This is a genomic window from Mycobacterium pinniadriaticum (assembly GCF_026242045.1).
Lineage (GTDB): Bacteria > Actinomycetota > Actinomycetes > Mycobacteriales > Mycobacteriaceae > Mycobacterium > Mycobacterium pinniadriaticum.
This window is the reverse complement of sequence record NZ_JAPJDO010000016.1, coordinates 1-114867: the sequence shown is the minus strand read 5'-3', so window position 1 is coordinate 114867 and position 114867 is coordinate 1. Positions and strand designations below refer to the sequence as shown.

Annotated in this window: 111 protein-coding genes and 1 pseudogene (1 of these 112 only partly in view); 41 read left to right on the top strand and 71 right to left on the bottom strand. The window is 67.7% G+C overall.

The genetic code is table 11. The features are described from left to right. Together ORI27_RS18590 and ORI27_RS18585 are read left to right on the top strand one after the other, a co-directional pair. Window positions 1-777, top strand: the 3' portion of a protein-coding gene (locus tag ORI27_RS18590) for an alpha/beta fold hydrolase (RefSeq protein WP_265998364.1). The gene continues 246 nt to the left of window position 1, outside the view; only the last 777 of its 1023 coding nucleotides appear in the window; its start codon lies off the left edge, out of view; the stop codon is at window positions 775-777. Between the two features lie 63 nt (window positions 778-840). Then, a complete protein-coding gene (locus tag ORI27_RS18585) occupies window positions 841-1527 on the top strand; it encodes a PhzF family phenazine biosynthesis protein (RefSeq protein ID WP_265998365.1) in 687 nt (228 codons plus the stop codon). A gap of 7 nt (window positions 1528-1534) precedes the next feature. On the opposite strand, the gene nrdR is transcribed toward ORI27_RS18585, so the two are convergent. Together nrdR and ORI27_RS18575 are read right to left on the bottom strand one after the other, a co-directional pair. Further along, entirely contained in the window at window positions 1535-1999 is a 465-nt protein-coding gene (nrdR, locus tag ORI27_RS18580; RefSeq protein WP_265998366.1) for a transcriptional regulator NrdR, read from the bottom strand. 164 nt (window positions 2000-2163) lie between these two features. Continuing rightward, the gene (locus ORI27_RS18575) at window positions 2164-2649 is read right to left on the bottom strand and encodes a LysM peptidoglycan-binding domain-containing protein (protein WP_265998367.1); all 486 of its coding nucleotides are present in this window, start codon (window positions 2647-2649) and stop codon (window positions 2164-2166) included. A 233-nt stretch (window positions 2650-2882) separates the two neighbouring features. Here ORI27_RS18575 and lexA point away from each other — a divergent pair, with 233 nt between their 5' ends. Continuing rightward, on the top strand, window positions 2883-3578 hold the full coding sequence (gene lexA, locus ORI27_RS18570; RefSeq protein ID WP_265998368.1) for a transcriptional repressor LexA: 696 nt from the start codon (window positions 2883-2885) through the stop codon (window positions 3576-3578). A 7-nt stretch (window positions 3579-3585) separates the two neighbouring features. Here the strand turns inward: lexA and ORI27_RS18565 are convergent, their stop codons facing one another. Together ORI27_RS18565 and ORI27_RS18560 are read right to left on the bottom strand one after the other, a co-directional pair. Then, window positions 3586-5712, bottom strand: a complete 2127-nt coding sequence (locus ORI27_RS18565) for an LGFP repeat-containing protein (protein WP_407666353.1) — start codon at window positions 5710-5712, stop codon at window positions 3586-3588. Window positions 5713-5931: 219 nt separating this feature from the next. Further along, the gene (locus ORI27_RS18560) at window positions 5932-7104 is read right to left on the bottom strand and encodes an acyl-CoA dehydrogenase family protein (protein ID WP_265998370.1); all 1173 of its coding nucleotides are present in this window, start codon (window positions 7102-7104) and stop codon (window positions 5932-5934) included. A 104-nt stretch (window positions 7105-7208) separates the two neighbouring features. On the opposite strand from ORI27_RS18560, the gene ORI27_RS18555 reads away from it, so the two are divergent. Both ORI27_RS18555 and ORI27_RS18550 read left to right on the top strand, forming a co-directional pair. Next, window positions 7209-9491 carry a molybdopterin-dependent oxidoreductase gene (locus ORI27_RS18555; RefSeq protein ID WP_265998371.1) on the top strand — a complete coding sequence of 761 codons (2283 nt, stop codon included), beginning with the start codon at window positions 7209-7211 and terminating at the stop codon, window positions 9489-9491. Then, on the top strand, window positions 9488-9997 hold the full coding sequence (locus tag ORI27_RS18550) for a hypothetical protein (RefSeq protein ID WP_265998372.1): 510 nt from the start codon (window positions 9488-9490) through the stop codon (window positions 9995-9997). Before ORI27_RS18555 ends, ORI27_RS18550 begins: the two co-directional genes overlap by 4 nt. On the opposite strand, the gene ORI27_RS18545 is transcribed toward ORI27_RS18550, so the two are convergent. Further along, the gene (locus ORI27_RS18545; protein ID WP_265998373.1) at window positions 9976-11193 is read right to left on the bottom strand and encodes a PE-PPE domain-containing protein; all 1218 of its coding nucleotides are present in this window, start codon (window positions 11191-11193) and stop codon (window positions 9976-9978) included. The two genes, ORI27_RS18550 and ORI27_RS18545, sit on opposite strands and share 22 nt — an antisense overlap. A 58-nt stretch (window positions 11194-11251) precedes the next feature. Between ORI27_RS18545 and ORI27_RS18540 the strand changes: the two genes are divergently transcribed. Beyond that, on the top strand, window positions 11252-12040 hold the full coding sequence (locus ORI27_RS18540; protein ID WP_265998374.1) for a hypothetical protein: 789 nt from the start codon (window positions 11252-11254) through the stop codon (window positions 12038-12040). Continuing rightward, the gene (locus ORI27_RS18535; RefSeq protein ID WP_265998375.1) at window positions 12037-13020 is read left to right on the top strand and encodes a hypothetical protein; all 984 of its coding nucleotides are present in this window, start codon (window positions 12037-12039) and stop codon (window positions 13018-13020) included. The genes ORI27_RS18540 and ORI27_RS18535 overlap by 4 nt, the downstream gene beginning before the upstream one ends. A 10-nt stretch (window positions 13021-13030) precedes the next feature. Here ORI27_RS18535 and hflX read toward each other — a convergent pair whose 3' ends face one another. The 5 genes from hflX to ORI27_RS18510 are packed head-to-tail and all read right to left on the bottom strand — an operon-like array spanning window position 13031 to window position 18009. Further along, the gene (hflX, locus tag ORI27_RS18530; protein WP_265998376.1) at window positions 13031-14440 is read right to left on the bottom strand and encodes a GTPase HflX; all 1410 of its coding nucleotides are present in this window, start codon (window positions 14438-14440) and stop codon (window positions 13031-13033) included. Between the two features lie 58 nt (window positions 14441-14498). Then, window positions 14499-15368, bottom strand: coding sequence for a diaminopimelate epimerase (dapF, locus tag ORI27_RS18525; RefSeq protein ID WP_265998377.1), 870 nt, complete (start codon window positions 15366-15368; stop codon window positions 14499-14501). Between the two features lie 60 nt (window positions 15369-15428). Then, window positions 15429-16343, bottom strand: a complete 915-nt coding sequence (gene miaA / locus ORI27_RS18520) for a tRNA (adenosine(37)-N6)-dimethylallyltransferase MiaA (protein ID WP_265998467.1) — start codon at window positions 16341-16343, stop codon at window positions 15429-15431. Continuing rightward, window positions 16343-17065 (bottom strand): class III extradiol ring-cleavage dioxygenase family protein, encoded by a 723-nt coding sequence (locus ORI27_RS18515; protein ID WP_265998378.1) that lies wholly within the window; start codon window positions 17063-17065, stop codon window positions 16343-16345. The genes miaA and ORI27_RS18515 overlap by 1 nt, the downstream gene beginning before the upstream one ends. A gap of 20 nt (window positions 17066-17085) precedes the next feature. Further along, window positions 17086-18009: a DMT family transporter gene (locus ORI27_RS18510; RefSeq protein ID WP_265998379.1), complete on the bottom strand. Its 924-nt coding sequence runs from the start codon at window positions 18007-18009 to the stop codon at window positions 17086-17088. A 224-nt stretch (window positions 18010-18233) separates the two neighbouring features. Here ORI27_RS18510 and ORI27_RS18505 point away from each other — a divergent pair, with 224 nt between their 5' ends. Next, window positions 18234-19562, top strand: coding sequence for a DUF349 domain-containing protein (locus tag ORI27_RS18505; RefSeq protein ID WP_265998380.1), 1329 nt, complete (start codon window positions 18234-18236; stop codon window positions 19560-19562). Window positions 19563-19635: 73 nt separating this feature from the next. Here ORI27_RS18505 and ORI27_RS18500 read toward each other — a convergent pair whose 3' ends face one another. Both ORI27_RS18500 and miaB read right to left on the bottom strand, forming a co-directional pair. Next, entirely contained in the window at window positions 19636-20223 is a 588-nt protein-coding gene (locus ORI27_RS18500; RefSeq protein WP_265998381.1) for an Rv2732c family membrane protein, read from the bottom strand. Continuing rightward, window positions 20220-21755 (bottom strand): tRNA (N6-isopentenyl adenosine(37)-C2)-methylthiotransferase MiaB, encoded by a 1536-nt coding sequence (miaB, locus tag ORI27_RS18495; RefSeq protein ID WP_407666356.1) that lies wholly within the window; start codon window positions 21753-21755, stop codon window positions 20220-20222. Before miaB ends, ORI27_RS18500 begins: the two co-directional genes overlap by 4 nt. Window positions 21756-21884: 129 nt before the next feature. On the opposite strand from miaB, the gene ORI27_RS18490 reads away from it, so the two are divergent. Genes ORI27_RS18490 through ORI27_RS18475 form a run of 4 tightly spaced genes read left to right on the top strand, consistent with a single transcriptional unit; the run spans window position 21885 to window position 24999 of the window. After that, window positions 21885-22613: an amino acid ABC transporter ATP-binding protein gene (locus tag ORI27_RS18490; RefSeq protein ID WP_265998469.1), complete on the top strand. Its 729-nt coding sequence runs from the start codon at window positions 21885-21887 to the stop codon at window positions 22611-22613. A gap of 20 nt (window positions 22614-22633) precedes the next feature. Next, window positions 22634-23446, top strand: coding sequence for a glutamate ABC transporter substrate-binding protein (locus tag ORI27_RS18485; protein WP_265998382.1), 813 nt, complete (start codon window positions 22634-22636; stop codon window positions 23444-23446). A 12-nt stretch (window positions 23447-23458) separates the two neighbouring features. Then, window positions 23459-24139 carry an amino acid ABC transporter permease gene (locus ORI27_RS18480; RefSeq protein WP_265998383.1) on the top strand — a complete coding sequence of 227 codons (681 nt, stop codon included), beginning with the start codon at window positions 23459-23461 and terminating at the stop codon, window positions 24137-24139. Continuing rightward, window positions 24136-24999, top strand: a complete 864-nt coding sequence (locus ORI27_RS18475; RefSeq protein WP_265998384.1) for an amino acid ABC transporter permease — start codon at window positions 24136-24138, stop codon at window positions 24997-24999. The genes ORI27_RS18480 and ORI27_RS18475 overlap by 4 nt, the downstream gene beginning before the upstream one ends. Here the strand turns inward: ORI27_RS18475 and ORI27_RS18470 are convergent. Continuing rightward, a complete protein-coding gene (locus tag ORI27_RS18470) occupies window positions 24996-25826 on the bottom strand; it encodes an LLM class F420-dependent oxidoreductase (RefSeq protein ID WP_265998385.1) in 831 nt (276 codons plus the stop codon). The two genes, ORI27_RS18475 and ORI27_RS18470, sit on opposite strands and share 4 nt — an antisense overlap. Before the next feature lie 209 nt (window positions 25827-26035). Between ORI27_RS18470 and ORI27_RS18465 the strand changes: the two genes are divergently transcribed. Continuing rightward, the gene (locus ORI27_RS18465; RefSeq protein ID WP_265998386.1) at window positions 26036-26611 is read left to right on the top strand and encodes a DUF305 domain-containing protein; all 576 of its coding nucleotides are present in this window, start codon (window positions 26036-26038) and stop codon (window positions 26609-26611) included. Here ORI27_RS18465 and recX read toward each other — a convergent pair whose 3' ends face one another. From recX to ORI27_RS18440, 5 genes are all read right to left on the bottom strand, one after another. Then, a complete protein-coding gene (gene recX / locus ORI27_RS18460; protein WP_265998470.1) occupies window positions 26612-27130 on the bottom strand; it encodes a recombination regulator RecX in 519 nt (172 codons plus the stop codon). It abuts the gene before it with no gap. Continuing rightward, complete coding sequence (gene recA, locus ORI27_RS18455) at window positions 27099-29462, bottom strand: intein-containing recombinase RecA (RefSeq protein WP_265998387.1); 2364 nt, start codon at window positions 29460-29462, stop codon at window positions 27099-27101. Before recA ends, recX begins: the two co-directional genes overlap by 32 nt. 144 nt (window positions 29463-29606) lie before the next feature. Further along, on the bottom strand, window positions 29607-30296 hold the full coding sequence (locus ORI27_RS18450) for an alpha/beta fold hydrolase (protein WP_265998388.1): 690 nt from the start codon (window positions 30294-30296) through the stop codon (window positions 29607-29609). A 4-nt stretch (window positions 30297-30300) separates the two neighbouring features. After that, window positions 30301-30495, bottom strand: coding sequence for a DUF3046 domain-containing protein (locus ORI27_RS18445; RefSeq protein ID WP_265998389.1), 195 nt, complete (start codon window positions 30493-30495; stop codon window positions 30301-30303). A gap of 9 nt (window positions 30496-30504) precedes the next feature. Further along, window positions 30505-31677, bottom strand: coding sequence for a glycosyltransferase (locus ORI27_RS18440; RefSeq protein ID WP_265998390.1), 1173 nt, complete (start codon window positions 31675-31677; stop codon window positions 30505-30507). 42 nt (window positions 31678-31719) lie between these two features. Here ORI27_RS18440 and ORI27_RS18435 point away from each other — a divergent pair, with 42 nt between their 5' ends. Next, entirely contained in the window at window positions 31720-32163 is a 444-nt protein-coding gene (locus ORI27_RS18435; protein ID WP_265998391.1) for a limonene-1,2-epoxide hydrolase family protein, read from the top strand. Window positions 32164-32217: 54 nt separating this feature from the next. Here the strand turns inward: ORI27_RS18435 and pspM are convergent, their stop codons facing one another. The 5 genes from pspM to pgsA all read right to left on the bottom strand — a co-directional run bounded on the left by pspM (window position 32218) and on the right by pgsA (window position 35453). Next, window positions 32218-33048: a phage shock envelope stress response protein PspM gene (pspM, locus tag ORI27_RS18430; RefSeq protein ID WP_265998392.1), complete on the bottom strand. Its 831-nt coding sequence runs from the start codon at window positions 33046-33048 to the stop codon at window positions 32218-32220. Between the two features lie 15 nt (window positions 33049-33063). Then, window positions 33064-33864: a phage shock protein PspA gene (gene pspA, locus ORI27_RS18425; protein WP_265998393.1), complete on the bottom strand. Its 801-nt coding sequence runs from the start codon at window positions 33862-33864 to the stop codon at window positions 33064-33066. Between the two features lie 108 nt (window positions 33865-33972). Beyond that, window positions 33973-34308, bottom strand: coding sequence for a transcriptional regulator ClgR (gene clgR / locus ORI27_RS18420; protein ID WP_265998471.1), 336 nt, complete (start codon window positions 34306-34308; stop codon window positions 33973-33975). A gap of 73 nt (window positions 34309-34381) precedes the next feature. Further along, on the bottom strand, window positions 34382-34870 hold the full coding sequence (locus ORI27_RS18415) for a CinA family protein (RefSeq protein WP_265998394.1): 489 nt from the start codon (window positions 34868-34870) through the stop codon (window positions 34382-34384). After that, window positions 34848-35453 carry a CDP-diacylglycerol--glycerol-3-phosphate 3-phosphatidyltransferase gene (gene pgsA / locus ORI27_RS18410; protein WP_265998395.1) on the bottom strand — a complete coding sequence of 202 codons (606 nt, stop codon included), beginning with the start codon at window positions 35451-35453 and terminating at the stop codon, window positions 34848-34850. Before pgsA ends, ORI27_RS18415 begins: the two co-directional genes overlap by 23 nt. A 54-nt stretch (window positions 35454-35507) precedes the next feature. On the opposite strand from pgsA, the gene ORI27_RS18405 reads away from it, so the two are divergent. Together ORI27_RS18405 and ORI27_RS18400 are read left to right on the top strand one after the other, a co-directional pair. Then, window positions 35508-36017 (top strand): amino-acid N-acetyltransferase, encoded by a 510-nt coding sequence (locus ORI27_RS18405; RefSeq protein WP_265998396.1) that lies wholly within the window; start codon window positions 35508-35510, stop codon window positions 36015-36017. A gap of 118 nt (window positions 36018-36135) precedes the next feature. Then, window positions 36136-36984 (top strand): hypothetical protein, encoded by an 849-nt coding sequence (locus tag ORI27_RS18400; protein ID WP_265998397.1) that lies wholly within the window; start codon window positions 36136-36138, stop codon window positions 36982-36984. A gap of 29 nt (window positions 36985-37013) precedes the next feature. On the opposite strand, the gene ORI27_RS18395 is transcribed toward ORI27_RS18400, so the two are convergent. Next, entirely contained in the window at window positions 37014-39518 is a 2505-nt protein-coding gene (locus ORI27_RS18395) for an FtsK/SpoIIIE family DNA translocase (RefSeq protein ID WP_265998398.1), read from the bottom strand. 197 nt (window positions 39519-39715) lie between these two features. On the opposite strand from ORI27_RS18395, the gene ORI27_RS18390 reads away from it, so the two are divergent. From ORI27_RS18390 to ORI27_RS18370, 5 genes are read left to right on the top strand one after another with little or no spacing between them, the layout of a single operon-like run. Continuing rightward, on the top strand, window positions 39716-40030 hold the full coding sequence (locus ORI27_RS18390; RefSeq protein WP_265998399.1) for a putative quinol monooxygenase: 315 nt from the start codon (window positions 39716-39718) through the stop codon (window positions 40028-40030). Window positions 40031-40032: 2 nt separating this feature from the next. After that, on the top strand, window positions 40033-40848 hold the full coding sequence (locus ORI27_RS18385; RefSeq protein WP_265998400.1) for a mycofactocin-coupled SDR family oxidoreductase: 816 nt from the start codon (window positions 40033-40035) through the stop codon (window positions 40846-40848). Between the two features lie 17 nt (window positions 40849-40865). Continuing rightward, complete coding sequence (locus ORI27_RS18380; protein WP_265998401.1) at window positions 40866-41396, top strand: dimethylamine monooxygenase subunit DmmA family protein; 531 nt, start codon at window positions 40866-40868, stop codon at window positions 41394-41396. Continuing rightward, the gene (locus ORI27_RS18375; protein ID WP_265998402.1) at window positions 41393-42316 is read left to right on the top strand and encodes a PDR/VanB family oxidoreductase; all 924 of its coding nucleotides are present in this window, start codon (window positions 41393-41395) and stop codon (window positions 42314-42316) included. Before ORI27_RS18380 ends, ORI27_RS18375 begins: the two co-directional genes overlap by 4 nt. Beyond that, a complete protein-coding gene (locus ORI27_RS18370) occupies window positions 42313-43296 on the top strand; it encodes a heme-dependent oxidative N-demethylase family protein (protein WP_265998403.1) in 984 nt (327 codons plus the stop codon). The genes ORI27_RS18375 and ORI27_RS18370 overlap by 4 nt, the downstream gene beginning before the upstream one ends. A 79-nt stretch (window positions 43297-43375) precedes the next feature. Here the strand turns inward: ORI27_RS18370 and ORI27_RS18365 are convergent, their stop codons facing one another. Genes ORI27_RS18365 through thyX form a run of 3 tightly spaced genes read right to left on the bottom strand, consistent with a single transcriptional unit; the run spans window position 43376 to window position 46743 of the window. Further along, window positions 43376-45055: a ribonuclease J gene (locus ORI27_RS18365; protein ID WP_265998404.1), complete on the bottom strand. Its 1680-nt coding sequence runs from the start codon at window positions 45053-45055 to the stop codon at window positions 43376-43378. Next, window positions 45052-45954, bottom strand: coding sequence for a 4-hydroxy-tetrahydrodipicolinate synthase (dapA, locus tag ORI27_RS18360; RefSeq protein ID WP_265998405.1), 903 nt, complete (start codon window positions 45952-45954; stop codon window positions 45052-45054). Before dapA ends, ORI27_RS18365 begins: the two co-directional genes overlap by 4 nt. A gap of 24 nt (window positions 45955-45978) precedes the next feature. Further along, a complete protein-coding gene (thyX, locus tag ORI27_RS18355) occupies window positions 45979-46743 on the bottom strand; it encodes an FAD-dependent thymidylate synthase (protein WP_265998406.1) in 765 nt (254 codons plus the stop codon). A 90-nt stretch (window positions 46744-46833) separates the two neighbouring features. Here thyX and ORI27_RS18350 point away from each other — a divergent pair, with 90 nt between their 5' ends. The 4 genes and pseudogenes from ORI27_RS18350 to ORI27_RS18335 all read left to right on the top strand — a co-directional run. After that, complete coding sequence (locus ORI27_RS18350) at window positions 46834-48321, top strand: FAD-dependent oxidoreductase (RefSeq protein WP_265998407.1); 1488 nt, start codon at window positions 46834-46836, stop codon at window positions 48319-48321. Then, entirely contained in the window at window positions 48318-48929 is a 612-nt protein-coding gene (locus ORI27_RS18345; RefSeq protein WP_265998408.1) for a TetR/AcrR family transcriptional regulator, read from the top strand. Before ORI27_RS18350 ends, ORI27_RS18345 begins: the two co-directional genes overlap by 4 nt. A gap of 41 nt (window positions 48930-48970) precedes the next feature. Continuing rightward, a complete protein-coding gene (locus tag ORI27_RS18340) occupies window positions 48971-49522 on the top strand; it encodes a deaminase (protein ID WP_265998409.1) in 552 nt (183 codons plus the stop codon). After that, a pseudogene (locus ORI27_RS18335) lies at window positions 49519-49773 on the top strand (hypothetical protein); the annotation flags it as partial. The gene ORI27_RS18340 and the pseudogene ORI27_RS18335, both read left to right, overlap by 4 nt. 4 nt (window positions 49774-49777) lie before the next feature. Here ORI27_RS18335 and ORI27_RS18330 read toward each other — a convergent pair. Genes ORI27_RS18330 through ORI27_RS18320 form a run of 3 tightly spaced genes read right to left on the bottom strand, consistent with a single transcriptional unit; the run spans window position 49778 to window position 52315 of the window. Then, window positions 49778-50983 (bottom strand): winged helix-turn-helix domain-containing protein, encoded by a 1206-nt coding sequence (locus ORI27_RS18330; protein ID WP_265998410.1) that lies wholly within the window; start codon window positions 50981-50983, stop codon window positions 49778-49780. Then, window positions 50980-51459 carry a dihydrofolate reductase gene (locus ORI27_RS18325; RefSeq protein ID WP_265998411.1) on the bottom strand — a complete coding sequence of 160 codons (480 nt, stop codon included), beginning with the start codon at window positions 51457-51459 and terminating at the stop codon, window positions 50980-50982. Before ORI27_RS18325 ends, ORI27_RS18330 begins: the two co-directional genes overlap by 4 nt. A 55-nt stretch (window positions 51460-51514) precedes the next feature. Next, on the bottom strand, window positions 51515-52315 hold the full coding sequence (locus ORI27_RS18320) for a thymidylate synthase (protein WP_265998412.1): 801 nt from the start codon (window positions 52313-52315) through the stop codon (window positions 51515-51517). Between the two features lie 43 nt (window positions 52316-52358). Here ORI27_RS18320 and ORI27_RS18315 point away from each other — a divergent pair, with 43 nt between their 5' ends. Next, complete coding sequence (locus ORI27_RS18315; RefSeq protein WP_265998414.1) at window positions 52359-53099, top strand: dienelactone hydrolase family protein; 741 nt, start codon at window positions 52359-52361, stop codon at window positions 53097-53099. Here ORI27_RS18315 and ORI27_RS18310 read toward each other — a convergent pair. The 4 genes from ORI27_RS18310 to dapB all read right to left on the bottom strand — a co-directional run bounded on the left by ORI27_RS18310 (window position 53088) and on the right by dapB (window position 55765). After that, the gene (locus ORI27_RS18310) at window positions 53088-53558 is read right to left on the bottom strand and encodes a hypothetical protein (RefSeq protein ID WP_265998415.1); all 471 of its coding nucleotides are present in this window, start codon (window positions 53556-53558) and stop codon (window positions 53088-53090) included. The two genes, ORI27_RS18315 and ORI27_RS18310, sit on opposite strands and share 12 nt — an antisense overlap. A gap of 131 nt (window positions 53559-53689) precedes the next feature. After that, window positions 53690-54142 carry a flavodoxin family protein gene (locus ORI27_RS18305; protein WP_265998416.1) on the bottom strand — a complete coding sequence of 151 codons (453 nt, stop codon included), beginning with the start codon at window positions 54140-54142 and terminating at the stop codon, window positions 53690-53692. A 427-nt stretch (window positions 54143-54569) separates the two neighbouring features. After that, window positions 54570-54995 carry a tetratricopeptide repeat protein gene (locus tag ORI27_RS18300; RefSeq protein WP_265998472.1) on the bottom strand — a complete coding sequence of 142 codons (426 nt, stop codon included), beginning with the start codon at window positions 54993-54995 and terminating at the stop codon, window positions 54570-54572. A gap of 35 nt (window positions 54996-55030) precedes the next feature. After that, window positions 55031-55765: a 4-hydroxy-tetrahydrodipicolinate reductase gene (gene dapB, locus ORI27_RS18295; protein ID WP_265998417.1), complete on the bottom strand. Its 735-nt coding sequence runs from the start codon at window positions 55763-55765 to the stop codon at window positions 55031-55033. Window positions 55766-55977: 212 nt separating this feature from the next. Here dapB and ORI27_RS18290 point away from each other — a divergent pair, with 212 nt between their 5' ends. Continuing rightward, on the top strand, window positions 55978-56928 hold the full coding sequence (locus ORI27_RS18290) for a PE-PPE domain-containing protein (protein ID WP_265998418.1): 951 nt from the start codon (window positions 55978-55980) through the stop codon (window positions 56926-56928). Between the two features lie 58 nt (window positions 56929-56986). On the opposite strand, the gene aldR is transcribed toward ORI27_RS18290, so the two are convergent. Further along, window positions 56987-57502: an HTH-type transcriptional regulator AldR gene (aldR, locus tag ORI27_RS18285; protein WP_265998419.1), complete on the bottom strand. Its 516-nt coding sequence runs from the start codon at window positions 57500-57502 to the stop codon at window positions 56987-56989. Window positions 57503-57596: 94 nt separating this feature from the next. On the opposite strand from aldR, the gene ald reads away from it, so the two are divergent. Then, window positions 57597-58712 carry an alanine dehydrogenase gene (ald, locus tag ORI27_RS18280; RefSeq protein ID WP_265998420.1) on the top strand — a complete coding sequence of 372 codons (1116 nt, stop codon included), beginning with the start codon at window positions 57597-57599 and terminating at the stop codon, window positions 58710-58712. 81 nt (window positions 58713-58793) lie between these two features. Here ald and ORI27_RS18275 read toward each other — a convergent pair whose 3' ends face one another. The 6 genes from ORI27_RS18275 to rpsO all read right to left on the bottom strand — a co-directional run bounded on the left by ORI27_RS18275 (window position 58794) and on the right by rpsO (window position 65752). Further along, window positions 58794-59591 (bottom strand): VOC family protein, encoded by a 798-nt coding sequence (locus tag ORI27_RS18275; RefSeq protein ID WP_265998421.1) that lies wholly within the window; start codon window positions 59589-59591, stop codon window positions 58794-58796. 72 nt (window positions 59592-59663) lie between these two features. After that, window positions 59664-60581: a class A beta-lactamase gene (bla, locus tag ORI27_RS18270; protein WP_265998422.1), complete on the bottom strand. Its 918-nt coding sequence runs from the start codon at window positions 60579-60581 to the stop codon at window positions 59664-59666. Continuing rightward, window positions 60578-61603: a nitronate monooxygenase gene (locus ORI27_RS18265; RefSeq protein ID WP_265998423.1), complete on the bottom strand. Its 1026-nt coding sequence runs from the start codon at window positions 61601-61603 to the stop codon at window positions 60578-60580. The genes bla and ORI27_RS18265 overlap by 4 nt, the downstream gene beginning before the upstream one ends. Window positions 61604-61605: 2 nt before the next feature. Then, window positions 61606-62955: a M16 family metallopeptidase gene (locus tag ORI27_RS18260; protein WP_265998424.1), complete on the bottom strand. Its 1350-nt coding sequence runs from the start codon at window positions 62953-62955 to the stop codon at window positions 61606-61608. Beyond that, window positions 62933-65185: a polyribonucleotide nucleotidyltransferase gene (locus ORI27_RS18255; protein WP_265998426.1), complete on the bottom strand. Its 2253-nt coding sequence runs from the start codon at window positions 65183-65185 to the stop codon at window positions 62933-62935. Before ORI27_RS18255 ends, ORI27_RS18260 begins: the two co-directional genes overlap by 23 nt. 297 nt (window positions 65186-65482) lie before the next feature. Continuing rightward, window positions 65483-65752, bottom strand: a complete 270-nt coding sequence (gene rpsO, locus ORI27_RS18250; RefSeq protein WP_265998427.1) for a 30S ribosomal protein S15 — start codon at window positions 65750-65752, stop codon at window positions 65483-65485. 170 nt (window positions 65753-65922) lie between these two features. On the opposite strand from rpsO, the gene ORI27_RS18245 reads away from it, so the two are divergent. Both ORI27_RS18245 and ORI27_RS18240 read left to right on the top strand, forming a co-directional pair. After that, the gene (locus ORI27_RS18245; protein ID WP_265998428.1) at window positions 65923-66273 is read left to right on the top strand and encodes an ArsR/SmtB family transcription factor; all 351 of its coding nucleotides are present in this window, start codon (window positions 65923-65925) and stop codon (window positions 66271-66273) included. Continuing rightward, on the top strand, window positions 66264-66749 hold the full coding sequence (locus tag ORI27_RS18240) for an SRPBCC family protein (protein WP_265998429.1): 486 nt from the start codon (window positions 66264-66266) through the stop codon (window positions 66747-66749). Before ORI27_RS18245 ends, ORI27_RS18240 begins: the two co-directional genes overlap by 10 nt. Window positions 66750-66756: 7 nt before the next feature. Here ORI27_RS18240 and ORI27_RS18235 read toward each other — a convergent pair whose 3' ends face one another. Beyond that, a complete protein-coding gene (locus ORI27_RS18235; RefSeq protein ID WP_265998473.1) occupies window positions 66757-67734 on the bottom strand; it encodes a bifunctional riboflavin kinase/FAD synthetase in 978 nt (325 codons plus the stop codon). 80 nt (window positions 67735-67814) lie between these two features. Between ORI27_RS18235 and mntR the strand changes: the two genes are divergently transcribed. Next, complete coding sequence (gene mntR / locus ORI27_RS18230) at window positions 67815-68519, top strand: manganese-binding transcriptional regulator MntR (RefSeq protein WP_265998430.1); 705 nt, start codon at window positions 67815-67817, stop codon at window positions 68517-68519. Between the two features lie 80 nt (window positions 68520-68599). Here mntR and truB read toward each other — a convergent pair whose 3' ends face one another. Genes truB through ORI27_RS18215 form a run of 3 tightly spaced genes read right to left on the bottom strand, consistent with a single transcriptional unit; the run spans window position 68600 to window position 71081 of the window. Then, window positions 68600-69484, bottom strand: coding sequence for a tRNA pseudouridine(55) synthase TruB (gene truB, locus ORI27_RS18225; RefSeq protein WP_265998431.1), 885 nt, complete (start codon window positions 69482-69484; stop codon window positions 68600-68602). After that, complete coding sequence (pptT, locus tag ORI27_RS18220) at window positions 69481-70149, bottom strand: 4'-phosphopantetheinyl transferase PptT (RefSeq protein WP_265998432.1); 669 nt, start codon at window positions 70147-70149, stop codon at window positions 69481-69483. Before pptT ends, truB begins: the two co-directional genes overlap by 4 nt. Next, window positions 70146-71081: a metallophosphoesterase family protein gene (locus ORI27_RS18215; RefSeq protein WP_265998433.1), complete on the bottom strand. Its 936-nt coding sequence runs from the start codon at window positions 71079-71081 to the stop codon at window positions 70146-70148. The genes pptT and ORI27_RS18215 overlap by 4 nt, the downstream gene beginning before the upstream one ends. Before the next feature lie 62 nt (window positions 71082-71143). On the opposite strand from ORI27_RS18215, the gene ORI27_RS18210 reads away from it, so the two are divergent. After that, window positions 71144-72883 (top strand): CocE/NonD family hydrolase, encoded by a 1740-nt coding sequence (locus ORI27_RS18210; protein WP_265998434.1) that lies wholly within the window; start codon window positions 71144-71146, stop codon window positions 72881-72883. Here ORI27_RS18210 and ORI27_RS18205 read toward each other — a convergent pair. After that, a complete protein-coding gene (locus ORI27_RS18205; RefSeq protein WP_265998435.1) occupies window positions 72842-73387 on the bottom strand; it encodes a DUF1802 family protein in 546 nt (181 codons plus the stop codon). The genes ORI27_RS18210 and ORI27_RS18205 overlap by 42 nt on opposite strands. Continuing rightward, complete coding sequence (locus ORI27_RS18200; protein WP_265998436.1) at window positions 73384-73647, bottom strand: DUF2277 domain-containing protein; 264 nt, start codon at window positions 73645-73647, stop codon at window positions 73384-73386. The genes ORI27_RS18205 and ORI27_RS18200 overlap by 4 nt, the downstream gene beginning before the upstream one ends. A gap of 143 nt (window positions 73648-73790) precedes the next feature. Here ORI27_RS18200 and ORI27_RS18195 point away from each other — a divergent pair, with 143 nt between their 5' ends. From ORI27_RS18195 to ORI27_RS18185, 3 genes are all read left to right on the top strand, one after another. Continuing rightward, complete coding sequence (locus tag ORI27_RS18195) at window positions 73791-74366, top strand: TetR/AcrR family transcriptional regulator (protein ID WP_265998437.1); 576 nt, start codon at window positions 73791-73793, stop codon at window positions 74364-74366. Between the two features lie 97 nt (window positions 74367-74463). Further along, complete coding sequence (locus ORI27_RS18190; RefSeq protein ID WP_265998438.1) at window positions 74464-75768, top strand: hypothetical protein; 1305 nt, start codon at window positions 74464-74466, stop codon at window positions 75766-75768. Between the two features lie 22 nt (window positions 75769-75790). After that, complete coding sequence (locus ORI27_RS18185) at window positions 75791-76549, top strand: enoyl-CoA hydratase (RefSeq protein WP_265998439.1); 759 nt, start codon at window positions 75791-75793, stop codon at window positions 76547-76549. Window positions 76550-76616: 67 nt separating this feature from the next. Here the strand turns inward: ORI27_RS18185 and ORI27_RS18180 are convergent, their stop codons facing one another. Further along, window positions 76617-79229, bottom strand: coding sequence for a chitinase (locus ORI27_RS18180; RefSeq protein ID WP_265998440.1), 2613 nt, complete (start codon window positions 79227-79229; stop codon window positions 76617-76619). A 134-nt stretch (window positions 79230-79363) separates the two neighbouring features. Between ORI27_RS18180 and ORI27_RS18175 the strand changes: the two genes are divergently transcribed. Further along, window positions 79364-79924, top strand: a complete 561-nt coding sequence (locus tag ORI27_RS18175; RefSeq protein WP_265998441.1) for a class I SAM-dependent methyltransferase — start codon at window positions 79364-79366, stop codon at window positions 79922-79924. Here the strand turns inward: ORI27_RS18175 and ORI27_RS18170 are convergent. The 9 genes from ORI27_RS18170 to rimP form a co-directional block, all read right to left on the bottom strand. Continuing rightward, the gene (locus tag ORI27_RS18170; RefSeq protein ID WP_265998474.1) at window positions 79921-81237 is read right to left on the bottom strand and encodes an MATE family efflux transporter; all 1317 of its coding nucleotides are present in this window, start codon (window positions 81235-81237) and stop codon (window positions 79921-79923) included. The genes ORI27_RS18175 and ORI27_RS18170 overlap by 4 nt on opposite strands. Window positions 81238-81283: 46 nt before the next feature. Beyond that, window positions 81284-82282 (bottom strand): DHH family phosphoesterase, encoded by a 999-nt coding sequence (locus ORI27_RS18165; RefSeq protein ID WP_265998442.1) that lies wholly within the window; start codon window positions 82280-82282, stop codon window positions 81284-81286. Next, window positions 82257-82784, bottom strand: coding sequence for a 30S ribosome-binding factor RbfA (gene rbfA / locus ORI27_RS18160; RefSeq protein ID WP_265998443.1), 528 nt, complete (start codon window positions 82782-82784; stop codon window positions 82257-82259). The genes ORI27_RS18165 and rbfA overlap by 26 nt, the downstream gene beginning before the upstream one ends. Window positions 82785-82811: 27 nt before the next feature. Then, on the bottom strand, window positions 82812-85568 hold the full coding sequence (infB, locus tag ORI27_RS18155; RefSeq protein WP_265998444.1) for a translation initiation factor IF-2: 2757 nt from the start codon (window positions 85566-85568) through the stop codon (window positions 82812-82814). A gap of 66 nt (window positions 85569-85634) precedes the next feature. Beyond that, the gene (locus ORI27_RS18150; protein WP_265998475.1) at window positions 85635-86024 is read right to left on the bottom strand and encodes a YlxR family protein; all 390 of its coding nucleotides are present in this window, start codon (window positions 86022-86024) and stop codon (window positions 85635-85637) included. Window positions 86025-86168: 144 nt separating this feature from the next. After that, window positions 86169-87602: an FAD-dependent oxidoreductase gene (locus ORI27_RS18145; protein ID WP_265998445.1), complete on the bottom strand. Its 1434-nt coding sequence runs from the start codon at window positions 87600-87602 to the stop codon at window positions 86169-86171. Then, window positions 87589-88269: an undecaprenyl diphosphate synthase family protein gene (locus ORI27_RS18140; protein ID WP_265998446.1), complete on the bottom strand. Its 681-nt coding sequence runs from the start codon at window positions 88267-88269 to the stop codon at window positions 87589-87591. The genes ORI27_RS18145 and ORI27_RS18140 overlap by 14 nt, the downstream gene beginning before the upstream one ends. 626 nt (window positions 88270-88895) lie before the next feature. Continuing rightward, window positions 88896-89936 (bottom strand): transcription termination factor NusA, encoded by a 1041-nt coding sequence (nusA, locus tag ORI27_RS18135; RefSeq protein WP_265998447.1) that lies wholly within the window; start codon window positions 89934-89936, stop codon window positions 88896-88898. Further along, on the bottom strand, window positions 89933-90502 hold the full coding sequence (gene rimP / locus ORI27_RS18130) for a ribosome maturation factor RimP (RefSeq protein ID WP_265998448.1): 570 nt from the start codon (window positions 90500-90502) through the stop codon (window positions 89933-89935). Before rimP ends, nusA begins: the two co-directional genes overlap by 4 nt. A 90-nt stretch (window positions 90503-90592) precedes the next feature. Here rimP and ORI27_RS18125 point away from each other — a divergent pair, with 90 nt between their 5' ends. Further along, a complete protein-coding gene (locus tag ORI27_RS18125) occupies window positions 90593-91120 on the top strand; it encodes a hypothetical protein (protein ID WP_265998449.1) in 528 nt (175 codons plus the stop codon). Next, on the top strand, window positions 91117-91602 hold the full coding sequence (locus tag ORI27_RS18120) for a ferritin-like domain-containing protein (RefSeq protein WP_265998450.1): 486 nt from the start codon (window positions 91117-91119) through the stop codon (window positions 91600-91602). Before ORI27_RS18125 ends, ORI27_RS18120 begins: the two co-directional genes overlap by 4 nt. A gap of 59 nt (window positions 91603-91661) precedes the next feature. On the opposite strand, the gene ORI27_RS18115 is transcribed toward ORI27_RS18120, so the two are convergent. Genes ORI27_RS18115 through ORI27_RS18105 form a run of 3 tightly spaced genes read right to left on the bottom strand, consistent with a single transcriptional unit; the run spans window position 91662 to window position 95151 of the window. Further along, window positions 91662-93407, bottom strand: coding sequence for a proline--tRNA ligase (locus ORI27_RS18115; protein WP_265998451.1), 1746 nt, complete (start codon window positions 93405-93407; stop codon window positions 91662-91664). A 23-nt stretch (window positions 93408-93430) separates the two neighbouring features. After that, the gene (locus ORI27_RS18110) at window positions 93431-94105 is read right to left on the bottom strand and encodes a VOC family protein (protein WP_265998452.1); all 675 of its coding nucleotides are present in this window, start codon (window positions 94103-94105) and stop codon (window positions 93431-93433) included. A gap of 2 nt (window positions 94106-94107) precedes the next feature. After that, window positions 94108-95151, bottom strand: a complete 1044-nt coding sequence (locus tag ORI27_RS18105) for an ABC transporter permease (protein ID WP_266074009.1) — start codon at window positions 95149-95151, stop codon at window positions 94108-94110. Window positions 95152-95277: 126 nt separating this feature from the next. Between ORI27_RS18105 and ORI27_RS18100 the strand changes: the two genes are divergently transcribed. Beyond that, complete coding sequence (locus ORI27_RS18100; RefSeq protein ID WP_265998476.1) at window positions 95278-96639, top strand: purine-cytosine permease family protein; 1362 nt, start codon at window positions 95278-95280, stop codon at window positions 96637-96639. On the opposite strand, the gene ORI27_RS18095 is transcribed toward ORI27_RS18100, so the two are convergent. From ORI27_RS18095 to mqo, 8 genes are all read right to left on the bottom strand, one after another. Continuing rightward, window positions 96640-98133, bottom strand: coding sequence for an MFS transporter (locus ORI27_RS18095; RefSeq protein ID WP_265998454.1), 1494 nt, complete (start codon window positions 98131-98133; stop codon window positions 96640-96642). A 91-nt stretch (window positions 98134-98224) separates the two neighbouring features. Next, window positions 98225-99730 (bottom strand): MFS transporter, encoded by a 1506-nt coding sequence (locus ORI27_RS18090; RefSeq protein ID WP_407666357.1) that lies wholly within the window; start codon window positions 99728-99730, stop codon window positions 98225-98227. A gap of 102 nt (window positions 99731-99832) precedes the next feature. Then, entirely contained in the window at window positions 99833-101053 is a 1221-nt protein-coding gene (gene cobA, locus ORI27_RS18085; protein WP_265998456.1) for a uroporphyrinogen-III C-methyltransferase, read from the bottom strand. Next, entirely contained in the window at window positions 101050-102423 is a 1374-nt protein-coding gene (locus tag ORI27_RS18080; RefSeq protein WP_265998457.1) for a cobyrinate a,c-diamide synthase, read from the bottom strand. The genes cobA and ORI27_RS18080 overlap by 4 nt, the downstream gene beginning before the upstream one ends. 5 nt (window positions 102424-102428) lie before the next feature. Further along, window positions 102429-103043: a cob(I)yrinic acid a,c-diamide adenosyltransferase gene (gene cobO / locus ORI27_RS18075; protein WP_265998458.1), complete on the bottom strand. Its 615-nt coding sequence runs from the start codon at window positions 103041-103043 to the stop codon at window positions 102429-102431. A 31-nt stretch (window positions 103044-103074) separates the two neighbouring features. Next, window positions 103075-104886, bottom strand: a complete 1812-nt coding sequence (locus ORI27_RS18070; protein WP_265998459.1) for a magnesium chelatase subunit D family protein — start codon at window positions 104884-104886, stop codon at window positions 103075-103077. Then, the gene (locus tag ORI27_RS18065; RefSeq protein ID WP_265998460.1) at window positions 104883-105356 is read right to left on the bottom strand and encodes a GNAT family N-acetyltransferase; all 474 of its coding nucleotides are present in this window, start codon (window positions 105354-105356) and stop codon (window positions 104883-104885) included. Before ORI27_RS18065 ends, ORI27_RS18070 begins: the two co-directional genes overlap by 4 nt. Next, window positions 105353-106924, bottom strand: a complete 1572-nt coding sequence (gene mqo, locus ORI27_RS18060) for a malate dehydrogenase (quinone) (RefSeq protein WP_265998461.1) — start codon at window positions 106922-106924, stop codon at window positions 105353-105355. Before mqo ends, ORI27_RS18065 begins: the two co-directional genes overlap by 4 nt. A 126-nt stretch (window positions 106925-107050) precedes the next feature. Between mqo and ORI27_RS18055 the strand changes: the two genes are divergently transcribed. Both ORI27_RS18055 and mtr read left to right on the top strand, forming a co-directional pair. Beyond that, window positions 107051-108070 (top strand): alpha/beta hydrolase, encoded by a 1020-nt coding sequence (locus tag ORI27_RS18055; RefSeq protein ID WP_265998462.1) that lies wholly within the window; start codon window positions 107051-107053, stop codon window positions 108068-108070. A 9-nt stretch (window positions 108071-108079) separates the two neighbouring features. Then, window positions 108080-109492: a mycothione reductase gene (mtr, locus tag ORI27_RS18050; RefSeq protein WP_265998463.1), complete on the top strand. Its 1413-nt coding sequence runs from the start codon at window positions 108080-108082 to the stop codon at window positions 109490-109492. 23 nt (window positions 109493-109515) lie between these two features. Here mtr and ORI27_RS18045 read toward each other — a convergent pair whose 3' ends face one another. From ORI27_RS18045 to ORI27_RS18035, 3 genes are all read right to left on the bottom strand, one after another. Continuing rightward, window positions 109516-111609 (bottom strand): acyl-CoA dehydrogenase family protein, encoded by a 2094-nt coding sequence (locus ORI27_RS18045; protein WP_265998464.1) that lies wholly within the window; start codon window positions 111607-111609, stop codon window positions 109516-109518. Continuing rightward, window positions 111606-113996, bottom strand: a complete 2391-nt coding sequence (locus ORI27_RS18040; protein WP_265998465.1) for an acetyl-CoA acetyltransferase — start codon at window positions 113994-113996, stop codon at window positions 111606-111608. Before ORI27_RS18040 ends, ORI27_RS18045 begins: the two co-directional genes overlap by 4 nt. 216 nt (window positions 113997-114212) lie before the next feature. Continuing rightward, on the bottom strand, window positions 114213-114867 hold a 655-nt coding region (locus ORI27_RS18035), incomplete at its 5' end, for a PEP-utilizing enzyme (RefSeq protein WP_266074008.1).

The window sequence follows — 114867 nt, the reverse complement described above, 5'->3', positions numbered from 1 at the left end:
TACTCGGTGGCGGCCTACGCCAACGGCATGCGGGATCTGCTCAGCGTGCTCGACCTCGACAAGGCCACCGTGGTCGGGCACTCGCTGGGCGGCGGTGTGGCCATGCAATTCGCCTACCAGTTTCCGCAACTGGTGGAGCGGCTGATCCTGATCGGCGCCGGCGGCGTCACCAAGGACGTCAATATCGCGCTGCGGGCCGCCTCCCTGCCGCTGGGTGGGGAGGCACTGGCGCTGCTGCGGCTGCCGATGGTGTTGCCCGCCCTGCAGGTCGCCGGCCGGGCACTGGGCACCGTGTTCGGATCGACAGGACTGGGCCGCGACCTGCCCGACGCCCTGCGCATCCTGACCGATCTCCCGGAGCCGACGGCCTCGTCGGCGTTCACCCGCACCCTGCGCTCCGTGGTGGATTGGCGTGGGCAGGTGGTGACCATGCTCGACCGCTGCTATCTAACTGAATCTGTTCCTGTACAACTGATTTGGGGCGACCAGGACGCGGTCATCCCGGTCAGCCATGCCAAGATGGCCCATGCCGCCATGCCCGGCTCCCGGCTGGAGATATTCAATCGCTCTGGACACTTCCCCTTCCACGACGACCCGGACCGGTTCGTGGAGGTCGTCGAACGGTTCATCGACTCCACCGCACCCGCCGACTACGATCAGGGCAATCTGCGGGAACTGCTGCGCACCGGCCTGTCCGAACGTTCGGTGACCGGCACGCTCGACACCCGGGTGGCGGTGCTCGACGCCATGGGCGCCGACGAGCGCAGCGCCACCTGACCACGACCCGGCCGGCTGACGTGGTCTGAACCAGTCATCGCCGCGGAGTCGTAGAGTCGGGTCATGACCGTCGACGTGTCTGTGCTGCGGGTGTTCACCGATTCCGATGGCGACTTCGGAAATCCGCTCGGCGTGGTCGACGCGGCAACTGTCGCCGCCAGTGAACGCCAGCGCATTGCCACGGAATTGGGCTACAGCGAAACCGTATTCGTCGACTTGCCCGGCAACGGGTCACCGACCGCCCACGCGCACATCTTCACCCCCGCCACCGAATTGCCGTTCGCCGGACATCCCACGGTGGGAGCGGCCTGGTGGCTGCGCGAACTCGGCACGCCAATCCACACCCTGCAGGTACCGGCCGGCATCGTGCAGGTCAGCTACGACGGCGTCCTCACCGTGGTGCGGGCGCGGGCCGAATGGTCACCGGAGTTCGCCCTGCACGAGTTGGACTCGGTCGACGACGTGCTGGCCGCCGACCCCGACGACTACCCCGACGACGTCGAGCATTACCTGTGGACGTGGCTGGATCGGGATGCCGGGCACATCCGATCGCGGATGTTCGCCACCGACCTCGGCGTCGCCGAGGACGAGGCGACCGGATCCGCGGCGGCGCGGATCACCGACTATCTGAGCCGGGACCTCGAGATCACCCAGGGCAAGGGATCACAGATTTACACGACGTGGAGCCCCGAAGGATGGGTGCTCGTCGCGGGTCGCGTGGTCAGCGACGGTGTCCGGCACCTGAACTGAGCGCAACTCAGCCGGAAGTACCCACCGCGCGATGGGCGCGCAGCGCCTCGATCTCGCGCTCGAAGTCCTCGGCGGAACTGAACGAGCGGTACACCGACGCGAATCGCAGGTAAGCGACCTCGTCGAGCTCGCGAAGCGGGCCCAAAATGGCCAGGCCGACCTCATGGCTGGGGATCTCGGGCGAACCGGCCGCCCGCACGGAGTCCTCGACCTGCTGAGCCAGCAGATTGAGGGCATCGTCGTCGACGTCTCGGCCCTGGCACGCCCGGCGCACCCCGCTGATCACCTTCTCCCGGCTGAACGGCTCGGTGACCCCGGACCGCTTCACGACCGCCAGCACCGCGGTCTCCACGGTGGTGAACCGCCGGCCGCATTCCGGGCAGGAACGACGCCGCCGGATGGCCTGCCCCTCGTCGGTTTCGCGGGAATCAACGACACGGGAGTCGGGATGGCGACAGAACGGACAGTGCATGACCGCTCCTTCGCCTCCGCTGCGACCCGATACTTCGAGCCACCCAGAGCCTACCTGCGCCGTCCGGCGGGCGGCCACGCACTGGAAACTGGACCTGGCGCAGCTGCCACCGTCGAGGCCGCTTGTCCGGCACGCATTTTGGCCGGCCATGGCGCGGTGGGTGATCAACCGATCGGCGCGATGAGGGTCTGCCCGGCGTCCAACGAGGAAGAATCGAGCTTATTGAGGTCGCGGATGCGCTGCATGACCTGCCCTGCGGGCGCGTCCGGTGCCACCCGACCGGCCAGCTGTTGCAGCGACTCCCCCGCCTGCACCTGGACCACGGCTAGCTGATCCGGCACCACCGTGTCGGTGGCCACCGGAGCACCGCTCACGTGGCCGATCAGCCCGAGCCACAGGGTGATCAGTGCGGCAACGCCGGCCAGCGCGATCGTGACCGCGGTGCTGACCGGGCGGCGGGCGTGCGGTGCCCGCGAGAAGCCGACACCGGTACCGCGGTAGCGCATCGGAGCGATGTCCGGCCGTGCCGGATGTGGCCGGTAGCCGCGGGCACCGGTCGGACGGCCCCGGACGGGCGCGACCTGCGTTACCACCGCACCCCGACGCAGCTCCGCCGATGGGAACACCTGCCGATCATCGATGACTGTCACGTCTGCTTCCTTCCTCCGAGACACCCACTGTTCGCTCTTGTGTTCGAACTGTACTCGATCATTCGTTCGAATTCCGAACATCTGAGCGAGCGTGTCTGAAGAATAGATCCGGCCACCGACAAGTTCTGGATCGCACTAAACTGCGAGGTGGCCTGCTCGATTACCGCGGATCCGACACGCCACGGTCGAACAAATGTTTGATTATCGATCGCGCCGCGACTAGATTCGGCCCCATGAGCGACCGCAGTGAGACATCAGGCCCCGACACAAGCCGCCGTGGCGGCACCGATTCCGGACTGACCGAGCGGCAGCGGACCATCCTCGAGGTCATCCGCGCCTCGGTCACCAGCCGTGGCTATCCCCCGAGCATCCGCGAGATCGGCGACGCCGTCGGTCTCACCTCGACGTCTTCGGTGGCACACCAGCTACGCACCCTCGAACGCAAGGGCTACCTGCGCCGTGACGCCAATCGCCCGCGCGCTGTGGACGTACGCGGCGCCGACGACAACGTGGCCCCGGTGCGCACCGAGGTCGCCGGATCGGACGCACTTCCAGAACCGACATTCGTGCCGGTGCTGGGCCGCATCGCCGCCGGCGGCCCGATCCTGGCCGAGGAAGCCGTCGAAGATGTCTTTCCGCTGCCGCGCGAGTTGGTCGGTGAGGGTTCGCTGTTCCTACTCAAGGTCGTCGGCGAATCCATGGTCGACGCGGCGATCTGCGACGGGGACTGGGTCGTCGTTCGTCAGCAGAACGTGGCCGACAACGGCGACATCGTCGCGGCGATGATCGACGGCGAGGCCACCGTGAAGACGTTCAAACGCGCCGGCGGTCAGGTCTGGCTGATGCCGCACAATCCAGCGTTCGACCCGATTCCCGGCAACGACGCAGCCATCCTCGGCAAGGTCGTGACAGTGATCCGCAAGATCTAGCGGAACCTCACTCGGCCTTCAGGAATCCGTTCGCCTGAGCGAGTTCCTCGCTGGCGAACCACACTTCGGGCACAGTGTGGTCGTAGAGGGCCGAGTCCGGGGTGTAGTAGAGCCCCGAATGGGTGTTGGCCTTGATCACGTAACCCTCCGGTGCCTGATACGGATCGGAGAGCGGGAGGTGAATAGCCGGGCGCGCCGGGGCCGCGCCAGGGTGCACATCGGACTGCAGCACCTCCGCCGTTTCGGTGACCGGTTGCTCGGGCGGAGCCGAATCCTCCGGCTCGACGACTTCTGGCTCGACCAGATCCACCGGCTCAGGCTCGGCGGCGCGGCGGCGGCGCGGCGTTCCGAGTTCGCCCATGTCGAGTCGCCACATCGACTGCGACTCTTCGAGGTTCACCGCCGCGTGGCGCCCCGAATCGCTGGACTGATCGGTGTCGTCGAGCTCCTCGACCTCGGCGTACTCGAGTTCGACTTGGGCATCGACCGCTTCCGGCTCATCGGTTTGGCCGGACAGTGCCGGCTCCTCGGGAATCCGGGTCGGCGTGGTGTCGATGGAATCCTGATCGCCGTCGAAGACGTCCTCGGGACCGGGCATCGACTTGTCGTCGGTCGCCGAGTGCGCCCAGGCGAAGCCGGGTGCCTGGGCGACCTGCGCACCGCCGCCGTCAGGGTATGTCGAGAACCGCGAGGACCCGGACCCACCGGCCGACGCATCGGCGTCACTGGGCCAGTGATCGTCGTCGTAGTCCGAATCGTGGAACTCGTCGTCGACCTCGATATCGGCGCCGCGGCGGCGCTGCAACCAGAGCAGGCCGAGCGCGATCACCGCCACCAGCAGCAACGCCGGAATGATGATCAGCAGCCACCACCAGTGCCAGGTGAAGCCCTTGCCCGACTTCGGTGTCGTCGGGCCGGCCTGCGGTCCGGTCGCATTCGGCACCTCCACGCCCGACAACTCTGCGGCCAGCTCCGCGGGTTTGGTGGTGAACTTGTTGGTGGCCTTGTTCCAGGAGATCTCGCCACCACTGAACTTCTGGGTCACCGTGTCGCCGTCGGTGCTCTGCTCGCCGGTCGGGACACCGAGCTTGCCGGTAGCCCCGCCCAGCTTCGCCCACGCGGCGTTGATCGCGCCGCGCACCACGATGGCACCGTTGTCGGGCGTCCAGAAGATCACCGGCTGGTCGGCGGCACTGAAGGTGCTCACCCGACTGTTGGGCGCGCCCCCGTCGGCCTCGGTCCCGGTCGGCAGACCCAGGTCCCCGGTCGGGCCGCCCTGCTCCTCATACTTCGCCAGGATGGCGCCCGTGACCGCATGTGCGCCTGTCGCCGGCGAGTAGAAGATCTTGCCCCCGGCGTAATCCTGCTCGGCGCCATCGGCCCCGATCGAGCGCTGCGCCCCCTGCCGGGCTCCGAGCGGTCCCGAAAGCCCGCCCGCGGCGCGCCATGCCTGGTTGATCGCTGTCGTGGCATCGGTCGGCACCTCGACGCCGGCCAGATTCTCGGCCAGCTCGGGGGGCACAGTGGTAAACGTCTTGGTGGCGTCGTCGTAGGCGATCTCGCCGCCGGTGAACTTCTGGCTGACCACGCTGCCGTCGAAGGTCTCCTCGCCACTGGGCACGCCCATCGTGCCGGCAGAACCGCCGAGCTTGTCCCAGGCCGCGTTGATGGCGCCACGCACAACCCAAGCGCCGGTGTCGGGCGTCCAGAAGATCGCCGGCTTGTCGCTGGCGCTGAATGTGCTGACCCGGCTGTCCGGACCCACCAGACCCGGCACTTCGTCGATGGTCGGGAACCCGAGGTCTCCATCGGCCGGGCCACCCAGCGCCTCGTACTTGTCCAGGATCGGCCCGAACAGCAGGTGCGCGCCGGTGGCCGGGGTGAAGAAGATCTTGCCGTCGCTGAAGTTCTGGGCGAACCCGTCGCCGACCGCGTAGACGTCGCCGTCCTTGGCGCCTACCGGAGAGCCGTCGCCACCGGCGGCCTGCCAGGCCTGGTCGATGGCATCGCTTGCGTCACTTTCGGGCGTCGCGATCGCCCCGGGCGCCAACAGCAGAGCCGCCGTCGCCGTCGCGACGACGGCCAGCGCCATCCTGCCGACACCTCTACTGAGGCGACTTCCAAGCCAGGTCATGCACTCTCCCCGCGGTTTCGGTCAAGATGCCTTGCCCTTATCCTCCGCGTCAACTGTGCGTCAGCACTTCGCGACACGCGGCATTTCCCTAGATAACCCACCCGTTGGAGGGGGTAAAACTTCGGAAAAGTGGAGCAATAAGTCGCCGCATTCGTCCCGCACACCCACCGAAGGACGCCCGAGACGGACTAAAACCGCAGGTCAAGACGGCAATCCGAATTAGACGCCCAGGCTGCGGCCGATAATCTCCTTCATGATTTCGGTCGTCCCGCCGTAAATCGTCTGAACCCGGGCATCGAGGAACGACCGCGCCACCGGATATTCCCGCATATATCCGTAACCGCCGTGCAGTTGCAGGCAGCGGTCGACGAGATGCACCTGCTTCTCGGTCGCGTACCACTTCGCCATCGACGCCTGCTCGGCCGACAACTGTCCGTCCAGGTGCAGCCGGATGAACTCATCGACCATGATGCGGACCGCCGTCGCCTCGGTGGACAATTCCGCCAGCAGGAAGCGGCTGTTCTGCTGGCTGCCGATCGGTTTGCCGAAAGCCTTGCGTTCCTTGGCGTACTGCAACGTCTGCTCGAGCACGCTCTCCATGCCCGCGGCGGCCATCACCGCGATGTTGAGGCGTTCCTGCGGCAGGTTCTGCATCAGGTAGATGAAGCCCATACCCTCCTCGCCGAGCAGGTTCTCGAACGGAACCTTGACATCGGTGAAGGACAACTCGGCGGTGTCCTGCGCATCCAGGCCGATCTTGTCGAGGTGCCGGCCGCGCTCGAAGCCCTCCATGCCGCGCTCCACCACCAGGAGGGAGAAGCCCTGTGCGCCTTTGTCCGGGTCGGTCTGGGCGACCACGATCACCAGGTCGGCGTTGATGCCGTTGGTGATGAACGTCTTGGAACCGTTGAGGATGTAGTGGTCGTCCTGTTTGACCGCCCGGGTCTTGATGCCCTGCAGGTCGCTGCCGGTACCGGGTTCGGTCATCGCGATGGCGGTGATGTACTCGCCGCTGCAGAACTTGGGCAGCCAACGCTGCTTCTGCTCCTCGGTGGCCAGATGCAGCAGGTACGGCGCGATGATGTCGTTGTGCAGGCCGAACCCGAGCCCGCTGTACCGCCCCGCGGCGGTCTCCTCGGTCAGGATCACGTTGTAGCGGAAGTCCGGGTTGCCCCCGCCGCCGTACTCCTCAGGCACGGCCATCCCGAGAAAGCCCTGCTTACCGGCCTCGAGCCAGACGCCGCGGTCGACGATCTTGTCCTTCTCCCACTGCTCGTGGAACGGCGCCACGTGCCGATCGAGAAATGCCCGGTACGACTCCCGGAACAGGTCGTGCTCGGGCTCGAAGAGGGTTCGCTCGTACTTGACGACGGAGTGCTTCTCGGGGGCCATGACTTCCTTCCCGGCGGCTGCGGAGTTCTGCGACGAGAATAGACCAACCGGATGGTTGGTCGCCTCGCGGGATGTGCCGCCGGCCGGACCATAGAATCCTTGCCATGCCCGGTGCCCGCAGGAGCCTCGCGCACTGGGGCGCCTTCAGCGCATCGCTGGCCGACGGCGAGATCATCGCGGTCGCCCCCATTCCCGGCGACAGCGACCCCTCTCCCCTGCTCGGCAACCTTCCGGGATCACTGCGGCACCGGTCTCGCATCGCGTCGCCCGTCATCCGTCGCGGTTGGTTGCGCGACGGGCCCGGGCCCAGCACGGCACGAGGCGCCGACGAGTTCGTCGCGGTGGGTTGGGAGGAACTCACGGACCTGCTCGCCGACGAACTGCGCCGAGTCGTCGACACCTACGGCAACGAAGCCATCTACGGCGGTTCTTACGGCTGGGCCAGCGCCGGACGCTTCCACCACGCCCAGAGTCAAGTGCACCGTTTCCTCAAAATGCTTGGCGGATACACTTTTTCGCGACACTCCTACAGCTTGGGCGCCACCGGGGTGATCATGCCGCGAGTGGTCGGCACCCATGACGATCTCTTCACGCGATCCACCGACTGGAACGTCATCGTCGCGCACACCGACCTGCTGGTGTGCTTCGGCGGGGTGAACCTCAAGAACACCGGGATCAACCACGGCGGCACCACCGCCCACCCGGCACGCAGCGCACTACAGCGATTCCGCGACAAGGGCGGCGCCATCGTCTCGATCAGCCCGCTGCGCAGCGACGTCGACGGTGACTGCAGGTGGCTGCCGGCCGTGCCCGGTACCGACGTCGCGATCATGCTGGCACTGGCCTACGTGCTGGCCACCGAGGATCTCGCCGATCGCCGGTTCCTCGACACCTACTGCACCGGCTATGAGCGATTCGAACGTTACCTGCTCGGCCAGGACGACGGGGTCCCCAAATCACCGCAGTGGGCCGCGCGGATCTGCGGCCTCGACGCCGTCACCCTCGTCGAGCTAGCGAGAGCGATGGCCACTCAACGCACCATCGTCACCGTCAGCTGGTCTTTGCAGCGTCTGCGCCACGGCGAACAGGCCCCGTGGATGGGCTTGACGCTGGCAGCCATGCTGGGCCAGGTCGGCCTTCCCGGAGGGGGTTTCGGCCACGGATACGGCTCAATGAACGAACCCGGTCTACCACCGGTTCGGGTTCGCCTGCCCGCACTGCCACAGGGGATCAATCCGGTCCGCACCTTCATCCCCGTCGCAGCGATCAGCGACATGCTTCTCCACCCCGGCGACACATTCACCTACAACGGGCGCACGCTGACCTACCCCGATATCAAGTGCGTCTACTGGGCCGGCGGCAATCCCTTTCACCACCACCAGAATCTGACTCGGCTGCGGCACGCGCTGGCCCGTGTCGACACCGTCGTGGTGCACGACCCGTACTGGACACCGATGGCCCGCCACGCCGACATCGTCGTCCCCTCCACTACCGCGTTCGAACGGGACGACTACTCCGGATCGCGCAATGATCCACTCCTGGTGGCGATGCCGGCGTTGGCGCCCCGCTATGCCCAGTCCCGCGACGACTACACGACCTTTGCCGCTCTCGCCGAACGACTGGGCTTCGGCGAGCAGTTCACCGAAGGCCGCACCGCTCGGCAGTGGTTGGTTCACATGTACGAAAAGTGGTCGGCGGAAATCGATTTCGCCGTACCCGACTTCGACCAGTTTTGGTCTGACGGCTTCCTGCGCCTGCCGGTCGAGCCGGGCCTGACGCTGCTGGCTGACTTCCGCGCCGACCCACAGACCTACCCGCTGGCCACTCCGAGCGGGAAGATCGAGATCTTCTCCGACGATATCCACGGCTTCGGCTACCCCGACTGCGCGGGACACCCGCGCTGGTACGAGCCCGTCGAGTGGCTGGGCGGCCCACGTGCCGAACAGTTTCCGCTACACCTGATCGCCAACCAACCCGCGACTCGGCTGCACAGTCAGCTCGATGGTGGCCCGATCAGCCAGAGCGCGAAGATCCAAGGGCGTGAACCGATTCGGATGCATCCCAGTGATGCCGCGGCTCGCGGGCTGGTCGACGGACAGGTGGTGCGGGTGTTCAACGATCGCGGAGCCTGCCTGGCCGGCCTGGTCGTCGACGCGGCCCTGCGCCCCCGGGTGGTCCAGCTCTCGACGGGCGCGTGGTACGACCCAGCCGACCCCGCGGACCCGGATTCGCCGTGCGTACACGGTAATCCGAACGTCCTGACCGACGATGTCGGCACCTCATCCCTGGCACGCGGCTGCACAGGCGCCGCTGTCCTTGTTGAGGTCGAGACGTTCAATGGCCCCCCGCCGCCGGTGCGCGCGTATGAGCCCCCGGTGATCCGATGACCGAGCTCGTCACCGTCACCGAACGGGGACGTGAGCTCGCGTTCAGCTTCGAGGACATAAACCGCTATCACGGCGGCGGTTCACCGGCCGGTGTCGCGACCGCCTTCACCGTGCTCCAGCGGGCTTTTGCGCTGCTCTCACCGCAGGCTCCACCCGCACGGCGCTCGGTGATCATCAGGACCGCGTTTCGCGGACCCGGCGCCCGCGACGGGTTCGAGGCGGTCACCCGTGCGGTCAGCGACGACCGGTTCACCGTCGACCGCACGTTGGTGCGCCCGGACCTGGGCCGGCTGCGCGAGGATTTCGTGTTCTGCATCGGCATCGGGGGCAGCACCGTCACGCTGGCGCTTCGGGACGGCTTCGTCACCGACGAGTTCATCGACCTGGCTCGAACCCAGAACCGCACCGCGCCCCAAGAAGCCCGTTTGGACGATCTCAAAGGCACGCTTGCGCAACAGCTTCTGGCTACGCCTGCCGAACAGATCTACGACACACTGGCCGGATGAGATCTCAGGGCTGTGGGCCTCGGGGCGCTCCTGGCGATGGAGTTCGGCCGGACACGTGCGGGCTTGGCCGGCGCGGGCCTGCTGGCAGGGGCCGAACGGGCGGCGCCGGCGCGAATGGTCGAGGCCCGAACCGACCTGGGACGCTCGCGCGGGCCACCGATTCGCGCACGGGGTGCGACGCGCGTGGCCGCAGTCGGTGGGGAGCTTAACCGCGCCGGCAGCCCGACGAGGCGTCCGTGCGAGAAGTACGGACCGGCATCGGGGGTCAGAGATGAGTAACCCGCGTCGACGACGGGCTTGAGCACGTCAATGGCTCGCTGCGAAACACCGAGCTGCTGTAGCGGCTTGAGAAGCGGCAGAGTAGGCGCAGGGATCAGGTAGGTCGTGGTCGTCCCGCCCAGGGGACTGGTCACCTGAGATACCACGACGGCGTCCGACGGCGTGGCCAAGGCCGTACCGTCGTGGAAGTAGACCGTTCCGAGCAGCGCGTTCGCCACGGCGAGCAGATTCCACGGCCGGTCGGGCGGATCGGCCCAGAAGTCGTACTGATGGACTACGACGCTGACGTCGTATTGGCTGTCGGCCAGGGTCCGCGCGGTGTAGTCCATCAGCGGCACCCAGGTGCCCGGCCGCAGGTAGATATCGGCCAGGCCCAGCTCGGGACCCCCGAACATGGCGAATGACACCAGATCAGCCGCTGGAGCACCGGGAGTCGTTGCCAGATGAGCCAACTCACGATTAACGACGAGGGTTCCCTCCGACAGCCCGGCAACCACGACCGGGTCACCGCCGGCAACCGCGTTCCTTATCTGGTCGTCGAGCGAAACCCGTCCCATGGCGACGGCGTCGTCGACGCCCGGTGCGGCCAGGCTGAAGCTCAGCAAACCGATGCTCGCCGGGTAGTTCACCACCTGGGCCGTACTGCCCGGGAACCAGTTCTCGCCGATCTGATGATTCAACAGGTCGTACGCGGCCAGAATCGACAGAGGCGGCCCGACCGCTTCGCTCGTCCCGAAGAAATACAACCGCCCCACCGGGAGTTGGGCGACGATGTTCGGATAGTAGAGCGGACCCGCGCCGGGCACGGTGATCCGCGTCTGGGCCCGCACGTCCGGGGCCGCAGCAAACCCGATGGCCAACATCGCGGAAATGGTTCCCGCTATCGCGGCCGCCCGCAGCGCTCGTGACAACCCCATCGGACACCCTCCCCCGGATGTGTCGTACCGGCTCAAGGCTCCTCGGGGCCCGAGGGAGATGACAGAGCCTTTCGGCCCCGACCTGCAGGGCATCAGTACCCAATCGGTCGGCCCGTACCGCGGCGCAGTTGGCTACGCTCGCACCGGAGTCAGTCAAGGTGTCTTCAAGAACGGGCGGGCAATGGATCGGATGGCAATCGCGGGACTAGTACTCGCCGTGATGGTCGGCATCCTGGGAGCAGCCGCCTTGATCGCCCGGGCCCGTCGACGGCGGGCTCGATTCGACGCACTCCTCGGCGAGCGCGGCTGGACACGGCTGCGCGAGGGCGACTGCACGACCGTGCGACCCGAGCACGGCGACTGGGAGGTCCGCACCACTCGCTCCTTCGCGGCGCAGCAGTCCCCGCCGTCCACCCACATCGTTGTGAGCACCTGGGCGTCTGCATGGCCCGGTCACCCTGGCGGTGCCGTGCTCGCCGGACCCTCGCCACCGGGCCCGATGCGCGACATGGCGATCGGGCTGATCGGCTCGCTCGATGGTCCGCTGCGTGGCTGGCTGGGGCTGACCCGAGTCGGCGGTGGCGCCCGGCTGCGGCCGCTGAGCTCGGCCGACCCCCGGCTGTTGGTGCTGGCGACCGTCGACGGCGAGGTGCCCGGACTCGCCGGTGTGGCCGACGCCGTCTCGACCTGGTGCGCGCGGTACGGCGGTGAACGGGATCAGCCGGCGGTGACCCTGGACACCGATGGCGTCACGGTGCGGGTACGCAGCGACGCGATGCACTCTCCGGAGCGACTGCTGGCTTTCGTCGAGCTCGGTATGGCCTGCCGTACCGCGCTCGCGGAATGACGTCGATGAACCTGGTCGCCGCGTGGCTGGCCATCGCCGTCGCCACCGCCGCGCTGACTTATCGCTGGCGCGACAAGGCCGTGCGGGTGTGCGCGGTGGCCGTCGGATCAGCGGTGGCGCTGGGCGTCACCTTCTTGCTCACCGGACCCAGCGTCGCGGCGATCTTCGAACGGGCGGCGAAAACCTTCGGCGGCACGGTGATCGCCGTGATCCTGTCGGTCGCGGTGGTGGTGGTGGTGCTTCCCCGCCTGCGAAGCCGGGCGGACCGATGGGCCGCTGCCACCCTGTGCGCGGTGTTGGCCGTCGCCTTCGCCGCGGTCGCAATGATGTTGTGGCGCGTCGCCGACGACGGACTGCAGTTCGCGACATTGCCCGAGATCCGCACCGGCGAGGGCATCTTGGACTGGCGTGCCAGCGCCCCCCGCCACCGGATCTACGGGGTGCTCGTCGAAGGCCGCCTCGGTGAGCGGGCGCCGGGCCAAAGCCGTGACGACGCCACCCTGCTGGCGTCCTATCAGTGCGACAACATCGGACCACCCGCGCCGGCACGGATACAGCCCTGGCTGCCGTCGTCATTCACCCTGCACCTCGCCGACGACTCGCAGGCCTGGGCACAGGGCATCAACTCGGTGCGCCAGGCCTGGGACTGGCCGGCAAGCGGCTACCGACTCGAGGAATGCGGGTTGCGGGCGGGCGATCCGGTGGTGTTCTGGGGCCATCCGGGCGCCACCCACGCCACCGGAAGCGACAAGCAGGAACCGGCGATCAACGAGACCGCACTGATCGCCTACGGCGACATCGCCGCCTTCCGGGCCAGCTTCGGACCCGGAGCCGAGCGCACCGGTCGGGCCACTCTGGCGTTGGCCGGCCTCAACGGTGTGCTGGCGGTGGCGGTCGCGGTGCTCGGAGCGCGGTACTTTCGCCGGCTTCGGCGTGACGGCACTGACGAACCGCCCCGGATCACCTGGTCGTCGGGCTGATCATTCGCGGTTACGTCGCGTATTGGCGCAGACCGGCCGCCAGCGCTGCGGGCACCCGCGCCTTGAGCCGGGTGCCCGCCTCGGTGTGCTCGACAGCGTCGACGTGCCCGTCGCTGTGCAGCCGCGCCACCAGATCACCCCGGTCATAGGGAATCGTCACGTCGACGGTGATCTCCCGCGGTTCGACGAGCTCGCCGAGCCGGGCCCGCAGCCGCGGCAGACCCTCGCCGGTATGCGCCGAGACGAAGACCGCACCCGGCAGCGCACGGCGCAGCTGGGCCAACGTCAGGTCGCTGGCCGCGTCAATCTTGTTGACCACCAACAATTCCGGCGCCGGCGGCGCATGGTGGTCGTTCTGCACCTCACGGATGACCTGACGGACCGCCTCGATCTGGGCCAGCGGGTTGCTGTCCGATCCGTCGACCACGTGCACCAGCAGATCGGCGTCGACGACCTCTTCGAGAGTGGATCGGAACGCTTCGACCAGCTGGGTCGGCAGGTGCCGAACGAATCCCACCGTATCGGTGAGCACGAACGGCCTGCCGTCGTCGAATTCACCACGGCGAGTGGTGGGTTCGAGTGTGGCGAACAGTGCGTTCTGCACCAGCACCCCGGCGCCGGTCAGAGCGTTGAGCAGACTGGACTTGCCGGCGTTGGTGTAGCCGACGATCGCGACAGACGCCACGTCGCTGTGCAGCCGGCGGCTGCGCTGGGTGTCGCGGACCTGTTTCATGTCTTTGATCTCGCGGCGCAGCTTGGACATCCGCTCGCGAATGCGGCGCCGGTCGGTCTCGATCTTCGTTTCACCGGGACCTCGGGTGCCCACACCGCCACCGGCACCGCCCGCGCGGCCACCGGCCTGCCGCGACATCGATTCACCCCAGCCGCGCAGCCTCGGCAGCATGTACTCCATCTGCGCGTAGGCCACCTGCGCCTTGCCCTCCCGGCTGGTGGCGTGCTGGGCGAAGATGTCCAGGATCAGTGCGGTCCGGTCGATGACCTTGACCTTGACCACCTTCTCCAGAGCGTTGAGCTGGGCCGGGCTGAGCTCGCCGTCGCAGATCACGGTATCGGCACCGGTCGCGATCACGATCTGGCGCAGCTCGGCGGCCTTGCCCGAACCGATGTAGGTGGACGGGTCGGGCTTGTCGCGACGCTGGATCAGTCCTTCGAGCACCTCCGAGCCCGCGGTTTCGGCCAATGCGGCCAATTCGGCGAGGCTGGCCTCGGCGTCGGCGGCGTTGCCTTCGGTCCACACCCCCACCAGGACGACCCGCTCCAGCCGGAGCTGGCGGTATTCGACCTCGGAGATGTCGGCGAGTTCGGTGGACAGCCCCGCGACGCGCTTGAGGGCAGAGCGGTCCTCGAGCGCGAGTTCGCCGATGCTGGGGTCGGCCGATGAGAAGTCAGATTTCGTCATGGGTAGTTATCGATGGTGTCACGCCCATCCAACGTCGCGCACCCCAATAACGTGCCGGTCAGTGCTGGGCCGCCCACCACGCGTCGGCCACCTCACCATGCGCCACCAGGACCGACGGCCCACGCAGGAAGCTGGAGGAGTGGGTGACCTCGACGGTGACCTCCCCGCCGGGGATGCGCACCCGCAGCGTGCCCGTGGACGTATCCAGGTGAGCCAGCGCCGCCACCGCGGCGGCCACCGTGCCGGTGCCGCACGACCGCGTCTCGCCGACACCACGCTCGTGAACCCGCATGCTGACGGCGCCATCGCTCGCGATCGTCGCGACCTCGACATTGACACCGTCGGGGAATTGGGTGTGGTCAAAACGCACCGGCGCGGCGACGTCGAGTTCGGCGAGGGCTTTCTCGGAGAGGCCGGGATCCAGGCAGGCCAGGTGCGGATTGCCGACATCTACCCCGATGCCGGTCAGGTGCCGGCCACCGACGGTGGCGGTACCGGTGCCCAGCAGGCTCACCTTGCCCATCTCGACGGTGACTTCGGCATCACACGAGTCGGCATGGTGCACGACCACCGGCCGCGCTCCGGCGAGCGAGCCGACGACGAACTCGTCGCGCTGTTCGAGGCCACTGGCCCGCAGATAGTGCGCGAACACCCGGACCCCGTTGCCGCACATCTGGGCCATCGAGCCGTCGGCATTGCGGTAGTCCATGTACCAGTCGCCGGCGTCGACTCCTTCGGGCAGGCGGTCGAGCACCCCGGCGGCGACGACAGCGCCGGCGGTGCTGACCCGCAGGACGCCGTCGGCACCCAGCCCCTGGCGCCGATCGCACAACGCGGCGACCGCGGCGGGTGCCAGGTCGAGCTGCGCATCCAGGTCGGGCAGCAGCACGAAGTCGTTCTCGGTGCCGTGCCCCTTGGCAAACATCATCGGCGCCGCTCCTTGACCCCGGCTGCACCGGCCCCATCGTCGTCGGCACGGATCACCCGTTCAGGATACGTCCCGCCACCGTGCGATCACCTCGTCGGCGAGCCCGGCGGCCGCACCGTCGAGCCAGTGAACGCGATGGTCACGGCGAAACCACGACCGCTGGCGCCGCACGTAGCGCCGGGTCCCGATGAAAGTGAGCTCGCGGGCCTGCGCGAGTTGCTCGCCGCCGCCACCGGCGTCCAGCGCTGCGATCACCTGGGCGTAGCCGAGCGCGCGGGAAGCGGTCACGCCCTGCCGCAGGCCGCAGTCCAGCAGTCCACGCACCTCGGCGACCAGGCCCGCTTCGAACATGACGTCGGTGCGCCGTTGCAGACGCTCGTCGAGAATGCCTGTCGGCCAATCCAATCCGATGATCACGGTATCCCAGCGCGGGGCCCCGATCCGGGGCGCCGAAGCGGCGAACGGCGCTCCGGTGAGCTCGACCACCTCTAGGGCGCGCACGACCCGGCGGCCGTCGGTGGCCAGGATCGCCGCCGCGGCGGCCGGGTCACGGCGGGCCAGCTCGCGGTGCAGCGCCGCCACCCCGATCTCGGCGAGCTGCTGTTCCCATCGGGCCCGGACCTGCGGGTCGGTGGCCGGAAAGGCCCATTCGTCTAGCAGCGACTGGATGTAGAGCATCGACCCGCCCACGATGACCGGCGGCACGCCGCGGGCGGCGATGGCCTCGACATCGGCGCCGGCGGCGGCCTGATAGCGCGCGACGGTCGCGGTCTCGGCGACGTCGAGCACGTCGAGTTGGTGGTGTGGGATGTCGCGGCGCTCGGCGACGGTGAGCTTGGCGGTGCCGATGTCCATACCACGGTACTGCTGCATCGCGTCGGCGTTCACGATCTCACCGCCGAGACGTTCGGCGACGTCCAGCGCGAGTTCCGATTTCCCGGTGCCGGTCGGCCCGATCACCGCGATCGGCCGCATCACTCGGTCGATCCCCGGGTCGCCGCGCTCGCGCCCGCCGGAACCCACGAACCGACGAAGTACCCGACCCCGTAGGGCGCGCCCCGCGCCAGCTCCTTGGCCGCTCGTGGGCCGGGCTCGGTGAGCCCGGCCAGCACCTGGTAGGCGACCCTGCCGACGACACCACCGCGCAGCCGGGTCAGCGCTGCGACATCCCCGCAGGCCAGGGCGTCGTCAAGGGCAGCCTGGCCGGGCGCGGCGTCCGGGTCGTACCCGCCGGGGGCGGGCGGTGTCAGGGTGTTGGCGCCGTCGGCCACCACCACAACGCCGACCGCGCCGTCGCCGGCGTCGATCTCGGCGCGCAAGGCCCGGCCGATGGCCACCGCCGTTTCGGCGTCGTGGTCGTCGCGGTAGACCCGGACCTGCGCCCGGGCGGACGGGTTGGCCTGCGCCCGCAGCCATCCGGTGAACAGCGCACACAGCGGCAGCGCACTCACCTGCGCGGGTGCATCCGGAGACAAAGCCACCTGGACGTCCACCCCGTACCCGGCGAAGGTTCCCCGGGTGTCGGGGTCAATGATCTGGTCGTTCGGCCCGACGCCGACGGCGATCCAACGGTCGGGCAACTCCGCGGCGGCGGCCACGGCCGCAGAACGGAATTCGACGACCTCGGCTGCGGCCGCACCCGCCAGCTCGGGCACCAGGACGGGGGCCGAGGGCGTCAAGGCGATGGCGGACAACACGCCACACACGGTAGTGGCCGTCAGCCAGGCACAGTCTCGGTGGCGGGTGCGGGCTTCGAGGTGACCTCACCGCGGGCCAACGCGGCCGTGGCGACCACCATCGCCGCGACCGCGACGATCAGTAGGAACCAGCCGGTGTCGCCCGGCCGCAGCGTCTCACCGAGCACGAAGATGCCCAGGATCGAGCCGACGACCGGTTCGGCGACCGTCATCGTCGGCAACGACGCGGCCATCGACCCGGCCCGGAACGAGGATTGCTGCCACATGGTGGCGGCCACTGCCACCACCGCCCAGGCGTACAACTCGGGGCTGATCAGTACGGCCGCGATGCCGTGGTCGATGCGGCCGACGACACCCTTGGTCAGCACCGCGAACAATCCCCACAGGGAGCCCGAGACCAGGGCCAGCAGCACGGCGGCCGCGGGCCTGCCCCGGCTATTTCCCGAGTCGCTTCGCTCCTGCCCTCCGCCCAACACCTTCGCGCCGATGATGCACAGCGCGAGCGCCGGGCCCATGATCGCGATCACCCAGATCCACAACTCGATGCCGGCGCGGGAATGCCCCTCGGTGGGGTTGCCGACGGTGACGATCACCGCCACCGAGGCGGCCAACACCACCGCCCACAGCCATTGGGCGCGGCTGATCCGCCGGTGTGCGAAATAGGCGCTCATCGGCAACGCGAACAGCAGTGAGGTGACCAGTAGGGCCTGGACCAACAGCACCGAACCGAATGCGAGGGCGGCGGCCTGGAACCCGAAGCCCGCGCCCCCGGCCAGGCTCCCCACCCACCAGGTCTTGTCGCGCAACAACCGGGCGAACAGTTCGATGGGACTCACCTGCTGGTCGGTGACCTCGTGGGTCGTGCGCTGCTGGATGACGTCCCCGACCGCGATGAAGAATGCGGCACACAACGCGAACAGGACGGCGATATCCGCCTTCGCCATAACCGATCTCCTCCGCCCTCGAACTCGTCAGCCTGCCCGCCGATCAACACCGTCCGCAACCTCAGACCACTCAACCCGGGGGCAGATGCGGCATCGACCTGGTTCAATACCAACGAGGACGGCCGCCCGCAATCCGACGGGGTCGTCGACCATGCAGCAGTGGCGCCGCGTCGCGCGGCAGATGCGCGGGCTTTCCCCGCGCGGAGGGTAGGTGAGGCGAGTCCATGACCATCGACGAACCCAGTGCCGGCGGACCCCCGAAACCGGCTCCGCGACCGGGACCGCCGCGGCCCACTCCGAAGCCACACCCGCCGGCCGCCGCCCCGGTTGCGGTACCGCCGTCCAGCGACCCGCACCGGTTCGGCCGCGTCGACCGCGACGGCACGGTGTGGCTGATCACGTCGGCCGGCGAACGCTCCATCGGCTCGTGGCAGGCGGGCGACACCGAAGCGGCGTTCGCCCACTTCGGCCGGCGTTTCGAGGATCTGGCCACCGAGGTCACGTTGATGGAGACCCGGCTGGCGTCGGGAACCGGAGACGCCCGCAAGATCAAGGCGGCAGCGGCCACATTGGCCGAAACCTTGCCGACAGCAAGCGTTCTCGGCGATCTCGACGCATTGGCCCAACGGCTGGCAGCGATCCGCGACCACGCCGAAGAAACCGCCGCGGCCGACCGGGCCCGCCGCGAGGAACACCGCGCCGAGCAGACGGCGCGCAAGGAGGCGCTGGCCGCCGAGGCCGAGGAACTGGCCAACGGCTCGACACAGTGGAAGGCCGCCGGCGACCGACTGCGCACGATCCTCGAGGAGTGGCGCACCATCACCGGCTTGGACCGCAAGACCGATGACGCGCTGTGGAAGCGGTATTCGGCGGCTCGTGAAACCTTCAACCGCCGTCGCGGCTCGCATTTCGCCGATCTGGACCGGGAACGCGCCGGCGCCAAACAGGCCAAGGAAAAACTCTGCGTGCGGGCCGAGGAACTCTCCGGATCCACCGACTGGTCGGCGACGGCAACGGCATTTCGCGATCTCCTGGCGCAGTGGAAGGCAGCGGGCCGGGCGGCGCGCGACATCGACGACGCCCTGTGGCATCGGTTCAAGTCCGCTCAGGACACGTTCTTCGCCGCCCGCAACGCGGTGAACGCCGAGCGCGACAGCGAGTTCGCGGCCAACGCCACGGCCAAGGAGGCCCTGCTCGCCGACGCCGAGAGAATCGATACATCCAACCTCGATGCGGCCCGATCGGCGTTGCGGACGATCACCGACAAATGGGATGCGATCGGCAAGGTGCCCCGGGAGCGCTCCGCGGACCTGGAACGCCGGTTGCGAGCGGTGGAGAAGAAGGTGCGCGACGCCGCCGACTCCGGCCGGACCGACCCGCAGGCCCAGGCCCGTGCCGAGCAGTTCCTGGCTCGGGTCGAACAATACGAACGTCAGGCCGAGAAGGCGGAAGCGGCGGGTCGCACCAAAGACGCCGCCGAGGCCAGGGCCAACGCCGAGCAGTGGCGGCAATGGGCCGACGCGGCGGTCGAGGCGCTGGGCAAGAAGCGCTAGACGTCACTCGCCGAGATCGACGTTTTGGCGCTCTGATCTCGCACTTTTCCGGCCAAATGTCGGTTTGGGCGAGTTACTGGTTGTCCTCACCCTCGCGGCGGTCGATGTCCTCCAGCAGGGTTCGCGACTGACTTTCCGCGGCGGCGATCCGGCGCTGCTCCTCGGCGGCCAATTGCACCGCGGTGCGGGTCCACACCACCCGCGCCCAATGGAAGGTCAGCACGATGACCGCGAGCCAGCCCAGCAGCAGCCCGAAGCCCGGACCGGGGTGGCCGTGCGCAGCGGTCTGGCGCGACCAGACGGCCAGCAGTCCGACCGCGCTGGCCAGCGCCGAGCCCGCCAAGGCGATCCAGGCCAATACCCAGCGCCGGGTCAACAGCGCCAGCATCGAGAAACCGACACCGAACACCAGGACCAACCAGGTGAACAGCCGCGACGGCAGGGCGATCCCCACGTTGAGCGCCTTGCTGTCGCCCATCAGCACGTCCACGCCGCGGGCATCACCGGTGTGCGGCAGGATCAGCGACACCAGCAGGACGAACACCAGGATCGCCACCACCATGGCCCGGCCACCGGGCTGGATTTCGCCGGCCACCTTGCGTTCGGCCGCCTCGATCTCGGACCGGTAGGCCTCGGCCCCGTCGTCGTGTCGGCGACTCATCGCGCACATCCCGTCGTCTCCTCGATGCGGGGTCTGCCCACCGGGGGGAGCCCCAAACCGACCGTACGCGGCCGCTCACCAGCGGCGTGGGCATCACCGGCGCGAGTGCGCCGGTAGCCCAGCAGCGGCGCGTCGGCGATCAAGTGGTGCGGGGCCGCGCCGGTCACCGTGGTGGTAATGATGTCGCCGGGCCGCACCGCGGCCTCGCCGGGTGTGAAGTGCACCAGCCGCCCGTCGCGCGCGCGTCCGCTCATCCGTGCGGTGCTGGCGTCCTTACGCCCCTCACCGGTGGCCACCAACAGTTCGACCTCCGTACCGATCTGCGCGGTGTTCTCCTCCAGGGAGATCTGCTCCTGCAGCTCGATGAGACGTTGATAGCGTTCCTGGACAACGGCTTTGGGTAGTTGACCGTCGAGCTCGGCGGCCGGGGTGCCGGGCCGCTTGGAGTATTGGAAGGTGAACGCGGCGGAGAACCGAGCTTGCCGCACCACATCGAGGGTGGCCGCGAAGTCCTCCTCGGTCTCGCCTGGGAAACCGACGATGATGTCGGTGGTGATCGCGGCGTGCGGCATCGCCGCACGCACCCGTTCGATGATGCCGAGGTACTTCTCGGCGCGATAGGACCGGCGCATCGCCCGCAACATGCGGTCGGATCCCGATTGCAGCGGCATGTGCAGGGCCGGGCAGACGTTCGCGGTCTGCGCCATCGCCTCGATGACGTCATCGGTGAACTCGGCTGGGTGCGGCGAGGTGAACCGGACCCGTTCCAACCCGTCGATACGCCCGCACTCGCGCAGCAGCGCGGCGAACGCGCCGCGACCGGCCCGGGTCGTCTTCGACTCGCGCAAGCGCTCGCCGGTCGCGAACGAGACACCGTAGGCGTTCACGTTCTGCCCCAGCAGGGTGATCTCCAGCACGCCCTGGTCGACCAGCGAGCGCACCTCGGCGAGGATCTCGTCGGGGCGGCGGTCCACCTCTTTGCCGCGCAGCGAGGGCACGATGCAGAACGTGCACGTGTTGTTGCAACCCACCGAGATCGAAACCCATGCCGCGTAAGCGGATTCGCGAGCCGCAGGCAGGGCGGAGGGGAATTCCCGCAGCGATTCCGCGATCTCGACCTGCGCCTGCCGGTTGTGCCGCGCCCGGTCGAGCAGCGCCGGCAGGGAGCCGATGTTGTGGGTGCCGAACACGACATCGACCCACGGCGCCTTCTGCAACAGTCCGTCGCGGTCCTTCTGGGCCAGGCAGCCGCCCACCGCAATCTGCATGTCCGGGTCGGCCTGCTTGCGCGGCACCAGATGGCTGAGGTTGCCGTAGAGCTTGTTGTCGGCGTTCTCGCGCACGGCGCAGGTGTTGAACACCACCACGTCGGCATCGGTGCCCTCCGGAGCACGGTGATACCCGGCAGCTTCGAGCAGACCGGCCAGGCGCTCGGAATCGTGCACGTTCATCTGGCAGCCGTAGGTGCGGACCTGATAGCTGCGACCTGCACCGGAACCGGGCAGCTCGCCCGCCGGGTGGTCGTTGGTCAGCACCGATGTCACCCGTCCATCGTACGGAGCCGATGCGGTGCCGGAGAAATCGCGGATCGGTCAACGCTCGGCAAACTGGAGATTACCTGGGTATGGTCTGAACGCATGGGGCGCAACGGCGAGAAGCCGATGATCTCGATCAAAGGCGTCAATAAACATTTCGGCGATCTGCACGTACTCAAGGACATCAACCTCGAGGTCGAGCGCGGTCAGGTGGTCGTGGTGCTCGGCCCGTCAGGTTCGGGCAAGTCCACGTTGTGCCGGACCATCAACCGGCTGGAAACCGTCGATTCGGGCGAGATCACCATCGACGGTGAGCAATTGCCTTCGGAGGGACGCAAACTGGCGCAACTTCGCGCCGACGTGGGCATGGTGTTCCAGTCGTTCAACCTGTTCGCGCACAAGACGATCCTGGAGAACGTCGCGCTGGCGCCGGTGAAGGTGCGCAAGGTCGCCAAGGACAAGGCCCGTGGGAACGCGATGGCGTTGCTGGAACGCGTCGGGGTGGCCAACCAGGCGGACAAATACCCAGCGCAACTGTCCGGCGGGCAGCAACAGCGGGTCGCCATCGCGCGTTCGCTGGCGATGAACCCGAAAGTGATGCTGTTCGACGAACCGACCAGCGCGCTGGACCCGGAGATGATCAACGAAGTGCTCGAGGTGATGACCTCGCTGGCCGGAGAAGGCATGACCATGGTGGTGGTTACCCACGAGATGGGCTTCGCCCGTCGTGCCGCCCATCGGGTGGTGTTCATGGCCGACGGCGCGATCGTCGAGGACACCACACCGGCCGAGTTCTTCGACAATCCCCGCTCCGAGCGGGCCAAAGACTTCCTCGGCAAGATCCTCAACCACTAGGGCGAAAGGAACACCCGATTATGCGTTCTCTCTCATGGCGGCTCGTTGGCGCCGCGGTGCTGGCCGTCGCGCTGCCGTTCAGCGCGGCCGCCTGCGGCGGTGGCGGCAGTGGCGACAAGATCGTCATCGGAACGAAGTTCGACCAGCCCGGTCTGGGTCTGAAGAATCCCGACGGCACGATGAGCGGCTTCGACGTGGACGTCGCCACCTACGTCGCCAACGAGCTCGGCTACCCCGCGGACAAGATCGAGTGGAAGGAAGCCCCGTCGGCCCAGCGGGAGACCCTGATCCAGAACGACCAGGTGAAGTTCATCGCCGCGACCTACTCGATCACCGACTCGCGCAAGGAGAAGGTCACCTTCGCCGGCCCGTACCTGATCACCGGTCAGAGCCTGCTGGTCCGTGCCGACAACACCGACATCACCGGTGCCGAGTCGCTGCAGAACAACAAGAAACTGTGCTCGGTCAGCGGTTCGACGCCGGCCCAGCGGATCAAGGACAAGTATCCGGGCGTGCAGCTGCAGCAGTACGACACCTACTCGGCGTGCATCGAGGCGCTCAAGAACGGTGCGATCGACGCGGTGACCACCGACGAAACCATCCTCGCCGGCTATGCCGCTCAGCAGCCCGGCGTGTTCAAGATCGTCGGCAAGCCGTTCTCCGAGGAGCGGTACGGGATCGGGCTGAAGAAGGGTGACACCGAGCTGTGCACCAAGGTCACCGACGCGCTCAAGAAGATGGAAGCCGACGGAGCCTGGAAGGCGGCGTTCGAGAAGAACCTCGGCCCGGCCGGTATCCCCGTTCCCGAGCCGCCGGCACTCGACGCCTGCTGAGACCACACCGACGTGGAGATCTTCACCGAGTATCGCGACCAGATCTTCGAGGCGTTCTGGACCACGATTCAGCTCACCGTGTTCTCCGCGATCGGAGCGCTGATCCTCGGCACGGTGCTGGCCGCGATGCGGCTGGCACCGGTGCCGATGCTCAACTGGTTGGGCACCAGCTACGTCAACGTGGTGCGCAACACCCCGCTGACGCTGATCATCCTGTTCTGTTCGTTCGGGTTGGCGCAGACGCTGGGCATAACGCTGGTGGATTCGAATTCGCCGACGTCTATCGCGGACAGCAACTTTCGGCTGGCGGTTCTCGGATTGACGGTCTACACCGCGTCGTTCGTGTGTGAGACGGTGCGGTCCGGGGTGAACACCGTGCCGTTGGGGCAGGCCGAGGCGGCCCGCTCGCTGGGCTTCACGTTCGGTCAGAACCTGCGAGTAATTCTGCTGCCCCAGGCATTTCGGTCGGTGATCATCCCGCTCGGCTCGGTGTTGATCGCGTTGACCAAGAACACCACGATCGCCTCGGCGATCGGAGTGGCCGAGGCGGCGTTGTTGATGAAGGAGATGATCGAGAACACCGCGGCGCTGATGACGGTGGGGTCCATTTTCGCGCTGGGCTTCCTGATCCTGACGCTGCCGCTGGGCTTGGTGTTCGGGTGGCTGGGTAAGCGGATGGCGGTGGCGAGGTGAGTACGGCCTCAGTCCTGTTCGACGCGCCCGGCCCACGGGCGCGGGTTCGCAACCGGGTCGTCTCGGTGGTGACCGTTGTCGTTGCCGCGCTGGTGCTCTGGGCGATCGTCGCCAAGCTGGCCAGCAAGGGCCAGCTGACATCGGCGAAGTGGGAGCCGTTCCTGACGGCCAACCTGTGGAAGACCTACGTGCTGCCCGGGATCGAGGGCACGCTGACCGCGGCGGCCCTGTCGATCGTGCTCGCCCTGATCCTGGGCTTCCTGCTCGGGGTGGGACGGCTGTCGCACGTCGGCTTCATCCGCTGGCCGTCGGCGGTGATCGTGGAGTTCTTCCGCGCCGTTCCGGTGCTGATCATGATGATCTTCGCGTACTTCCTCTACGCGCTCTACGACACCTTCCCATCCAAACATCTGGCACTGGCCGGCGTGGTGACCGGCCTGACTCTCTACAACGGCGCGGTGATCGCCGAGATCGTCCGCGCCGGTGTCGGAGCGCTGCCCCGTGGTCAGCAGGAGGCGGCATCCGCGCTGGGTCTGCGCTGGGGACAGACGATGCGCACGATCCTGCTGCCGCAGGCGATCACCTCGATGCTGCCGGTCTTGGTGTCGCAACTGGTGGTGGTGCTCAAGGACACCGCGATCGGTTACCAGATCACCTTCGTCGAGATGGTCCGCCAGGGCACCGTGGTCGGGTCGTCCTACGGCAACTACGTTCCCGCCTTGATCGTCATCGCCGTGTTGATGATCAGCGCCAACTTCGCGCTGTCGGTGGCGGCGACGCGACTGGAACGGCGGTTGCGACGGTCCAAGCGTGGGGGTAGTCCTATGCAGGCGGAAGCGACTTTGGAGCCCGGCGACTAGGCGTCGCGTAGCCCCGCACACCGCTGCACCAATTCCGCGGACGGCGGCTGATAGAAGCTCAATACCGCGTGCTCACAGCCCAGGTCGGCGAACCGCGGCAGCAGATCGAGCTGAGTGGCGACCTGCTGGGGTTCGCGCGGGTGCAGGAACAGCTGCACCGATCGGCGGATCTCGCCCGGGTCGCGGCCAACCTCGGCGCAGACCTCGGTGAGCCGCAGGTTCACCTCTCCCCACTGCTGCGGGCCTTCGTGGCTGGGCATGTTCCACTCGTCGGCGTGCCGGGCGATGACCCGCAGCATCTTGGGCTGGGACCCGCCGACGACGATCGGCGGGTGCGGCCGCTGCAGCGGCTTGGGTTCGCAGATGGCCTCGCGCAGCGTATAGAACCGGCCCTCGAAGTCGACCGATTCCTCGGTCCACAGCCGGCGGATCACGGTAAGCGCTTCGTCGAGCATCGCGACTCGTTCTCCGGCGCTGGGAAATTCGATGCCGTAGCCGCGATGCTCGGCCTCGTGCCAGCCCGCGCCGATGCCGAAATCGAGCCGTCCACCGCTGATGTGGTCCACGGTCACCGCCATCTTGGCCAGGATCGCCGGATTGCGATAGGTCACACCGGTGACCATGCAGCCGACCCTGGCCCGGCGGATCACCACAGCCATCGCGGCCAGCGTGGTCCAGCCCTCGTGCGTCGGTTTGGTGTCCTCGACCAGACCGTAGAAGTGGTCGTAGTTCCAGATCGCCTCGAAGCCGAGATCGTCGGCAGTGCGCCAGAAGTTCTCCAGTGCGGGGTAGTCGAAGGTGGGCGCGAGCTTGGCCGATATCCGCATGCCGAGATCGTATGTGGCACGCCTCGCCCACAGCACCCGACGAGTGTCAGTCCGTCGCCCGGACCAGTTTCGGCGATCTGTTGCGATCCTGAATTCGCAGGTCAGGCCAGTCCGAGTGGCTCATCACACGGGTTATGCGGGATTACATACTGGACGCGAGGGATATCCGCAGTCAGCGGGGGTACCCGTCGTAGCGGAAGGAGAACCACATGCGCAGGCAGCTTGCCAAGACCAGCGCGGGCGTCATCGTCGCGCTCGGCCTACTCGCCGGATGTTCCATTCATCAGGCGGCGACCGACCAGGTGACTCCGGCCCGCCCACCCGGTTACGAGGCCCACAACACCGCCGACGTCGCATTCGTCCAGCAGATGATTCCTCTGCAGGAGCGAGCGATCGCGTTGAGTGACGCCCTACTGACCAAGCCGGGCGTCAACCCGTACGTCACTGACCTGGCCACTTCCATCAAGAGCATCGACGGCCCGGAGATCACCCAGATGCAGGGCTGGCTTACCGGTTGGGGAAATCCCGACGGGGTGGTCAACGGCGGTGGGGTGGCCGAAATGGCGTCAGACCCATCCCCTGCCGACATCGAAGGCGCCGACCCCAGTCGGGCCGCCACGCTGTTCCTCCGGCAGATGATCACCAACCGGGAGCGCGCACTGGCACTCAGCAAGGCCGAGATCGATGCGGGCGAGTACCGGGTGACGGTTGCGGTGGCACGTGCCAATCAGGTCACCCAGCAACGGCAGATCACGACCATGAAGAGTCTGCTGGGTTCGCCGTGATCAGACCCGCCGGCGCTCTCGCTCCGCGGCCAGCCCCTCGCTGACCACCGCCACGGCCATGCTCTGGCCGTAGCCGCGCCGGGCCAGCATGCCAACCAGCCTGCGCATCACCTTGGTGTCGTCGGCATCGGCCAGCGCCTCCCGGCGCAGCTTCTGCTCCACCAGCTGCTCGGCGCGTTGCCGTTCGGCGCCGGCGTCGATCCCGTCCAGCGCCGCGGCGATCACGTCGTCGTCGACACCCTTGGTCCGCAACTCGGCAGCCAAGGCGCGCTTACCTTTTCCGGCCCGCGCCCGTCGAGACCGAACCCACTGCTCGGCGAAATCGGCGTCATCGATCAGGCCGACGGCGACCAGCCGATTCAGCACCGTGGCGGTGACCCCATCGGGGTATCCCCGCTTGGCCAGCTGGCCGGCCAGCTCGGATCGGGTCCGGGACCGCGCGGTGAGCAGGCGCAGGCACAACGCGTGCGCCTGCTCTTCGCGGCTCTCAGAAATCGACTGGGGCGGGCAGGACGTCATCGACGAGTTCATCGGTCATCACCGCACCGATCCCGAGCTTCTCTTTGATCTTCTTCTCGACCTCGTTGGCCACGTCAGGGTTCTCGAGCAGGAAGTTGCGGGCGTTCTCCTTGCCCTGCCCGAGCTGCTCGCCCTCGTAGGTGAACCACGACCCGGACTTGCGGATGAAGCCCTGCTCCACGCCCATGTCGATGAGCGAGCCCTCCTTGGAGATTCCCTTGCCGTAGAGGATGTCGAACTCGGCCTGCTTGAAGGGGGGCGAGCAGTTGTGCACGACAACCCCTTCCGCCACGAGGTTGTGCAGTTCCTCGACCTCGAGATCGAATGTCCGTGCCCGCCGCGTCGGCAGCACTTCCCGAATCACCGAGTACCGGAGTTCTTCCGCCAGCACCTCATGCAGGAACTTGTCATCTAAGGCGTCCGCGAGCGCCTGCACGTGATCCCGACGAAGACGGCTGGCACCCAGGACCTGCTTCATTCCGCCACGCGGGTCGCCGGCCCCAACACCGACCATAGCTGCAGCCTCCTGCGCCGTGATGCCACGCTCGCCAAGATAATTGAGCACGGCGTCGGCGACCTCCGCAGACAAATACGTCGCCTGCGATCCACGCCGCCGCCCTCGCATGGCTTCTGGAATCGCCTCGGCGAGGGCGATTCCACGCGGCCCCCACATGGGAACTGATTCCGCGAATGCCGTGACGTTCTCCATGCCCGAGACTCGGACCTCGAACATCTGGCGCTTGCTTTGAACCCGTCGACCGTTGACGATACTCGGCCGCTTCTGGGTCGGATCGTAATCTCGAACTGTGCTCACAATCCCGAATCGCAGTAGCAGCCAATGAATCTGGTGTGCTAGCTGTTCAGAGGTCGTCGAGTATCCGACCCGAAGCGCCCCGGTCTGTTCCCGGCTCACCCAGCCGTCGCTCTCGAACAGGCCGAAGAGCAGATTGCCGGCGACATCGGCAGCGATATCTGGCTCGAAGAACCAGTTCGGAATCGTCTTCTCCCACGCGAGCTTGCCGTGGATTCCGGCACGCCGACAAAGGTCCAAAACACCGTTGCGCTCACCGGGTCGATGGGCGATCGCAAGCGACATACGCCCCTGCGGATGGGCCGCACAACCAAGCGTCGCCGCGATTCGTGTCACGTCATCCATAAGTGCCTGCTGGACGTTGATGAAATTGATCGGAGTTTTACCACCTACATAGCCGTCCCCAATCAGGTAGCCGAGCAGCCGTGCTTCATCCGCCGAAATCGGCGCACTGTCACCGAATCCCTCGAAGCGCCGCGGTTGCGCTACCCGGTCTCCCTTGCGGAGTTCCCCGGCCCGACGCCAGCCGTATTCGGTCAGTACCTTGTGATCGGGTGTCGCCCACACGGTTGCACCACCAGCGATCCGCAACCCGATCACATCCTGCGTCCCTTGGTCGAACCAGGACACCACGGGCCGCGCATGCAGCGTCCCGTCCTTGGCTGCGGCCACAACATGGATTTGTTTCCGCTCATCGACAACATCCTCGATACGGTGCGTAGTGCCGGTGACGGGATCGAAGATCCGAGTTCCCTCTGCGAGGCACTTGTTCTTGACCACCTTGCAGCGAGTGCGGTTGCCCACCGCGTCGGTGCCGTCCTTGAGCGTCTCGATGCGACGCACGTCCAGGCGAACCGAAGCATAGAACTTCAAAGCCTTACCGCCCGTGGTCGTTTCGGGTGAGCCGAACATCACTCCGATTTTCTCGCGCAGCTGGTTGATGAAGATCGCGGTGGTACCCGAGTTGTTCAGCGCACCGGTCATCTTGCGCAGCGCCTGGCTCATCAACCGGGCCTGCAGGCCGACGTGACTGTCGCCCATCTCGCCTTCGATCTCGGCGCGCGGCACCAGGGCGGCCACCGAGTCGATGACGATGAGGTCGATGGCGCCCGACCGCACCAGCATGTCGGCGATCTCGAGCGCCTGCTCACCGGTGTCAGGCTGGCTGACCAGCAGTGCGTCGGTATCCACGCCGAGCTTCTTGGCGTAGTCCGGGTCCAGCGCGTGCTCGGCGTCGATAAAGGCCGCGATACCGCCGGCAGCCTGTGCGTTGGCCACCGCGTGCAGCGCGACGGTGGTCTTACCCGAGGATTCCGGGCCGTAGATCTCGACGACGCGGCCGCGCGGCAGGCCGCCGATGCCCAGTGCCACGTCCAGAGCGATGGATCCGGTCGGGATGACCGAGATCGGCTGGCGCACCTCATCGCCAAGGCGCATCACCGAGCCTTTGCCGAAGTTCTTGTCGATTTGCGCGAGCGCCAGCTCGAGGGCCTTCTCGCGATCAGGTGCCTGCGGAGCCATGGTGATACCTCTTCCGGTAGTCGTCTGCTGACCGTGTTGGTCAATTGGCCGTGACGCTAAAGGAGGCCTCTGACAAGAACTCGGTCCAACGTCGACCACCATAGCGAACAGGTGTTCGAAAGCAAGCAAGGCGCGCCGCGCGTGTCAAACAAGCCGATGCAAGGCGTCGGCCAGAACTGCCGGCCGGGAGTAGAACGGCGAATGACCCCCGGGAAGCTCCACCAGCTCCGCACCGAGTCGCTCCGTCGCCACCCGCCTCGACCAGGCCGGATCGATCATGCGGTCATCAGCGCACGCGATGTAGGTCGCCGGCACCGACGGAAGCCGGTCGAACGTACAGCGCTGTGTCATCGGCTTGCCGGCCTGCATCCGCAGCCGGGGTATCGCCGCCTCGACGACGTCGTCGTCGCAATCCGAGTAGAACAACGATCGCGCCAGGTCAAGGTCCACCCACCGGGTGCCACCGTCCACCTTGACCAGCCCGGCCGGGTACGCCGGATTGAGGATGTGCTGCTCGCGGTTCAGTTCGGCGAAGGTCCGACCGGGCTCGGCCACCACACCGCACAGGTACACCTGGCGGCGAAGCGGGCAGCGGTCGGCGATCCAGGGCAACGCGTAGCTGCCCAGCGAATGGCCGACGGCCACGACGTCCTGGTCGTTCTCGTCCAGGGCGGCGGCGAAGGTCGCGGCGTGGTCTTCGAACGTTGCCGTCGGATCATCGAACCGCACGTCCACCGCGACCGCCCGGTGTCCGCGCCGCTCCAGCTCGGGCGCCAAGCGTTCCCAGCACCACGGCCCATGCCAGGCCCCGTGAATCAGGGCGAAGGTACTCACCTGGTCACCACTGGTCGCGCGGTACGTCGAAGTCCGCGCACAGCGCCCGCCAGACCTCGCGGGGCTCCACACCGTCCTCGATGGCCTGCGCGGCGGTGCGTCCACCCAACCGCGTGAGCACGTGATCCACCAGCAGCGAGCCCCCACGGACCCGGCCGAACTGCGCGTCGACCAGTTCCCGGAATTCCGTCAGCCGCACGCCACCAACTTACCCAGCCGCCCGCATCGCCTCATGGCACACCTGTACCGGATCGACGACCTGCCGAAGGCTTTCACCCGCGCGTCTAGCCGCGTCCCGGTAACGCGACCCAGAAAGCACCTCCCCCACCTCGGCTACCAGCGCCTCGGCACCCAGCGGCCGAATCAACCGCGCACTTCCTTGCCGCACAACACGATTCGCCAGTTCCCACTGGTCACCCCCGCCGGGTATCACCACCAGCGGCACACCGGCGAGCAGGGTCTTGGTCAGCATGCCGTGTCCGCCGCCGCAGATCACCAGGTCGGCGTGCGCCAGCAGCTCGTCCTGGCGGCCGAGGCCGACGCACGCCCACGGCGGAACGTCCAAGTCCTGCCCGCCCAGCCGGGAGATCACCACCCGCGAGCCCGTGGGCAGCGTGCGCCCCGGGACCAGATGTTCCAGCGCCAGCTCGGCGACCCCCTGGGTGCCGGTCGTGGCGGTCGACGGCGCCACCACGATCACCGGGCCCTCTCCGGGCGGGACCGGCAGCACCGCGGCCGTCGGCTCGAAATGCAGCGGCCCGACCACGACCGCCTCGGCCGGCCAGTCCGGGCGCGGCACCTCCAGTGCGGGCAGCGTCGCGATCAGCCGGCGGGCTGGCCCCGGATCACCGGCCGGCAGCCCGATCTGGACCCGCACCGCCGAGCGCTGACGCTGTCCTTCTCGCACCGACCGCGCGGTCAGCGCCCGCATGATCGCGTCGCGTGCCCGGCCGCGGACGCCGGTACCCGGCGCCAGCCCGCTGCCGATCGGGGGCAATCCCCGCGACGGCTGGTACAGCGGGTGCGGGCACAGTTCGACCCACGGGATGCCCAGCAGTTCGGCCGCCATCCCGCCGCACGCGGTGATCACGTCGGAGACGATCAGGTCGGGGGCCAGTTCGCGCAGCACCGGCACGTTGAGCTCCGCCATCCGAGCCGCACGCTGGTGGATCTTGGCGCCGGCGTCGGTGTCATCGTCGTCGTCAATGGGATCGAGGCCGGCGAGTTCGACAGCATCGATTCCGGCCGCCCGCGCCGTGTCGAGCCATTCGGCGCCGGTCAACAAGATCGGGTGGTCCCCGGCAGCGGCGAGACGCAAGCACAGCGCAATCGCGGGGAATGCATGGCCCGGATCCGGGCCGGCCACCACCGCGACACGCACGGGCCTACCCTGCCACAGACCAACCGGCCTAGGCTGGCGAGCATGACCGAGCAGACCACCAATGTGAGCTCCGACATCGACAACGCCCACACCGTCGAGGTCTTCCTATCCGCACTGCAGGCCCAGGACCTGACAACCGCCGACGCCCAGCTGGACGACAACCTGGTCTACGAGAACGTGGGATTCCCCACCATCCGCGGCCGCGCGCGGGCGATGAAGCTGTTCCGGCGAATGGATCGGCCCAGCTTCGGCTTCGAAGCCAAGATCCACCGCATCGCGGTCAACGGCCCGGTGGTGCTGACCGAACGCACCGATGTGCTGGTGATCGGCCCGGTACGGCTGCAGTTCTGGGTGTGCGGCGTCTTCGAGGTGCACAACGGGCGAATCACCCTGTGGCGGGACTACTTCGACATGTACGACATGCTCAAGGCGACCGCGCGCGGCCTCATCGGTGCCGTGGTTCCCGCGCTGCGCCCGACGCTGTGACTTCGGCGCGCTTTCCGTCGCTGAGCGAACGAAAACGCGCCGAAATCGCCAGAATCAGGCCTGGCGGAGCTGACCGAGCTCGTCGAAGGCCTGCGCCCACCCCATCAGCCGGTCCGTCGCACCGGCCAGCTCGTTGCGGTAGCGCTGCGTCGCCATCGGCGAACTCGACATCGAACCGGTGTTGGCCGCCGACACCAGTTGCGCTGCGGCGGTGACCATCTCGTTGTACTGCCGCACACCGGCGTTCAGCTGAGCGGTGAACGCATTGATGGTCGGCGCCAGATAGGACCGCGACTGTGGCGTCTCGGTCGCCGCGCGCTCCATCGAAACCACCTCATCGGCGGTCGCGGCCATGGTCGCCGCGGTGCGATTAGCGGCCTCGGTCAACTCGCGGATCTCCTCGGGCGGCAACATGTTCCCGCGTGTCAACACCCCCAGCAGCGAGTGAAAGCCCCGCTCAGAGGCGCCCAGTGCTGACATCGACGGCCGCGCCACCGACCCGTGCGGGGGCAGCCGCCGGCCGCTGACCTGACGTTGCGGTGGCAGCGGCTCGGCCCGAAGCCAGCGATAACGGAACAGCAGCAGGGTCGCGGGCACCGCCGCACCGGCGGCGATCACACCGGTGATCAACAGCGCCCACACCGGCGTGCTCCACGTCGCGAGCAGCCCGGTGACCAGCACCCAGAACACCGTCGCGAAGCTGAAGAACAGGCCCAGCCGCAGCGCCCAGCGCCGCTTACGCAGCAGCCGGGCGCGTGGGTCGGCCGCGGCACTGAGTTTCTGGGCCGCTGCGTCCGCGTACTCGCTGACAGTGTCGATACCGCGCTGCATGGCCGAACGCCATTGGCGCGATACGAATCCCGGCTTGTCCGGTGTCACCGCCATCGAAGTGTTCGCCTCCTACTGTCCGAGCGGCTGCTCGGGCTCGGGCGTGCTGGCGGGCGTAGCGGGTGCGGCGGCGCCGCCGGCCGGTAGCGCCTCCCCACGCATCGAGGCGCGGATTTGCTCGAGCCGGGAATGACCGGCCATCTGGACACTGGCCTGCTGAACTTCCATCATCCGGCCCTGCACCGAATTCTGGGCCAGCTCCGCGGCACCCATCGCGTTGGCGTAGCGACGCTCGATCTTGTCGCGCACCTCGTCGAGGCTCGGGGTGTTGCCCGGAGCGGCGATATCGCTCATCGACCGAAGCGACGCGCTGACCTGCTCCTGCATCTTGGCCTGCTCGAGCTGGCTGAGCAGCTTGGTGCGCTCGGCGATCTTCTGCTGCAGCACCATGGCGTTCTGCTCGACGGCCTTCTTGGCCTGACCGGCGGCCTGCAGGGCCTGGTCGTGCAGGGCCTTGAGATCCTCCACGCTCTGCTCGGCGGTCACCAGCTGCGCGGCGAACGCCTCGGCGGCGTTGTTGTATTCGGTGGCTTTGGCCCCGTCGCCGGTCGCAGTGGCCTGATCCGCGAGAGTCAGCGCCTGGCGGACATTGACCTGCAGCTTCTCGATGTCGGCAAGCTGACGATTCAGCCGCATCTCGAGCTGACGCTGGTTGCCGATCACCTGGGCGGCCTGCTGGGTGAGCGCCTGATGCTGGCGCTGAGCCTCCTCGATCGCCTGCTGGATCTGCACCTTGGGATCGGCATATTCGTCGACCTTGGAGCTGAACAGCGCCATCAGGTACTTCCACGCCTTGGTGAACGGATTGGCCATCAGTTGCCCCGCCTTCGTATCAAGTGCCGCAGTTCGGTCGTCGAACCCAATTTATCGGTTCTCGATGCGCGGTCACACCCTTGCGGGCGTGTCCGGCACTCAGGTGGGTCAGGCGACCGCCATCGCGACGGGATGCGGGATGACAACCTTGGTGGCGACGGCGATCGACGCGTCCTGGTCGCGCACCGTGCTCAACCGGGCGACGCGTTCACGGTCGGCCATCTTCTCTCCGGCATCGGTCAGCACCCGCGACAACGGGACATCGAGTGCGCTGCAGATCGCGCTGAGCAACTCACTGGAGGCCTCCTTGCGGCCCCGCTCCACCTCGGACAGATAGCCGAGGCTCACCCGGGCCGAATCAGACACCTCGCGAAGGGTGCGCCCCTGCGAAGTGCGGGCGTCACGAAGCACGTCTCCGATCACCTCACGCAGCAGTACCGCCATTCCGGTGTCCTCCTCCAAGAGTTTCAACACCTACTGCAACGCCCCGCAGCGCCGAATTGGTTCCCAGGAAACCTCAAGTTCGCTTGACCAGGCCGGACAGTCGCCCGATGGCGTGGTGTACCGCGGCCAGCCGGATGTCCCAGCGGGAGCCGCCGAGCTGCAGTTCGGCGGCCTCCGTGGGCCCCGGACCGGCCAAACCCAGGTAGACGGCGCCGACCGGGTGCCCGCCATGCGGTTCGGGACCCGCCACGCCGGTCAGGCCGACTCCCCAGGTCGCCGCGCAGCGGTCCCGCGCCCCCTCTGCCAGGGCCATTGCTGTCGGCGCCGCGACCGGACCGACCTCGTCGAGCAGCTCACGCGGCACCCCGGCCAGGGTGATCTTGGTCTCGACGGTGTAGGTGACCAGCCCGCCGCGCAACACCACGCTGGCGCCGGGGACGCCGGCCAGCGTCGCCGCCAACAACCCTGCAGTCAGCGATTCCGCCGTGGCCACCGTCTGTCCACGAGCGGTCAGCAATGCGACCAGGGCGAGGGCGGCGTCATCGACCAGAGGATCGCTCACGGGAGTCCCTGATCGCCGACACCACGTAGTCAATACCGGTGATCACCGTGAGCGCGATCGCGGCCCACATGATCACCCAGGCGACGGTGAGCCAGACCGGCGGCCAGCTGTGCAACGGCAGCACGAACAGTCCGATCGCGACGGCCTGCACCAGCGTCTTGAGCTTTCCCCCGCGGCTGGCGGGGATCACCCCACGTCGAAGCACCGCGAACCGAAGCACCGTGATTCCCAGCTCGCGGACCAGGATCACCACCGTCACCCACCACGGCAGGTCGCCGAGCATCGACAGCCCGATCAACGCCGCCCCGATGAGCATCTTGTCGGCGATCGGGTCGGCGAGCTTGCCGAATTCGGTGACCATGTCGTAGGTACGGGCCAGCGAACCGTCGAGCCGGTCGGTGATGACCGCAACCGTGAAGATGACGAAAGCGGTTATCCGGTAGGCGGTTTGATGGCCGTCGCCGGCGAAGAGAGCGAGCAGGAAGATCGGAACCAGGACCAGCCGAACACCAGTCAGCAGGTTGGCAACGTTGGCCACCCGCACACGCGGGACCGCCGGACCGGTTTGGGGTTGTCCCGACACGGCAACAGAATATCGGTTGGCGGTCCGGGGCCTCACGGCCGATACTCTGCACCCGTGAACGACGCTCGCCCCGATGTCGTAGTCCGTCGCGCCCGTACCTCGGATGTCCCCGACATCAAGCGTCTCGTGGACACTTACGCCGGCCGAATTCTGCTGGAGAAGAACCTGGTCACGCTGTACGAGGCGGTCCAGGAGTTCTGGGTGGCCGAACTCGACGGCGAGATCGTGGGTTGCGGGGCACTGCACGTGCTGTGGGCCGACCTCGGCGAGGTGCGCACCGTCGCCGTCGACCCCAAGGTCAAGGGCCGGGGTATCGGACATGTGATCGTCGACCGGCTGCTGACGGTCGCCCGCGAGCTGCAACTGCGGCGATTGTTCGTGTTGACGTTCGAGACGGACTTCTTCGGCCGGCACGGCTTCGCTGAGATCGACGGCACGCCGGTCACCGCCGAGGTGTACGAGGAGATGTGCCGCTCCTACGACATCGGTGTCGCGGAGTTTCTCGACCTGTCCTATGTGAAGCCGAACATCCTCGGCAACACCCGCATGCTGCTGATCCTCTGACGCGTTGAGTGAGCGCGCACGTGTCAATTCCGCGCGGAATATGACACGTCAGCGCTCAGTCAATGGCGCTGTGGATAGCCGAGGGCGCGTGGCGTTCGGCGCTGGCACGCTGACGCCTATGACGCGGGTGTTCGTCGGCAGCGAGGCGTTGGCGGCGGGGCAGGTGAACCGCTACCGGCTCGCACGCAATCACCAGCGCGTCTTCCCTGATGTCTACGCGCCCCTCGGCACGTTGACCCTGCTGGACCGCGCCACCGCGGCCTGGCTGTGGTCGGGTCGGCGCGCGACCGTGACCGGACGGGCCGCCGCGGCGCTGCACGGCGCCAAGTGGGTCGACCCTGACATTCCGATCGAACTCAACTTCGCCAATAACCGCAGTCCGCGCGGAATCGTCACGCGCCGGGAAACCCTTCTGGCAGAAGAGATCACCAGCCGTAGCTGCTTGCCCGTCACGACAGTCGCCCGGACGGCATTCGATCTCGCACGCCGCGGTACCCGCCGCAGCGGGATCGCGGACCTGGACGCGCTGGCCAACGCAACCCGCTTCCCCGTCAGCGACGTCCGTACGCTCGCCGACGCCCATCCCCATCTGCGGGGCGTTCGACGCCTGTCGTCGGTACTCGATGCCGTCGATGCTGGCGCGCAGTCACCGCGCGAGACCTACCTGCGGCTCGACCTCGTCGACGCCGGCTTCCCGCGTCCGCAGACGCAGATCCCGGTCGCCCGGCCGAATGGTCGTTGGTACTACCTGGACATGGGTTGGCCTGAGATTCGCGTGGCAGTCGAGTACGACGGAGAGCATCACCGGACCAGCCGGAGGACCTATGCCGTTGATGTGGAGCGGCAGGATTACCTGATATCGATCGGCTGGATCACGGTGCGTGTGCTGGCCGACCACCGCCGTGCGAACGTCATCGGTCGTGTGCAACGCGCATTCACTGAGCGCTCACGTGCCATTTCTGCGTGAGATATGGCACGTGGGCGCTCAATGAATGCCTAGAACTCGTCGTCGTCGTCGTTTCCGGCGTCGCCCCCCCGGATCGCCATCAGCGTCGCGGCCAGCTCATCGGGCTTGACCAGCACCTCACGGGCCTTCGATCCCTCCGACGGTCCGACGATGCTGCGGGTCTCCATCAAGTCCATCAACCGCCCCGCCTTGGCGAAGCCGACCCGCAATTTGCGCTGCAGCATCGACGTCGAGCCGAATTGCGAAGACACCACCAGCTCGACGGCCTGCAGGAAGACGTCCATGTCGTCGCCGATGTCGGGGTCGACGTCGCCACGTTCCCCGCTCGGCTTGGCGTTGGTGACACCTTCGGTGTACTCCGGTTCGGCCTGGTCCTTGCAGGCCTGCACGACGGCATGGATCTCCTCGTCGCTGACATAGGCGCCCTGCAGTCGCTCGGGCTTAGAGGCCCCCATCGGCAGGAACAGGCCGTCACCCATGCCGATCAGCTTCTCCGCCCCCGGCTGGTCGAGGATGACCCGGCTGTCGGTCAACGACGACGTCGCGAACGACAGCCGCGACGGCACGTTGGTCTTGATCAGGCCGGTGACCACGTCGACCGACGGCCGCTGGGTGGCCAGCACCAGGTGGATGCCGGCCGCGCGGGCCTTCTGGGTGATCCGCACGATGGCGTCCTCGACGTCGCGGGGTGCCGTCATCATGAGGTCGGCCAGCTCGTCGACGACCGCGAGGATGAGGGGGTACGGCTTGTAGACGCGCTGGCTGCCCAGCGGCGCGGTGATCTCCCCAGAGCGCACCTTGGCGTTGAAATCCTTGATGTGGCGCACGCGCGATGCCTGCATGTCCTGGTAGCGCTGCTCCATCTCCTCGACCAGCCAGGCCAGCGCCGCGGCCGCCTTCTTCGGTTGGGTGATGATGGGCGTGATCAGGTGCGGAATGCCCTCGTAGGGGGTGAGTTCCACCATCTTGGGGTCGATGAGGATCATCCGCACCTCTTCGGGGGTGGCCCGGGCCAGCAGCGAGACCAGCATCGAGTTGACGAAGCTGGACTTGCCCGAGCCGGTGGAGCCGGCCACCAGCAGGTGCGGCATATCGGCCAGGTTGGCCGAGACGAAATGGCCCTCGATGTCCTTGCCCAGCCCGATCACCAATGGGCGGTGGTCGCCGCGGGTGGACGGCGCGGTGAGAACGTCGGCGAGGCGAACCATTTCGCGGTCAGTGTTGGGTACCTCGATGCCGACGGCCGACTTGCCGGGGATCGGCGCGAGGATCCGGACGCTCTCGGTGGCGACCGCGTAGGCGATATTGCGTTGCAGCGCGGTGATCTTCTCGACCTTGACTCCGGGGCCGAGCCCGACCTCGTAACGGGTGACGGTCGGTCCTCTGGTACAGCCGGTCACGGTGGCGTCGACCTTGAACTGCTGCAACACCGACGAAATCGCTTCCACCATTTGCTCATTGGCCGCGCTGCGCCGCTTCGGGGGATCCCCGGCCACCAGTAGCTCCAGCGACGGCAAAGTGTAGGGACCCTCGACCACCCGGTCGAGAACCTTCTCGGCCGGGGCCGTGTCCTGCTTGGGAGACGGCTTTTTACGCCGTGACTTGACCGGCTCGGGAACCGTCGGCGCGTCCTCGTCGAGCGGATAGTTGTCCAGCGGCGTGCCCACCGGGCCGTTCGCCCCCGGCCAGGCCGGCGCCTCGTCGGTGTAGGAGCGCGGGTCGTCGTAGTAGCCGTCGGAGAAGTCCTCCGGTGCAACCTGATCGACTTCTTCGGGCTCGGCCTCGTCGTCGTACTCGTCGTCGTACTCGTCGTCGGCGTAGCGGCCACGGGTGCTGAACATCGCATAGAGCGTGTCGGGCACCTCCCGGATGGTGGTGCCAGTCAGCAGCAACATCCCGAACAGGGCGGCGATGATGAGCAGCGGGGTGGCGATCCACGGGGTCAGTCCGTCCGAGAGCGGACCCCCGATCGCGAAACCGATGAAACCGCCGGCCCGCTGCCGACCGGCCGGATCTTGTGGCGCACCCGACCACAGGTGCCACAGGCCCAGCACCGGCAGGGCGATCATGGCGCACCCCAGGATGAGCCGGGGCCTGGCGTCGGGATCGGGTTCGGTACGCATCAGCAGCACCGCAATGACGGCGATGATCACCGGCAACAGCACCACCGCACCGCCGACCATGGTGCGCAACACCGTGTCGATCCAGGCGCCCACCGGGCGGGCGGCATCAAACCAAGAACTGGCCGCGATCACAACAGCGACCGCCAGCAGCCCCAGCGCGAGGCCGTCGCGGCGATGACCGGGCTCGATATCACCGGCCCGGCCGACCGATCGTGCCGTCGAGCCCGCACCCCTGGCCAACATCAGCCAAGTCGCGCGCGCGGCCCGCCCACCGGCCGCTACGGCGGTGGCGACCGGTGACGAGGTGCGCTTCTTGGCAGGCTTGCGTCGCGGGGCCGGCTTGGCCGACCGTGACGCACCCTTTGACCTGGTCGTTCGCGCGCTTGAGCGAGCGGCCGTCTTGTTCGCCATGCGGGTCAGCCTAGTCGCAATTGCCCCATCTGCACCACCTACAACACCCTTAACACGGCGCGTCGTTGCCAGACTGCGATCAAGCCCGACACAGGTCGATTCTGGGGCCCTGCCGGCCGCTGACCGGGATCCCCTCTTGCGGCGATACGAAGCAGGGCTAACGTAAGCGCCGTCACACCTACCCAAGGAGCTCGCCCATGCCCGTTGTCGTCGTCGCAAGCTTCACCGTCAAGCCCGAGTCGGTCGACACCGTGCGTGAGGCCTGCAAGACGGCCGTCGCGGCGGTCCATGAAGAGCCCGGCTGCGATCTGTACGCGGTGCACGAGGGCGACAAGACGTTCGTGTTCGTCGAGCAGTGGGCCGATGAAGACGCGCTCAAGACCCACAGCACCGCACCGGGCGTGACCGCCCTGTTCGGCGCGATCGGCGAGCACCTGGACGGTGCGCCGGACATCAAGATGCTGCAGCCCGTCCCGGCCGGTGACCCGGCCAAGGGCCAGGTCCGTCCGTAGTCATGGGTGAACTCGAAGGCAAGGTGGCTCTGATCACCGGCGCGGCCCGGGGCCAGGGCCGCGCGCACGCGGTGAAGCTGGCCTCGGAGGGCGCCAGCATCATCGCGGTCGATCTGTGCGACCAGATCGCCAGCGTGCCCTACCCGCTGGCCACCCCCGAGGACATGGCCGCCACGGTCAAGCTCGTCGAGGACACCGGGGCTCGCATCGTCGCCCGGGAGGCCGACGTCCGGGACCGGGCGGCACTGAAGGCCGCCGTGTACCAGGGCATCGAGGAACTGGGCCGGCTCGACATCGTGATCGCGAACGCCGGTATCGCCCCGATGGCCGACGACGGCGCCTGGCAGGACGTCATCGACGTCAATCTGACCGGGGTTTATCACACGGTCGACGTGGCAATGAAGCCGATGATCAAGCAGGGCGACGGCGGCGCGATCGTGCTGACCAGTTCGGTGGCCGGGCTGGTGGGCATCGGCGCCCCGGTTGCCGGGTCGCTGGGGTATACGGTCGCCAAGCACGGCGTGGTCGGCCTGATGCGGGCCTACGCGAATTTCCTTGCGGCGTTCAATATTCGGGTCAACTCGGTGCACCCGGCCGGGGTGAACACCCCGATGATCGACAATGAGTTCACCCGATCCTGGCTTGAGGGCTTCGCCCAGCAGATGCAGGGCGGCCCGGACATGAGCAACGCGTTGCCGGTGCAGACGCTGGAACCCGAGGACATCGCGAACGCGGTGTACTACCTGGTCTCCGACGCCGGCCGCTATGTCACCGGCGTCACGCTGCCCGTCGACGCCGGGTACACCAACAAGCGCTGACATACGATCGGGTGACGATGACACCCGATCTGGACCTCACCAGCGTGCCGGCATGGGCCGTCGAACCCGCTTGTCCGACGGCCGATCTGACCGGCCGCCAGTACTCGGTGCTGGCCGTCGGGGCCGATGCGGTCGCGATCGCCCAGTCCTGGGCGGCCCAGATCACCACCGAACGTCCCGGCGCGTCACCACGCGTGCATCTGGTCGCCGACGCGGACTCGGCCTGCACCGCACTGGACGCCGACCTGGCCGGCGCGGTGGTCGGCTGGCGGCTGCTACTGGCCGGGCCGGCGCACGCATGCCTTCGAGTCCGCGCCCGGGCGCTCGAACTCGGCGCCTCCGACGACGAGATCACCGTCGCCAGCACCGAAGTGGACACCCGCGAGGTGTATTGCGCGCACTGCCGAACCCGGACCACAGCACCCGTGGGATTGACCGAGGAGATCACCTGCCCCGGTTGTGGACGCCGGCTGCTCGTCTACTACCACGTCTCCCGACGCCTGGGTGCCCACCTGGGCTTCGCGACCAGAGCCGACGCGGCGCCATGAGCACGATGCAGTTGGAGGTCGTCGCGATCGACGACGCCGTCCCCGGGATCAGGACGTTGACCCTGGCCCGCGCCGATCGCGGTGTCCTGCCGTCGTTCACCCCGGGCAGCCACATCGTGGTCCAGTGCGCCGAGGGCGCCAATGCCTATTCGCTGACCGGCGAGACCGCCACGCCCCGCGACTACGTCGTGTCGGTGCTGGAATGCCCGCACGGCCGAGGCGGCTCACGCTGGATTCACCGTGAGGTGGCGGTCGGGGCAACGGTCGTGGTGCACCACCCCCGCAGCGCGTTCGCCCCGGTGCTGCGCGCCCGGCGACACCTGCTGATCGCCGCCGGCATCGGGATCACTCCGATGGTGTCGCATCTGCGAAGCGGCCGGCGCTGGGGACGCGATATGCGGTTGCTTTACGTCCATCGCGAGGGCCGCGGCGCCTACGTCGACGAAATCAAGGCGCTGACCAACCACGCATCGTTCTTCACCGACCGCGCGGACTTTCGCGCCGAGCTGGCGCCGACGCTGGCCGCCCAGCCCTTCGGCACGCACGTCTACATCTGCGGCCCAAGTCAATTCATTGACGATGTCGTCACTGCCGCCACCGGGCTGGGTTGGCCGGCGAGCCGCATTCACGTCGAGCACTTCGGTGGGGAGCTGGCACCGGGTGATCCGTTTGAGGTTGAATTAACGTGTAGCGGTGATGTTTTCACTGTTGAGTCCGGCGTATCGCTACTGGAGGCATTGACCGCGCACGGGCATGCGATACCCAGCCTGTGCCATCAGGGTGTGTGCGGCGAATGCCGGGTACCGGTAGGGTCCGGGGAAGTGCGGCATCGGGACCTCTACCTGACCGAAGAGGAACGCAAGGACTCGATGATGGCCTGCGTATCCCGCGGTTCCGGCCGGCTGGAGCTGACCCTATGACGGTGTCCGCGCCGGATCTGGTGGCGTCGTTCCCTTTTCCGTACACCACGGACTCCTACCGCTACAGCACGAATATCGCCCCCGCCGGCGGTGCCGTCGAGACCGCGACCGGGCAGTGGGGCCAGCGGGTGGTGGACATCGACAGCGAATACCTCGGCGAGATCGCCGAGCGCCGCCGCATCCTGGCGGCCGACCCGACCCGACATGCGGTGTTGCCGCACATGCGCGTCGCGTGCTGGGACACCATGCTCTTATTGATGACCGAACTGGCCACGGCTTATCCGGCGACGATGTCGCTGACCCGCGACGGGGATAAGTGGCATTGGCGCAACGAATTGCTGTGCATCGAACAGGATTTCGTGATCGGCGATGAGTCCAGCCTGCCGTGCGACCCGCTGGCCTACATCGCCGGTCAGGTACAGGAGGACATCGTCCTGCTCGACCAGCGCGACGGTGACCTGTTCGCTGACGCCGGGGTCGTCACGTTCGCCGCGGGCTGGTCCTTCGGATTCGACGTCGGAATGACGTTTCTGGAGATCCACGGCCCGGTCCCCCGGCTGCGCGAGACCGGCGTGATCACCCGCGCGCGAGAATTCCTGATGCGCCTGCAGGCAGGCGAGGCCTACCGGCGCACCAACTGGTCGATGACGGTCGGACGCCGGCTGGATGTGTCCACCGAGGCCTTTCCACAGTGGCTGCCCGACCGCGCCGAACTGGATGCACTCGATGACGACGCGTTCGGCCGGCTGATCCACCTGCGGGTGGAGGTGCAGCATCTGATCAGGCTGGCCGAGTCCGGCGCGATCTGCTTTCTCATCCGCAGCTACATGCTGCCGCTGGCCGATATCGCCACCGTCGAGCAGTGGCGGGTCCGGATGGCCTCGGTCCTGGCCGAATTGCCCGCGGACATGGCCGAATACAAGGGCCTCAACCCCTACCGGGACCGCGCGGTGTCCTGGCTGCTGGCAAAGGCACGCTGACTCAGCCCGCGAGCAGACACAAAAGTCCCGAAATAACGGCGTGTCGCGGCCCGTTTGCGTCTGCTCGCGCGAGGAAAGGCTAGATCTCGATGACGGTCGGCACGATCATCGGCTGGCGCCGGTAGGTCTCCCCCACCCATTTGCCCACCGTGCGCCGCACCACCTGAGCGATCCGAACCGGATCGGCGACATTGTCGGCGGCAAGCGATTCCAGCTCCGCCTCGACCTTGCGCGTCACCGGCTCCAGCGCCTTGGCATCCTCGGAGAAGCCACGCGAGTGCAGATGCGGCGGGGCGGCGAGCCGTCCCGTATCGCGATGCAGCACGATCGTCACCGCGACGAAGCCCGAACTCAGGATCAACCGCTCGCCCACCGTCGCGTCGCCCACATCGCCGGTGATCAGCCCGTCGACGAACATCTTGCCGACCGGCACCGCGCCCGCGATCGCGACGCGGCCGCCCACCAGGTCGACGCTGACGCCGCTCTCGGCCAACACGATGCGGTCCTCGGGCACACCGCTCCGGGCGGCCAGTTTGGCGTTGGCCCGCAACATGCGCCAGGTGCCGTGCACCGGCATCACGTTGCGCGGTCGCACCCCGTTGTACAGAAACAGCAGTTCTCCCGAGTAGGCGTGCCCGGAAACATGTACCCGCACTTGCTGATTCGTCACCACCCTGGCGCCGATCTTGGCCAGGTCGTCGATCACCCCGTAGACCGCCTCCTCGTTGCCGGGGATCAGCGACGAAGACAGGATGATCAGGTCGTCGGAGGTGATCGTGATGCTGCGGTGCTCGCCACGCGACATCCGCGACAGTGCCGCCATGGGCTCACCCTGTGTGCCGGTGGTGATCAGCACCACCTGCCCCGGCATCATCTCCTCGGCCATCGAGATGTCGACCACGTCCTGGTCGTCGACATGCAGGAAGCCCAATTCGCGGGCGATGGCCATGTTGCGCAGCATCGACCGGCCGACGAAGGAGACCCGCCGGCCCAGTGCGATCGCGGCGTCGACGATCTGCTGTACCCGGTCGACGTTCGAGGCGAAGCAGGCCACGATGATCCGTTGCCCGTCGGCACCGCGCATCAGCCGGTGCAGATTGGGCCCGACCTCGCTCTCCGAGGGCCCCACCCCGGGGAGCTCGGAGTTGGTCGAGTCGCACAAGAACAGGTCCACCCCGGCGTCACCCAGCCGCGACATGCCGGGCAGGTCGGTGGGCCGGCCGTCAAGCGGCAGCTGGTCGAGCTTGATGTCCCCGGTGTGCAGGACGGTGCCGGCACCGGTGTGGATGGCGATCGCCAGCGCGTCGGGAATCGAATGGTTCACCGCGAAGTACTGGCATTCGAACACGCCGTGGGTGCTGCGCTGCCCCTCGGCCACTTCGACGAACACCGGGTTGATCCGGTGCTCACGGCATTTGGCGGCCACCAGCGCCAGCGTGAACTTCGAGCCCACCACCGGGATATCGGAGCGCAGCTTCAGCAGGAACGGGATGGCGCCGATGTGGTCCTCGTGAGCATGCGTGAGGACCAGGGCCTCGACGTCATCGAGCCGGTCTTCGATCAGCCGTAGGTCGGGCAGGATCAGGTCGACACCGGGCTCGTCATGGTTGGGGAACAACACCCCGCAGTCGATGATGAGCAATCGGCCGAGATGCTCGAAAACGGTCATGTTGCGGCCGATTTCGTTGATACCGCCCAGCGCGGTCACGCGCAGGCCCCCCGGGGCCAGGGGCCCGGGAGGTGACAGCTCGGTGTTCATCGCAAGACTGCTGCCGCGCGGAGGTCGGCGGCCAGCTCCTCGAGCTGCCCGGGGGTGGCCGGCATCTGCGGCAGCCGCGGCTCGCCCGCGTCGATGCCCAGCAGGCGCAGACCGGCCTTCGCCAGGGTGACGCCACCCAGACGCGTCTGCGCGGCGTTCATCGGCGCCAACGTCACGGCGATCTTCCGCGCGGTGGCGATATCACCGGAGTTGAAGGCACTCAACATATCTCGCAGCTGGCTCGCTGCCACGTGCCCCCACACGCTGATGAAACCGACCGCACCCATCGCCAGCCAGGGCAGATTCAGCGCGTCATCGCCGGAGTAGTAGGCCAGGCCCGTCTCGGCCATGATCTGGGCGCCGCCGTGCAGATCGGCTTTGGCGTCCTTGACCGCGACGATGTTGGGATGCGCCGACACGGTACGCATGGTGTCCCAGTCGATTCCGATGACCGAGCGCGGCGGGATGTCGTACAGGATCACCGGCAGATCGGTCGCGTCGGCCACCGCTGTGAAGTGGGCGACCAGTCCGGACTGCGGCGGCCGCGAGTAGTACGGCGTGACGACGAGAAGGCCGTGGGCGCCCTCGGCCGCGGCGGCCTTGGCCAGATGCACGCTGTGCGCGGTGTCGTAGGTACCGGCGCCGGCGATGATGCGGGCCCGGTCGCCAACGGCCTCCAGGACGGCGCGGATCAGGGCCAGCTTCTCGGTGTCGGTGGTCGTCGGCGACTCACCGGTGGTGCCGGACAACACCAGTCCGTCGCAACCGGAGTCGACCAGGTGGGTGGCCACCCGGGCGGCGGTTTCAGTGTCCAGCGTGCCGTCCGGCTTGAACGGCGTCACCATCGCGGTCAGAACGGTGCCCAACCGGGCGCTGACGTCGAATCCGCTGGTGCTCACGGACAGCCAGAATACCCGCTCACCTCAGGCCTCCGTAGCCAGCGGGGACGTCGCGACCTCCGTGCCGTCGGCCAGTTCGGCGATCTCGAAATCGGCGAAGACGGCGGGTGCGGCGGCGGCCAGTTCCCGCAAGCACGCGATCGCCAGCCGGCGGATCTCCACGTCGGCGTGCTCACTGGCCCGCATCGCGATGAAATGCCGCCAGGCACGGTAGTTCCCGCTGACCACGATGCGGGTCTCGGTGTCATTGGGCAGCACCGCTCGCGCGGCCTGCCGGGCCTGCTTGCGTCGCAGTACCGCTGTGTTCCCGGCGGGCGCACCCGCCATGAACTTGGCTTCCAGCCGGGTCAGCAGCTCCAGATAGGCGGCGCGACTGGCGTCGGCGGCGGCGAGCAGGATCTGCTGCAGCCCCGGGTCGTCCTCCAGTCCGGGCGGCAGGACGACCTGCGCCTCGGTCTCGGGAACGTAACGCTGGGACAGTTGCGAATAGGAGAAGTGCCGGTGCCGGATGAGCTCGTGCGTGCAGGACCGGGAGATGCCGGTGATGTAGAAGGACACCGAGGCGTGCTCGAGCACCGAGAAGTGGCCCACGTCGATGATGTGCTTGAGGTACGACGCGTTGGTGGCGGTCCGGGGATTGGGCTTGGACCAGCTCTGATAACAGGCGCGACCGGCGAACTCGAGCAGCGCCTGACCACCGTCGGCGTCGGTGCTCCAGGGCACGTCGGCCGGCGGCAGGAATTCAGTCTTGGCGATCAGCTGCACGCGCAGCGGCGCGGTCTCGGCCACGGACTCACCTTAGTGGGCAGGCCGAACAGGGACTTCCCATACCTGATGTTAGTCACTAACATGTGAGGAACTAACACCAAGGGAGGCGCGATGGGCACCGACGTGGTCGTGGTCGGAGCGGGACCGACCGGGCTCTCACTCGCCTGCGGGTTGCTCGCCGCGGGAGTGGCGGTGCGGGTCGTCGACAAGGCACCGGGGCCGGCGACGACGTCGCGGGCGCTGGGACTGCAGCCCCGTGGAGTCGAGGTCCTCGACCGGCTCGGCGCGCTCGGCGACCTACCGCAGCGGGCGTTGCCGGTCGACCGGGTGACGATGATCGCCGGCGGACGCGAGCTGGCCAATCTGCGGGTCGCGCAGAACACCTCGCTCAACGGGCCCCGCGCGCTGATCATGTCGCAGGCCGACATCGAGGCGGCGCTGCGCCACCGCCTGGCCGCGCTCGGCGGTGACGTCGAATGGGGCCACGGTGTCGCGGGCTTGATCGTCGGTTCCAACGCGGCCGGAGTCCGGCTCGACGACGGCAGCCAGATCGATGCGCAGTGGGTAGTCGGCGCCGACGGCGCGCACAGCGCGGTCCGCAAGGCGGTCGACATCGGGTTTCCCGGCGTCCCGCTGGTCGAGCGGTTTCTGCTCGCCGATGTCCGAGCCGACGTCGACCGCCCGCGCGACGGCGTGACGACCTGGTTGGGCGACGACGCCATGCTCGCCGCATTCCCGCTCCCCGGCACGGATCTGTGGCGGTTGATGGCGCCCGCGCCGCCGAGTTTCGCCGACGACTCCGGGAGTGAAGACATCGCCGGCCATCTCTGCGGACGGTTTCCGCCCGGTACGGTCGGGGCGGTTCGCTCGGTGGAGTGGACATCGACGTTCCGTATCCAGCGCCGCCTGGCCGACACCTATCGCCGCGGCCGGGTATTGCTGGCCGGCGACGCCGCTCACATCCACAGCCCGTTCGGCGGGCAGGGCATGAACACCGGCATCGGCGACGCCGAAAACCTGGCATGGAAACTCGCCCTGGTAATCCGTGGGCGCGCCGAGACCCGCCTCGTCGACACCTACGGCGCCGAACGCCGCCCGGTCGCCGAGGACGTGCTCGAAACCACCAGCGGGCTGACCCGGATCGTGATGGGCGACGGCCCGGTCCGACGCTGGCTGCGCGACCGGGTGGCCGTGCCGCTGCTCAACCGGGAATGGATGCAGCGGCTGATCACCGACAAGGCGTCCCAGTTGCAGATCTCCTACCGGCGCGGCCCGCTGGGCAGCCCGACTCGGCCAGGGCTGTCCGGGCCGCAGCCGGGCGACCGGATTCCCGACCGCTCACTGACCGGTGCCGGCGGGGTGACGGTGCGGCTCTTCGACGCTCTCGGCCCCGGCTGGGCCGTCATCGGCGATTCCCGACTGGCGGCGGTGGCCGCCGAACGCCTCGGGGACCTGGTGGCGGGCTTCGACGGCACCGACAGCCACACCCTCCTGGTGCGACCGGACGCGCACCTGGCCTGGCGCGGCTCCGATCCGGAGAAGCTCCGCGCCTGGCTCTCATCTCAATTGGGTTCTCCGGCAGGTATTCTCGCCCGATGACCGATGACTGGCGCTCGGCGAAGAAGGCCCAGACACGGCGTTCGATCCAGGATCACGCCTTGCGCTTGTTCGTGACGAAGGGCTACGACGAGACCACCGTCGAGGAGATCGCCGCGGCGGCGGGCGTGTCACACATGACGTTCTTCCGGCACTTCCCCCGCAAGGAGGAAGTCGTCGAGTACGACGAATACGACCCGATGATGGCTGATCTGATCGTCGCCCGTCCACCCGAGGAGTCGCCGCTGGAAGCCGTCGCCGCCGCCATGCGGGCCGGCCTCGAGATGGTCCTGCCGACCGACCGCGACACGATTCTGATCCGCAGCAGGCTGCTGCTCAGCACGCCGGCGCTGCAGGCGCGCAATTGGATTGCCCAGGAGGCCACTCGTGACCTGATCGCCGACGCACTGGCCCGGCGCGCCGAGGCGCCCGGCCCCGACCTGGTCACCAACGCTCAGGCCGCGGCGATCGTCGCCGCGGCCGGCGCCGCGATAACCGCCTGGGCCGCCGAGGGCGGCACCCGAGACCTGGTGGCCGCCATCGACGAGGCGCTGGGCGCGCTGGCCTCGATGACCTCCGTCGGCGCGCGCCCGGCGGGGTCCTCGCGTTAACCTGGGCCATGTCCTCGACGATCGTCCGCCGGCTGCTGGATGTGATCGACACCGACATCCTGCCGATCACCGAGTCGGGCGTGGCCGCGGGCAATAAAGTCTTCGGCGCGGCGATCCTGCGGAAATCCGACCTATCCCTGGTGATCGCCGGCACCAACAGCGAGATCGTTAATCCCCTGTGGCACGGCGAGATACACACTCTCAAGCAGTTCTACGAGCTGGCCGACCGGCCGCCCACCCGCGACCTGGTATTCCTGTCCACGCACGAGCCGTGCACCATGTGCATGTCGGCGATCACCTGGGCGGGCTTCGACAACTTCTACTATTTTTTCAGTCACGAGGATTCCCGAGACGCCTTCGCCATCCCGCATGACCTCAAGATCCTCTCCGAGGTTTTCGGCTTGCCTCCCAGCGGCTATCAGCGCAGCAACGCCTTCTGGACCGCGTACTCCATCACCGCGCTCGTCGAGGCCGAGGCCGAGCCGCTACGCACAGAGCTCCGGCAACAACGCGACCGCATCAAGGGGCAGTACCAGGTTCTCTCGCAGCGCTATCAGGAGTCCAAGGGCGACAATGCCATTCCGCTGAATTAGCAGATGCATTGCCGCCGGTCTTCGCAGTCGCCACCAAGGGCAAGTACTACCTGCGCCGCGACCATGACGGGATCGACATGCCGATGTATGACGAGCACGGTAATCCCGTCGACGTGCATCTGCTCTGCCACGCGTGCGGAATCGAATACGAACGCCCCGATATGGCTGCCTGCGAAACCCACGATTCGCACGTGTGCTCACTGTGTCTGAGCACCGACAAGACAGCCGACCGCGTGCTGCCGGCGCATTGAGCTTTCAGCGCAACGATTTTCGGAGCGCCGACGCCAGCTCTCCCCGCTCCCCGACCGTGATGCCACCGAGCCCCAACCAGGACGCCATCGTCTGCAACTCATGGGCCAGTCGCGGGGCGATGGCGGCCGGCTCCTGTCCGTCTTCGGCGAACGCCCCGACCACGTGCAGCGCACCGTCGGTACGTTTCAGATCCACCCGGCCGACCAGTTTCCCGTCGAGCAGAAAAGGCCATACGTAGTAACCGAATTGGCGTTTGGGCGCCGGGGTGTAGATCTCGATCCGGTAGTGGAATCCGAACAGTCGCTCCACCCGGGGCCGGAAGAAGATCAGCGGGTCGAACGGGCATAGCAGCGCCGTACCACGGTCTGCCCTGGGCACGGCCTGCCCTGGGCGCAGGTACGCCGGCGCCGACCAGCCGGCCACCTCGACTTCCTCGAGCTCGCCCTCGGCGACCAATGCGGCGAGGGCGGGCTTGCTCTGCTTGGGACTGAGCCGGAAATAGTCCCGCAGGTCGGGTTCGGTGGCCACACCGAGAGCACCGGCGGCACGCAGCACCAGCTCGCGCACCGCTTCGTCGTCGTCCACCTCGCGGGTGAACACCTCAGGCGGCAGCACTCGTTCGCTGAGGTCGTAGTGACGGGCGAACCCGACCCGGGTCGCCGTGGTCAGGGCGCCCGACGACCACAACGCCTCGGCCACCCACTTGGTGTCGCTGCGGTCCCACCACGGACCTTTGCGCCCACGCGGCTCGGATTCCAGGTGCGCCTCGATCTGACCCGCGGTGCTCGGCCCGAGCTCGGCGACGGCGGCCAGAATCTTCTCCGCCAGCCGCGGGTTCTTCTTGACGATCTCGCTGCCCCAGCGGCCGTGGGTGTATTCCCGCATCCGCCACCGCAGCAGCGGCCAGTCCTCGACGGCCATCAGCGCGGCCTCGTGCGCCCAGTACTCCACGAGAAGCCGCGGCGCACGGGCGCGGTGGCTCCACGCCGCACCGTCGAGCACGTCCCGGTCGTAGGGGCCCAATCTGCTGAACACCGGGGCGTAATGGGCGCGTACCGCCACGGACACCGAGTCGAGCTGCAACACCTGGATGCGCCCGATCAGCCGGCGCAGATGCGCGCGGCTGACCGGGCCGCGCGGTTTGGGCTCGGCCAGGCCCTGGGCGGCGACTGCGACGCGGCGGGCCTGGTCGGCGGACAGCCGGGTCATGCCCGCAGGAAACTGTGGAACCGGTAGCGCAGCCCGGAGCGGCTGTCCAGCCAGGGGCCGGTGGTGCCGACCCAGGATTCGTCGAGTACCGGGGCCAGGGCATCGTCGTCCTCGAGGTGCAGGTCGATCCCGACCTCGGTCACCTCACAGCGAGTCGCCGCCGGGAGCGCGAGATGATAGATCTCGCCCCCTCCGATCACCCATGTCTGGTCGGTGAGCGCCTCCGCGAGGTCGGTCACCACAGTCGCGCCGTCAGCCATGTAGTCAGCTTGCCGGGTGAGTACGACATTTCTGCGCCCCGGCAGTGGCCGTACCGTGGCCGGCAGCGACTCCCAGGTCCGCCGGCCCATCACGACCGTGTGTCCCATCGTCAGGTCCTTGAAGCGGGCCAGGTCCTCGGGCAGGCGCCACGGGATACCGCCGTCGCGGCCGATGACACCCGAGGTCGACTGCGCCCAGATCAGGCCCCAGCCCATTCGCTCGCTCCTCCGCCCTGCTCGTCCCTCGCAGCGCATCGTCGACTCGCAGCCCTCATACCGCGACGGGCGCCTTGATCGCCGGATGCGGATCATAGTTGCGGATCTCGACGTCTTCATAGGAATAGTCGAATATCGAATCACGTTGTGCGAGAACAAGTTCTGGATACGGTCGAGGGTCGCGGCTCAGCTGCTCGGTGACCTGCCGGACATGGTTGTCGTAGATGTGGCAATCACCCCCGGTCCACACGAACTCCCCCACCTCCAGCCCGGCCTGCGCGGCCATCATGTGGGTCAGCAACGCGTAGCTGGCGATGTTGAACGGCACGCCAAGGAACAGGTCGGCACTGCGCTGGTAGAGCTGGCAGCTCAACCGTCCGTCGGCGACGTAGAACTGGAACAGCGCGTGGCACGGCGCCAGCGCCATTTGCGGGATCTCGCCGACGTTCCACGCCGAGACGATGATCCGGCGGCTGTCGGGGTCGGTGCGCAGCAGGTGCAGGGCGGCGCTGATCTGGTCGATGTGCTCGCCGGACGGTGTCGGCCACGACCGCCACTGGACACCATAGACCGGGCCCAGATCGCCGGTGGGAGAAGCCCATTCGTCCCAGATACCGACCCCGTGTTCGTGCAGCCAGGCGACGTTGGAGTCGCCGCGAAGGAACCACAGCAGCTCGTAGACCACTGACTTCAAGTGCACTTTCTTGGTGGTGATCAGCGGGAAACCGGCCGACAGGTCGTAGCGCAGCTGATGGCCGAACAGGCTGCGAGTGCCGGTGCCGGTGCGATCGGATTTCGGTGTGCCCCGCTCCAGCACAAGTCGAAGCAGATCCTCATACGGCGTGGCGATCGGCACGCCGCTCAGCTTACGTCGGGCCGCAGGGAGTACAAACGATGCCATGCCGACCATCTCTGACACCGTCACCACTGCCGATGGAACCTGCGCGGTCACCCTGGCGATCCCGGAGGGACAAGGCCCGTGGCCGGCGGTGATCATGTATCCCGACGCGGGCGGTCCCCGCGCGACGTTCGTCGACATGGCAACCCGACTGGCCGGCCTCGGGTATGTGGTGCTGGTGCCCGACGTCTACTACCGCAGCGGCGACTGGGCACCGTTCGACATGGCGAGGGTGTTCACCGACCAGGCCGAGCGACAGCGGTTGTTCACGATGATCGGCAGCGTCTCGCCCGCGGCGATGGCCTCCGACGCGCGGGCGTTCTTCGATTACCTGGCCACGCGGCCCGAGGTCAGCGGCGAGACGTTCGGCACCACCGGCTATTGCATGGGTGGCCGGATGTCGCTGACGGTCGCGGGCCGGGTGCCCGAACGGGTGGCCGCGGCGATGTCGTTCCACGGCGGCGGCCTGGCCTCCGACGATCCGGACAGCCCGCACCTGCTGGCTGACCGGATCAGCGCGGCGGTCTACGTCGGCGGAGCTCAGGACGACGCGTCGTTCACCGCCGAGCAGGCCGAGACGCTGGACAAGGCGCTCACCGACGCCGGTGTCGAGCACATCATCGAGTGGTATTCGGCCGCCCACGGCTTCGCGGTGCCCGACAACCCTCCCTTCGACGAGGCGGCCGCTCAGCGACATTGGGATGCGATGAACGATTTCTTCGGGGCGCAGCTAGCTGCCTGATGCGGGCTTTTCGTGGTGTCGGCTTCGGCGCATGCTGGCCAGAGCTCGGATGATCCCGCGTGACGCGTAGAGCGCGACCACCGCGGACAGGATGATCAAGGCGATGAACATCACCAGCCAGTTGCTGCGGCTGTGCGGCACGTTCCACCACACGACGGTGAACAGGACGGCGCAGATGAAGACCACGATGTCGCGCCAATTACCGGTGTAGGAAGCCGCTGCGGCGCGTATTTCCCGATTGCGGTGGATGCCGGCGATGACATCGTCGATGCGCATGTCGATCGTGCCCTGGAGTTCGGCACGCCGCTCAACCTGCTCGGGCGGAATCCGCTCCAGTAGATCCTGATCCTGCTTGATCAGCGCGCGGATATCGGGAGTTTTCAGATTGCCCGCCGCGACTCCCAGCAGCGCACCCCCGGCGATTGGGGCAGCCCCCAGTGCGATATCAGCGATCCCCATGGCTGCCTCACGTCCTTTTCCCAGTCGGCTGTCGTCCCACCGACCGTATCGTTAGTCGGCGGGCGTCCACCCAATGCTGTGCGGCATCCTCGACGGCGGCGATGCCCTGAAGTGGCCGCCGACCGCCACGGCTATCCCATCAGCGTCGCGGCAACGGTAGCGCCGAGGTTCCAGCATTCCTCGAGATCCGCCTTCGTCGGCTTGCCCATCACCGCGACGAGGTCCACGGCCTTCACCCAGCCCAGCCCGGTCGTGATCCCGTCGATGGCGCGCACCGCTCCCTCCGTCCCCTCGTTGCCGTGGAGGTAGACACCGAACGGCCGGCCACGGGTGGAGTCCAGCAACTGGTAGTACGACTGGTCGAAGGCGTGCTTGAGCGCACCGCTGATATAGCCGAGGTTCGCCGGGGTGCCCAGCAGGTAGCCGTCGGCCTCCAGCATCTCGACCGGCGAGACCGTCAGCGCCGCTCGGCGGACGACCTCCACGCCCTCGATCTCGGGGTCGGTCGCACCGGCCACCACCGCCTCGAACAGCTCGTGGCAGTGCGGAGACGGTGTGTGGTGAACGATGAGTAGGCGCGGCACCGGAACAGTCCATACCAGGACCGGAACCTTCGCAATATCCTCAGAGTCAGCGATTTTGCCTGTCCCGTGCTGAACCATTGCTTATCGATGTCGGTGCGGCCGAGGGGGTCACGGTTCTGGCACATCGGGGAGTTCGGGCCACGTCGGCCGGGTCGGCGGATTGGCAGTGGCACTCGGCATCGGGTTCAGCAATCATCTGGGCGCCAGGGGTCTGTTTCGCTAACACGGCGGGGGCGGCCGGGCAAACACGTTCGGCCTCATAACGTCCACGTCGGCAACGTCACCTACGTCAGCGGCCTGAACGACCTGGGATCTCTCATCGGCATTCAGGGCGGGCCCTGTGGTCCGGTGAACTGGTACATCGATGCCTCCTGGCTCTACCAGGGCGGAACCGACCCGCAGTGGCAGTCCGCCACCCACGGGGATATCAGCCTCCTCTGATTTCCGCTTGCAACGCAACGGCTTTGCGCATGCTCTCGCGGGCGCGGCCACGGTCGCCGGCGTAGTCATAGGCTCGCGCGAGCCGATACCACCGCTGCCAATTGTCCGGGTCGGCTTCAAGTTCGGCCCGCACGGTGGCGAACAGCGCGTCGGCGGCGTCACGCTCGATACGGCCCGACGGTGTCCGTGGTAGCTCGCTCACGTCGAGTTCCATCCCGGCTTCGGCGGCCAGCCGGGCCAGCCGTTGATGAGCGAACCCGGCCCGTAGAGTGGCAACCATCGCCCAGGCGCCAACCACCGGCAGGATCAGCACCCCGATGCCCAGCGCGATCGCCACCGGCGTGCCGGTACCGATCAGGGTGATCCCCGTCCGGCCCAGCAGCACGAAGTACACCACCAGGGCCGCACACATGAGGCCGATCAGCACCTGGACGCGCACCGCGGGGTTCACAGGTCGAGCAGCGGTTCGATTCCGATGGTGAGCCCGGGCCGGGTGGCGATCTGACGGACGGCAAGCAGGACACCGGGAACGAACGACGTCCGGTCGAGGCTGTCGTGACGGATGGTCAGCGTCTCGCCCAGCGTGCCGAAGAGCACTTCCTGGTGGGCGACCAGTCCGGTGAGCCGAACGGAATGAACCGGAATGCCGTCGACGTCGGCGCCACGGGCCCCGTCGAGCCCGGTACTGGTGGCATCGGGGTTGGGCGGCAGATCTTTTCGCGCCTCCGCGATAAGCCGTGCCGTGCGCGTCGCCGTGCCCGAGGGTGCGTCGGCCTTGTGCGGGTGGTGCAGTTCGATCACTTCCACCGATTCGAAGTACGGCGCGGCCTTCTGGGCGAAGTGCATAGACAGCACAGCCCCGATGGCGAAGTTGGGCGCGATCAGCACGGCGGCGTCTGGTTTGTCGGTCAGCCACGAGCGAACCGTCTCCAGCCGCTCGTCGGTGAAGCCCGTGGTACCGACCACGGCGTGAATTCCGTTGTCGATGAGGAACTTCAGATTGTCCATCACCACATCGGGGTGGGTGAAGTCGATAACGACTTCGGTACTGCTGTCGGTCAACAGTGCGAGCGGGTCGCCGGCGTCGACTTCGGCGCTCAGCGTCAGATCATCGGCCGCGCGCACCGCCTCGCACATAGTCGTACCGACTTTGCCCCTCGCTCCCAGTACCGCAACTCGCATGGACGCAGCCTAGTCGGCACGCGGTCACACCAAGGTGGCCAGACCCTGCAACGCGGGGCCTCGTCGGCGAGCGATCAGCCGCCGCTCCCTTTTGCCGTGTTGGGTAACGGCGTGGCGATCGGGCCGCACAGCATCGGCCACCCCACTCAATGTGGCAAACACGACTCGTCGCGGCTTGCCAGGTCCTACCATTTCCGTTGGGGAGGTCGGGGATGATCAAACAAACAGGGCTGGCCGCGATGATGAGCGCCGCGCTCATCGCGACGGCACCGATCAGCAATGCCGCAACCGTTCTCACGCTCGAGGGCGGCTTGGTCGGCCTGCAGCACATCTGGCATTTCACGCCGACGCAGCTGCAGGGCGATCTGTGCAAGTCGCCCAACCACTGTCAACCGGTCGACTACTTCGCGTTTCCGGGCGGCGCGTTCACCGATCAGGGCGCGGCGAAAGTCATGCAGGCGATCGATGCCCTGCCCGACGACGAGCAAATCGTGCTGTTCGGGCACAGCCAGGGTGGACAGGTCGTCTACTCCGATCTTCGCCGGTTTGCCGCAGACCCTGCCAGCGCACCGGACCCGTCCCGGCTGAGCTGGGTATCGATCGGTAACCCCGAGAACTCGTACGGGGGCCGGCGGGGCAAGACCGAGTCCGCCACCGATCCGTGGTTACCGCCCGACACCGCGTACCAGGGCATCGAGGTCATTCGGCAATACGACGGGTGGGCCGACTGGCCCGACGATCCCCGCAACCTGCTCGCGGTCGCCAATGCCGTCGCCGGAATGTTCTCGATCCACACCAACTATCGGAACATCGATCTCGACGACCCGAACAACGTCCGGTACACGCCGGAGGTGGCGGGGCAGCCCGGCAACGTCACCTACGTGTGGGTGCCCACTCCGGTCATGCCGCTGGCCGCGTGGGCGGGGCCGCTGGCCCCGGCGCTGGACAACGCACTGCGGCCGATTGTGGAAAGGGCGTATCACCGGCCGGTCGACATTCCGGATCCCACGCCGCCGTCGTCGGCCTCGGTTCAGCCGGCTCGCTCTTCGGTCGCTGCGCCCCGCTCGACCGGCACGTCCAAACGTGCCACCACGCATCGCGCGAAACCCGCCAGTCAGCGCAAGGCGAAGGGTTCCACCGCGTCCTCGGCTCGCCGAAAGTAACGCCACGGCGATAAACAGCCGGCAGCGTCGCCATGGCGTTACTGTCGGCCAGCCCGCCCTAGAGCGGCGCGGCTCCACGCAGGTGCTCGAAGATCAGGGATGTCTGGGTGCCCGCCACGTCGGCGTCGGCATTGAGGTTCTCCACGACGAACGACCTGAGGTCGTCGGTGTCGCGGGCGGCCACGTGGATGATGAAGTCGTCGGCGCCGGCCAGGAAGTAGACGTCCATCACCTGTGGCTTGCGCCGGATCTGCTGGATGAAGGTACCGATCTTGCCGCGGGCGTTGGCTTGCAGGCTCACCGAGATCATCGCCTGGAGCGAGAGCCCGATCGCGGTGGGGTCGATATCGGTGTAGAAGCCACGGATCACACCGATGTCCTGTAACCGTCGGACCCGGCCGTGACAGGTCGACGGGGCGATGCCGACGGCGTCGGCCAGGGCGCTGTTGGAAATCCGCGCGTCGGCGTGCAGCGCCGCCAGAATCCGGCGGTCGACCTCGTCAAGCTCGGCGGTCCGAACATCCTTCGGCGCGGCCCCGATACGACCCATAGATTTCGTCACTTCTTCGGCCATAGCGCGATTCTATTGAATCTTTGTCGTCTTTGTTGCCTTGACATCGAAAGTTCTTCACAATTCTTGTAAGTCCATTCCCGATCAAGGAGCGATCATGCGTGTCGGCATCCCGACCGAGATCAAGAACAACGAGTACCGCGTCGCCATCACCCCGGCCGGCGTTTCCGAGCTCGTCCGCCACGGCCACGAGGTGGCCGTCCAAGCCGGCGCGGGCGAGGGATCGGCGATCCAGGATGCCGACTTCAAAGCCGCCGGCGCGCAGATCATCAACAGCGCCGACCAGGTCTGGGCCGAGGCCGATCTGCTGCTGAAGGTCAAGGAACCCATCGAGCCCGAATACTCACGCATGCGCAAGGGCCAGACCCTGTTCACCTACCTGCACCTGGCCGCGTCCCGGCCCTGCACCGACGCGCTGCTGGCGTCCGGCACCACCTCGATCGCCTACGAGACCGTGCAGACGGCCGACGGCGCGCTGCCGCTGCTGGCCCCGATGAGCGAGGTCGCCGGTCGGCTGTCCGCTCAGGTCGGCGCCTACCACCTGATGCGCACCCAGGGCGGCCGCGGCGTCCTCATGGGCGGCGTCCCCGGCGTCGCCCCGGCCAAGGTCGTCGTGATCGGCGGCGGAATGGCCGGTGACAATGCCGCGGCCGTCGCCTGGGGCATGGGCGCGCACGTGACGGTGTTCGACCTCAACGTCAACATCCTGCGCAAGATCGACGCCGAGTACGGCGGCGCGATCGAGACCCGCTATTCCTCACGGCTGGATCTGGAGGACGCCGTCAAGCAGGCGGACCTGGTCATCGGCGCCGTCCTGGTGCCCGGCGCCAAGGCCCCCAAGCTCGTCACCAATGCGACTGTGGCTCAGATGAAGCCGGGCGCTGTGCTGGTGGACATCGCCATCGACCAGGGCGGCTGCTTCGAGGATTCCAAGCCCACCACGCACGACGATCCGACGTTCCGCGTGCACGACGCGGTGTTCTACTGTGTGGCCAACATGCCCGGCGCGGTTCCGCGCACGTCGACGTACGCCCTGACGAACGCCACCATGCCCTACGTGCTGAAGTTGGCGGACAAGGGCTGGCAGGACGCCTGCCTGTCCGACCCGGCGCTGGCCAAGGGCTTGTCGACCCACCACGGGCACCTGCTCAACCACGAGGTCGCCCATGACCTGGATCTGCCGTTCACCGATCCGGCTGGCCTGCTGACCTGAAAGACCCTGTGAGCCAACGGCTCACCCGCACAGCGAACCGGGACTGCTCACCGCAGCGTCCCGGTTGGCTGATATCTACCCTCACATGCCGGCCGGTGGATGACCGAGGCAGATCAGCGCACCCAACGGGTCCTTGATAGCCGCCAGAGTGCCGTACGGCGTGTCCTCGATGGGCATCAGCAGCTGGCCGCCCAGCGCCTCACTCTGTTTCACCGTCGCGGCCACATCGTTGACGGTGATGTAGACCTGCCAGAACGACGGCACCTCGGCGGGCATCAGCTTGGCGGAGTCCATGATTCCCGAATACGCGCTCTCACCGGCAAAGACCTGACCATAACGATCGGGGCCGACGGCGTCGGGGTCCCCACCGGTTCCGATCTCGTCGATGCGGGCGCCGAGCACCGTGCGGTAGAACGCCAGTGACGCGTCGTAGTCCTTGCTCTGACATTCGAACCAGTACGGCGTGCCGTGCTCACCCCATTCGGTGAAGCCGGCATGTGTGCCGGGCTGCCAGAACCCGATGACCGCCCCGGCGGGATCGACGACCACCATCATCGAGCCCAGATCGCCGACCGGCATCGGGGGCACCATCACCGTCGCGCCCGCGGCCTGCGCCGCCGCGATGGTGGCGTTGCCGTCGCTGGTGTGCAGGTACACCGACCAGATGTTCGCCGGACCCGCCTCGGCCATCTGCGGAACCAGCCCGGCGACCCGCTTACCGTTGCGGGTGAAGTTCTGGTAACCGCCGAACTCCGGCTGCGGCGGCCCCTCGACCTCCCAGCCGAAGATCTCCTGATAGAACTCCGCGGCACGGGCCGGATCACTGCTCATCAAGTCGAACCAGATGGGCGCCCCGATCGGGGCGGCGTACTCACTCACGATGAATCCTTTCGGCCGGTTTCTTCTCCGCGTGGGTCGATCCTCAGTACTGACACGCACGGCCGGGGAAACTCATCGCGCCTTCGTCAGCTCCGGCAACACCAGCGTCGTCACGTCGGCGACCAGCTGGCGCAGCGTGTCCGCCTCCGGGTTGTCAGACTGCGTCCGCGTCATGATCGCCAGCAGAATGCGTTCGCCATTGGGCCCGAACGCGATGCCGACGTCGTTGGTGCTGGCGTAGGCGCCGCTGCCGGTCTTGTCCGCCGTGGTCCAGCCCGGCGGCAGACCGGTCCGCATGCTGGAGGTGGTGTTGGCGGCCATCCAGTCGTTGAGCTGGCCGCGGTGGGACTCGTCGAGGATGTCGCCGGTGAGCAGGCGCTGAACACCGCCGCCCAGTGCGCGCGGCGTGCTGGTGTCGCGAAGATCCCCCGGGATGGCGGAATTCAACGCGGTTTCCCAGCGATCCAACCGCGTTCGGTCGTCGCCGATGGACCGCGCGAACGCGGTGATCGCCGGCGGACCGCCGATGGTCCGCAGCAACAGGTTGGCCGCGGTGTTGTCGCTCACCTGCAGTGCCGCCGCGCACAGATCCGACAGCGACATCCGCTTTCCGACGTACGGCTCGGTTCGCGGGGAATTGACCGTCACCAGATCGGCAGGAGCGATCAAAACGGTGTCGGTCATCCGCAGTTCGCCCGCCTGGGCCTTCTGCAGCACGCGGGCGGCGAGGTAGGACTTGAAGGTCGAGCACATCGCGAATGGGTCGTCAGCCCGATGGGCGACCAGCAGCTGCGAATCGAGGTTCTGTCCGTACAGGCCCACAAAGGCGTTGTAGCGCTTCTCCGTCGCCGCGATCCGCTGCTCGATCGGCGGCAGGGGTTCAGCCGGGTCGATGAGCGTCGGATACGTCCGCGAGGTGTTGTTACCGCAGGCGGTCAGGGCGGTCAGCGTCGCGCCCCCGGCGAGCAGTCGGCGTCGTGACAGGTTCATCCGTGGTGCCCGGCCAGCGCCGCGACGATGTCGCCGGCGCCGCCGCCCCTGATGCGACGCCATGATGTGCCCGCCCACAGATTGGTGCCGTGCGGGTCCCCGGCGGCGACCGCGGCCCTGCGCAGCGGAGACGTCATCTGGTTGACTTCCGGATATCCCAGGGGTGCCACGTCGGCATAGCGTCTGGTGAAGTCGTTGGCGAGGCCCCGAGCGTAGCGGCCTGAAAATGTCTGTGTCACTACCGTTTCAGTGAACCGCCCGTCGGTGAGGGCGCCCCGGTGTACGGCGTTGGTTCCGGCCTCGTCGCACAGCAGGAACGCGGTGCCGGCCTGTGCCGCCACCGCTCCCCCGTCCAGGACGCGCCGTACGTCGTCGGCACTGGCCAGACCGCCCGCCGCGATCACCGGCAGTTCGTGGACCGCCACGATCGCGGCCAGCAACGCATCGAGCGGCGCCACGCCCGGCGCCGCGACGGGATCGAAGGTGCCGCGGTGCCCGCCCGCCTCCGGTCCCTGCACGATGAGGGCGTCGGCGCCGGCGGCCACCGCCGCCCCCGCCTCAGCCAGGCTGGTCACGGTCACCGCGGTGAACACCCCGCGATCACCCAGGCGTGCAAGTACTTCCGCGGACGGACAGCCGAATGTGAACGTCGCCACCTCCGGTGCGGTGTCGGCGATGACGTCGAGCTTGGCCTGCCACGCGTCGTCGTCGGGGTGGGGCTGACCGACTTCGGCGCCGTAGCGATCGGCCAACGGGGCCAGCAGTTCGCGGTAGCGGTCCAGTGTGTCGGCGGTCGCCGCCGACGGCTGGGGCACGAAGATATTCACGCCGATCGGCGACGACGTCAGGGACCGCGTCGTGGCGATGGCATCGGCGAATTTCTCGGCGCTCAGGTAGCCGGCCGGGATGAACCCGAGACCTCCGGCGTTGGACACCGCCGCGGCCAGGGCCGGTGTACTGGGACCCCCTGCCATTGGTGCACCGAGAATGGGTACCGCCAAATCCCGCAGGCTGATCCGCACGGCTAACTCCTGATCGCCCGAAGCGGTGGTGGCAGTGTGCGTTTGGACTTGTACGGGCCCAGGACGGCGGCGCCGAACGGTTTGGTCAGCACCTGCCGGGCGATCGCGTTGACCTCCTCGAGGGTCACCTCGTCGATACGCTGCAGGGTGCTGGAGACGCTGCGGTACTCGCCGTAGTTGAGCTCGCTGCGGCCCAGGCGGTGCATCCGCGACGCCGAATCCTCCAGGCCGAGCACCAGTCCGCCGCGAATCGAGCCCTTGGCGATTCGGCACTCCGCCTCGGTGATACCGTCACGCGCCACGTCGTCGAGGATTCGGGTGGTCAATCCCACCACCTCGTCGAAGCGCTCGGGTAGGCACGCCGCATACACCGACAATGCCCCGGCGTCGGAGAACGTGTCAACTGTCGAGAACACCGAGTAGGCCAGCCCGCGGTTCTCCCGAATCTGTTGGAAGAGTCGTGAACTCAGCCCGCCACCCAACGCGGTGTTGAGCACCGACAGCGCCCACCGGTGCGGCCAATGCCGCCCGGGCACCCGTATGCCCAGAGACAGATGGGTCTGCTCGGCGTCGCGGTTGATCAGCGCCAGGGTGGGACGGCTGGCCGGCCGGCCGGCGCCTCGGCGCGGCGCCCTTGGTGTACGCCCCTTGACCAGGTGGGGCCCGAAAGTCTTGCGCGCCAGTTTGACCACCTCGCCGTGGTCGACATTGCCCGCCACCGCAAGGACCATCCGCTCGGGGGTGTAGCGGCGGACATGGAAGGAATGCAGCTGCGAGCGGGTCATTCCCGATACCGAATCGACGCTGCCGATCACCGGCCGCCCGATCGGATGATCCCCGAACATGGCCGTCAGGAAGACGTCGCCGAGCGCATCCTCGGGATCGTCGTCGCGCATCGCGATCTCTTCGAGCACGACGTCACGCTCGAGTTCGACATCGTGGGGCGCACACACACCGTTGAGCACCACGTCGGCGACCAGATCGACGGCCAACTCCAGGTCGTCGTCCAGAACGTGCGCGTAGTAGCAGGTGTGCTCCTTGGCGGTGAACGCGTTCAGTTCGCCGCCGACGGCGTCGACGGACTGCGCGATCTCGACAGCTGTGCGGGTCGGGGTCGCCTTGAACAGCAGATGTTCCAGGAAGTGGGCGGCACCGGCGACGGTCGGACCTTCATCGCGGGACCCGACATTGACCCAGACCCCGACCGAAGCCGAGCGCACCGACGGCACGTACTCGGTGACGACGCGCAACCCGCCGGGAAGGACCGTGCGCCGCACCGCAACCGGCGCCTCATCGAGACGCCGGCCGCGGCGAAGCGACGCTGGTCGGCTAGCTGCTGGCGGTCGCGGCATCGGCATCAACGGGAGCCGGTGCAGCGTCCTCCGAACCCTCAGCTGAGTCTTCAGAGACCAGGATCAGCGAGATCTTGCCGCGGTTGTCGATGTCGGCGATCTCCACGCGGAGCTTGTCACCGACCTTGACGACATCCTCGACCTTGGCGATCCGCTTGCCCCTGCCCAGCTTGGAGATGTGCACCAAGCCGTCACGGCCGGGCAGTAAGGAAACGAAAGCTCCAAAGTCAGTGGTTTTCACCACCGTTCCGAGGAATCGCTCGCCGACCTTGGGCAGCTGCGGGTTGGCGATCGCGTTGATCCGGTCGATGGCCGCCTGGGCCGACGGCCCGTCGGTGGCACCGACGAACACGGTGCCGTCGTCCTCGATCGAGATCTGGGCGCCGGTCTCCTCGGTGATCGCGTTGATGACCTTGCCCTTGGGGCCGATGACCTCGCCGATCTTGTCCACCGGCACCTTGATGGTGGTGACGCGGGGGGCGTACGGGCTCATCTCGTCGGGAGCGTCGATGGCCTCGGCCATGACCTCCAGGACGGTCAGACGCGCATCCTTTGCCTGCGACAGCGCGCCGGCCAGCACCTGCGACGGGATGCCGTCGAGCTTGGTGTCCAGCTGCAGAGCGGTGACGAAGTCCTTGGTGCCCGCGCACTTGAAGTCCATGTCGCCGAAGGCATCTTCGGCGCCGAGGATGTCGGTCAGCGTGACGTAGCGGGTCTCGCCGTCGACCTGGTCGCTGACCAGGCCCATCGCGATACCGGCGACCGGAGCCTTCAGCGGCACACCGGCGTTCAGCAGCGACAGGGTGGACGCGCACACCGAGCCCATCGACGTGGAGCCGTTGGAGCCCAAGGCTTCGGACACCTGACGGATCGCGTACGGGAACTCCTCGACGCTCGGCAGCACCGGCATCAGGGCGCGCTCGGCGAGGGCGCCGTGGCCGATCTCGCGACGCTTGGGCGAGCCGACGCGGCCGGTCTCACCGGTCGAGAACGGCGGGAAGTTGTAGTGGTGCATGTAGCGCTTGGAGGTCTCGGGTCCCAGCGAGTCGATCTGCTGGGCCATCTTGACCATGTCCAACGTGGTGACACCCATGATCTGGGTCTCGCCGCGCTCGAACAGCGCGCTGCCGTGCGCCCGCGGGATCACCGCGACCTCGGCCGACAGGGCCCGGATGTCGGTGACACCGCGGCCGTCGATGCGGAAGTGGTCGGTCAGAATCCGTTGACGCACAAGCTTCTTGGTCAACGAACGGTAGGCCGCGCCGAGCTCCTTCTCACGGCCGGCGAACTGCTCGCCCAGCCGCTCGAGCACCTCACCCTTGATCTCGTTGGTGCGGTCATCGCGCTCGTGCTTGCCGGCGATGGTCAGCGCCTGCGCCAGCGGCTCGGTGGCCACGTGGGCGACCGCCTCGTAAGCGTCTGCGGCGTAATCGGGGAACACCGGGTAGTCGGCGGTCTCCTTGGCGGCGCGGCCGGCCAGCTCGCTCTGCGCGGTGCACAGCGCGGCGATGAACGGCTTGGCGGCCTCGAGACCCTCGGCGACCACGGCCTCGGTCGGCGCTCCGGCACCACCGGCGATCAGCTCGATGACGTTCTCGGTGGCCTCGGCCTCGACCATCATGATCGCGACGTCACCGCCCTCGACCACCCGCCCGGCGACGACCATGTCGAACACCGCACCCTCGAGCTGCTCGACGGTCGGGAAGGCGACCCACTGGTTATCGATCAGGGCGACGCGCACGCCGCCGACCGGGCCGGAGAACGGCAGACCGGAGATCTGGGTGGATGCCGAGGCGGCGTTGATCGCCAGCACGTCGTAGAGATCCTTGGGGTCCAGGCTCAGGATCGTCACGACAACCTGGATCTCGTTGCGCAGGCCGGACACGAACGAGGGACGCAGCGGGCGGTCGATGAGCCGGCAGGTCAGGATCGCGTCGGTGGACGGCCGGCCCTCGCGGCGGAAGAACGAGCCGGGAATGCGCCCGGCGGCGTACATCCGCTCCTCGACGTCGATGGTCAGCGGGAAGAAGTCGAAGTGCTCCTTGGGGCTCTTGCTGGCGGTGGTCGCCGACAGGAGCATGGTCTCGTCGTCGAGGTAGGCGACGACGGCGCCGGCGGCCTGCTGGGCCAGCCGGCCGGTCTCGAAACGGATGGTGCGGGTGCCGAAGCTCCCGTTGTCAATGACGGCGGTCGATTCGAACACGCCTTCGTCGATTTCAGCTACAGACATGGATGTCCGTTCAGCCTTTCTCACTGTTCAGCTGTTTCGCGTCGTCACAAGCGAGCCCAGGTAGCCCTGAGCGCTACGAGGCTTGGGCCTGGATGCGGCTACGGCCGTCGATCGAAGCGGCCGGGCGCCCCCTGTGTTGATTGGGACCCGGCAGCCACTACCGAAGACCGCCCGCTCAGGGAAGCTTCGCTATGACACGCGGGAACGGGACACGCGGATATGCATGAACCGCACCCGATTGTTCGAGCCGGAAAACGGCTCGCAACGGCGCCTATGTTACACGGCGTGTTACACCGCTCAGCGGCGCAGACCCAGCCGCTCGATCAGCGAGCGGTAGCGCGCGATATCGAGCTCGGCGACGTACTTGAGCAGCCGCCGGCGGCGGCCGACCAGCAACAGCAGCCCGCGCCGCGAGTGGTGATCGTGCTTGTGCTGCTTGAGGTGCTCGGTGAGGTCGGTGATGCGCTTGGTCAGCAGCGCCACCTGCGCCTCCGGCGAACCGGTGTCGGTCTCGTGCAGACCGTACTGGCCCAGGATTTCCTTCTTCTGCTCGGCAGTCAGCGCCACGAAAACATCTCCATCAAATCGGTGCCGCGTAGGTATCAGAGCAGTGGCCGCCGCGGACTGCAGCACACGCCGTATCTGTGGGCGAGTCTAGCAGCGGGTGCGCCGGGAGCCGAAATCGCACCAGGTCAGACTCTTGACAACATACAACCAAATGGTTGTATGTTGTCCTGGTGACCGTAGCTGAGGAGGACCGGGCGGACGCCCTGTTCCACGCCCTCGCCGACCGCACCCGGCGAGACATCGTGCGCCGGGCACTGGCCGGTGAGCACTCGGTATCCGCCCTGGCGGACAAGTACGACATGAGCTTTGCCGCCGTGCAGAAGCACGTCGTCGTATTGGAGAAGGCCGGCCTGATCACCAAGCGGCGCAGCGGTCGCGAACAGTTGGCCAGCGGCGACGTGGCGGCCGTGCGGTCGGTGGCCGCCATGCTCACCGAGCTGGAACAGATTTGGCGCGGCCGCGTCGCTCGCATCGACGAACTCATCGCATCTGACGAGAAGGAGAACGACCCATGCCAGTGACCGACGTCAAGCACGATCTGGAGAACCTGACCTTGACCATCACCGCCGATTTCGCCGCGCCGGTGCGGCGAATCTGGCAGATCTACGCCGACCCGCGCCAGCTGGAGAAGGTATGGGGTCCACCGTCGCATCCGGCCACCGTCGTCGACCACAGCCTGACGCCGGGAACCCGCACCACGTACTTCATGACCGGACCGGACGGCGAGAAATATGCCGGGTACTGGGACATCACCGCCGTCGACGAACCGACGAGCTTTTCCTTTCGCGACGGCTTCGCCGACACGGACATGAATCCGAATCCCGACCTGCCGGTCTCGGAGAACACCTTCACCTTCACCGAACACGAGGGCGGCACGCGAGCGGTCTACGTGAGCACGTTCGCGACCGCCGAAGGCCTGCAGCAGGTCTTGGACATGGGTGTCGTCGAGGGCTCCACGTCGGCGATCAACCAGATCGACGGCCTTATCGCGTCCTGAGGCCCGGTCAGTCCTGCGCCGACAGGATCGTGCGGGCCTTCTCGGTGTCCTTGCCCATCGCCTCGACCAGGTCGTGCACCGAGTCGAATTTGAGCTGACCGCGCAGCCGGGCGACGAAATCCACCGCGACGTGCTGGCCATAGAGATCGGCGGCGGTGTCCAGGACGAACGCCTCCACCGTGCGGGTACGACCGGAGAAGGTGGGGTTGGTGCCCACCGAGACCGCGGCCTGATACCGCTCCCCCGGGATGACCGAGCCGGTGACCGGCCCATGACCCAGGACGGTGAACCACGCGGCGTAGACGCCATCGGCCGGGATCGCCGAATACATCGGCGGCGCGACGTTGGCCGTCGGGAACCCCAGCACGCGGCCACGTCCGTCGCCGCGCACCACGACACCTTCGACACGGTGCGGGCGGCCCAACGCCTCTGCGGCGGCCACCACGTCACCGGCGTCGACGCAGGAGCGGATGTAGGTCGACGAGAAGGTCACGGTCTCACTGTGGTGGTGTTCGGCGACCAGCGACATGCTCTCCACGGCGAAGCCGAACCGATCACCGGCCTTGCGCAGGGTGCCGACGTTGCCGGCCGCCTTCTTGCCGAAGGTGAAGTTCTCACCGACGATCACCTCGACGACGTGCAGCCGCTCCACCAGCAGTTCGTGGATGTAGCGATCCGCGGTGAGCTTCATGAAATCGGTGGTGAACGGCACCACCAGGAAGACGTCGATGCCCAGTTCCTCGGCGAGTTCGGCGCGCCGGGTCAAGGTAGTCAGCTGTGCCGGGTGACTGCCCGGGAACACCACCTCCATCGGATGGGGGTCGAAGGTCATCAGCACGGTCGGCACACCCCGCGACCGGCCCGCCTTGACCGCGCGGGCGATCAACTCGGCGTGCCCACGATGTACGCCGTCGAACACCCCGATGGTCACCACACATCGGCCCCAGTCCGAGGGGATCTCGTCCTGTCCGCGCCACCGCTCCACGTCGGCAAGCCTACGGCGCGCTGCCACAGCCGGACACGCTAGATCCCCAGATCAGGTGATGATTGCCTAAACTTTTGGATATGAGTCCTGACGGCAGCCCCAACCCCGGGGTGCGCGACCTGACGACGGTCGCCCAGGACTACCTCAAAACCATCTGGACCGCCCAGGAGTGGTCGCACCACAAGGTGAGTACCAAACTGCTGGCCGAGCGCATCGGGGTGTCGGCCAGCACCGCGTCGGAGTCGATCCGCAGGCTCGCCGACCAGGGCCTGGTGGACCACGAGAAGTACGGTGCGGTGACGCTGACCGAACGAGGCCGCCGTGCCGCTCTCGCAGTGGTCCGCCGGCACCGCCTGCTGGAGACGTTTCTGATGCGCGAACTCGGCTACGGCTGGGACGAAGTGCACGACGAAGCCGAGATCCTCGAACACGCCGTCAGCGACATGATGCTCGACCGCATCGACGCCAAGCTGGGCTACCCGACCCGGGATCCGCACGGCGACCCCATCCCGTCGGCCGACGGCCTCGTCCCCACCCCGCCGGCCCGTCAGCTGTCGGCCTGCGTCGACGGCGAATTCGGCACGGTGGCAAGGATTTCCGATGCCGACCCGGAGATGCTGCGCTACTTCGACACCGTCGGCATCAGCCTGGACTCCCGCCTTCAAGTGCTGGCGCGGCGCGACTTCGCCGGGGTGATCTCGGTGTCGGTGGAGTCATCGGATGGTGCGGCGAACACCATCGACCTCGGCAGCCCCGCAGCCCAGGCCATCTGGGTCGTCGGCTGACGGTTTCCACTGCGCGAGCAGACGTCAACACCCCCGAATCCTCGGCGTGTCGAGGACGTTTGCGTCTGCTCGCGGGAGGACTAGAGCGTCGCCGGGCGGATGACCACCACGGATTTCGTCCGGCCGCTCTTGTCCTCCAGCAACGCGATGACATGTCCGTCGGGATCTGTTGCGGCATACACACCGTCGATCCCCGCCGCGGCCAGCGGCCGGCCATGGCTGGCGTCGTCGGCTTGGGCCTCGGTGATGTCGCGACGGGGAAAGGCCAACAGGCACGCCTCGTCGAGGGAGTAGCTCAGCCGCGGATGCTCGGCGAGTTCATCCAGCGAACGGGCGTGATCGAGCCCGTAGCCGCCGACCCGGGTGCGGCGCAATGCGGTCAGGTGTCCCCCGACGCCGAGCCCGTCACCGAGGTCGCGGGCCAACGCCCGGATGTAGGTTCCCGACGAACAATCGACCTCGACATCGACATCGACGAAGGGGCCGTCGCGCCGGATAGCGTGCAGGTCGAACCGGTCGATCCGCACCCTGCGTTCGGCCAGCTGGACGTCCTGACCTTCCCGCACCAACTGGTAGGCCCGCTTGCCGCCGATCTTGACGGCGCTGACCGCCGACGGCCGCTGCGCGATCTCGCCGCGCAGGTTCGCGATCCCGGCTTGGATCTGCTCATCGGTGATGTGTGCGGCGGAAATTTCCCGCAGCACTTCGCCTTCGGCGTCATCGGTGGTCGTGGATCGGCCCAGCCGAATGGTCGCCGTGTACGACTTGTTCGTGGCCGTCAGCAGTCCGAGAATCTTGGTGGCGCGCTCGATACCGATGACCAGCACGCCGGTGGCCATCGGGTCCAGCGTGCCGGCGTGGCCGACCTTGCGGGTGCCGAAGATCCGCCGGCAGCGACCGACCACGTCATGGCTCGTCATACCGGCGGGTTTGTCCACCACGACAATTCCAGGTGCCGGGCTCACAACACGATCGCCGTCAACGCCAGCCCACCACCGACCGACCACCGGCCGGCCAGCTCGGTCAACGGCGGGCCGAAACGGGCGGCCGGGTCGATCAGGATCCGCGAGACGAAGGTTCCGGTCAGCCCGGATGCGTCGACATCGAAGGTGATGTGCGCGTCCTCGAAACCCAGCCACCGCTGGGTCAGCGGGAACCATGCCTTGTAGGTGGCCTCTTTGGCGCAGAACAGAATTCGGTCCCAGTGCAGCCCACCCGGAAGCGCACCGATCTCGTAGCGCTCGGCGGGCAGGCTGATCGCGCCCAGGACCCCGTCGGGCAACACGCCGTGCGGCTCGGCGTCGATGCCTACCGAACGGACACTCGCCGTGCGCCCGACCACCGCGCCGCGGTAGCCCTGGGTATGGGTGAGGCTGCCCACCACCCCGTCAGGCCAGCAGGGTTCGCCCTTGTCTCCCTTGAGGATCGGCACCGGCGGCACGCCCAATTGCTGCAGCGCCAGCCGTGCGCAGTGCCGGACGGTGATGAACTCGTTGCGCCGCTTGTCCACCGATTTCGCGATCAGCGGCTCTTCCTCGGGCAGCGGGGTCAGGCCGGGGGGATCCTCGTAGGCCTCGGCATAGACCAAGTCGCTGACATCGGGCAGGACCGCCCGCATGAGTTCACTCATCCGCGTCGGCTGCGCAGCCGCTCACGCAGTTTCTCCGACTGCTCCTTCATCTCCTGCGTGATGACGAAATGACCGCCGAAGTCGTTGAGATAGCCCGGCGCGTACTGCGGATCCGGCAGTATCTGACGCAACCAACGATAGGGCTTGCGGCGGCGCCACTCTCGCGGATAGCCGACGGACACCTCCTCGAAGCGCACACCGTCATACCAGGTGGTCCGCGGGATATGCAGATGCCCGTAGACCGAGCAGACCGCGTTGTAGCGGGTGTGCCAGTCGGCGGTCGCAGACGTCCCGCACCACAGCGAGAACTCCGGGAAGAACAGCACATCGCAGGGTTCGCGGCGCAGCGGGAAGTGGTTCACCAGCACCGTCGGCGTCATCCAGTCGAGTTCTTCGAGGCGAGCCCTGGTGTGCGACAGCCGATCTCGGCACCATGCGTCGCGGGTGGCGTACGGTTCGCTGGACAGCAGGAACTCGTCGGTGGCGACGACGTTGCGATCCTTGGCGATCGCCAGACCCTCGGCCTTGGTGGTAGCTCCCGCGGGCAGGAAGGTGTAGTCGTAGAGCAGGAACATCGGCACGATCGTCGCCGGGCCGCCCTGCTCGGTCCACACCGGAAACGGATGCTCCGGGGTGATGATGCCCATCTCGTCGCACATGTTGACCAGATAGTCGTAGCGGGCACGGCCGAACACCTGGACCGGATCCTTGCCGGTGGTCCACAGCTCGTGGTTGCCCGGCACCCAGATCACCTTCGCGAAGCGCCGGCGCAGCAGGTCCAGCGACCACCGGATGTCATCGGTGCGCTCCGCGACATCACCGGCGACGATCAGCCAGTCGTCCGGGGTCGAGGGGTACAGCGATTCGGTGACCGGCTTGTTGCCGGTGTGACCCGTGTGCAGGTCACTGATCGCCCATAGCGTGGGTGCCACGACACGCCAGCCTACTGGCGGGGAGCCGGCTGGCCAGTGGTCGGGGCTGACGGCTCGACTGCATGCAGAAACCTGATGCGGGCCCGGCAGCTCCGGCCGCACTACCTACTCTGGACGGTGTGCGCTTCGCCCGGCCCCACCAGTTCGTCGACCGCGCCCTCTCCCGTGCGCTGCGGATAACACCACCGACCAGCGATTACGCCGTGCGCCGTGGTGTCGGGATCCCGATGCGCGACGGCGCAATCCTGCGCGCCACCCACTACGCACCCGCCGTTGACACCCCACTGGGAACCGTCCTGGTTCGCGGACCGTACGGCCGGTCCTTCCCGTTCTCCCTGATGTACGCGCGGCTCTACGCCGCACGCGGCTATCACGTCCTGCTGCAGAGTGTGCGCGGCACATTCGGGTCGGGCGGCGACTTCGTGCCGATGGTCAACGAGGCCGCCGACGCCGCCGACACCGTGGTGTGGCTGCGCCAACAACCCTGGTTCACCGGCAGCTTCGCCACCATCGGACTGTCCTACCTGGGCTTCACTCAGTGGGCTCTGCTCTCCGACCCGCCGCCGGAGCTCGCCGCCGCGGTGGTCACCGTAGGCCCGCACGACTTCCATGCCTCCTCGTGGGGCACCGGGTCGTTCTCGTTGAACGACTTCCTGGGCTGGTCGGACATGGTCGCCCACCAGGAGGACGCGATGCCGCGGCGGCTGGCGTTCCAGACCCGCGCCGCGCGCCGCCTGGAACGGGCCACCCTCGCACTTCCGGTGGGCAGCGCGGGCCGCGATCTGCTCGGCGCCGGTTCACCCTGGTACGAGTCGTGGATCGAACATCCGGGTGCCGACGACCCGTTCTGGGAAACGATGCGGATGACAGCCGCGCTCGACCGTTGCGAGGTCCCGGTGCTGTTGCTCAGCGGCTGGCAGGATCTGTTCCTCGAGCAGACCCTCCTGCAGTACCGCCACCTGCGCGACCGCGGTGTGGACGTCGCGATGACGGTCGGGCCGTGGGCGCACATCGACATGATCACCAAGGCGGGCGGCACCGCTGCCGCCGAGACACTGAGCTGGCTCGGCAGCCACCTCGCCGGCCTTCCCCCGGCAACCCATCGCAGTCCGGTACGGGTGTTCGTCGCCCATCACGGCTGGATCGACTTGCCGGATTGGCCACCGGCCACCGGCGAGGGCGTGCTGTATCTCCAGCCGGCCGGCCGGCTGGCCGCAGCGCCGCCACCCGGGGATGCCGCCCCGTCGACCTTCCGCTACGACCCGGCCGACCCGACCCCCACCGTGGGTGGTCGGCTGTTATCCCAGCACAGCGGCTACCGCGACGACTCCGTGCTGGCAAGACGCGCAGACGTGCTGAGCTTCACCAGCGGGCCGTTGGACGCCGACCTTTACGTGTTCGGCAACCCCGTCATCGAACTGGCCCACGAGTCCGACATCGACCATGTCGACGTGTTCGTCCGGGTCAGCGAGGTGGATGCCCGCGGACGCTCCCGCAATGTCAGTGACGGCTACCAGCGGCTGAATCCGCCGGCGCAGGGGCCGATCCGCATCGAGCTCGATGCCATCGCGCACCGCTTCCCCGCCGGTACGCACATCCGGGTGCTCGTCGCCGGCGGATCCCATCCCCGGTACGCCAGAAACCTCGGCACCGGCGAGCCGGTGCTCACCGGGCAGCGGATGGTGCCGTCGGTGCACACCGTGCATCACGGGGCCGGCGGCATGTCGAGGCTGATCCTGCCCGCCTCGGCCGGCCTGCCCTCACCCGACGGCGGCGCGGACCCGGCCGGCGATCGCGTCTAGCGCCGCGGCTTCGTGCACCGGATCACCCAGTGCCGGCGAAACCGGTAACTCCACCCAGCTGGTGCAGCCGCCGTACTGCGGATCCCGCGCCAGTCGGATCGGCTCGATCAGCGGGAATGCCTGGACCACCAACACCGTCAGCCGGTGGCGGGGCCGGAAATCCAGTCGGTCGGCCCGCACCGATCCGGCAGTCCAGATATGCAGATCGGCAATGTCGGCCAGACCTTCGGTCGTTGACACGGCAACGGCGGCAACGACTTTCGCGGCCGCCCGGATCATGACGCGGTCATCGCAGCTGTCGGGGGCCGATCCGGCGAGCAGATCACGATGCTCGGGGCGTACCCGGTCGGCGTGGCTGTGCGCGACCGTCGGGAACAACAGGAACTCCTCGGCCGCCACGGCGAACCGTTTCTCGTGGATACCCCCCTTGCGCAGCAGCACGGTCTGCCGGCCGTCGAGCAGGGCGTGCACCGCCGCGCTCCACTCCTTGAGCGCGGGCGTCATCGGGCAAGCCGTGCGATGACCTCGGGCCGGCGCAGCGGCGGAATGGTTTTGGGCGGCTGACGCCGGGCAGGCAGTTCGGCCAGCAGCCGTGTCGTGGTGGCAGCGACCTCGGCGACAGCGGTCTCGAACGCGTCGGCGACGGCGTCGGACGGCCGGGTGATCCCGCTGACCTTGCGCACATACTGGCGAGCGGCCGCGGCGATCTCCTCAGCCGTGGCCGCCGGCTCCAGACCGCGCAACTCGGTGATGTTTCGGCACATAGCCCTAGCATGCCCGCCGTGGGGCCTGAGTTCACGATCCGATGTCGTTGATCAGATTGATACGCGGTACCCATCTGGCTCACACGTTCGGAACCTAGCCTGGCCGCCACACCGTCCGACGCGAGTCACGAGAAAGGTCCACCATGGCAGCGGGATCGGCATCGACCGGCGCGCCGGATGTACTCCCGCCGCGCAGGCAGAACAAACGGACGGTCGGCCGGCCCCGCGGTTCGAACACTGATGCGCGCCGCGAGATGATCCTCGCCGCGGCGGTACGCGTCTTCGCCCACCGGGGATACGACGCCGCCACCCTGCAGGACGTCGCAGATCTCGTCGGGGTCACCCGCCCCGCGGTGCACCATCACTTTCCCGGCAAAGCGCCGCTGTACCGCGCGGCTCTCGACCGGGCGTGTGAGATCGTCACGACGGCCATGGCGGCACAGCCGTTGGAAGCGATGATCGCCCCGCCGCAGGGCCAATTGCGCGTGGCATGCGCCCTGTTGGGCACGTCGCTGGCCCAATCGCATCGAATCGCCGATGTCGCGCCCCGGATTACCACCGTGTCCGCCGACGTGCGCCTGCTGTGTACGAGGGCCGCCTGTCCAGATGGCGACGAGCACCGGGTTGACCTCCTCGTCAACCTGATCGTCGGGAGTTGGGTGATGGCCGCCTGCGACCTCACCTGGCCGGATATCGTCACCGATTTCGACCTTTGCTGAGCACGTTCCAGCCATTTGCTCGGCACAGTTCCACCGCAATGGTGTGACGTGAGCGTAGATTGAGCTACGACGAGGAGGCTGGAGGTCCAAGTTGCGAATGCGACGAACGGCCCGCGCCTGCTCCGCCCTGGCCCTGCTGGTAGGGGCCACCGTGCTGCCGGCCTGTAGCGGCCCGGCCAACCTCACACAGGTGGCCAACGACCTTCAGACCGAACTGATGTCGATGCCGGGGGTGGCAGACGCGTGGGTTTACCACGACGAGAGCTACGCCGAGGGCGTGATCTTCAACGTTGCGGTCGACGTTGCCACCGCAACGCGTGCGGAGATCGTCGCCGTCGCCGACCAGATCGCCGCCACCCGAATCAACCTGGTCGCGAACTACACCCAGAACGTCGAATTCTGGGTGGCTCCGGACAAACCCGTGACGATCAGACGCCATTCGCACATCGACGCCGCGCAAATCGCCGATGACGCCGAACGGCTCCGGGTGATCGCCGCGAACGCCGACGGCAGGATCGACTGGTTCCGCGGCGACAACGGTGCGATCAATCAACTCTCGGTCTCCCGGGGCCGCACCCCGGGAGCCGACCTCCTCGACACCGTGCGACGCACGGCCGGGGAGACCGGACTCACCCTGTCCGTGTCACCGTCCTCTCCTTCACCGGTAACCCCACGGATGAGCGTGTCCTTCCCGCTCAGCACCGAGGGCCAGACCTCGATCGAGCATTTCCTGGACAGCGTCCCGGTCGGCGTCTTCGGGCTGCGGATCGAACACGACGGTGTGCGGGCCCTGCAGGCCATGGTGCCCGGCGACCCCGCGGTGGCCGAACGGGACCTCACCACGGCCATCGATGCGAGCAAGGCCGTCGCGACCAGCCCGATGTGGCTGGCCTGGTATGTCCCCAGCGCCGTCGGTGGGGTACCCATGTTCGACGGTGTCGTCGAGGTCGGTGATTGTTCGGCTCCGGCCGGGCAGATCCGGCAGACATCGCTGCGGGCGACTCACCACGACACCGCCACGCTGGCGACGCGCCTGCAATCCGAGATCGATACCTGCGCCGCGCCCGACCTGATCAGCGCCGGGCCGACTCCATCGTCACCAGAGGTGGTCTCGCCTTCCCCCACAAGCGCTTCGGGCTCACGTGGCGTGCCGGACAGCGTAAGGGCACACGGGGCCACCAGCGTTGTCGTGCACCCCAGCCCGGTACCGACGGGAAACACGACAAAGGGCATCGCCGCGACGAGACCGCTGCGGCCGCCGTCCCCGGTCCCATCCGCTGGACCGAACCCCCGCCCCGCCGCCGGCCAGGATCCGGCCGGGCACCCACCCGCCGGTGACAAGCCCCAAGCCGCGAAGAAGCCACCGCACTCGACGAGCCGGACGGCACGCTCGGCTCGTTAGCGGTCCCGATACGGTGTCCCCTATGACCGGCGACGACATTCTGCTCATCGACACCACTGACCGGATCCGCACGGTCACCCTGAATCGCCCCGGCGCGCGTAACGCGCTGTCGACGGCGCTTCGCGGCCGATTCTTCGCCGCCCTGCGCGACGCCGAAGCCGACGAGAACGTCGACGTCATCATCGTCACCGGCGCCGATCCGGTGTTCTGCGCGGGAATGGACCTCAAGGAACTCGGGGATACCACCGAACTCCCCGACATCTCGCCGAAGTGGCCGCCGATGACCAAGCCGGTGATCGGGGCGATCAACGGCGCAGCGGTGACCGGTGGGCTGGAACTGGCGCTCTACTGCGACATCCTCATCGCCTCGGAGCGGGCCCGCTTCGCCGATACCCACGCCCGGGTCGGCTTGCTGCCGACCTGGGGCCTCAGTGTGCGGCTGCCGCAGAAGGTGGGCGTCGGAATGGCCCGACGGATGAGCCTGACCGGCGACTACCTGTCCGCCGAGGATGCGCTGCGGGCCGGGCTGGTCACCCAGGTCGTCGCGCATGACGAACTGCTACCGACCGCCCGAGCGGTGGCCACCTCCATCGTCGGCAACAACCAGAAAGCGGTGCGTGCACTGCTGGCCTCCTATCACCGCATCGACTGCGACCAGACCGGTTCGGGGCTGTGGATCGAGGCGATGTCGGCCCGTGCCTGGATGGCCCAGACCACCGGCGACGACATCGCCGCCAGCCGCTCCTCGGTCATCGAGCGCGGCCGCACGCAAGTGAAATAGCCTCGGGGCGAGCGAAGCGACGGGAAATGGCCTCGGGGCGAGCGAAGCGACGGGAAATGGCTTGGCCTCAAGCAGCTTTCGCGGCGTCGAGCAGACTCTGCCACTTCGCCACCGTTGCGGCGTCGTTGGCGATGATGTTGCCGATCTGCAGTTGACTCAGCGACACTCCCTGCAGGGTGTAGCTGCTGTTGTTGCCGACGATGCTGATCAGGACCGAGCCGGATTCCTCGGCGACGTCGAATTCGGTCGGCTGCATCCAGACGAAGTCCAGTGTGTCTTTGGCGGGATCGAAGTCCAGCACCGCGTCGGCACCCCACGCCCAGGTGATGGTCGTGGTGGTGCCGCCGGTCACCGGGGTACCGCCGCCACCGCCGCCACCCGTGCTGCCGGCGTCATAGTCGACGACGTTGATCGTGCCGTAGTCGTTGAACACCCCGCTGAACGCGCCCGCCGGATCGCTCAACCCGGAGGCACTGGTGGTCGCCTGCCCCAGGGTGCCCGGCGTATCACGAAGGACCTGCCACATCGACAGCATGCCGATGCCGTTGGTGTTGGCGAAGTCCTCCAGAGCCTGCGCGTCGGCGATGGTGAACACCTCGGTGATGACGTCGTTGACACCCAGCATCGGGGTGACCCCGATCTGGCTCCAGCCGAAGCTGAGCCCGTGCTCGGCGTAGAGCGAGGTGAGTTGGGCGTGCGTGGACTCGGCCGATTCGATCGCGTAGGCACCCATCGTCTTCGCGTTCGGTCCGCTGGTGGGCGCGGCGGACTCGCCGTAGTCCATCGCCATCACGTTGACACCGGCGAGATCCACCCCGGCGTCCAGTGCCGCATCCACGACGTTGAGGCCGTCCGCGGTCAGGCCCGTCGGCAACACCGGCAGCGTGTACCAGATCTCCAACTCGGGCTTGGCCTGCTGCAGCAGCGCGAGGGCCTGGCTGTTGAGCGTCACGGAAGCCGCATCGGCCACCGCGGCGCCCTCGATGTCGAAGTCGAGGTGTGTCACGCCGTAGGTGTCGACGACGGCGGCGTAGGCGTCGGCCAGTTCTTGGGCGCTGCGGCCCTTGGCGGCGTAGTCCTGCGCAATGCTGGTACCCGACGCGCCGCCGAACGAGATCATGACGTCGCCGCCGGCGGCCTTGAACGTGGCGATCGAGGTGTTGATCGCGATGGCCTGCTCGTTGGTCGAGCTCGGTTCCAGCGCAGCCAATCCGGCCCAGGCCAGGTTGCCGTCGGCGTCGGCCTGCATGAAGCCCAGCGTCATCAGCGAGGTGCCGTAGCTTTGCGACAGCGCCAGCAGATTCGGCACCGGATAGGCGCCCATGTCGACGTACGGCGCGAAGAAGCTGTCGCCCCACTCGGCGGTACCGCCAGGGGTACTGGCGGTGTCGTCGTTGGTGATCGTGCCGACCGCCGAGGCATCGGCGATGGTGGCACCGGACGGGTTCGACAGCGTGACGGTGAACGTCTCGTTCGGCTCGACCGTGGTATCGCCGAGCACGCTGACGGTGATCACCTGCGAGACCACCCCCGGGGTGAACGTGACGGTGCCCGAACCCGCCGTGTAGTCCTGGCCGGCGGTCGCCGACCCGTTCGATGTCGTGTAGCTGAGCGTCACCGTCGCCGTCGACGCTTCGGACAGCGTGACCGTGAACCCGATGGCGGTGGTTGCACTGTCACCTTCTGACACCGTGGCGTCGGCGATCGACACACTCGGGAGTTTCGGCACGGTCGCGTCGTCGTCATCGGTGATCGTGCCCGTCGCGGTGGCCCGGGCGATGGTGGCGCCGGAGGGATTCGAGAGGGTGACCGTGAACGTCTCGTCCGGCTCGACCACGGTGTCACCGAGCACGGCAACGCCGATGACCTGCGTAACCACTCCGGGGGCGAATGTGACGGTGCCCGAACCCGCCGTGTAGTCCTGGCCGGCGGTCGCCGATCCATCCGCGGTCGAATAGTTCACCGTCACCGTCTTGGTGCTCGACTTGGACAGGGTCAGCGTCAAGGCGGCGTCGGTTGTCCCCGCGTCTCCCTCGACCAGGCTGGTGTCGGTGATCGAAACGCTGGGGACGGCCGCGGTCGGATAGAGGAACGCCTCGATCTCGCGGCGGATCAGGGCCAGCAAGCCGGTCAGCAGTTGCACCGGTGACGGTGGCAGGCCCTTGATCCCGAACAGCGACAGGAAGCCCGAGACCACGTCGGCCGGGGTGAGGGCGGCGGTCGCGGTCTGCCGGGCCTGCGCCGCCACCGCCTTGGGCACTGATACCGCGGCCTCGGCCGAAGCGGATGACGATGTGGCCGAAACTTGCTCTGCGGCAGCTAGGTTCACCGCACCGCTGTCTGCGTTGCGGGGCTCGGTCGTGCTCGAATCCGCCGACGCGGCGGCCTTGAGGGCGTGGGCGATCGGTCCACGCGTGGTCGGGCGGCCCGCGAGCACAGGCCGCGGAGTCAACGCCACCCGGGCGGACCGCTTGGGTGCGGTGGCCTTGGGAGCGGGGTGCGCCTGCGCCGCACGGCGCGACGTGCCCACCGCTGACTTCGACGGTTTCGACGGCTGCGACGCCGAGTTGGCGTCGGAGTTGTCAGCTACCGCGGTCCCCGGGCTGGAGGCGACCGCCATGCCCACCGCGAAGGCAAACGCAGCGGAGCCAGCCCGGAACCCAAATGCAGTCGAACTCATGGCACCCCCGTACACAGATGATCTGTCAGCAACGTTCAGTATTAACGCACAATCGGGGTCCGGGGCGCCAACTCAGCAAAAATTCGTGCGAACGTAGCCACCACAAGCGGGAAGGCGTTCTCTACGCTTGGCCGATGAACGAGGCACACGAGGTCTGCGGCAGCGACGAGTGGCGGCAGCTGATGCGCGAGCAGATCCTGCCCTGGGTGCTCGACGGCACCGACCTCGGCGACGACGTCTTGGAAGTGGGGCCCGGCTATGGTGCGGTCACCGATGTTCTGAGCACCTCGCTGCCCCAGGTGACCTGTGTGGAAATCGATGAGGATTTGGCGGCCATGCTCACCGAACGATTCTCCGGGGTGCCGTCGGTACGGATCCTGCGCGGCGACGCCACCAGGCTGGACTTCCCCGACGGGCGGTTCTCCGGCGCCGCCTGCTTCACGATGCTGCACCATGTGCCCACGGTCGAACTGCAGGACCGGCTACTCAGCGAGGTCGCGCGGGTGCTGCGGCCCGGCGCCGCGCTGGTGGCCAGCGACAGCATCGGCAGCGACGACCTGGCCGACGCGCACGAGGGCGACACCTACAACCCCGTCGACCCGGCGGGGATCGCCGAGCGGCTGGCCGCGGCGGGTTTCGCGCGCGCCGATGTGCGCACCAACGACTTCGGCTGGGCGGCGATCGCCCACCGTTAGCCCGTCCCGGGAACCAGCCAGCGCCCCGAGAAAGCCCGCCACCCGACGAACACCAGTCGCAGCACCATGAACGTGCTCAGGCCGGCCCAGATGCCGAGCAGGCCCCAGCCGAATGCCAGTGACATCCAGATCAACGGCAGAAAGCCGATCAGTGCACTGGCCAACGTCGCCGTCCGCATGAAGGCGGCGTCTCCGGCGCCCAGCAGCACCCCGTCGAGCGCGAAGACGATTCCGGCGATCGGTAACTGCGCCACCATGAACCACCACGGCACCCCGATCGCGGCGAGCACTGATCGGTCGTCGGTGAACAACGACGGCAGCACCGAGGCTCCGACGGCGAACACGGTTGCCAGCGCCGCCGCGGCGATCGTCGAGAACACCGTCACCCGCACCGCCACTGATTTCGCGTTCCTGGTCTGGCCCGCACCGAGTGCGGCGCCGACCAGCGACTGGGCGGCGATCGCCAGGGAATCCAGCACCAGCGCGAGAAAGTTCCACAGCTGCAGCACCACCTGGTGGGCGGCGACGGCGGCCGCACCGAACCGGGCGGCCACCGCGGCCGCCGAGACGAAGCAGGCCTGGAACGCCATGGTCCGCACCACCAGATCGCGGCCCATTACCACCTGCGCCCGCAGGACCGAGGTGTCCAGGCGCAGCGGCACCTTCTCGACCAGCAGGGCACGGCAGAAGAGCACGGCGGCCAGCCACTGCCCTACCAGGTTGGCGATCGCCGAGCCGGCCAACTCCAACCGCGGCAGGCCCAGCCAGCCGTAGACCAGCAGTGGGCACAGCACCGCCGAGGTGCCGAACCCGACCAGCACGAAGCGAAGCGGCCGCATAGTGTCCTGCACCCCCCGCATCCAGCCGTTGCCGGCGGCCGAGATCAGGATGGCCGGCACCCCGAAGATCGCGATGCGCACCCAGGGCGTCGCGGCGTCGGCGATGCCGCCGCCGGCCTTCGTGCCCGCGATCGCCGACACCAGCGGGACCGCGGTCAGCTGCACCGCGGTCACGATCGCCGCGCCCATTCCCAGCGCCAGCCAGGTGGCCTGTACCCCCTCACCGACCGCTGCGACCCGGTTTCCCGCGCCGTAGAAGCGGGCGGAGCGGGCCGTCGTGCCGTAGGAGAGGAATGTGAGCTGCGCGCTGACGACCGACAGAATCAGCCCACCGATGGCCAGCCCCGCCAGCGGTAATGCGCCCAGGCGGCCGACGATCGCGATGTCGAACAACAAATAGATCGGCTCGGCCGCGAGCACGCCCAGCGCGGGGAACGCCAACCCCGCGATGCGCCGTCCGGTAACGGCGGCTATCCCCGGGTCGCTGCGCTCCAGCCCGCCGCCAGCGTCGTCGGCCGAGTCAGTCAAGGGCTGCGGTCAGCTGCGCCACCACGTCGTCGATCGGTCCGGCCGCGGAGTACCCGGCGGCCAGCGTGTGTCCGCCGCCGCCGAAACCGCTGGCGACCTTGGCCAGGTCGTAGCTCTTGGCCCGCATCGAGACCGACCAGTGCTGCGGCTCGATCTCCTTGAAGACCGCCGCGACTTCAGCCTCGCGAGTGGTGCGCACGATATCGACGATGCTCTCGACTTCTTCGGACCGGTTGTGCATCCAGTCCTCGTGGGTGACGACCGCATAGACCAGCCCTCGCCCACCGAGCGCCTCCTGCACCACTCGGGCGGTGGACAGCACCCGGGACAGCAGCGGCAACCACGCGAACGGGCGGGTGTCGAACAGTTCCCGGCTGATCGCGGCGTTGTCCACGCCGAGTTCCACCAGCCGCGCCGCCAGCCGCAGCGCCCGCGGCGACGCCCACTTGAACGAACCGGTGTCGATGGTCAGCCCCGCGTACAGGCACATGCCGACGTCCCGGTCGATCGGCTTCTCCCACGCGTCGAGCAGTTCTGCGACCACAAGCGTGGTCGAATCCGCTCCTGCGTCAACGAGGTTGGCGCTGCCGAACAATGTGTTCGACTTGTGGTGATCGATCACCAGGACCTCGCGGCCGGGCGTGGCCAGCACGGCCAGGCCGCCGAGCCGGTTGATGCTCGGGGCGTCGACGGTCACCACCAGATCGGCATCGCGGCGCATGTCCTGCGGCGCGACCAACAGATGGCCGCCCGGCAGCATCTGCAACGACTCCGGCAGGTTCGACGGGGTCGCGAAACTCACCTGCACATCGACGCCGTCGCGCTCCAGGATCAGCGCCAAGGCCAGGCCGGCACCCACGCTGTCGGCGTCGGGGTGGACGTGACAGATCACGCTGACCGAGCCGGCGCCGCTCACGAGCTCGACAGCGCCGCGCACATCAACCCGCCTACCGAGGCGGGCGATCTCAGTCGTCGAATCGATCGCGGTCACCGGCGTCCTGGTCGTCGTGCTCCACTGCGCCGATTCCCGGGTCGCTGCGCTCCTGCCCGACGGCACCCTCTTCTCCTACCACACGGTAGGGCTGCGCGTCTCCCGCAGGAGTGGCACCGGCCCGAATCCGCGCCACATCGGCGTCGGCGGCGCGGGCCCTGGCCAGCAGCTCCTCCATCCGGTGGGCGGCATCCGGAACGGTGTCGCGCACGAAGGTCAGTGTCGGGGTGAACCGGACGCCGGTGCCGGCGCCGACCTTGGTGCGCAGCACACCGGTGGCCTTCTCCAGCGCCACGGCCGCGCCGGCATAGTCCGGCTCGTCCTCGATCGCCCGGCCCATCACCGTGTAATACAGCGTGGCGTCGTGCAGATCTCCGGACACTTTCGCGTCGGTGATCGTCACCCCCGCCAGCCGGGGATCCTTGATCTCGTACTCGATCGCCGAAGCGACGATGGTGGAGATTCGCTTGGCCAGCCGCTTCGCCCGTGCCGGGTCAGCCACCGTGCCCTCGGTTCCTCGCGCTCATCGCTACGTACGTTCTTTCTCGACCAGTTCGTACGTCTCGATGACGTCGCCTTCCTTGATGTCGGAGTACGTCAGCGTCAAACCGCATTCGAAACCCTCGCGCACCTCGGTGACGTCGTCCTTCTCCCGCCGGAGCGACGAGACCGTGAGGTTCTCGGCCACGACGACGTTGTCACGCAGCAGCCGCGCCTTGGCATTGCGCCGCATGATCCCGGACTGCACCAGGCAACCGGCGATGTTGCCGACCTTCGACGACCGGAAGATCGCCCGGATCTCGGCGCGGCCGAGCTCCTTCTCCTCGTAGATCGGCTTGAGCATGCCCTTGAGCGCACGCTCGATCTCGTCGATCGCCTGGTAGATCACCGAGTAGTAGCGAATCTCGACACCGTCGCGGTTGGCCAGCTCGGTGGCCTTACCCTCGGCACGCACGTTGAACCCGATGATGATCGCGTCCGACGCCGATGCCAGGTTGACGTTGGTTTCGGTGACACCACCGACACCGCGGTCGATGACCCGCAGTTCCACCTCGTCGTCCACCTGAATGCCCAGCAGGGCCTCCTCGAGCGCCTCGACCGTACCGGCGTTGTCGCCCTTGAGAATCAGGTTCAGCTGGCTGGTTTCCTTCAGCGCCGAATCCAGGTCTTCCAGGCTGATGCGCTTGCGGGCACGGGCGGCCAGCGCGTTGCGCTTGCGCGCGCTGCGCCGGTCGGCGATCTGGCGGGCGATGCGATCCTCGTCGACGACCAGGAAGTTGTCACCGGCACCGGGCACCGATGTGAAGCCGATGACCTGCACCGGCCGCGACGGCAGCGCCTCGGTGACGTCTTCACCGTGCTCGTCGACCATGCGGCGCACGCGGCCGTAGGCATCGCCGGCCACCACCGAGTCGCCGACCCGCAGCGTGCCGCGCTGGATGAGCACGGTGGCCACCGGTCCGCGGCCGCGGTCCAGGTGCGCCTCGATGGCCACACCCTGGGCTTCCATATCGGGGTTAGCCCGCAGGTCCAGTGCCGCGTCGGCAGTCAGCAGAACCGCTTCTTCGAGCGCCTTGATGTTGGTGCCGTTCTTCGCCGAGATGTCGACGAACATGGTCTCGCCGCCGTAGTCCTCAGCCACCAGGTTGTACTCGGTGAGCTGCGCCCGGATCTTGGCCGGGTCGGCGCCCTCCTTGTCGATCTTGTTGACGGCGACCACGATCGGCACATCGGCGGCCTGCGCGTGGTTGATGGCCTCCACCGTCTGCGGCATGACGCCGTCGTCGGCTGCCACCACCAGGATCGCGATATCGGTGGCCTTCGCACCGCGGGCACGCATGGCGGTGAACGCCTCGTGGCCCGGGGTGTCGATGAAGGTGATCAGGCGCTCGACGCCGTCGTGCTCGACGGCCACCTGGTAGGCACCGATGTGCTGGGTGATCCCACCGGCCTCGCCCTCGCGGACACTGGCCTGACGGATGGTGTCCAGCAGTCGGGTCTTGCCGTGGTCGACGTGACCCATCACGGTGACCACCGGCGGACGGACCTCCAGGTCCTCCTCGTCGCCCTCGTCCTCGCCGTAGGTGAGGTCGAAGGACTCCAGCAGCTCGCGGTCCTCGTCCTCCGGGGACACCACCTGCACGACGTAGTTCATCTCGCTGCCGAGCAGCTCGAGGGTCTCGTCACCGACCGACTGGGTCGCGGTCACCATCTCGCCGAGGTTGAACAGCGCCTGGACCAGAGCGGCCGGGTTGGCGTCGATCTTCTCGGCGAAGTCGGACAGCGACGCGCCGCGGGCCAGCCGGATGGTCTCGCCGTTGCCGTGCGGCAACCGCACACCACCGACGACCGGGGCCTGCATGTTCTCGTATTCGGCCCTTTTCGCGCGCTTCGACTTGCGCCCACGGCGCGGCGCACCACCGGGACGACCGAACGCACCGGCAGCGCCACCGCGCTGACCGGGACGACCACCGCCACCACCGGGGCCACCGCCACCGGGACGACCGCGGAAGCCACCACCGGCAGCGGCTCCACCGCCGCCACCACCGGGGCCGCCGGTGCGGTAGTTACCACCGCCACCGCCACCGCCACCGGGACGACCACCGCCACCACCGGGGCCGGGCCGGGGCCCGCCACCCGGGCGCGGACCGCCGGGACGACCACCTGGACGGCCGACCGTCCCGCCGGGGCGCGGCGGCATGTTGCCAGGGGTCGCGCCGCCGCCGGGCCGCGGACCACCCGGTCCGGGGCGGGGACCGCCAGGACCGGGCCGCGGGCCCTGCGGGCGCGGCGCGGGACGCTCGACCGGCTGGGCTGAGGAGAACGGGTTGTTGCCGACTCGCGGCGGGCGCGGCATACCCGGCTTGGGCGCGGCGGGTCCCGGACGGGGACCGGGCGTCGGCGACGGTCCGGGACGGGCCGGTGCCGGGGCAGGCGCGGATGCCGCAGGAGCGGGCGGGGCCGCCGGTACGGGCGGCGCCGGCGCCGGAGCGGCCGGCTTGGGTGCCGGGGGCGCAGGAGCAGCCGGGGCGGCGGCTGCGGGCGCCGACTTGGGAGCCGGCGCGCCGTTGCCGGCGGCCTTGCTCGGCGCGCGTTGCGCTGGGGTTTTGTCGGGCTTGCCGCCGCCGAACGCTTCACGCAACCGGCGCGCGACCGGCGCTTCCACCGTCGACGAGGCGGATTTGACGAATTCGCCCTGTTCGCTCAGCCGGGCGAGAACTTCCTTACTACTGACACCGAGTTCCTTGGCCAACTCGTGTACGCGGGCCTTACCTGGTGCTGCCACTACATCTCCTACTCGAGAGGCGACAGCGGTGGTAGGCCGCGCCTCGGGTTTAACTGCGACGCATGGTCATCGTCGGGACTTCACGGTGTGCTCATGTTCTTCGCTGCCTGTTCTCTTGCCGGGCTGGCCAAGTCCGTTCAGCGCCGGCTGGGCTCTGACGTACTCGGCCACCTCGGAGGTATCCGGTGAACCGGTGATGCGCAACGCTCGGCCGAATGCTCGCCGCCGAATCGCTGCCTCGAGGCACCGACCGTTGGGGTGCAGCCACGCACCCCGACCCGGGAGGTTACCGGTTTGGTCAACGGTTACGGCGCATTCACCGTTCCCGCTCGACTCAGCCACCACCCGGAGGAGATCGACGGCCAACTCTCGCTTCCGGCACCCGACACATGTCCGCACCGGTCCTTCGGTGCGTCGATGCTGTCTCTCGGAAGCCGGAGTCTCGCGCTGGATCACGGCACAGTCTACCGTCATCGCGACGTCGCTCAGAACCACCCTTCGCTGCGCCATCTGACATGGACGACTCGACCCCTGCCGGTCGCCTCCACCAGCGATGGCCCGAGGATTCGATTCCGATGCGACCCGGGGTAACCGGTCGAATCACGACGCTTTTGCCCGCGACACCCTTTCCTGGTACTTGGTGTACTCACCCCGTCCGACGATGCCGGAATAGTCGGCCGGCATCTGTGCAGCTCGGGTCCCGAGCGCCAGGGCCTGATCGAGGTTGACGTAGATGCCGGCTCCCTGCCGGCCGGTGCTGATGATCCCTCCGCCGAACTCCCGCAGCGCTTCGTCGAGTTGATCCAGCTCGGGCCGGGTTGCATCGAAGTTCGAATACGCGTCGGTGACCGTCGCCGAGCCCACGAACTCGCAGGCATCCCCCGACAGCAGTATCGACGTGTCATTTGTGAGGTTTTCTTGTACGTCAAAAGCGTCGCCGGAGTCGATGGTGTATTCGAGGCCAATGATTCCGTCGGGGCAACCGAGCCATTGCCATTCGCCGTAGTTCTGGAACCGACTGGCAATCACGCCGGTGTCGTGGGTGTACAGCCATTGGTAGCCGTGCCACGCACGCGGCATTCGGTGGACACGGGCCACCCCAACGACAAGATCCCGCCGGCGCGATTTGCTGGAGATGGTCGCACTCAGAGCATTGAGGCCGATACTCGAGGCAAGATCGTCGGCGCGTCCCGTGGAGATGACTCGCCGGCATGACACGGCGATTTTTCCGGCCGGTGTCGACAGCACGACCCGGAAGCCCCCGCCGGGCTGGCGGGACACGGATTTCACGTGGGATTCGAAATACCAACGGGCTCGCTCGCCGATCACCTCCGACAGCCGTGTCCACAACACGCCGACGCCGCCCACCGGATACCAGAACTCGTCGATGGCCCAGTCGGGCTCGCTCATCGGACGCCAATTGGGCAGCGCGGCGGCCAGAACCGACAGCATCGGCGGGGAGGCTATTCGATTGTGGGCCCACGTCGCCGGTATCTTGCGCGGATCGACCCCGAAGACCTTGCGGGCGTGTGGGTCCATGAACCTGCCCGCGAAATATGGTCCATATCTGTTCCTGACCCACTCAGCCAGTGAGGTATCGGGACCGGATGCCGGAAATGTGAGCTTGCGCATCAACAACGACGCCGCACCCTGCGCACGCACGTGCCATGGTGCGGACTGGCGAAACCGACGCCAATCGACCGGATACGTCACCACGTATCCATCTCGGAGTATTCCGCTGCGGCGGTTGACGTCACATATCGGAATGCCGCCCAGCCGCTCGGAGAGATCGAGCCACGTTCGGCGCTGTTCCTCGGTCGCGGAGAGCAGACGATGCCCGCCCGGATCGATGTTGTGGCCGGCGACTTTCGCCGCTTTAGCGAGCCCACCGACAGTAGCGGTGCGTTCGACGACGGCTACCGAAACTCCGGAGTTCACACAGGCATAGGTCGCTGATAGGCCGGTCGCGCCGGCGCCGATGACGAGGACATCGACCGTGAGCTGGACTTCGCGCCCGGCGTCATAGGCAGTCATGGACACCCGGCCGCCTGTTCACATCGACACCGTCCGCGCCGAATCGGCGGTCGCGAGTGCCAAAGTCTTGGATCACGCTCTCGAGGTGTCTTTCGGTGAAGTCCGGCCAGTAGCAGTCGACGAACGCCAACTCACTGAACGCCAGCTGTGGGGGGATGAAACCGCTCAGCCGCTTCTCGCCACCGGTCCTGACCAACAGGTCTACGTCTGGCAAATGGTCGAGGCATCCGATGCCGGCCGGGCTCCCGCCGGCGCGTGCACCCGAATAATTCAAGAAGAAGACGACGTTGCTGAGGCCCTCGCCTCCGGCGTGGGACGCTTCAATCAGATGCTGGCCGGCCGACCTCAGCGAATGTGGTATCGCCGGGGCCGTCAGGTCTCCGACGATATGCACCGATTCGCCCGGCCGTTGCTTGCGCTCGACGAAATACCTGGCGAAGAGTTCGAGTAGGAACCGCACCTCGGCCGGATCGCGATTGGTGTTCTCCCGGGAGAACACGTAGTAGGAACGCCACCGGATACCCCTTGCCCGGCAGGCGTCGTCGATAGTCGTCACGTTGACCAACCCGGCCTCGTGACCGTCGGCGGCCGCCAGATTGAGTGTCTTCGCCCATCGGCGGTTTCCGTCGACGATGAACGCGATGTGGTCCGGCCCGCCATAGGGCATGATCACCCTCCCGAACTCGCGGGTGCCGGGCCAGCGAACAGACCCGCCAATTGGATTTTTTCGACCACAAATACATTCGCGGGTGCAGCTAAACCAAGGGTCATTTCCCCCTGCGCCCCCGCCTAAGACCGGTTGCCCATGCAACGCTTGATGTTGATAGTAAGAGCTCTTTCGTTCTGCGGCCAAAGATCGACTCAAAAGGCTTGCGCCTCGACAGCCCGTGGCGGGCCTGCACCGCCGTGGCAGCAAATGAGATGCCGCCGCCGGCCGCCTCACCGCCGAGGTCGCGCGAGGTCCGTAAGTCGTTGAAATGAACGATATTTGACACCGACCGGCGACCATGGTCGGCCGAGTCGGCGCTGGAGCGACCGCGACGCGTCAGAGCGGTTTCGGTGCGGTAAATAATGGGGTTCAGAATGCCGGCAGCGGGAGCGGCCGCCCCATTTACCGAAGGGTTTCAGCGCAGAAAGCAAGCAACGACGCATCCTTCGCCAATGCAGTGCATTTTCTGTGTTTTTTCCATATGAATGGCGTCGAAAACGGCAATCACAAAGTTTGCTGCTATCGACTCGAGCGAAACGTTTTTGAACCAAAACCCGCCCGGATCGATCGTCCGGAGACACCGACTACGACTGCCGGCCAGCACCCTCGGACGCCCCGGAATGCGGCTCGCCCTCGGCTGCCGCCGCATCGCTGCGAATGTCGATGCGCCAGCCGGTCAGCCGGGCGGCCAGTCGAGCGTTCTGACCCTCCTTGCCGATCGCCAGCGACAACTGGAAATCGGGGACCACAACGCGCGCCGCGCGGGCACCCGCATCGATTACCGAGACCGACACCACCTTGGCCGGCGAGAGCGCGTTGGCGACGAAGCGGGCCGGGTCGTCGTCGAAGTCGATGATGTCGATCTTCTCGCCGGACAGCTCGCTCATCACGTTGCGCACCCGCTGGCCCATCGGGCCGATGCAGGCACCCTTGGCGTTGAGTCCCGGCACCCGGGATTGGACGGCGATCTTGGACCGATGGCCAGCCTCTCTGGCCACCGCCACGATCTCCACCGAGCCGTCGGCGATCTCGGGCACCTCCAGCGAGAAGAGCTTGCGGACCAGGTTGGGGTGGGTGCGCGACAACGTGATCAGCGGCTCGCGAGCGCCGCGGCTGACGCCGACGACATAGCAGCGCAACCGGTCGCCGTGCTCGTAACTTTCGCCTGGGACCTGTTCGGCGGCGGGAATGACACCCTCGGCACCCTTGGTCTCGCTGCCCAGTCGCACCACCACCAGCCCGCGGGCGTTGGCGCGGGCATCCCGCTGGATGACGCCGGCGACGATATCGCCCTCCCGAGCGGAGAACTCGCCGTAACTGCGCTCGTTCTCGGCGTCGCGGAACCGCTGCAACATCACCTGACGGGCCGTCGTGGCAGCGACGCGGCCGAACCCCTCCGGGGTGTCATCCCATTCGCTGATCAGATTGCCATCGTCGTCGGTCTCGCGGGCGATCACCTGCACGACACCGGTCTTGCGGTCGATCTCGATACGCGCATCGGCCTGATGGCCCTCGGTGTGCCGGTAAGCGGTCAGCAGAGCCGACTTGATGGTGTCGAGTAGCTCGTCGACCGAGATCCCCCGATCGATCTCGATCGCGTGCAGCGCGGTCATGTCGATGTTCATGCGTCAGCCTCCGTTCCTGCCGCACCCGCCAGTTCCATCTCGCGCGGCTTTGGTGGCGAAAACTCAACCTGGACAACAGCTTTGATGATGTCTGCGAGTGGGATCTGACGGACTTTCCAGTCACCGCGGTCGCGGACCACCAAATCCACAGCGCTCTCGGTCATCCTGCCCAGCCGGCCGGTGGCGGTGGTGCCGTCGGCGAGTTCCATGTCGACCAAGCGGGCGTGAGCGCGGCGAAAATGCTTCTCGGCGGTCAGCGGCCGCTCGACCCCCGGCGAGGTGACTTCTAGAACGTAGGCGCCGTCACCACCGTCCAGCTCGTCGAGCAACGCCGACGCCGCGCGCGACAACTCGGCGACGGTGTCCAGATCCAGGGGCACGTCACCGTCGGCCATCACCGTGATGCGCGGAGGCTGGGTGCGAGCATCTATCACGACGTCTTCGATCTCGTATCCGGCGCGCACGAACTCGCCATCGAGTAGCTCGATCACCTGCTTCTGGGTTGGTAGCCCCGTAGAACGGCCAGCCACGGCGAGCTCCTCATCTTGAGTTGTCCTGATCTGCATCGGATAGCAGGGCTCCCCACAAACAGGATCGCAGAGAGCCAGCCACCAACGATACGCCAGCACACGCCGCCACAATGGCAGGATGTTGACGTGCTGAGCCCAGATCCCAGCCCATTCGGCGGCATCACCCGGCGACGGGTTCTCGTCCACGGCTCGCGCGGGCTGGTGTTGTTCGCACTGCTGGCGGCGGGTACCGCATGCGGGAGCAGTCCACCGCCCGGCCCTGATCCGCTGGAGCAACAAGCCGAGCTCGCCCGCCACGACAGCGAGCTGGCCGCCGCCGCAGCCAAAGCCGCCCCGCCGGCCCTGGTACCGGCGTTGACCGAGGTGGCCGCTGAGCGTGCGCGGCACGCCGCCGCCCTGACCGAAGAGATCGCCCGGGCCGCTGGCAAACCCACGCCGGAGCCGACCACCACATCACCGGCCACCACGTCGGCGGCCGCGACACCGCCGCCGACGGTCGCCGATGTGGTCACCGCGTTGCGCAGCTCGGCCGACAGCGCCACCACGCTGGCACCCACACTGTCCGGCTACCGCGCCGGGCTGCTTGGCTCCATCGCGGCCTCCTGCGTCACCGCGTACACGGTGGCGTTGCCCTCAGGAAAGGGTGGGCAATGACCTCACCGCAGCCGACACCGTCGACCACGCCGGACCCCGACCGCCCGTCGGATCCCGCCGCGGCGGCCCTGTTCGACGCCGTGGCCGCCGAGCATGCCGCCATCTATGGCTACGGCATGGTGTCGGCGCACAGCTCCCCCGATGAGAACGACCTGGTCTCGGCGGCCATGGCCCAGCATCGGGAGCGCCGCGAGGCGGCCATCGCGATGCTGGCCGGGCGCTCGGCCAAGGCACCGCTGCCGGCCGCGGGGTATCAGCTGCCGATGCCGGTGACCACGCCGACCGACGCGGCCAGGCTCGCGGTGCGGATGGAGGACGACTGCGCGATGGCCTGGCGCGCGGTGATCGAGCAGGCAACCTCCGAGCAGGATCGTGCGTTCGGGGTCACCGCGCTGACCGAGACGGCCGTGATGGCGGCACACTGGAAGCAGGTGCTGGGCATCAAGCCGGTGACGGTGGCATTCCCCGGCGGTACCGAGTAACCAGCGATTTCGGCGCGCTTTCCGCCGCCCGTCAGCGAACGAAAGCGCGCCGAAATCGCTCAGGAGGTGAGCGCCGATGCGACTTCGTCGGCGGCACTCGCGACACCGATCTCACGGTTGTCGCCGGCGAACCGGTTGCGCAGCTCGACGACACCGTCGGCCCAGCCACGCCCGACCACGACGATCCAGGGCACGCCGATCAGTTCAGCGTCCTTGAATTTCACTCCCGGCGAGGCGGTGCGATCATCGAAGAGGACCTCCAGGCCCAGCCGGTCCAGGTCGCGGGCCAGCTCCTCGGCTCCGGTCCGCGCGGCGGCGTCCTTGTTGGCGATCACCACGTGCACGTCGAACGGCGACACCGACGACGGCCAACGCAACCCGAGCTCGTCGTGGTGCTGTTCGGCGATCACCGCGACCAGCCGGGACACGCCCACACCGTAGGAACCCATGGTCAGCCGCACCGGCTTGCCGTCCTCGCCGAGCACATCGGCGGAGAACGCATCGGTGTACTTGCGGCCCAGCTGGAAGATGTGCCCGATTTCGATGCCGCGCGCCGATACCAGCGGCCCGGCGCCGTCGGGTGACAGGTCGCCGTCGCGCACCTCGGCCGCCTCGATGGTGCCATCGGCGACGAAGTCACGGCCGGCCACTAATCCGACGACATGCTTGCCGGTTTCGTCGGCGCCGGTGATCCAGCTCGTTCCGTCCACCACCCGCGGATCCACCAGATAGCGAACACCGTTGGCCAACAATCCTTTCGGGCCGATGTACCCCTTTTTCAGGAAGGGATACCTGGCAAAGTCGGCGTCATCGAGCATCGCGTAGTCCGCGGGCTCCAGCGCGGCGCCCAGGCGCTTGTCGTCGACCTCGCGGTCACCGGGCACGCCGATGGCCAGCAGCTCCCATTCGCCACCGGGCGCCCGCACCTTGAGCATGACGTTCTTGAGCGTGTCGGCGGCCGTCACCTGCCGGCCCAGGCCCGCGGAGTTGGCCCACTCGACCAGGGTGGCGATCGTCGGGGTGTCGCCGGTGTCGTGCACAGTGGCCTCCGGCAAACCGTCGAACGGCAGCGCCTCCGGCACCGCCGTCATGACCGCCTCGACGTTGGCCGCATACCCGGACTGCAGGCAGCGCACGAAGGTGTCCTCACCGACCTCGCTCTCGGCCAGGAACTCCTCGGAGGCGGATCCGCCCATCGCGCCGGACATCGCCGAGACGATCACATAGCGAATGGCCATGCGCCGGAACATGTTCTGATAGGCCTCGCGATGGGCGTGGTAGGCGGTCTTGAGGCCGTCGTCATCGACGTCGAACGAATACGAGTCCTTCATGATGAATTCACGCCCGCGCAGGATGCCGGCCCGGGGGCGGGCCTCGTCGCGGTACTTCGTCTGGATTTGGAACAGCAGCAGCGGGAAGTCCTTGTAGGAGCTGTACTCCCCCTTCACCGTCAGGGTGAAGAACTCCTCGTGGGTGGGGCCCAGCATGTAGTCGTTGTCCCGGCGGTCCTTGAGCCGGAACACCCCGTCGCCGTACTCGGTCCAGCGGTTGGTGGTCTCATAGGGCGCCTTCGGCAGCAGCGCCGGGAACAGGATCTCCTGCCCCTTGATCGCGACCATCTCCTCGCGCACGATCTGCTCGATCTTGCGCAGCACTCGAAGGCCCAGCGGCAGCCAGGTATACAGCCCCGGGGCCACCGGCCGGACGTAGCCGGCGCGGATCAGGAGTTTGTGGCTGGGCACTTCGGCGTCGGCCGGATCGTCGCGCAGGGTGCGCAAGAACAACTCGGACATGCGGGTGATCACAGTGGGCCAGCCTAGCGATGTCCTCAGTCGCGTCCCTGCCAGGTGCAGATGCAGGCTTCGTTGCCCTCGGGGTCGGCCAATACCCAGAAGGCGGGCGCAGCCGCGTCGGACAGCAGCGTCCCTCCCGCCGCGATCGCCGCCGCGACGCGCTGAGCTGCGTCGTCGTGGGGCACGTCGACGTCGAGGTGGATGCGGTTGCGCTGGGGCCGCGAGGCGTCCATCTGCTGAAACCAGATCGCCGGTCCGCGCCCGGCCGGATCGACCAGCCCGTCGCTGAGGTCGGACGGCCCGGGCTCATCGACGTAACCGGTCACCGCCTTCCAGAACGGCCGGATGCCGGCGATGTCGAGTGCGTCGATGGCGATCTCCAGCGTCTGCACCGCGCCGGGCGCCGGGCGCAGTCCGTGGCTGGTCAGCGCCGCCGAAATGCGGTGCGCCAGGGCGATGTCCAGGCCCGTCACCGCCCACTGGCTGGCCGATTGCAGGCGCAGGAGCGCGCGCTGCGCCGTGATGTCGACGCTCAGATTGTCCTGGCCGTCGGCACCGGCGATCTGCACGGCCATGACGGCGGCCTCGGCGGCCTGCGCCAGTGACAACACAGCGACTTCGGTGTAGATCGCGCCGAGCACCAGTCGCCAGCCCAGGTCATCGATCGCATCGGAGATCTCCTGCCGGCTGGGCCGGGCATGGTCGTCCACCCTCACACCGCCGTCGTCTGACCGCGGTGCACCACCGCCGCACCGACCAGGCTCACCACCACACCGCCGACGATCCAGCACACCAGCACGACGATCGCATGCGTGATGCCGTGGCCCTCGAAGTACACGATCCGACGGATCGCGTCGGTGCCCGCACCATTGGGCAGCACACCGCTGATCGCCCGCCAGAACGGCGGCAGCACCGACGGCTGATACGCCCCGCCGGCCGACGGGTTGCCGAGAATGACGAAGATCACCACGGTCAGCCCGATTCCGATGACCCCGAACAGGATCTGCAACGCGATGGTCACCGTGGCCGCTGACAACGTCACCAATGTGCCGATCCCGGCGATCGACCAGAAGTGGCCGTTCATGGCTCCCAACACCGGCTCAGCCACCACCGCACCGCCGAAACCGGACGCCAGCGCATACGGCACCGTGGCGCCCAGCCGCCACAGCGAACGCGGAAAGGTCGCCGGCCGTGAACCTTTGGCGATGCCGAGCATCGAGGCGAACAGATAGCCACCGACCACCCAGCCGACGACGAGATAGAACCCGGACAGGCCGCGGGCGTCGCCGGAGAACAGCGGGACGACGTCATCGACGGTGACGGTGCGCTGTTGGGCCGCGGTCACCTTGGTGAAGATCTGCTCGAGCGCCCCGGAGACGGCGGTGCCGCCGCCGGATGCCACCAGCAACCGGTCGTCGGTGCCGGCCGGGTTGAGGATGTAGACACCGGAGATATCGCCGCTGCGCAGTGCCGCGCGGGCGGAGTTCTCGTCGGTGGCCGCCGAGGCCGCGACGGGATCACCGGCCAGCGTGTTGAGCTGTTCGACGACCTGCCCGGCCAGCTGTGCGGGCGCGACGACGGCGACCGGGACGCGGTGCGGTGTGGGCGAATGGAATGCGCCGAGGTAGGACAGGATGAACGCGAACTGCAGAAACAGCACCCCGACGCCGAGGGCCAGCGTCCGTGGTGCCACGGCGTCGCGGAAGCGGTCCTGCCACGTCTCCGGCGCCTCGGGTGCTACGTGCTTGTTGACCATTCGGCTCATCTTCCTCCGCCGGAACCGGGCGCTCCCCCGGCACTCTAGGGTGGATGGGTGACACCTGAATCGTCGCCCACCGGGTCTGCTGGGTCTTCTCTGGCTGCCCAAACCTACGCCGGCCGGATGCCGTCGCACGTCGGTGACATGGCCGTCGAGACACACGGCATCGCGCCGATCCCACCGAACAACCGCTACGGCACCGCGCGCCGGCTTTTCACGGTGTGGTTCGCGCCCCAGGTCAACATGACCGTGGTGTTCACCGGGACGCTGGCGGTGGTGCTCGGGCTGGGGTTCTGGCTCGGCCTGCTGGCGATGGTGATCGGCACGATCGTCGGCTCGCTGGCGGTCAGCTACCTGTCCACCTGGGGCCCACGCACCGGCACCGCGCAACTTCCCAACGCGCGCATGGCATTCGGCGGCACCGTCGGAGTGGTGGCGGTGATCCAGTGGCTGTCCTCGATCGCCTGGGACGGGTTGGTCGGGTTGTTCGGTGGCGAGGCGCTTGCCGAACTGGCCGGCATGCCCTTCTGGCTCGCGGTGGTCATCGTGCTGGCGGCCCAAGGCGTCGTCGGCGTTTTCGGCTACGAGGTGATCCACCGTGTCCAGGCGGTCATGACCGTCGTGCTCATCGTCACCTTCGCGGTGTTCGCCTGGAAGTTGATCAGCGGGCACCAGGTGATCTCGCTGCCCACCCTGGCCGGCGCCGACCTGGCCGGCGCGTTCGTGCTGGAGGTCACCATCGCGCTGAGCCTGGCGATCTCATGGGCCAGTTACGCCTCGGACTACAGCCGCTACCTGCCGGTGAACACGTCGCGCACCGCGGTGTTCGGCTACACCTTCGGCGGGCTGGCGGTGGCCTACATCGCCGTGCAGGCCATCGGGGTGGCCGCGGCCGGCACCCTCACCGATCAGACCGCGCAGGGGGTCCGCGAGATCATGGGCGGCGGTGTGCTGGGTGCGCTGGCGTTGCTGGTGATCGCGCTCGGGTCGGTGGCCTCCAACGCGATGAACGACTACAGCGGTTCGCTGGCGCTGCAGACGGTCGGGGTTCGGGTGCGACGTCCGGTGTCAGCGGTCGTGGTGGTGATGATCGCGTTCGCCCTGATCATGTGGCTGCACTCCGGTGACATGGCTGCCCGTTTCCAGAGCGCGCTGTTGTTCGTCAGTTACTGGATCCCGGCGTTCGTCGCGGTCGTGGCCATCGACTGGCATTACCGCAGTGCCGGGCGCGACACTGTCGACCCGGCCGCCGAGGTCACGCCGCGCACCGACGCACTGGTGGCGCTGGGCGCATTCTTCGTGGCGTTCGCCGCTGCCGTCCCGTTCATGCACACCAACCTGATCGTGGGCCCGGTGGCCACCGCCCTGCACGGCGCCGATCTGGCGTACTTCGTGAATTTCCTTGTTGCAGCGGCGGTGTACGGCGGCTATCGCCTGGCACGGGGGCGAGCGAAGCGACGGGGATTGACACAGACCCGCCGGTAGCTAGAGTTCGCCGGCTTCGACCGCTTCCCTGGTGTGCTGGGCGGCGGCGATGTCTCTGGTCGAGAATCCGATCCCCAGCGCGGCGACCCCGACCAAGACTGCGATGCCGGCCACCCACAGCAGTGAGTAGGTATAGCCGTAGCCGAGGGCGTCGAGTTGGGCGGGCGTCATGTACTTAACCGGACCGGTCGTCCCGCCCAGGTACAGCGTGCGGGAGGTCTGCACCGCCTGGATGACCACCAGCACCAGCGGCCCGCCGAGGTTGAACACCATCAGAGTGATGGACGACACCGGCCCGATCTCCCGCGGACCGACATTGGCCAGCGTGCACAGCGGCAGGATCACCGAGATGAGCCCGATCCCCAGACCGCCGACGACGATCGGGACGAACAGGTCGGGAAAGTACGGAATCGAACGGTGCAGCGTCGACCCGTACAGCATGGCCGCCAACACCAGCAGTCCGCCGCCCAGGATCAGCCAGCGGGGGGCCACCCGCAGCGCCAGCCGGGTGGCGGCGACATTGCCGACCACGAACGCGGCCGCGAAGGGCATGAAGCAGATCCCGGCGCGCAATGGCGAGTACCCGAGCACATCCTGAACCAGCAGGCCGATCATCACACTCAGCGTCAACATCACGCCCCCGGCCAGGAAGTACGCCGCGAACGACGCGACCCGGCTGCGGCTGTCGAACACCGAGAACGGCACCAGAGGGTTGTCGGCGCTGCGTTCGACGATCAGGAAGCCGATAGAGAACACCACGGCGGCCGCACCCGCACCGATCACCCACGGGTCGACCCAACCGCGCGGCGGGCCCTGCGTGAAGACCAGGACGGCCGCGGTACAGGCCAGTGTGGCCAGCAACGCCCCGGTGATGTCGAGCTTGAGGCGTTCGTGCCGGGTTTCCTCCAGCCGGGTGAGCGCGACGATGATGATCAAGATGCCGATGGGCACGTTGACCAGGAACGCCAGCCGCCATGAGAGGCCGGTGAGCGCACCACCCAGGACCAGGCCCAGCACCGACCCGAGGCCCTGCATGGCCGCCGAGACCGCCATCGCCTGATTGCGGGCATGCCCGACCGCGTAGGTAGTGGCGATCAGTGCCAGACCGGTCGGTGCGGCCACGGCGGCGCCCACGCCCTGTACCGCGCGGGCCACGATCAGCGTCCACTGTTCGTTGGCCAGCCCGCAGGCCAGTGAGGCGATGGTGAACACACCGACGCCGGAGATGAATGCCCGCTTGTGGCCGACCGCGTCGCCAACCCGCCCGCCGAGTAGCAGCAGGCCGCCGAAGGTCAGCACATAGGCGGTGATCACCCAACTCTTGGAGGCGTCGGACAGACCGAGTTCGGCCTGCATGCGCGGCAGCGCGACGATCACGATGGTGCCGTCCAGCGTGGACATCAGCTGCATGCCGGTGATGGCGACGATCGCGGCCCCCAGCACTTTGGAGGCAAGCGGTCTGGCGGCCGTTTGAGGTCCACGCACGCCAGACATGGGTAGCTACCCTACTGTCGCCCGCTGAAACTGCAGTTGTTGACGCCCCGTCTCGGGGTTTATGTACAACAACTGCAACCTGGACGACGGACTAGAGCTCTCCGGCGTCGATCGCTTCCTTGACTTCCTGCGCGTGGGCGACCTGCTGGGCGGTGTAGCCGATGAACAGCGCGACCGCGCCCACGATCACCGCGACGGCGGCGACCCAGAGCAGGCCATAGGTGTAGCCCTGGTCCAGGGCGTGCAGCTGCGCGGGATTCATGTTCTTCACCGGGCCGGTGGTGCCGCCCAGGTACAGCGTGCGGGAGGTGATCACGGCCTGGATGACCGCCAGCACGACGGGTCCGCCGAGATTCTGCAGCATCAGCGCGATCGCCGATACCGGGCCGATCTGGTCGAATCCGACGCCGGCGATGGCCGACACGGTGAGCGGCACGACGATCATGCCGATGCCGAAGCCGCCGACCGTGATCGGGATGACCAGATTCGGGAAGTACGGGATGCCGCCGTTGAGGGTGGAGCCATAGATCATGGCGCCCAGCACCAGCACACCGCCGGCGATGACCAGCAGCCGCGGCGGGAAGTACGACACCAGTTGTGACGACGCCCCCAGGCCGATGCCGAGCGCGATCACGAATGGGATGAAGCCGATCCCGGCGCGCAGTGCGCTGTAGCCCATGATGTCCTGCACGTACAGACCGATCAGCACGGTCAGCGTGAACATCACCCCGCCGGCCAGGAACACCGCGGCGAAGGTGGCCAACCGGTTGCGGTCGCGGAACAGGTCGAACGGCACCACCGGGTTGACCGCGCGGCGCTCGACGAAGACGAACGCGACGAACGCCAGCACGGCGGCGGCCGCTGAGGCCATGGTCACCGGGGACAGCCAGCCGTTCTCGGGCGCCTGGGCGAACCCGAACACCGCCGCGGTGCAGCCGACGGTGGCCAGCAGCGCACCGGCCGCGTCCAGCTTCATCCGCTCCCGCTGGGTTTCCCGCAGGGTGTTGCGGGCCAGGTAGATCATCAACAGACCGATCGGCACGTTCACCAGGAACGCGAAGCGCCACGACACCTCGACCAATGCCCCGCCGACGACCAGGCCCATCACCGAGCCGATGCCCGTCATGGCGGCGAACACCGCGGTCGCGGCGTTACGCGCCGGCCCTTTGGGGAAGGTGGTGGCGACCAGCGCCAGGCCGGTGGGTGAGGCGATCGCCGCGCCGACGCCTTGCAACAGGCGGGCAATCACCAAGGTCGCCTCGTCCCAGGCGATACCGCACAACACCGAGGCAATGGTGAACAGCGCGACACCGACGATGAAGGTGCGCTTGCGGCCGATGGTGTCGCCCAGCCGGCCGCCGAGCAGCATCAGACCGCCGAAGGTCAGTACGTAGGCGGTGATCACCCAGCTGCGCCCGGCGTCGGACAGGCTGAGCTCGTCCTGGATCTTGGGCAGTGCCACGATCGCGACGGTGCTGTCCATCGTGGCCAGCAGCTGCATGCCGCCGATGGCGGTCACCGCGGCCAGGAAACGCCGCGACGGAAGCCAGGGCGGGTACTTGCGGGTCCGCTCGAGAGTCGCCGGCTCGAGGCGCATCGGGACAGCGCGCTCTGAACTGTTGGCGTGGCGACTACTCGCCCGCTCAGCATCGTTGAGAGCCGTCATAGCGAGCTACCCTACAGTAATCTTAAGGAATCTTTAAGCGCCGAATGCCGCTGGGAGTCCCACAACGGGACCGATCACGATGATTGCCGGGGGCCGAATGCCGTCGGCTCGAATGCGCTCGGGCGCATCACGCAGCGTGGTCCGTACGATCCGCTCGGCGGCGGTGGTGCCATGCTGCACCACCAGAACCGGCGTATCCGCAGGTCGGCCACCTGAAATCAGCACATCGGCAAACAATTCGATTCGTTCGACCGCCATCAGCAGAACGATCGTCCCCGACAATTGCGCCAGCGCATTCCAATTCACTAACGATTCCGGATGCTCAGGCGCCAAATGGCCGCTGACCACCACAAACTCGTGATTGACCGCCCGGTGGGTGACCGGAACACCGGCCATCGCGGGTACCGAAATGGCGCTCGTCACACCCGGGACCACTGTGACGGGCACCCCGGCGTCGGCACAGGCGAGAGCTTCCTCATATCCGCGGGCGAAGACGAACGGGTCGCCCCCCTTCAGGCGCACCACGAAGCGCCCCTCCCGGGCCCGTTCTATAAGAACTTTGTTTATCGCTTCCTGAGCCATTGCCCGCCCGTAGGGAATCTTGGCCGCGTCGATCACCTCGACGTGCGACCCGAGCTCGGCGAGCAGTTCCGGCGGGGCCAGCCGGTCGGCGACCACGACGTCGGCGCGGGCCAGCAGCCGGCGGCCGCGCACGGTGATCAACTCGGGATCCCCGGGCCCGCCGCCCACCAGCGCGACGCTGCCGGGCACGACGTCGCTGGTGTCGGCTGCGATCAGGCCCTGCTGGAAGGCCTCGTGGATCGCCGAGCGGATCGCCGCCGAGCGGCGGTGTTCCCCGCCGGCCAGTACGCCCACCGTCAACCCGTCATGGTCGAAGGACGCCGGGGTCACGGCGGTGCCGTCGCGTGCGGCGTCGGCGCGCACACAGAAGATCTGCCGGCGGTCGGCTTCGGCGACGACGGCGGCGTTGACGTCCGCGTCGTCGGTGGCGGCGATGGCATACCAGGCGCCGTCGAGGTCGCCGTCGCGGTAATCACGCAGTTCCAACGTGATGCCCGGCCGCTGGGAGGCCAGGGCCTCGACCGCCGGGGTCGCGGCCCGCGCGATCACGTGGACGTCGGCGTCACTTCCGATGAGAAGCGGAAGGCGCCGCTGGGCCACCGTGCCGCCGCCGACCACGACGACCTTCTTGCCGGCCAGGCGCAGGCCGACGAGGTAGGCGTTCTCGGTCACCGGGCGAGCCTAGTGAATGCGCAGGCGTGAGCGACAAACCGTGCCACCGAGCCCGGCTGGGCGACGGGGTGCGTGTGCAGATACGACGCATGCACCCCCGCCTGCACCACACCGTCGGACACCGGTTGTCCGTCCCGGCCCCGGAAAGCCCAGGCGGACTGAACATCGCCGATGAAATCGGCTGTGGTGCGGTGGAATTCGTGACCGATCACACGCTGGCCCACCGCGTGCAGCGACGAATCGGTCACCGCCACGGCATCCCGGTAACCCAGGGTCAGCCGGGACGTGAAGCGGGCCGAGCCGGCCAGCACCCCGCACATCGGGTGCCCGTCGAGGTCGTCCATCAAATAGGCCAGCCCCCCGCACTCGGCTTGGACGGGCGCATGGCGGGCGAGTTCGCGGATCTGGGTGCGCAGGCCGGCGTTGGCCGACAAGTCGGCCAGATACTGCTCGGGGAAGCCACCGGGTAGCACCAGCGCCGCGGCCTGCGCGGGAAGCGCCTGTGTGAGCGGATCGAACTCCACCACCTCGGCGCCCGCCGCGCGCAGCAGCTCGGGGTGTTCGGCATAGCCGAAGCTGAAGGCCTTGCCGGCGGCCACGGCCACCACGGGGTTGGCCCGGCTCAGCTGGCCGACCACGTCCTCGGGCGCCCAGGCGGCGGCCGGTACCCCAGAGCCGGCCAGGGCCACCACGGCGGGCAGGTCGACGTGGCGGGCCACCAGCGCGGTCATCGCGGCCACCGCGGCATGCGCCTGCTCGCCGTGCTCGACGGCGGTCACCAGGCCCAGATGACGCGACGGCACCGCCAACTCGTCGTGCCGCGGTATCGCGCCCAGTACCGCCACCCCGACCGCCTCACAGGCCTGGCGCAGCACCTGCTCGTGGCGGGCGGTGCCCACCCGGTTGAGGATCACCCCGGCGATGTGCACACCCGGGTGAAATGTCAAAAACCCTTGCAGTACCGCGGCGATGCTGTGGCTTTGGCCTCGCGCGTCGACCACCAGCAGTACGGGGGCGCCGAGAATTTCGGCGACCTGCGCGGTCGAGCCGCGGGCCGGGGTGACAATGTGCTCATCGATGCGGCCGTCGAACAGACCCATCACACCTTCGATCACGGCGATATCGGCGTCACGGGTGCCGTGCCGGTACAGCGGACCGATCAGCTCCTCGGGCACCAGCACCGGGTCGAGATTGCGCCCGGGTCGGCCGGCGGCCAGCGCATGATAGCCGGGATCGATGAAGTCCGGGCCGACCTTGAACGGCGCGACCCGATGTCCGGCGGCCCGCAGCGCTCCGATCAAACCCGTTGCGACAGTGGTCTTCCCACTCCCCGACGCGGGGGCACCGATCACGACGGCGGGAATTGACACCACGCTTACCATTCAATGCCCTTCTGACCCTTGCGGCCGGCGTCCATCGGGTGTTTCACGCATCTCATCTCGGTCACCAGATCGGCGGCGTCGACCAGCCGTTGTGGGGCGTCACGGCCGGTGATCACCACGTGCTGGTGGCCCGGGCGGTTAAGGAGCACCTCGACCACGTCTTCCACATCCACCCAGCCCCACTTCAGGGGGTAGGTGAATTCGTCGAGAACATAGAAGTCGTGGCGCTGCTGCGCCAGCCGCCCGGCGATCTCGGTCCAGCCCTCGGCCGCGGCGGTGGCGTGATCGTCGTCCGAGCCCGCTTTGCGGGTCCAGGACCAACCGGAGCCCATCTTGTGCCACTCCACCGCACCGCCGAGGCCCTGTTCGGTGTGCAGCCGGCCCAGCGCGGCGAACGCCGACTCCTCGCCGACCTTCCACTTCGCGCTCTTGACGAACTGGAACACCGCCACACTCATCCCGGCGTTCCACGCCCGCAACGCCATTCCGAAGGCCGCCGTGGACTTTCCCTTGCCGGGCCCGGTGTGCACCGCGAGCACCGGGGTGTTGCGGCGGGCCCGGGTGGTCAGGCCGTCGTCGGGCACGGCGAGCGGCTGGCCCTGCGGCATGGACGATCCCTTTCGAACGGTTCAGGCCGCTTCAAGCGGCACGGCGCACAGCCTGTGCCAGATAGTCTGCGCGCAGCTGCTCCAGCTGCAGCAGCGGGGCCTGCAACTGGTCGGCGAGGTCGGCGGCCAGTCCCAGCCGTACGTAGGACGTCTCGCAATCCACCACCACCGCGGCCGCCCCCTCGGCGAGCAGCCGGCGGGCCGCAGAGCGGCTGCGCCCCAACGGGTCGGGGCCACCGGTCGCCCGACCGTCGGTGAGCACCACCACCAGCGGACGCCGCGTCCGGTCGCGCACCCGCTCACGGACCACGATGTCGCGGGCGGCCAGCAGGCCCTGCGCCAACGGCGTGGTGCCGCCGGTGTCGAAGCGGGTCAGCCGGCGCGAGGCGATGTGCGCCGACGAGGTCGGGGGCAGCAGCACCCGGGCGCCGTCCTGACGGAAGGTGACGACGGCGACCTTGTCGCGGCGCTGGTAGGCGTCGCGCAGCAGCGACAGCGCCGCCCCGGACACCGCGGACATCCGGTCCCGCGCGGCCATCGACCCGGAGGCGTCGACGACGAAGATCACCAGGTTGCCTTCCCGGCCCACCCGCACCGCCCGCCGCACGTCCTGCGGCTGCGGGCGCAGCCGATTGTTACCGGCGGCGGTGAGCACGGTGGCGAACAGATGCAGCCCGTGGCCCTGATCGGGGGCGTCGGTCGCGGTGACCACAGCACCGGACCGGTTGCGTGCCCGCGACCGCCGGCCCGGGTTGCCCTCTCCCACCCCGGGCACGGTCAGCGCCCGGGTGCGAAACGTCGCCGCCGGCGGCGCCGACGGACGCGATGCCGACGACGAAGTGCGCTGTGGCGCCGACGGTTCGGCGGAGCCGTCGACCGACTGCCCACCGCCGGACGGATCGGGGTCGGGCTCGGGCTCGCCGTCGATGGCGGCCAACGCCTCGTCGAGCTGCGCGGGGTCCAGACCTGGGTCGTCGAACGGGTCGCGCCGTCTCCGATGCGGCAGTGCCAGTTCGGCGGCCACCCGGATGTCTTCCTGCTCGACGGCTCCCGCACCGCGCCACGCCGCGTGCGCCACCGCGGTGCGGGCCAGCACCAGGTCGGCGCGCATCCCGTCGACATCGAACGCCGCGCACAGCGCCGCGACCCGATTCAACTCGGCGTCGGGCAGCTCGACGTCGGCGACCCGCGCGCGGGCGGCCGCTATCCGTCCGGCCAGCTCGCTGTCCTGGACAGCATGCCGCGCGGCGAACCCGGCCGGGTCGGCCTCGTAGGCCAGTCGCTGGCGGATCACCTCGCTGCGCACCGCCACATCGCGGGAGGCGTGCACGTCGACCGTCAGCCCGAACCGGTCCAGCAGCTGCGGACGTAGTTCGCCCTCTTCGGGATTCATGGTGCCGATCAGCACGAAGCGCGATTCGTGGGAGTGCGATATCCCGTCGCGCTCGATGTGCACCCGGCCCATGGCGGCGGCGTCGAGCATGATGTCGACCAGGTGGTCGTGCAGCAGGTTGACCTCGTCGACGTACAGCACACCGCCGTGGGCGCGGGCCAGCAGGCCCGGCGAGAACGCGTGCTCGCCGTCGCGCAGGACCTTCTGCAGGTCCAGCGAGCCGACCACCCGGTCCTCCGTCGCCCCGATCGGCAGTTCCACCAGTCGCGAACCCGCATCGACCTCGGAAAGGATCGCGGCCAGGGCCCGCACCGCCGTCGACTTCGCGGTGCCCTTCTCGCCGCGGATCAGCACTCCGCCGATTTCCGGGCGCACCGCGCACAGCACCAGCGCCAGCCTCAGGCGATCGTGCCCGACGATCGCACTGAACGGAAACGCGGGCGCGCTCACGGCTGTTCGGCCGTCGACGGCGAGGCCGGGCGCAGCATCGGCACGTGCGGGATGCCGTCCTCGACGAATTCCTCGCCGTCGGTGACGAATCCGTGCTGTGCGTACATGTCGGCGAGATAGGTCTGGGCGTTGATCCGGCAGGCGTGATCGCCGACGTCGGCGAGCGCGGCCTGCAGCAGCCGCGTGGTGTGCCCCTGGCCGCGAGCGGCACGCTGGGTACACACCCGGCCGATGCGGAACGCCTTCTCCCCGCCGGCGTGCTCCTCCATCAGCCGCAACGTGGCGATCACCGTGCCGTCCGGCTGCTCGAGCCAGAAGTGGCGGGTCTCGGCCAGCAGGTCACGTCCGTCGAGCTCGGGATACGGGCAGGCCTGCTCGACGACGAACACCTCGACCCGCAGCTTCAGCAGCTCGTAGAGGGTGGCCGCGTCGAGGTCCTTGGCCCAGGTGCGGCGCAGTGCGACCGTCACACCACTCCCGCGGGCTCCGGATTGCCCGAGCCCGACGCGACCGATGCGGCATCCGGCCCGGCGGCGAGCGCGGCGCGGTCGGCCTCTCCTCCGCTGTCCAGCCCGAGCACCTTGGTGCCGTGCGCCCACACCTCGGCGAACAGATCCGGGTTCTCCGACAGTTTGACGCCCAGCGACGGGACCATCTCCTTGAGCTTGGGCAGCCAGCCCTGATAATGATCGGCGAAGCAGCGCTCCAGCACCTCGATCATCGCCGGGACCGCGGTGGAGGCACCCGGGGAGGCGCCCAGTAACCCGGCGATCGAGCCGTCGGTGGCCGTGAGCACCGTGGTGCCGAATTCGAGCACACCGAGCTTCTTGGCGTCGCGACGGATCACCTGCACGCGCTGGCCGGCGATATCCAGCTCCCAGTCGGAATCGACTGCGCTGGGAGCGAATTCACGCAAGTTGTCGACGCGGTCGGCCTCGCTGAGCGCCAGCTGGCCGATGAGGTACTTCAGCAGACCCATCTCGGTGAGCCCGACACCGATCATCGAGGCGAGGTTATTGGGTTTGACCGACAGCGGCAGGTCGGTGATCTTGCCTTCCTTGAGGAACTTCGGCGACCAGCCCGCGAACGGCCCGAACAACAGCCACGATCGCCCGTTGATGACGCGGGTATCCAGATGCGGCACCGACATCGGCGGCGCACCCAGCGGCGGCGCGCCGTAGACCTTGGCATGGTGCGCGGCCGCCAGCTCCGGGTCGCCGGTGCGCAGCCATTGGCCGCTGACCGGGAACCCGCCGAAGCCCTTGGCCTCGGGGATGCCAGCCTTCTGCAGCAGCGGCAGCGCACCACCGCCGGCCCCGACGAACACGAACTTCGCCGAGAGCTTGCGCTTCTGGCCGGTGCGCCGATTGTGGATCTTGACCGTCCAGCTGCCGTCCGACTCCTTGTGCAGGTCGAGAACGTCGTGGCCGAACAGTGTGCTCATGCCGCGCTCGGTGCCGTAGCCGAGCAACTGGCGGGTCAGCGACCCGAAGTCGACGTCGGTGCCGTCGGTGGTCCAGTTGAGGGCGACCGGCTCGGAGAAGTCCCGGCCCTTGGCCATCAGCGGCAGGCGGCGGCTGAATTCGTCGCGGTCGTCGATGAATTCCATCGTGGCGAACAGCGGGTTGCGCACCAGGGTGTCGCGTCGGCGACGCAGGTAGTCGATCTGGTCGGCGCCCCGCACAAAGCTGACGTGTGGGACGGGGTTCAGGAAGCTGCGGACGTCGGGAAGGATGCCGTTCTCGTGCGCGTAGGCCCAGAACTGGCGGGTGACCTGAAACTGTTCGTTGACGTTGACGGCCTTGGCGATCTCGATGGTGCCGTCGGGCTTCTCCGGGGTGTAGTTGAGCTCACACAGCGCCGAGTGGCCGGTGCCCGCGTTGTTCCACGGATCGGAGCTCTCGGCGGCGGCCGCATCGAGGCGTTCGACCAGCGTGATCGACCAGTCCGGTTGTACCAGCCGCAGCAGCGCCCCCAGCGTCGCGCTCATGATTCCCGCGCCAACCAGCACTACGTCGGTCTTGGTGGTATCAGACACCGGTTCTTCGTCCTTCACTCGTATCAGCGGTACCGATAGTCAGGTTATCCCGATCGACACTCAGTTATTCGGGTGAGTCGCCAGCACCACACCCCCCGCGCCATGCCCACTAAGGTAAAGCCTGTGATGGCAGCGCAGGCCGAATGGGCCGACGATGTCCTTGCCGGCTACCAACAGGCCACCATGGCGCTGGGTCCGGACCCCGACGGCGAGGGCGATCTGTTCGCCACCCTGGTGCGCCGCGCGGCCGACGCACCCGCCGCACATGCCGTGCTGACGGTGCACGGCTTCACCGACTACTTCTTCAACACCGAACTCGCCGACCACTTCGCCGCTGCCGGCTTCCGGTTCTATGCGCTGGACCAGCACAAGTGCGGCCGGTCCTGGCGCGAGGGCCAGACCCCGCACTTCACCACCGATCTCGCCCGCTACGACCGTGAGCTGGAGCGGGCGGTGGCGACGATCGCCACCGAGAATCCAGGCAGCAAGATCCTGGTGTACGGGCATTCCGCGGGCGGGCTGATCGTGTCGCTGTGGCTGAACCGGGTGCGCCGGCGCAAGGCGACGGACGCGCTGTCGCTGGCGGGACTGGTGCTCAACAGCCCATGGCTCGATCTGCACGGACCGGCGATCCTGCGCACCCGGCTCACCTCGACGGCCATCGGCGCGATGTCGCGGGTTCGCAAAACCAGGGTGGTGCGCGGCACCAGCAAGGGCGGCTATGGCCTCACGCTGCACCGCGACTATCACGGCGAGTTCGACTACAACCTGCAGTGGAAGCCGCTGGGCGGGTTCCCGGTGACATTCGGCTGGATCCACGCCATCCGCCGCGGCCACGCCACCTTGCATCGCGGCCTGGACGTCGGTGTGCCCAACCTGATCCTGCGCTCCGATCACAGCGTCACCGAGAGCGCCGACGCGGCGAGCATGCAGCGCGGCGACGCCGTGCTCGACGTCACCCAGATCACGCGCTGGGCGGGATGCATCGGCAATCGGACGACAATCGTGCCGATCGACGATGCCAAACACGACGTGTTTCTGTCGCTGGCTGAGCCCAAGGCGGCGGCTTATCGGGAATTGGACACCTGGCTGGATTTCTATCGTGCGCATCTGGAATCGGCCCCGTCGGCCGCGGGCCGGGGATAGGGGACTTCGTTGGAGCACTTCGACATCGCGATCATCGGGACCGGTTCGGGTAACACGATTCTCGACGAGCGGTACGCCGACAAGCGGATCGCGATCTGCGAACAGGGGGTGTTCGGCGGCACCTGCCTGAACGTGGGATGCATCCCCACCAAGATGTTCGTCTACGCCGCCGAGGTGGCCCAGACCGTGCGTGAGGCCGCCCGCTACGGCGTCGACGCCCACGTCGACGGGGTGCGCTGGGCCGACATCGTTTCGCGGGTGTTCGGCCGGATCGACCCGCTGGCCGCCGGCGGTGAGCACTACCGGCGCTCCTCACCGAATGTGACGGTCTACGACACCCATACCCGCTTCACCGGCCGCACCGAGTCCGGCTACCGGCTGCGCGCCGAAGGCGGTGCGGAATTCATTGCCGACCAGGTGGTGATCGCCGCCGGCGCGCGGGCGATGGTTCCCGCGGCGATCGCCGGCTGCGGCGTCCAGTACCACACCAGCGACACCATCATGCGTATCCCCGAATTGCCCGAGCACCTGGTGATCATCGGCGGCGGATTCGTCGCCGCCGAGTTCGCGCATGTGTTCTCCGCACTGGGCACCAGGGTGACGATCGTCATCCGCGGTGCGGCCATGTTGTCGCACTGCGACGACACCATCTGTGAGCGGTTCACCGACATCGCCGGCAAAAAGTGGGAAATCCGCAGTCACCGCAACATGATCGGCGCGACGAAAGACGGATCGCAGGTCGTCGTCGAGCTCGATGACGGCTCCACCGTACGGGCCGACGCGGTGCTGGTGGCCACCGGCCGGATTCCCAACGGAGACCTGCTGGACCTCGAGACGGTCGGGGTGGAACTCGACGAGAACGGGTTCGTCGTGGTCGACGAGTACCAACGCACCGCGGCGCGCGGCATTTTCGCGCTCGGTGACGTGTCGTCGGCCTATCAGCTCAAGCATGTCGCCAACCACGAGGCCCGGATCGTGCGGCACAACCTGCTGCAGGACTGGGACGACACCGAGATGCTGATGCCGTCGGATCACCGCTTCGTGCCGTCGGCGGTGTTCACCGATCCGCAGATCGCCTGCGTCGGACTGTCCGAAAACGAGGCCCGCGCAGCCGGTTACGACATCAACGTCAAGGTGCAGGATTACGCCGACGTGGCCTATGGCTGGGCGATGGAGGACACCACCGGGATCGCCAAGATCGTAGTGGAGCGCGACACCGGCATGATCCTCGGCGCGCACATCATGGGCCATCAGGCGTCGTCGTTGATCCAACCGCTGATCCAGGCGATGAGCTTCGGCCTGGCCGGCCAGGACATGGCGCGCGGTCAATACTGGATTCACCCGGCGCTGCCCGAGGTGATCGAGAACGCACTGCTGGCGTTGTGCGGCGAACCGCGCTGGCCACCGGCGCGCCGGCACTAGTCTTTCTTGCGCGAGCAGGGCCGCTACCGCGGAAGGCCCAGGCCCCGTGCGATCAGTCCGCGTTGAACATCGTTGGTACCACCGCCGACGACATACATGATCGACTGTCGCAGACCGTATTCGAACGCGCCGCCGCCGGGGATATCCGGGCGACTGCCGTCACCGCTCAAGGCCGCCACCGGGCCGAACAACGACAGCATCGCCTCGCCGAAGTCCTCGGCGAGATCACCAGCCATGACACCAGCCATCGCGCCATCGAACATCGCACCGATATCAGTTGCCCTCGCACCCACGGCCGCGCTCACCAGAGTCCGTGCGGCTTGCACACGTACCGCGAGGTCGGTGATCATCGCACGCTGGTACGACCCCCGTCCGCCGACCAGAGCCGTTGGATCCGCCGACACGAAATCGACGAGGTCATCGAGCTGGCGGTGAAGCGATGCCGCGATGTTGCCCATGGTAATGCGCTCTCCGGCAAGAGCATCCACGATGACTGACCATCCACCGTTCACGTCGCCCACCCGGGCGGTGTCCGGTACACGAACGTCGTCGTAGAACACCGAACACGACACCTCCCCGGACAGTGCGGTGTGTTCCTGGATGGTCACGCCCGACGTCTTGAGCGGGAAGAGGAACACGGTGATCCCGGCATGCCGAGGCTGTGCGTCGGGATCCGTCCGCGCGGCCAGCCACACCCAATCCGACACATGCGCCCCGGTGGTCCACAGCTTCTGCCCGTTGATCACCCAGTCGTCGCCATCGCGTACCGCACGAGTCCGGAGGGACGCGAGGTCAGAACCCGCCTCAGGTTCCGAATAACCCAGGCAGAAGTCCAATTCTCCCGAGCGGATGATCGGGAGAAACTTGGCCTTCTGCTCCTCGGTCCCGTGGCGCAGGATCGACGAGCCGATCAGCATCACCGATCCGAGTGCTTTGCCTGCCCCGACGCGGTGGTAGGTCGTTTCCTCGTTGAGGACAACCTGTTCGGCCAGCGACGCGTTCTGACCGCCGTATTCCGGGGGCCACTCGAATCCGAGCCAGCCCTGCTCGGCGATCGCCTTCACGATGACGGGATCGACGTTTCCGGGGGCAAGCGCCTTGTCCTTGGCTTCGTGCGCCGCGATCAACCGGCGGACCTTCACCCGCAGGCCCTCACTCCGGTCGCCGACCTCGGTTCTCGGCAGCCTGGCTTCCGTTTCTACCAGCACATCCCCGACCGACCCGCAGGCCGGTTGAAGCGTCGAAAGCATGGTGATGTCTGCGTGGACACGCCGGAAGAGCCAGGGCAGGGCGTGTTCGTTGAAGTAGCCGCTTGCCGCGAGCGTGTGGTGGGCCGCGAGCTGTACGGCGGGGGCGATCGCGGTGATACGAGCGATGGCGAGCTCTGCGGTGAAAGTCGCGTCTTGCCGGTGGTCCTGCAGCGCTGCAACAGCGGCCTGGAGCATCAAATCGGCCGACCGGATGTCGATCTGACACTGTGCGACTCGCTGCTGCACCGCACCGAAGCTTCCGATGACCCTGCCGAACTGCGTGCGTGACTTCGCGTGTTCGATCGCCAGCTCGTGGGCGTGTCCCGCTGCTGCCAGCGCTCGGGCCGCCTTGCCGAGTCGGGTCAGGACCAGCACGCGTTCGGCGGTCCTCGGGTCGATTCGGCAGGCGACGGACGGTGGCCCGAGCTCCACCCTGTTCCACGCGGGAACGGCGAGGCCCGGCACCGGCGTCTGTGTGATGATCGGTCGCGCCTGCGCCTGCCCTCCGGATCTGGGGACAACCAGAACGTGGGTGGCCGCACCGCCGGCGTCGACGTATTCGGTCGGATCGGCGACCACGACGATGCGCATTTCGGCGATCTTCAGCGCGGCATCGTCAGGCAATGAAGCTGCCGCGAATGCGTCGGCGACCGGTAGCGGACAGGCAACACGCCCGAGCCGGCGAGTCACTGCGATCGCGAAGTCGAGCGCGCCCGCCGCGCCGAGCTCGAACCAGCCTTGCCGCACGGCGCGGAGCCACAAGCGACCAACGTCACCGTTCTCCGCCGCGGTGGCGCCGCCCCAAGTGCTCGCTATCAGCCGATCGGCAGCCCGATCGAACTCGGCGAGTTCCTGACTGGTCGTCACATGTTCTTCCATTCCGGCGGCCGCTTCATCGCGAAGGCCGTCATACCCTCGATCGCGTCGGCGCTGGTCATCAGTTCGTCGACGACGTCGGACGGTGCCGTTACCGCATCGACGCAGTCGGCGATGCCCTGCGTCCGCTCCATCAGTTCGAGAGAAAGCCGCACGGACGTGGGAGATCCCCCGAGGATGTCGTCCGCCAGTTCGCGCGCCGTACGCAACGCCTCGCCCTCCGGCGCGATTCGGCTGACCACGCCGAGTCGTTGCGCTTCATCGGCACCAATGCGGCGACCCGTCAGGATGAGATCGTTGGCGATCTTCTGTGGGATCGCACGGGGCAGGCGAATCAATCCACCCGCTCCTGCGATGAGCCCGACCTTGACCTCGCTCAGTGCGAACTTCGCCGATTCGTCGGCGACCACGAGGTGACATGCCAACGCAATCTCGAATCCGCCACCCATCGCGAAGCCGTTCACCGCAGCGATCACTGGTTTGTTCATGTCACGCCGACTGGTCAATCCGGCAAAGCCGTTGAGTGGTACGTACATCGGCTTGCCGCTCACGCTGTAGAGCAGGTCGTTGCCCGCGCAGAAGGCTTGGGTTCCTTCCCCGCTGATGATGGCGACCCAGAGCTCGGGATCGGCGAAGAAGGCATCGAAAACTTGATCGAGTTCCTCGTGCGCCGGTGGATGCAGGCAGTTACGGGCGTCCGGTCGATTGATGGTCACCTCGAGAAGGTGCCCGTCACGCAGCACTCTCACAAACTCGTAGTCATCACGCAACTTCGGCGGCGGCTTGGCGAAAAGCCTTGTTGCCGTGACTTCGTCGAGCGTCACGCGATTGCCATATCCGAAGGCGGAGACAAAGACGCGCTCACCGATCGGCTGTGGCGCCTCTTCTAGAAGCGTCAGCAGCTCCCCGTCCTCGGCAGCAACCTGACTGAGAAAGCGTCCACCGCCATCGACGAGCCGGCCGATAACGACGCCGGTGTTGCCGCTGCGGCCATGCATCACGGTGTAGGTCTCGATCGTCGCCCACCCGTGGGGGTGCCGCACGTGCACGGGACACTCAGACGCGTCGATGGCCCGTTGCAGCTCGTCGCTGTGATCACACTTCAAATCGGTTGGCGCAGTCGAGTAGACGCCAACCGACGTCTTGGACAGCACGCCCCCATTCGCCGCCACCAACGCGAAGCTTCCCGGTTCGTCCCGTAGTCGCCCGGTTGCTTCGGCGATTGCGTGCATCGAGTAGTTGTTACCGGCACCGCCGAAGAAGGGCAGGCCCCCGGTTGTGGTCAGCCCACGGGGGTCGTCGGGCGAGAGACCCAGGGCGTCGGTGATGTTGGAGACAGCGATCGGGAAACACGAGTACAGGTCGAAGAACCCGATCTCATCGAGGGTGACATTTGCGATCTCGAGGGCGTGCTCGACCGCGGCCGGCGCGCTGGGAGCCTCACCGAAGTCCCGACGCTCGAGCAGATTACGCTCACGCAGATCGGCTTGGCCGTGAAGGAACACCCATTTGGGTGAGTCCACGCCATGACGCCTGGCCGCCGCCACGGACATCAGCAGTATGGCGGCGCCCTGGTTCACTTGATCGCGGGAGACGAGGAAGCGCGGGTATGGGTCGGCGATCATCCGGTTGCGACCGGTCACCGTGATCAGCTCGTCGGCGGTGCGCTTCTCTGGCGCCGCCGCCAGGGGATTGCGCGCCGCCACTGCGGTGAACGGCGCAAGCAACGCGCCCATCGCGGCAGCGTACGCCGCACGGCCTTCCCTTCTCCGGGCCCGGCGGGCATTCTCCAGCAGCGCATACTGCACCGGTGCACTGATCAGCCCGTGACTTGCCTGCTCCATCGTGGTCAGGCCGAAGAGTCCGTAACCGCGGTCCTCGAAAATGCCACCGGGATCCGCTGGATCGTCGGAAAAGTCCGGCTTGGGGTCGGACTGCGTCAGATGGCGGATTGTCGAGATGGCCTCGGCACCGGCGAGGAGGACGACTTCGGCAGTCCCCGTCATTATTTCCCGGCCGAACTCGGACACCAGATGCTGCGGCGATTGTCCGCCGGCGACCTCGAGCACGGCCCGGCGCGGTGTCGCCCCGAGTCCGTTTGCGACCGATATCGGAAACTTCGTCGACTTGCCGAGTGGCGCCGGTGCCCCTGGAGTCGAGTTTTCGAACTGTCGGGTGCACGCGACAGTATCGATCGCCGCGACGACTGCTCGTTCGTCGGTGCCGGTGTCGAGGACAGCAGCCCGCGCGGCCGCAACCGCAAGAGCTATCGGCGACATACCGCGATAGTCGGTGTCCTCGATCCGTTCGGCCACCTGTCCTACACCGACGATGACCGGGGTATTGGGGTCGACTTCTTCGATCTTCAGTGCCGTCATATCAGGGTTGTCCTAGAAAAAGTAATTACCGACGTCTTTCGTCCGTTAAAGCTATAGGTTCGTCCCGGCGGTGACAAGCAATCGCGGTCGGCTCACCGGAAGGTTCGAGCTCCCGCGCCCTTCGACGGCCGGCAAGCGACCGCCTGGGTAGCGAATCACCGTAGGAGAAGCGCTTACTCACAGCACTAGGTGGCGATGGCGATGCGCTCCCCGCTCTCACCCGTCGATGACCGTGACAACGCCCGATGCGCCATCGACTTCGACCAGCTGACCATCCCGCAGTGCGCGGGAGGCGATCTCGGTCCCGACGACAGCGGGTATGCCGAACTCCCTGGCAACGATGGCGGCATGCGACATCGCTCCGCCGATGTCTGTGACGATGGCGGCCGCGGTGGCGAAGAATGGTGTCCAACCGGTGTCCGTCACACGTGCGACCAAGATCTCGCCGGGTTCGATGTCGTCGTCCGGCGACCGTAGTAACCGAACTCGCCCGCGGGCACGACCTGACACCGCGGGTACCCCCCTTATCGCGCTTCCCGAAGTGACCACGGCGCGCATCTCGTCGCCGACACTCATCGGCTGGGTGAAACGCAACGGCAATTCCAACTTCGTCAACGACACTCGCTGTCTCCGTCGCCGCGAGGTGACGTCAGCGAAATCGACAGGCACCGAGAATAATTCCTCACGGGTCAATAAGAAGACGTCGCCGCCGCTGTTCAGTGAACCCCGCGCGACCAGTCGCCGGCCCCACTCGCGCAGTGCTAGGAGGCCGCTGAACAAGGCGGTTCTGGGGCTGAGCTGTGGCACGGGTCGGGGCGTGGATTGGTGGGCGGTCGGCCGGCGAGCGCGGATCGTGGCGGTGGGGGCCTGT

Coding starts and splice junctions, on each gene's coding strand:
- ORI27_RS18585 (WP_265998365.1), top strand. CDS start 841: ATGACCGTCGACGTGTCTGTGCTGCGGGTGTTCACCGATTCCGATGGC.
- nrdR (WP_265998366.1), bottom strand. CDS start 1,999: ATGCACTGTCCGTTCTGTCGCCATCCCGACTCCCGTGTCGTTGATTCC.
- lexA (WP_265998368.1), top strand. CDS start 2,883: ATGAGCGACCGCAGTGAGACATCAGGCCCCGACACAAGCCGCCGTGGC.
- ORI27_RS18565 (WP_407666353.1), bottom strand. CDS start 5,712: ATGACCTGGCTTGGAAGTCGCCTCAGTAGAGGTGTCGGCAGGATGGCG.
- ORI27_RS18560 (WP_265998370.1), bottom strand. CDS start 7,104: ATGGCCCCCGAGAAGCACTCCGTCGTCAAGTACGAGCGAACCCTCTTC.
- ORI27_RS18555 (WP_265998371.1), top strand. CDS start 7,209: ATGCCCGGTGCCCGCAGGAGCCTCGCGCACTGGGGCGCCTTCAGCGCA.
- ORI27_RS18550 (WP_265998372.1), top strand. CDS start 9,488: ATGACCGAGCTCGTCACCGTCACCGAACGGGGACGTGAGCTCGCGTTC.
- ORI27_RS18545 (WP_265998373.1), bottom strand. CDS start 11,193: ATGGGGTTGTCACGAGCGCTGCGGGCGGCCGCGATAGCGGGAACCATT.
- ORI27_RS18540 (WP_265998374.1), top strand. CDS start 11,252: ATGACAGAGCCTTTCGGCCCCGACCTGCAGGGCATCAGTACCCAATCG.
- ORI27_RS18535 (WP_265998375.1), top strand. CDS start 12,037: ATGACGTCGATGAACCTGGTCGCCGCGTGGCTGGCCATCGCCGTCGCC.
- hflX (WP_265998376.1), bottom strand. CDS start 14,440: ATGACGAAATCTGACTTCTCATCGGCCGACCCCAGCATCGGCGAACTC.
- dapF (WP_265998377.1), bottom strand. CDS start 15,368: ATGATGTTTGCCAAGGGGCACGGCACCGAGAACGACTTCGTGCTGCTG.
- miaA (WP_265998467.1), bottom strand. CDS start 16,343: ATGCGGCCGATCGCGGTGATCGGGCCGACCGGCACCGGGAAATCGGAA.
- ORI27_RS18510 (WP_265998379.1), bottom strand. CDS start 18,009: ATGGCGAAGGCGGATATCGCCGTCCTGTTCGCGTTGTGTGCCGCATTC.
- ORI27_RS18505 (WP_265998380.1), top strand. CDS start 18,234: ATGACCATCGACGAACCCAGTGCCGGCGGACCCCCGAAACCGGCTCCG.
- ORI27_RS18500 (WP_265998381.1), bottom strand. CDS start 20,223: ATGAGTCGCCGACACGACGACGGGGCCGAGGCCTACCGGTCCGAGATC.
- ORI27_RS18490 (WP_265998469.1), top strand. CDS start 21,885: ATGATCTCGATCAAAGGCGTCAATAAACATTTCGGCGATCTGCACGTA.
- ORI27_RS18485 (WP_265998382.1), top strand. CDS start 22,634: ATGCGTTCTCTCTCATGGCGGCTCGTTGGCGCCGCGGTGCTGGCCGTC.
- ORI27_RS18470 (WP_265998385.1), bottom strand. CDS start 25,826: ATGCGGATATCGGCCAAGCTCGCGCCCACCTTCGACTACCCCGCACTG.
- ORI27_RS18465 (WP_265998386.1), top strand. CDS start 26,036: ATGCGCAGGCAGCTTGCCAAGACCAGCGCGGGCGTCATCGTCGCGCTC.
- recX (WP_265998470.1), bottom strand. CDS start 27,130: ATGACGTCCTGCCCGCCCCAGTCGATTTCTGAGAGCCGCGAAGAGCAG.
- recA (WP_265998387.1), bottom strand. CDS start 29,462: ATGGCTCCGCAGGCACCTGATCGCGAGAAGGCCCTCGAGCTGGCGCTC.
- ORI27_RS18435 (WP_265998391.1), top strand. CDS start 31,720: ATGACCGAGCAGACCACCAATGTGAGCTCCGACATCGACAACGCCCAC.
- pspM (WP_265998392.1), bottom strand. CDS start 33,048: ATGGCGGTGACACCGGACAAGCCGGGATTCGTATCGCGCCAATGGCGT.
- pspA (WP_265998393.1), bottom strand. CDS start 33,864: ATGGCCAATCCGTTCACCAAGGCGTGGAAGTACCTGATGGCGCTGTTC.
- clgR (WP_265998471.1), bottom strand. CDS start 34,308: ATGGCGGTACTGCTGCGTGAGGTGATCGGAGACGTGCTTCGTGACGCC.
- ORI27_RS18400 (WP_265998397.1), top strand. CDS start 36,136: ATGACGCGGGTGTTCGTCGGCAGCGAGGCGTTGGCGGCGGGGCAGGTG.
- ORI27_RS18395 (WP_265998398.1), bottom strand. CDS start 39,518: ATGGCGAACAAGACGGCCGCTCGCTCAAGCGCGCGAACGACCAGGTCA.
- ORI27_RS18390 (WP_265998399.1), top strand. CDS start 39,716: ATGCCCGTTGTCGTCGTCGCAAGCTTCACCGTCAAGCCCGAGTCGGTC.
- ORI27_RS18385 (WP_265998400.1), top strand. CDS start 40,033: ATGGGTGAACTCGAAGGCAAGGTGGCTCTGATCACCGGCGCGGCCCGG.
- ORI27_RS18380 (WP_265998401.1), top strand. CDS start 40,866: ATGACACCCGATCTGGACCTCACCAGCGTGCCGGCATGGGCCGTCGAA.
- ORI27_RS18375 (WP_265998402.1), top strand. CDS start 41,393: ATGAGCACGATGCAGTTGGAGGTCGTCGCGATCGACGACGCCGTCCCC.
- ORI27_RS18370 (WP_265998403.1), top strand. CDS start 42,313: ATGACGGTGTCCGCGCCGGATCTGGTGGCGTCGTTCCCTTTTCCGTAC.
- ORI27_RS18365 (WP_265998404.1), bottom strand. CDS start 45,055: ATGAACACCGAGCTGTCACCTCCCGGGCCCCTGGCCCCGGGGGGCCTG.
- ORI27_RS18350 (WP_265998407.1), top strand. CDS start 46,834: ATGGGCACCGACGTGGTCGTGGTCGGAGCGGGACCGACCGGGCTCTCA.
- ORI27_RS18345 (WP_265998408.1), top strand. CDS start 48,318: ATGACCGATGACTGGCGCTCGGCGAAGAAGGCCCAGACACGGCGTTCG.
- ORI27_RS18330 (WP_265998410.1), bottom strand. CDS start 50,983: ATGACCCGGCTGTCCGCCGACCAGGCCCGCCGCGTCGCAGTCGCCGCC.
- ORI27_RS18325 (WP_265998411.1), bottom strand. CDS start 51,459: ATGGGCTGGGGCCTGATCTGGGCGCAGTCGACCTCGGGTGTCATCGGC.
- ORI27_RS18315 (WP_265998414.1), top strand. CDS start 52,359: ATGCCGACCATCTCTGACACCGTCACCACTGCCGATGGAACCTGCGCG.
- ORI27_RS18310 (WP_265998415.1), bottom strand. CDS start 53,558: ATGGGGATCGCTGATATCGCACTGGGGGCTGCCCCAATCGCCGGGGGT.
- ORI27_RS18300 (WP_265998472.1), bottom strand. CDS start 54,995: ATGTGTGCGGCCCTGGTGGTGTACTTCGTGCTGCTGGGCCGGACGGGG.
- dapB (WP_265998417.1), bottom strand. CDS start 55,765: ATGCGAGTTGCGGTACTGGGAGCGAGGGGCAAAGTCGGTACGACTATG.
- ORI27_RS18290 (WP_265998418.1), top strand. CDS start 55,978: ATGATCAAACAAACAGGGCTGGCCGCGATGATGAGCGCCGCGCTCATC.
- aldR (WP_265998419.1), bottom strand. CDS start 57,502: ATGGCCGAAGAAGTGACGAAATCTATGGGTCGTATCGGGGCCGCGCCG.
- ald (WP_265998420.1), top strand. CDS start 57,597: ATGCGTGTCGGCATCCCGACCGAGATCAAGAACAACGAGTACCGCGTC.
- bla (WP_265998422.1), bottom strand. CDS start 60,581: ATGAACCTGTCACGACGCCGACTGCTCGCCGGGGGCGCGACGCTGACC.
- ORI27_RS18260 (WP_265998424.1), bottom strand. CDS start 62,955: ATGCCGCGACCGCCAGCAGCTAGCCGACCAGCGTCGCTTCGCCGCGGC.
- ORI27_RS18255 (WP_265998426.1), bottom strand. CDS start 65,185: ATGTCTGTAGCTGAAATCGACGAAGGCGTGTTCGAATCGACCGCCGTC.
- ORI27_RS18240 (WP_265998429.1), top strand. CDS start 66,264: ATGCCAGTGACCGACGTCAAGCACGATCTGGAGAACCTGACCTTGACC.
- mntR (WP_265998430.1), top strand. CDS start 67,815: ATGAGTCCTGACGGCAGCCCCAACCCCGGGGTGCGCGACCTGACGACG.
- pptT (WP_265998432.1), bottom strand. CDS start 70,149: ATGAGTGAACTCATGCGGGCGGTCCTGCCCGATGTCAGCGACTTGGTC.
- ORI27_RS18210 (WP_265998434.1), top strand. CDS start 71,144: ATGCAGAAACCTGATGCGGGCCCGGCAGCTCCGGCCGCACTACCTACT.
- ORI27_RS18205 (WP_265998435.1), bottom strand. CDS start 73,387: ATGACGCCCGCGCTCAAGGAGTGGAGCGCGGCGGTGCACGCCCTGCTC.
- ORI27_RS18200 (WP_265998436.1), bottom strand. CDS start 73,647: ATGTGCCGAAACATCACCGAGTTGCGCGGTCTGGAGCCGGCGGCCACG.
- ORI27_RS18195 (WP_265998437.1), top strand. CDS start 73,791: ATGGCAGCGGGATCGGCATCGACCGGCGCGCCGGATGTACTCCCGCCG.
- ORI27_RS18190 (WP_265998438.1), top strand. CDS start 74,464: ATGCGACGAACGGCCCGCGCCTGCTCCGCCCTGGCCCTGCTGGTAGGG.
- ORI27_RS18185 (WP_265998439.1), top strand. CDS start 75,791: ATGACCGGCGACGACATTCTGCTCATCGACACCACTGACCGGATCCGC.
- ORI27_RS18180 (WP_265998440.1), bottom strand. CDS start 79,229: ATGAGTTCGACTGCATTTGGGTTCCGGGCTGGCTCCGCTGCGTTTGCC.
- ORI27_RS18175 (WP_265998441.1), top strand. CDS start 79,364: ATGAACGAGGCACACGAGGTCTGCGGCAGCGACGAGTGGCGGCAGCTG.
- ORI27_RS18145 (WP_265998445.1), bottom strand. CDS start 87,602: ATGACTGCCTATGACGCCGGGCGCGAAGTCCAGCTCACGGTCGATGTC.
- ORI27_RS18140 (WP_265998446.1), bottom strand. CDS start 88,269: ATGCCCTATGGCGGGCCGGACCACATCGCGTTCATCGTCGACGGAAAC.
- nusA (WP_265998447.1), bottom strand. CDS start 89,936: ATGAACATCGACATGACCGCGCTGCACGCGATCGAGATCGATCGGGGG.
- rimP (WP_265998448.1), bottom strand. CDS start 90,502: ATGCAGATCAGGACAACTCAAGATGAGGAGCTCGCCGTGGCTGGCCGT.
- ORI27_RS18120 (WP_265998450.1), top strand. CDS start 91,117: ATGACCTCACCGCAGCCGACACCGTCGACCACGCCGGACCCCGACCGC.
- ORI27_RS18105 (WP_266074009.1), bottom strand. CDS start 95,151: ATGGTCAACAAGCACGTAGCACCCGAGGCGCCGGAGACGTGGCAGGAC.
- ORI27_RS18100 (WP_265998476.1), top strand. CDS start 95,278: ATGCCGTCGCACGTCGGTGACATGGCCGTCGAGACACACGGCATCGCG.
- ORI27_RS18095 (WP_265998454.1), bottom strand. CDS start 98,133: ATGTCTGGCGTGCGTGGACCTCAAACGGCCGCCAGACCGCTTGCCTCC.
- ORI27_RS18090 (WP_407666357.1), bottom strand. CDS start 99,730: ATGCGCCTCGAGCCGGCGACTCTCGAGCGGACCCGCAAGTACCCGCCC.
- cobO (WP_265998458.1), bottom strand. CDS start 103,043: ATGCCGCAGGGCCAGCCGCTCGCCGTGCCCGACGACGGCCTGACCACC.
- ORI27_RS18055 (WP_265998462.1), top strand. CDS start 107,051: ATGGCAGCGCAGGCCGAATGGGCCGACGATGTCCTTGCCGGCTACCAA.
- ORI27_RS18040 (WP_265998465.1), bottom strand. CDS start 113,996: ATGACGGCACTGAAGATCGAAGAAGTCGACCCCAATACCCCGGTCATC.